Origin of the sequence: Kosakonia sp. BYX6 (assembly GCF_038449125.1) — a bacterium.
Lineage (GTDB): Bacteria > Pseudomonadota > Gammaproteobacteria > Enterobacterales > Enterobacteriaceae > Kosakonia > Kosakonia calanthes.
The window spans coordinates 3,666,035-3,781,377 of sequence record NZ_CP151800.1; the positions used below are offsets into that span (position 1 = coordinate 3,666,035).

Here is a 115,343-nt window from a genome sequence, read left to right on the forward strand (position 1 = left end):
TGTGCACTCAGCACGGCCAGCTTCAGCCAGTGCGGATCGATGGCATAGAGAACATCGCCACGATTAACCCACTGGTTATCGCGGACCGCCACGCGGCTCACTGGCCCGGAAACATCCGGCGCAATCTGCACCACATCGGCACGAACCCGCCCGTCGCGCGTCCAGGGTGTCTGCGCATACTGTTTCCAGAAAATAAACGCCACGAGCGTCGCCACCACTACGGCACTTAACGTCAGCACATAGCGACCCAGCAAAGAGAGTAAAGATTTCATGCGAATAACCCCAGAGTGGTCAGGCCCTGCAAAAGCAGGAAAAAACTAATGATAAAGGTTGAAAAATCAATCAACGGGCGAAAGGGCAAACGGCGGTAAAGCCTGCTGAAAGAGAAAAACGGTACGAGTGACAGCGTACAGATCAGCGCGATGAGCGCAGTCATCAGCAGGCCGGGGATAAAAACACCCCCGATATTGATGTCATTTATCATTGGCGGGTTCCTCGTCCTGCGTCCGTAACGCGCAGTGCAGATCAACCAGTTTGTCGACTAACTGGCGCGATGGTTCATCAGTTGCGGGCAAGCAGAGATCGGTTATCGCAGCGATGCGCTCGCGTAAGGCTTCTGTCTCCGTTGAGCGGGTAAGGTCATAAAGGATGGTGTTGATCTCACAACAGCCTGAGGACGCATCGCAGCGGCGCAGGTGCATCACACCGAGGCCAACGCGCATAAAGTGCATCAGATGAGCAAGTGCCCGAGCGGATGACGGCCCGCTACGCGGCAAGCGCGGCAACAGCAGGGCGGCCCGGTCAATCATCAGATTGGTCCAGTGCGTTTCATTGCCTTTAAACACACCGTTCACGCTACGGCGGATATCACGCTGGCAAAGTTTCAGCAGTCGGTTTATCGCCGCGTCGGCTTGCACGGTTTGCAGCAAGCTCATGCTAATGACCGCAAAACCGGTCGCGAAAAATAGCGCGATGGCGGTGTTAGCGGCATCGGCGAAGTTGCCGCTGTAGTGCGCACCCAGCTCGCACAACACAGGCAGCGTTAACGTTATTCCCATCGCCATAAAAGTGGTGGGTGGCCGCGCCTGGAGTGACCCGGCAAGCAGGTAGACCGGAGCAAGCACGGCAACCAGTACGGGAAAATCGCTGAGCTGGGGAAGCAGGGCAAAACTATAGATAAGACTGATTAATACGCCCCAGATGGAGCCGATAATGTATTTCACAATATGGGGTGCTGGCGTGTCGAAACTGCCAAACAATGTGCAACAGACCCCAAGAATGGAGACCGCCGTGCCGCCATCTGGCCAGGCCGAGTAAATCCATAGCAGACAGCCGCTGAGGATGATGACAAACGCGCCCAGTGCCGTGCGGGCAGCACTCAGGGGATCGCGATGGAAAACATACCCTTTCGCTGTGTTATCTTCCGTTCGTGTAGGTGCGGGTTTGGCGTGGTAGATAGCCTCCGAAAGTTGCTCACACTGGTGAATGAGGCTAATCAACTCCGCTATGTAGCCTAAGAAATTCACCCGAAGCGCGTCCTCAAAGGTCAACGACTGTACCGCACGCTCCTGTGCCAACCGGGCGCTGCGTTTTTGTAGCGCATCCGCCGTATTCTTGCGTTTCCCGCTATCGCCGCAGGTCAGCCAGGCCTGAACATCATCCAGCAGTGTCTGCATGTCGGCGGGCATATCCGCGATCATCTGCAAGCGATCGCATAATTCACCGTTCACGATGACTAATCGCGCCAGCCTGTCATGGAGTGCTTTCCTGGCCTGGCGGGCCGGAACCGAAAGGGCAAAATCATACGGGATGTGGTGGCTGATGCCCTGCAGGAATTGCAATGCCAGCGCGAGGTGCAAGGGGTTTGACACCGCATCAGACTTGCCCGCCAGTGTATCGGCAACACGCTGTCGCGCCGCGTGCAGCGTCTGCGTTAATTTGCTGTTGAACAGGCCTGATATCCGACTGGGCAGAATGTACCGGTGAATCAGTGCGGCGCAGACGATGCCGATCATTATCTCCTGCACCCGGATGATGGCGATGTTAAACACCGAGCCTGGGTCGGAAACGGCGGGAAAGCCAATCAGGCTCGCGGTGTAACCGGCCAGCACAAAGGCATAGGCACGGGGTGTGCGTTCAAGTAGGGATAACCCGAGGCAGAACGTGATCCAGCCTGTCAGTATCACGCTGCACAACACGGGCATATTCACAAATGTGGGCACGATCAGCACCGTTGCCCCAGCGCCAGCCACGGTGCCGGCCAGGCGATAGAGACTCCTGCTCAGTGAGGCCCCGACCGACGTTTGCGAAACGATATAGACGGTGATGATGGCCCAGGAGGGGCGTTCAAGGCCAATCGACAGGGCGATGTAATACGCGAGCATGGCTGCGGCAAAACTCCTGACGGAATAGAGCAGAGCGTGGGCATCGCTCAGTAGCATGGGAGTGATGATGCGGCCTGACCAGCGGCGTATCGCGTGCCAAAAAGGGATGTGATGGGGGATGATTTTATTCATGCCGGGAATTATTCCCGGTTTGCGCACGTCACTAAATACTCTATTCTGTCAAAAAATACCTAAATATTGCCAATAACATGACATCCCGCCTTGCCAATACGTTGTTTGATCCCGACAGCACGCCGAGCCCGGCAGTCGCACGTCATATTGATTTCGTGGATTACGCAGCAGAAGTGCCGGTTCATACGCACCGCAAAGGGCAGTTGATTATTGCCCTGTACGGGGCGGTAATTTGTCGTGCGGAAAATGATATCTGGATAGTGCCACCCGATTGCGCGGTGTGGATCCCAGGCGGAGTTCCTCATAGCGCCAAAGCGACCTGGAATGCGCACCTTAACTACTTGTTTATTGAACCCGGAGCAGTCGCGCTGCCGGAAAAATGCTGCACGCTGGCAATTTCACCGCTGATTAAAGAGTTAATTGATCGCTTAACAAATGAAGAAGTTGATTACGCACCGCAGAGCCATGTTGGCAGGTTGACCAGAGTGACGCTCGATGAACTCGTGACCATGCCGCAGCAGAAATTGAGCCTGCCGGTTTCTGCGAACCCTAAAATTCGCGCTATGGCCGATGCGCTGGTCAGCAATCCGGAAGATCGGAGCACATTCAAAGTCTGGGCAAAGCGACTGGCGCTCAGCGAACGTTCATTAGCGCGCTTAATGCTGCGTGAAACCGGTCTGACCTTCGGTCGCTGGCGTCAGCAACTGCATTTGATTATTGCCCTTCGGGAACTGGCAAGCGGAGTATCGGTACAAAACGTGGCGGCAAACCTGGGGTATGAGTCGGTTAACGCGTTTATTACCATGTTCAGAAAAACGATGGGCAGCACGCCAGCGCACTATTTTGCTGCTCGCAGAATGGCGGATTCATAGTCTGATACAGTGTGAGTCACTTGATTTACGTGTGGGCAAGCCTACTGTTTTGCCGACGTGGTCGCCAGAATCACCGATAACAAGGGTGTTGATCTCATCCTTGATTTTATCGGTGCGCCATATTTTGAACGAAACGTGAACGCACTTAATTTTGGTGGCCGCCTGGTGCAGATTGGCATTATGGGAGGCATTGAAAACGCGAAGATCCCGCTGGACCGGGTGTTGTACCGCCATGTGCAGATTATCGGTACGGTAATGAAATCACGTTCGCAAGAAGTGAAGCATGAGATGTCCCGTCGCTTTGAAGAGTGCTGGTTAACCCGCTTCGGTAAAGATGGGCTGAACCCGGTTATTGACAGCGTATTCCCGCTGGTCAACGCCTGTAAAGCTCGCCAGCGTATGGAAGACGGTCTGAACACAGGAAAAATTGTGTTGACGATGTAGATGACGCAAACGAAAGGGCTATTTTCCCTGCCTTTTTGTCGCAACCCCCTTCGCTATCAGGCATGAACAGCCCGCGCAATATACTCAGGGCTGTTCGATGTCAGAGGATGAATCAAGTACCGCCATAAAAAACATCGCTAGTGGTTAAAAGTGATATCAGAGTATTGCTGTTACATTGTTTGTCAAAGCTAAGTTCAGATGTCCGTGGTGGGGCTAATTTGAAATGTCCGCTCCTGGCACAAAGCCGACCGTGAGCACCCTCTAAATTAATGAACACATCTAATAAGCCCTAGCGAATTACCCCACCTAATCGAATAAATCACTTTGCGTTATGCTTTTCCTGGACAACAGCCAAAGGATAACGCCATGCAAACTATAAAACTAAACAACGGTATTGAAATGCCTCTGCTGGGCTTTGGTGTCTTTCAGATGACGGATGCAACCGAATGCGAAAGAGCCGTTATTGACGCCATCGATACGGGATACCGCCTGATTGATACCGCTGCGTCTTACCAGAATGAAACCCAGGTCGGGAACGCACTGAAACAGACCGGTATCGCACGTAACGAACTGTTCGTAACAACCAAACTTTGGCTGCAGGATACAAATTACGAAGGCGCTAAAGCCCAGTTCGAACGCTCTCTGAACCGCCTGCAGCTGGACTACGTTGACCTGTATCTGATTCACCAACCATACGGTGATGTCCATGGGGCCTGGCGCGCCATGGAAGAACTGCATCAGGCAGGCAAAATTCGCGCCATTGGTGTTAGCAATTTCCATCCTGACCGACTGGCCGACCTTATCGCCTTCAACAAAGTCTCCCCTGCGGTAAACCAAGTTGAAGTTAACCCCTTCAACCAGCAGTTGCATGCCGTTCCATGGATGCAAAGCCGTGGCATTCAGCCGGAAGCCTGGGCACCGTTTGCTGAGGGTAAAAATGGTCTGTTCCAGCATCCCGTGTTAACGGCAATTGGTCAGAAATACGGCAAAAGCGTGGGCCAGGTTGTGCTGCGGTGGATCTTCCAGCGAGGCATCATTTCACTGGCGAAATCGGTGCGGAAAGAACGTATGGAAGAGAACATCAACATTCTCGATTTTGAACTCAGTTCTGAAGATATGCTGCAGCTTACCGCACTCGACACCGCAACCAGCGCCTTCTTCTCTCACCGCGACCCAGCAATGGTGGAATGGCTGACTGGCCGCAAACTTGATGTTTAAGTCGCGTTAAAAGAGGTATTCATTCAATGCAAAAACGTTATTTGGGTAAATCCGGACTCGAAGTCTCCGCGCTTGGACTCGGTTGCATGGGCTTAAGCCACGGCTACGGCCCGGCGACCGATACTCGCCAGGCTATCGAGCTCATTCGCGCAGCGGTTGAACGTGGTGTCATCTTCTTCGATACCGCCGAAGTGTATGGCCCCTTCCTTAATGAAGAGGTTGTCGGTGAAGCTTTAAAACCGTTTCGTGACCGTGTGGTCATCGCCACCAAGTTTGGTTTTACCTTTGGCGATGACAACAAGCAGCAGATTTTAAACAGCCGTCCGGAGCATATCCGTGAAGCTGTGGAAGGATCATTACGCCGTCTGAAGACTGATGTCATTGATCTACTGTATCAACACCGTGTCGACCCGGATGTCCCCATTGAAGATGTTGCGGGTACAGTGAAAGACCTGATGGCTGAAGGCAAAGTCAAACATTTCGGTCTGTCCGAAGCGGGTGCGCAAACCATTCGTCGTGCGCATGCTGTACAACCGGTCACTGCCCTGCAAAGTGAATACTCCCTGTGGTGGCGCGAGCCTGAGCAGGAGATCCTGCCGTTACTGGAGGAACTGGGCATTGGTTTTGTGCCCTTCAGCCCATTAGGCAAAGGCTTCCTGACGGGGTCAATTAAGCCAGGAACCACTTTTGGGAAGGATGATTACCGAAGCCAGGTGCCGCGTTTCGCCGAACAAGCGATTGAAGCGAATGAAAAGCTGGTCTCGTTGTTGGGTGAACTGGCTGCAGAGAAAGGCGTGACGTCTGCGCAAATCGCGCTGGCATGGCTACTGGCACAAAAGCCGTGGATTGTTCCCATCCCTGGTACCACGAAACTCCATCGGCTGGAGGAAAACCTGGGCGCTGCCGACATCCTTCTTTCGCAGGATGACTCACGTCAGATAACACAGGCGCTTGAAACGATTAAAATCGTCGGCGAACGTTACTCTCCTGAGCACCAGGCTCGCGTAGGCCGTTAATACCCGGACGGGTCCGCTGAGATTGGCGGATCCGTTATTCCGAGTAGCGAAGTGCATCGATCATCAGCGAAAAAGCAGGTGGATGCTGCTTACGGCTCGGGTAGTAAAGATAATATCCGGGGAAAGACGGACACCAGTCCTGCAGAATCTGAATAAGCTCTCCTGACTTTATATAATCCTGCACCCTATCCTCAGGTATACAGGCGATGCCAAAACCGGATAAAGCAGCATCAATCCTTTCTGCCTGCAGATTAAACGTTACCTGCCCTTCCACTCTGACCCGTAACGGTTTCCCTTCCTTCTCAAACTCCCAGTGGTAAAGTCCACCGGCAGTCGGCAGGCGCATATTGATGCACCGATGATTTTGTAACTCGTGCGGCGTTTCAGGTGCAGGGTTTGCAGCGAAATAAGACGGTGCTCCCACCACAGCCATTCTCATGTCCGGGCCAATTCTTACCGCAATCATGTCCTTATCCACGCTTTCGCCCAGGCGGATCCCGGCATCAAAACGCCCCTCAACAATATCGACAAAGCCGTTATCCACCACCAGTTCGAGATTGATTTCCGGGTATTCCCGCAGAAAAGGCTTTAGCTTCGGCCATACCAGACTTCGCGCGGCATGCTCCCCGGCAGATAAACGGATATTGCCGGAGGCGGTGCCGTTCAGTTGAACAAGCGATTCCAGCTCCTGCTCAAGATCGGCAATACGAGGTTCAAGGCAGGCAATAATTCTCTCACCGGCTTCTGTAGGGGCAACGCTTCGGGTAGTACGGGTCAGAAGGCGGATATTTAGCCTTTCCTCCAGGGCCTTCATCGCATGGCTGAGTGCAGACTGAGAAACACCCAGCTTACCCGCTGCTTTGGTAAAACTTCGCTCCCTTGCCACCACAAGAAAGATTTGCAATTCGTTGAAGTTTTCTTTGAGCATCGGCGATTTCCTTATGGAGGCATTCCCTTCACCGCACACTCATGAAGGGTGTTCATAAATCTTCATTGGGAGCATCTCCCTGGACCGAACACAGAATGCCCCAACTTATACCCTCAACTGTAACTTGATTCCGGTTGAGTCCGGTTGATAGCAAGAAATAAGATACGGGCTAGAACCGCAGTCCATAATAAATCAGGGTGTTTATGGATGAATACGGACGTTTGGGGAAGTTGAGATGGTGCCGATAATAGGAGTCGAACCTACGACCTTCGCATTACGAATGCGTAAATTGATCTTGTAAAATCAATGCCTATCGAATTTAAATGGATTTTTTGCCACAATATTGCCACAGTTCGTTAGGAATCAGACAGAAATGGCGACTATACGCAAACGTGGTAACTACCAATGGGAAGCTCAAATCCGTAAACGTGGTTTTCCCTCTCAAACCAAAACCTTTAACACCAAAGTGGAAGCAGAAGCTTGGGCCAAAATGATCGAGTCAGAAATGGCGAGAGGAGTTTGGCTTAGCCGCAGCGAAGCGGAATCTACGACATTGTATGAAGCCCTAACGCGATATGAAAAAGAGATTGTTCCCGGCAAAAAAGGGGCAGTGCAAGACCGATCATTGGTGCGGATACTAAAAAGCACTCAGCTGGCGAAAAACTATATGGCCAGCATCAGGAGTGCCGATGTCGCCAAGCTGAGAGATGAATGGTAGAAAATCTATGCTCCTGCAACCGTTTTAAGGCGTTTGGCCTTACTTTCTCATGTATTCAATGTTTCGCGGAAAGAATGGGGCATGGAGAGCCTGCTGAACCCCGTAGAGGCCATTCGCAAACCCCAACCCAAGAACTCCAGGACCAGACGCTTGGAAGCGCTGCCTGTAGTTTCTGAGAAAACCGGTGTTACGTCAGGAAAGGAAATAGCCAACGAGATCGAACATATCATCGCCGCAACACATTCATTAGTATTGCCAGCAATCATTCTTCTGGCGTTAGAGACAGCCATGCGCCGTAGCGAAATCGCAGAACTTCGATGGCGCTTTATTGATCTTGATCGGCGAGTTGCACATCTGCCAGATACTAAGAATGGTAATGCCCGCGATGTCCCTTTATCAACGAAAGCCATTACGATACTGTCCAGTCTCAAGGAACATTCTAAGCCAACTGCTGATAAGGTTTTTGATATGCGTGCAGACGCGATTACCCGAGCTTTTGACCGAGCTGTAAAACGAGCCAGAGAACGATACGAGAAGACAAACTCATTATGTGATGAATCTTTCCTTAAAGATTTAAGATTCCATGACCTTCGACATGAAGCAACTTCTCGACTAGCTGAAATTTTCCCTATGCATGAACTAACCAAAATTACAGGACATAAAGATCCAAGAATGCTAATGCGGTATTATCATCCAAAAGCTGAAGATTTGGCGTTAAAGTTGAAATAAGGACGTTGTATGGATTATAAAAATAAGTTAGTTGATGCATCACCCAAATTAAACAACCCTCAACTATTGGCTATAATATACTTAATACCTTTTGGATACTTGATTGTAGAAAACCCATTATGGCTAGAAAATATATACATTGCCGCTCCAATTTTTCTATCATCTATAGCTTTATTAACCAGTGTATACATAGGATATCGTGATTTATTAAATAAAGTATTTAATAATACAGTGGTTAAATGGGGCGTAACTGGCTTTACATATTCAGTATGCTTATGGATCGCAAAGTTTAAGCTTGACATAGCTTATGGTATAGCCCCAGAAAATCTTAATTACTCGACATTAGCTTATGCTTTCATGCTCTCATTTCCAATAGGAGCAATGATTTGTGCAACTACAGTCTATATATACATATTTTTGCGAGATGTATCCCCAGCAAAAATAGTAATATCCTCTATGATTTCAGTATATATTGGAAACTTGGCTCAACATCATATACAGGTGAACAATTTTCCTGAAAAAATAATATTAATAGGACTCATAATTATGGTCCCCTATAACATGGTCAATCTAGCCAGTTCATTAGTTATTAAAAGGAAATTTAATTTTAATCGTTTAGTATCAGGCTTATCCCTTTTTGCTGTGTCAGTTGCTCTTTTTATTATTAGCATGACAGCAATGAAATATATTGAAAGATTTCAAGAAAAGTTTATTTTTCTTGATGCAAGAACATCTACGACATGTGGTAGCCCAGAAAGCAAATCTCTTTATATTGAAAAAAATGAAAATCAGTGTTATAAAGTATCAGGAAATAAATTCTCGGAGTTAAGACTAACTCTTGTAGATAAAAACATCCCGAATATAAATAATAAGGGCACTTCAACTTATGAACAAAAATAACCCTGCTAATTCATTTTCTATAGAAGCAAGGAAAGAAGCTTTTCGGAGAGCTGAAGCCAGTCTTTTTTTATCAAGTAAAGATCCCAAAGGCTCCTCATTTTTTAATGAAATAAAAAATAAGGTAATCAATGGAGAGCTAACCTATGAAGAGGCAAAGAGAGAAAGTATTAAATTATCACATTGAACAAACTAAAAATCAAATTAAAAAAGGCTAACATCCAGTTAGCCTCTTCTCACTAGTGAGCCATTTTATAGTCCCTTAGCGCAATTTTAAGTAACTCAGTTTGCTCATCAGCATCATCATAATTATAAATTCCGGTAGCAGAATAATACTCTTCGATACATAGAATATTTATCAATGGTTCACAAATCTCTTTAATAAACTCTTTGTTGTTATCGGCAAAAATAATTTTTATTCCTTCCAAAACAAAGCTATTATAATCAGCCATTATCCACCTCCTTACAGGTGTTTAGTGGAAGCGTCAGTTAACGTTACCGCGCTAACTGACGCGTCTAAATCAAGATTTTTTACTGCCAGTTAAACTATCCCCCTCAAACTCATCCTGTTCGTGGTTACTCTGACGATCGGCTGTGTGTTTACGTATTTGATTCGCTATTTCCCCACCAACGGTCTGTTGTGATCGGATAGAATTAGTACTTCCCTTCATCATCTGATACTCCGCAGCTCCATTAGACAGCCCGCTCGCCATGTGAGAAGCCATGCGGCCAGCTCGTGAGAATGATGAAGCAAACCCTTGGCTTCCTCCGCTGGCGCTACCTGTATTGCTCCCTGCAGACGATCCACCGGAATCGCCTGATGGTTGTCCTCCAGAAGTATCTATGGAACCGGTATCTTCCCCGCCGCCAAATCCTCCACCTGAACCGCCTCTATCACCAGAACCAGATTCTTCGGCCATCGCCGCTTGTGCAGATTCAAATGCTGCTTTTAGAGCGGAAGCACCACCACTGACTTGGGCTGTAGCGCTCATTGCCATTGCCCCAGCGCCACTCATTGCAGTAGTAGCAGCGCCAGTAATCATACCTGCTCCAAAACCACCAATCCCTTGTAAGGACGCTCCTCCTACAACGCCTGATAACAACAACGGTAATTTATTAGTCAATACTAAAAGAGTGATTGACGCCAGAAGTAAAACAATAAGACTATTAAGATCAGGAATATCATTTTTAATAATAGAAAAATACTGATCTATAAATGATTGCCCAATCCCAATAATTAATGTCATCGTAAACAACTGAATGCCAATCGATAATACAGTGCGTAAGTAATTTATTGCAATGTCAGAAGTCCATTTCGAGCCACCAAACCCAAGTAATATAACTCCTGCATAACACAACACCCATGCAGAAACTAACATTATTAGCATATTTATCGCGATAAGTGCCATTACGACTAATACTATTATCGCGACGGTTATCATAATGGTCGAAATCATTGGTGACCAAATTGATGCTGCTGAGCTGACCTTTGTTAATATCACAAAGGCTATGTCAACTATGCTTGATGGTGAAATACCAGTACTTGTTCCTAAAGCATTTGCTGCAAGTTGTCTCATTGAGTTAATTATAGATTGTGATATGGCTGGGCCGTTGATTAAAAGATAATAAAAAAAGCCAATTACGGCAAAAAAACGAACTATCTCTGCAAGTGCACTGGTTAAACCTTCCCCTTGCATCGCCAACATACCAAATGTCCAAACCATACTTATCAATACCATCCCCCAGAAGAGCCAATTTGCATAATCACCAATTACTAAAGTCCATGCGCTGGCTACTTGTTGAAACTTATCTAATAACGTATCAAGTAATCCGCTACTATCTAATTGACCAGCGTAAGCGTTTACAGAAAACAAAAAAATTATGCCTAAAAAAGTGAGATTGCTTACTATTCTCATAATTACCATTCTCGCTTAGGGCTAGGATTGTTATTACCACGCAGGGCACATTTATCGTAGTTATGTTCGTTCAATTTATTCTCTGGCGTTGATAAACAACCTTCATCTTTTTTATCGCAAGAGCATATAATTAATGAAATGATTAGAATAAAAATGATCAAAAGTTTATCTTTCATTCAGCTATCCCTCACCAAATTCGCTTCGGGCTTGGTGTGTTCTCGCCAGCTAACGCTTTTTCATCAGCGACTATTTGTTGGGCTTCTTTATCAGCCTCAGCCTGTGCCAGTGTTGCTGCAGCGTTTTGCTGAGCTACCAAAAGCGAGCGGATTTGCAGCAACTGGTTCGTTTGAGCACTGGCAAACTGGTTAGCGGCCTGAATAGCTTCCATTTGCCCTTGTGCGCCGGTTGCCTGAGTTTGCAAATCTGCAAGGTTGTCAGCATCGCTTTGCAGCGTATCCTGCTGTTCGTCGAGAGCCTTAAATATAGCGTCATTGGCCTTTTTACGTGCCTCAGAGCTGTTCTGTTCAGCTTTGCGCAGTACGCTAATTTCATCCGCAGTACATTCAACATTACTGTTAAAGCACGGTGATGAGCGGTAGTAATTCACGTCCTGATAACGTTTCAGATATGAATCAAGACTCCCGGCCTGATTTTTGTAGTAATTAAGGGTGTCCTGCGCCTGCAACAATTTGTTGATGGTCGAATTGGCCTGATCCCAGATATAGGCTGCAGGTGCGACTGTATTTTTGAGCATGTTTTCATACTGCTGCAGCTGCGTCTGGTACTGCTGGATCTGTTTTGCCACAGCCTGAACGTTGTTGACTGCGCTGATTGTGGTCTGCACCACATTAGTACCATCTATGACCGGGATACCGGCTGTCGCCGGTAATGCCATGATTGACACCACTAAAGAAACTACTAAGGCCTTTTTAGCTGATAAAATTCCTCCTTGTGATGAAAATACTCGGAGCATTAACTTCATTTGCTTACCTCAATTTCAACAGATTATTAATATTGAACACATTCTCTATATAGGCGGTAGCCGATCAGCCTCGCAGAGCAGGACTCCCCTTGAGCATCGAAGATGCGAATACGGGGAGAGTAAAGTTGATAACCTGTTTACAGGTTAGCTAACTTTACATGTCCTGCCCTACATTTGCCGTTGTGAATCTGTGTACGTATTGTGTATTCCTGTGTACTCAGTGTGTTTTCCTAAAGCATTTGTGCAGGATTAGTCGTGTAAAAGAGTGCAGCATATGTGTTTATTGAAAGGAAACTTATTTGAACACCCCAAGGAATATTTTTATTCTTGCGGCTTGAGCTTTGGTGGTCTGCCACGTTTCCTTTGAGACTTATTTATCTCTTTCGATATATCATCATTCTCTTTCTTTGACTCAACGGATTTATCTATCCAGTCCTTGACATCTTCTCTACGCCAGAGAAGGCGTTTATTACCTGGAAGACGGCACCTTGGTGGCAGACATTTTGGATTTCGCGTTGCATCACTGCGTATACTTTTTACGGTTTTCTTTAACGCAAAAGCCAACTCTTCAACGGTTATAAGTTCTGGCATAACTGATTTCATCGAAGAACCTATCTCTCAGTAAAAATTAGAGGATTTTAGCTGCTAAAATTTTAGCTGCTAAAATTTGCAAACCAACGTTATGAATTGAGAATAATTAAAACTTACTGGCAAAAATAGTTATGTCAACAGAGTTTTTTATTGAGTGGGTTTTTATTCTGCAGGAAATTTGTTTTTTTGGCATTTTTTGAACGACGCTAAGGCTTTAATAATTCTTTTAATCTTTTTGGTTATATATAGGGTTAAAGATCTGGTTAGAAGGATGTGGAAAAGAGATATATCTAATTGTTTATTATGATAATTTTTGATTAGTACCGTACCTCATATGTCATGAAAGTCTACCTCAAATGTCAATAAACCCTACTTCATATGTCAATAATATAGAAAATAAAGAAACAGGTTATGCACAATATTATTAACAGAATCTGTGGATAAATACACAGCTTATACATGAAAAATATAAATTATTTAGCTAAACTAAATAGCAATAAATAAAATGAAACAAAATGTAAAATTATGGTTTTTGGTAATAGTTATCCACAAAGGTTAGCTAACCTTTGCGGGCTACATTAATCATGAAAGTACCATCATTAACAACGGATATATCGAAATCAGGAAGTAAAACCCTTTAGTGAATGATCCTCGATGGCTGGTTTAGCTAAACAAATTTAAACTTTACTGAGTATTAATGAAGTATAAATATTGATCCCAGATAGAAAGAGATGATAAATGGAGAGGTACGTTTACGGCATGGGAACGCTACTCACAGTAAAGCCGGGAAGATAGGGAAACTAAACCCGACTGGTAAGGCTAGGCTTGAATATGTGAAGCTCTGGACGGAGGGGACATCCTACATTAGGCTAAAAATTCTATCTTCAGATAAATGCAAGTTGGAACATTGTTGTGGTATCTTTGCTGGTGATAAGATTAGTGTATATTCTTTTAAAAAGGCGACTGATGTGAAGACGAAAAGTGCTGCACCAACGACCGTAGGAGAAATGCTGTTATTTGAATTTTTAAAGCCATTAGGAATATCAGCGTACGAATTATCTATTAAAATGGATATTTCCTATAAAAGAATGATTGATATCTTACAGAATGAATCTTCAATAACAGAGAAAGAGTGTTTATCTCTTTCAGTTATTTTTAATACAGATGTTTATTTTTGGTGGAACCTACATAATAACTATAATAATTGGATGCAGCGTAAAAACATTCTTTGATGAGAATGGGAATCATGCGCAAAATATTTAAATCATTATCATTTAGAATAAAAACAAATGGAATCTGCGCATGTCCCCCTATTGTTAATATTTTATCGTTCCGTTCAATAAGCCTTGGCAAATTTTATCTTCACGAATTATTATGTCTCGTGTCGTTTGAAAAAATTTAGGTTCACCTTGATTCCATTGTAACAATAGATTATGAATTTTTCTTAAGTTTCTTTCTCGTGCACAATTATTGAAGTGAAACAGCAATTTTCTTCTAGCGTTATTTAGTCTACTGCAATTTAGATTTAAAACGTCAATTGTTTTAGTAACAATGCTAAGTGTTTCTGCAGTAGGTTTACCATCTATACTGATAGAATTACAGTACAATTCATTAGGTAGTAACTTACCTGTAACTTTGTCGAAATTAAAAAATTTGTGCGCATCTGGAAGCGTGAGAGGTAGCAGGATTTTACCTGTCCAGTCTTTGTCAGTTACTTTATTTTTGTCTTCATAGTATGACTTATATGAATCACAACTTAGATTTGCTGGTAATTCAAAATCATCACCTGTATTTGTACCTCCTAGGCATACAGCTAAAAGATTAGACCACTCTAAATGCCAGTTACTTCCACCAGGAAGCGAACCAGATTTAGATTTGAAATGCTCTACTTTTATTTCATGTTGATTTTCACGATCTAAATCTATTTCGCAATACGCGCAAAGGTACGTTTGATCATTGCAAATGTGTTGTTTGAGTCTCTTATATAAAGCGCCTTGTTCGTAATTCCTAAATTCATCCCAAGTCCCATTTGGATTTTGTGCTTTGAAATTGATAAAGAATTGATCTTCCTCGGTTTTATTGATCCTTTTCAAAATCATCCTCCCAAATTCTTTTTTCAATTTCAAGCTTTAATTCTATTAAAGTTTCATCATCTGGACCGAAATGCTGGGATAAAGTAGTACCTAGCTTTCTAGCATCTTCACTAGCATATTTTTCTGAAAATACTAAATTTTTATATTCTTGTAAGAGCTTTGTATACTTATCCTCTGGCGGCCTTTGAGCAACTTCGAACAAGTTTTCCAGTACCCATGAAGATATTGCCCCTCTTACACCTTTCGGTGCCTTAAACTTTTGGCCATTTTTTAACAACCATATATTTTGACTATCAATTGTATGACAGACCTGTGGACTATGAGTTGTAACTATAAACTGAATATTCTTAAAAGTTTTCTCAAGTCTTGGAATAATATTTTGCTGCCATGATGGATGTAAGTGGAGGTCTATTTCATCGATTAATACAATTCCAGTTCCATCCAAAGGGTTAACACTATTAGGGTTTAACAATGCCAATCTACGAGCAATATCAGCAATTAACGCTAAAATACTTTTTTCACCTTGAGATAATTGAAGAACGCTTAAAGAAACATTATCTTTATCGACTGTCAGATCAAGAGGGGCCCGTTGAAGCTTAAGGTTACTAAAACCTGGAAGGAAAGAATAAATCGCATCTTCAATAGTGTGTAGTGTTTTACTATTGACTGAATAATAATTATTCAACTTCTCTTTTAAAACCTTCAAAGAGTTTTGATGATCTTCTAACAATTTTTTAGTAGTCTCAGAATTCTTATTTTCTGCCAGAAGAGCTTTTAGTAATGGATTGTCTAAGTCTTTTTCTTTAGCACGAATCTCTGCTCTTAATGCTGTTAGATCTGCATTGTCAGAGTTTTCAATTTCTATTAGTTCTTTAAACCATCTAAAGAACAACTTGAAATCAGCCTTTCCAGTCAGACTCTTATTATATGCTTTGAATTTATCCCAGATTTGCGCTTCTTTAATTTCTTCTGAATTCTCAATATCTCTTGTTGAAACGTCATTAGCTCTTTCAACTGTATACATTGCAATTAAAGGAAATGATACATTTGGATTGATTGAATGGGCTGTTTTGAAAATATTCCCTAACTCATTAATCCCACTATAGTTACTTTTTGCTTTATCCTCATAACCAGGTTCAGTCGTAGCTATGATCATAGGAAAACGAATTCCCATATAGTCGTAATTTATTGCGATCGAAGCATAGCTTTGACCTTTTTTTAACTCATGTTTTTCGATACCATCGCCATTATGCGAGCGAGTAGATAATCTTGAGGATAGATGTGTCAGCCCCTTCTGGATTGCATCAAGAATCGTCGACTTGCCACAACCATTGTTCCCTACTAAGACGGTAGAGTTTTTTTTCATGGAAAAATCCATTATTAGGGACTCAAACCCTTTATAGTTTTCCAAATGAATATCAGCAACTCTCAGTTTTCCCCCCTCAATCTGTTTAGCTGATAATTCTTTGAAGTGATTAGATTTTTCCTCATCTGGCTCAACTCCGTACTCTTTTGAACCAAATACTTTATAAAGCTGATACGAAGAAGCAAAATCGCCGCCTTCCGATTTTTTAATTAATTTAGTTACTCGACTCGGTAAGTTCTTTTCCATTTATCCTCCTTCAGAATATTTCTTGATAGACTTAATGGTTGAATCTCCATATTTTTTCTCAAGTCTTTCAATGAAAGTAGGCTCAATATTATTTGCAAAACTGATCAAGCCTCTAAGATGATTAATATCAACATTCGAAAGCTTGCCTTCTTTAAATTTAAACACTAAAGAAGTAATATACCTTTTTCTATCCCTTCCAATTGACAATTTATTATTATTAGTTAAAGTCACTCCCGTTACATGACGATTATGTGCTTTAGAAGAATATACAATCTTGTTATTATTAATAATAAGCCGCGTGCCAAAAAAACGAATTAATGTTGTTTTTACTTTTTGATGAGCCAACCCTAAAATATCTCTTTCATTTGTTGAAAAAGTTAAATCATCAGCATATCTTGAGTAAGATATTTTATTTTTTTTGCAAAAACAACTTATCTCCTCATCGAAGCTGTTCATAACAACATTCGAAATAAAAGGGGAGCTTGGTGCCCCTACACTTAAAACTAATGCACCATTTTTTCTTTTTGATCTATTCCAAAAACAAAATTGTTTTAGTATATTTTTATCTTCATCTGAAATATCCAAATGTTGTCTGGCTAATGCCTTGAATAGAATTTCTGGTGTTATTTTGTTAAAAAAATTGACTAAATCTAATTTTAATAAATAAACTGAGTTCTGATGTATCTTAGCGTTATGTAGTATATTTTTCCCATCAACATAAGCTGTGGCTGCATCGTGAATATGCGCATGTTGTCTCAGTATTTCAATTATATCCCTTTGGATTGCTTTTACTCGTGACGTAGGTTGAGCTATGATACGATAGCCAATAGTCCGCTTTGGAATTTTGTATACTTTGTAGTGTGTCGCTGGTCTTGATTTTAAAAGTACGTCAAAATCAGGGTAAGCTTTTTGAAGTGTCGTTTCAATATCGATGCTCATTACCAGCTTGTTCCGTTTACCAGTCATTAACTAGTACCAAGAGATGAACAAGGAGTTTTTAGTACCCTGTCCATCCCGAGGTCTAGGCTCTTTACTTGAAGCCGCGGAACAAACTTTTTGATCCGCAACCTACTGGATTGCGGCTCAAAAAGTTTGTTCCGCAACTGTAAATGTAATCAATAAATTAGAGTTTGGCGCAACGCCCAACTAGATTTGACCAATCAGGTGGTAAATCCATAATACGCTAAAGAGCATTACCATCTTACGCTTTTCTCCGCAAAACATCAAATGGTTCAGTAAAAAGGTAATGATGAGAATATTTTTTAAAAACAAGAAGTTGAAGTTGTAAATTAAAAAAACACACAATTGAACTCATACAGACTTTCGCTTTCTAGTGCTAAGTTAGACATTTCTTGTTGCCACAATTTTGCCACACGTACAACGCGCAAAAATGCACATTCATGTTAAGAAAAGCAAAACAATGCAGCAGTAACCAGATGATTTTATTAGAAAAGATGGTGCCGATAATAGGAGTCGAACCTACGACCTTCGCATTACGAATGCGCTGCTCTACCAACTGAGCTATATCGGCCCTGCGATGTGTTCACGAGCGTGAATCACGGGGTAGAAGGTTAAAACTAAGCGGGTGATGCGTCAATGCCCTTGGGAATCAAACGGCTACTTTTGCATCACCCGATTTCATTTACGCACGAATCGTATCGTCGCCGAAACCAATCCACTTATAGGTGGTGAGCGCTTCCAGGCCCATCGGGCCGCGCGCGTGCAGCTTCTGGGTGCTGACCGCCACTTCCGCGCCGAGGCCAAACTGCCCGCCATCGGTAAAGCGCGTGGACGCATTCACATACACCGCAGAGGAATCCACTTCGTTGATAAAGCGGTCCGCGTTACGCAGCGTACGCGTCAGGATCGCGTCGGAGTGCTGCGTACCGTGCTGACGAATATGATCGATGGCCTCATCCAGATCGGCGACGATTTTCACGTTCAGATCCAGCGACAAAAACTCATCGTCATACTGCTCTGCTTTCACCGCTTCAACTTTCGCCGGGCCGTTTTGCAGCAGCGCCAACGCTTGCTCATCTGCGTGCAGCGTTACGCCGCTTTCCGCCATTTGCTTGCTCAGCGCGGGCAGGAAAGTCCCCGCAATGCCTTGATGCACCAGCAACGTTTCAACGGTATTACAGGTACTCGGGCGTTGCGTTTTGGCGTTGACGATTATCTTCAGCGCCGGGGCGATTTCCGCGGTGTCATCCACCACAATATGGCAAACACCAATACCGCCGGTGATCACCGGGATCGTCGACTGCTCGCGGCACAGTTTGTGCAAACCCGCGCCGCCGCGTGGAATCAGCATGTCAATGTATTTATCCATGCGCAGCATTTCATTGACCAGGGCGCGATCCGGGCTTTCGATCGCCTGCACCGCACCGGCCGGTAAACCGCACTCTTCCAACGCCTGCTGGATAACCTTCACCGTCGCGGCATTGGTGCGCCACGTTTCTTTACCGCCGCGCAGGATCGCGGCATTGCCGGTTTTCAGGCACAGCGAGGCGACATCAACAGTGACATTCGGGCGCGCTTCATAAATCACGCCGATAACGCCGAGCGGCACACGGCGACGCTCAATGCGCAGGCCGCTGTCCAGCAAACCGCCATCAATAACCTGGCCGACCGGATCCGCCAAGTTGCAAACCTGGCGCACATCATCGGCAATGCTTTTTAAACGCGCCGGGTTCAGCGCCAAACGATCAAGCATCGCTTCACTCAAGCCATTACGGCGAGCTTCCAGCAGATCCTGCTCGTTGGCTAATAAAATGTCTTCCGCTTGTACTTCTAAATAATCGGCGATTTTTTCCAGCACGCGGTTTTTTTCGCGGCTGGAGAGCAATGCCAGCTTGTAAGACGCTGCTTTCGCCGCGATACCCATTTGTTCCAGCATACTTCTGCTCCTTAACGGATGATCATATCGTCACGGTGCACAGCGACAGGGCCGTATTCATAGCCTAGAATGGCGTCAATTTGCTGCGAGTGGTGACCCGCAATACGGCGCAGCGCGTCGCTGTTGTAGCGGCTGACGCCATGAGCGATATCGCGGCCTTGCAGATTACGAATGCGGATCACTTCACCACGAGAAAAATTGCCTGTCACGCTTTTAATGCCCTTCGGCAGCAGGGAACTACCGCGCTCCAGAATAGCAGCGGTTGCCCCTTCATCGACGGAAATTTCCCCAGCTGGCGGCGCGCCAAAAATCCAGCGTTTACGGTTTTCCAGCGGGGATTCTTGCGCGTGAAAACGCGTGCCGACCGGCGTGCCATTCAACACATCGCCAATCACGCCCGGTTTGCTGCCAGCGGCGATAATCGTGTCGATACCTGCGCGACAAGCGACATCGGCGGCCTGTAATTTAGTACCCATCCCGCCCGTACCAAGCCCCGAAACGCTGTCACCGGCAATGGCGCGCAGCGCATCGTCGATACCATAGACATCTTTAATCAATTCAGCGTCAGGATTGTTGCGCGGATCGGCGGTAAACAGACCTTGTTGATCGGTCAGCAGCAGCAGTTTGTCGGCGCCGGCCAGAATCGCCGCCAGCGCGGAAAGGTTATCGTTGTCGCCCACTTTGATTTCGGTGGTGGCGACCGCGTCGTTTTCGTTGATTACCGGCACGATATTGTTATCAAGCAGCGCGCGCAGCGTGTCGCGCGCATTGAGGAAACGCTCGCGGTCTTCCATGTCGGCGCGGGTCAGCAACATCTGGCCGATATGAATGCCGTAAATAGAAAACAGCTGTTCCCACAGTTGAATCAAACGGCTCTGCCCTACCGCCGCCAGCAGTTGCTTCGAAGCAATGGTCGCGGGCAGTTCCGGGTAGCCCAAGTGCTCGCGCCCGGCGGCAATCGCGCCGGAAGTCACAATTACAATACGATGCCCGGCGGCATGTTGCTGCGCGCACTGGCGCACCAGTTCCACAATATGGGCGCGGTTCAGGCGACGGGAACCGCCCGTTAAAACACTGGTACCGAGTTTTACCACCAGCGTCTGGCTGTCACTCATGATTCTCTGCCGTTTTTAGGAAAAAATAAGAAAATACGATAGTAGTCAGACGTTGTAACAGGACTCAAGGCACTTGCCAACCGCCAGCGCGATTCGCTCACTTTTTTGTTGAGCGGGATCAGTCAGCGTAACGGTAGATTTTTACAAAATTGTTGCAAAAACATAAAAACATAACTTTTTAAAATTATTCTTAATTTGTCATAAATCTTTAATTTCAGAGCGTTAAAACCCTTCCTGTTTTTCACGGGGCATTATGCCCAGCGAATATTAGCGCGTTAGTTCAATCAGGAATTCAAAATGAAAAAGAGCACTCTGGCATTAATGGTACTGGGCGTTGTCGCTTCCGCTTCTTCTGTTCACGCAGCCGAAGTTTATAACAAAAATGGCAACAAATTGGACGTGTACGGCAAAGTGAAAGCCATGCACTACTTCAGCGACGATACCAGCAACGACGGTGACAAAACCTACGTGCGTTTCGGCTTCAAAGGTGAAACGCAAATCAACGATCAGATGACCGGTTTCGGTCGTTGGGAATCTGAATTCGCAGGCAACAACGATGAAAGTACCTCGGGTCAGAAAACCCGTCTGGCGTTTGCAGGCCTGAAAATCAAAGATTTTGGTTCTATCGACTACGGCCGTAACCTGGGCGTGCTGTATGACGTCGCCGCTATCACCGATATGTTCCCGGAATTTGGCGGTGACTCGCTGGCGCGTACCGATAACTTCATGACCAAACGTACAACAGGCGTTGCGACTTACCGTAACACCGATTTCTTCGGCATGATTGACGGTCTGGATATGACCCTGCAATACCAGGGTAAAAACGAAAATGGCCGCAGCAGCGTGATCAAACAAAACGGCGACGGCTGGGGCACATCTCTGGCTTACGATTTCGGCGGCAGCCCGATCACGGTGATTGGCGCTTACGCGAACTCTGACCGTACCAACGCGCAGAATGCAATGACGCTCGGCCAGGGCCAGAACGCGGAAGCCTGGGCCACTGGCGTGAAATACGATGCGAACGATTTGTATATCGCAACCTTCTACTCCCTGTCTTACAACATGACGCCGGTCTCTTCTTCTCTGGGCTTCGCCAACAAAGCCGAGAACTTTGAAGCGGTGATTCAGTACCAATTCGACTTCGGTCTGCGTCCGTCTCTGGGCTATGTGCTGACCAAAGGCAAAGACATGGAAAACGGTATCGGCGACGAAGATCTGGTTAACTACATCGACGTTGGCGCGACTTACTACTTCAACAAGAACTTCTCTGCGATGGTTGACTACAAAATCAACCAGATCAAAGACGACAACAAATTGGCTATCGCTGACGACGACATCGTTGCTGTTGGCGTGACTTACCAGTTCTAAGTAGCTTTACCAGGAACAACCCTCGTTATTTGCAATGCCCTCGCAAGAGGGCATTGATTTCCCGGACAGAGAGAATGCAGGCAATGCCTGTCCATGCCCGATACGCGAAACGCGATCGGGCATTTTTTTATGGGGGGAGATTATGCGGGGAGTTTCAACTTCTCTTTAAAATTATCGGCAGGTTCAAGCTTCAGCTCTAAAGAGGCCAAAAGAGCACGCGCACGCTCATGGAAATCGCGCAGCGTTTGCTCAAGACGATCGGTCACTTCCTGATCTTTGATGGCTGTCGGCTTCCACTGCCCTTCTTTATCGAAGAGACCGAAATGGTAGCGATAGGTAAAGCGCTTCTCTTGCGCTTCCATCTCCATCCACCATCCCCAAAATTCACGTTTTTCAGGCGCGGGTTTCACATTCACGCAAACTGCCAGGCAATCAAAGAAAAAACGGTTTTCTTCGCACTGCTCTTCGCGGATATATGGCCCAAGCGCAGTAAACTTTTTAACTAACCTGCTTTTCGGATGTCCACTCGGTAACGTCATTGCGATCTCCTTTTGTGATGCAACTGTTTTACCAAACCAATAGAATTTATCAATCTATTAACGGAAATGATGGCTGATCCATCCGGTGATTTGTTGCAACGCTTTGTCAAAATTGCGATACACCGGCTTGAACGGGATCTCGAGTAATTTCCCATTATTCGAAGACGACGTGATTAATCGCGACTCCTCTTCCGGGCTAAACGGATCATTTTGCCAGAAGCCGGAAAGCATCGGCGTCGGGCAGCGTCTTCCCAATAAACCCTGCGTTTTCAGCGAGTAGCGATTAAGTTCCACCCGCAGTGCTTCATCCGACGCGTCATGCATACCCAGGCGGCTGGCAAGCACGTCGAGATACATCTCAGGTACCCTTCCCTGGCGCGACGGCTCGCTGAGCAGCGCATGCACCACCGGCCCAAGACACGCCACCGCTTTCAGACGCGAGGCTTCAAGGTACGCCAACCGCACCGCCACGTTTGCGCCAAAGCGAAAACCGAACGCCGCAACTTTAGTGTGATCCACCCACGGAATGTTCGGCAGCGCTTGCAGCGCGTGCTGATGCAGCAGGCTGGAATCCTGGGTTAATTTCCATTTCGAGGAGAAGCCGACAGACGGCATATCAAGCGTCAACATCGCAATGCCTTGCGGGGCGAAGTAACGCTCATAAAGGGTGTAGTAATCAATTTGCAGGCCATCCAGCCCGCCGCACATCAGTACCGTAGGAAACGGGCCGTCGCCCGGCGGCATATGCAGAAATCCGCTCACCGGCGCGCCGCCAGGGATGGCGAACTCCAGCTCTTTGATGGTGCCGGGTAACCGCTGGGCGGCTTCTTCGTAAGCGCGATTGGCCAGCGCCTGCGCTTGTTCGGCGAGCACATCGCCTTTGATATGGGGATAAGCGGCAATGCTGTATAAGCTCGACGCATGCAGCCAGTGGCGACCGCTCTTTGTCGCGTCCTCTTCCTGCATCCCTTTTTGTTGCCAGAGCATCGCCTGGGTGGACCATTCGTAGATCCAGTTACCGTTGCGGTAGCCGACAACCGTATCCAGCAAATCTGCGTCGGTGCGCTCGGCCTGGCTCATCACAATCCGTGCCTGTACTTCGAGGATTTCACGCGCATCCACACCGCGCCAAATCCACATCAGCCGGTTGAGCATCCGGTACCATTGCGGCACATTTGTACCATCGAGTGTGGATTGTATTGGCGGCTGCGCGCCTGGGTTAAAGCGACGCACCAGCGTGGAAGTCTCTGGATGTTTAAAGCGGGGTTTGAACAGCGTTTCGCTAAGATTTGACTGTGACATTGCGCGCAGCCTCCTTGTAAATATCACCGGAGGTTATTGTAACCTGTCATGTGCCAAAAAGAACAACGCCCGGCAGAACCGGGCGTGAGCAGAATGCGAGGGGAATTAACGGCTGCTGATAGGCGGAACGAAAACCACGCCCATATCCCACGGCTGTTCAATCCAGGTATCCTGCGGGATATCAATCACATAATCATTAACCAGCGGGCGTCCAGCCGGTTTAGCGAAAATGGTAACGAAATGCGCTTTTGGATACATTTCGCGAATCGCAACCGCCGTACCGCCGGTGTCCACCAGATCGTCAATCACGATAAAGCCTTCACCGTCACCTTCCGCGCGTTTCAGGACTTTCAGCTCGCGCTGGTTGTCGTGGTCATAGCTGGAGATACAAACGGTATCGACATGACGAATACCCAGTTCACGCGCCAGCAATGCGCCCGGTACCAGACCGCCACGGCTTACGGCGATAATGCCTTTCCATTGTTCAGAAGGCATCAGTCGGGCGGCAAGTTTGCGTGCGTGAATCTGCAGCATGTCCCAGGTGACGACGTATTTTTCGCTCATGTGAAGTGTCCCAGCCTGTGTTTTACGGCTTAAAAAGTGTTCGAGGGGGAATGGGTTGCGCGAGATTATAGAGATCTGAAACGCTAAAAACCAGTGTTACCCGGCATCGCAGACGCTTTTTACCGATTCCCGTACTCGCGAAGCCGCAATAAAGTGGTATTCTCAACGCCATCTCGCAAGAATGCCTTGCGATTTTTTTATTTAACCCTGTACCTGCAAGGTAAGTTTCGCAGGCTCTTCGTAAGGAGACTCATCGTGTCTGAACTGTCTCAACTATCTCCGCAGCCGCTGTGGGATATTTTTGCCAAAATCTGCTCCATTCCGCACCCGTCCTACCATGAAGAACAACTCGCCGAACACATCATGGGCTGGGCAAAAGAGAAAGGCCTGCACGCGGAGCGCGACCAGGTTGGCAACATTCTGATCCGCAAACCCGCCACCGTCGGGATGGAAAACCGCAAGCCGGTGGTTCTGCAAGCGCACCTGGATATGGTGCCGCAGAAAAATAACGACACAGAACACGATTTCACCAAAGATCCGATTCGCCCTTACATCGACGGCGAGTGGATTAAAGCGCGCGGCACCACGCTCGGCGCGGATAACGGCATTGGCATGGCTTCCGCGCTGGCAGTGCTGGCAGATTCCACCGTCGAGCACGGCCCGCTGGAAGTGCTGCTGACCATGACCGAAGAAGCCGGCATGGACGGCGCGTTCGGCTTGCAGGCCAACTGGTTGCAGGCGGACATTCTGATTAACACCGACTCTGAAGAAGAAGGTGAAATCTACATGGGTTGCGCGGGCGGTATCGACTTCATCACCACCCTGCCGTTAACGCGCGAAGCGGTTCCTGCCGGTTTCAACACCTTCAAACTGACGCTTAAAGGCCTGAAAGGCGGCCACTCCGGCGCCGACATTCATTTAGGTCTTGGCAACGCCAACAAACTGCTGGCGCGCTTCCTCGCCGGTCACGCTGATGAGCTGGATCTGCGCCTGCTGGATTTCACCGGTGGCACCCTGCGCAACGCCATCCCACGTGAAGCGATTGCGGTTGTTGCCGTTCCGGCCGACAAATCCGCACAGCTGAAAACGCTGGCGGAGTCTTATCAGGCAATCCTGAAAAACGAGCTGGAAGCGAAAGAGAAAAACCTGGTGGTGCTGGTCGACAGCGTAACCAGCGATAAAACCGCGCTGACCACCGCTTCTCGCGATGCGTTTGTTCGCTTGCTCAACGCGACGCCAAACGGCGTGATCCGTAATTCCGACGTCGCCAAAGGCGTGGTGGAAACCTCGTTGAACGTCGGCGTTGTAACCTTGCAGGACGACAACGCAGAGATCATCTGTCTGATCCGCTCGCTGGTCGATAGCGGTAAAGATTACGTGGTAAGCATGCTGGAATCGCTGGGCGCGCTGGCCGGTGCGAAAACCGCGCCGAAAGGCGGCTACCCGGGCTGGCAGCCGGACGCGCATTCACCGGTGATGGCTTTGGTGCGTGAAACTTACCAGCGTCTGTTCAACAAAACGCCGAACATTCAGGTGATCCACGCCGGTCTGGAGTGCGGTCTGTTTAAAAAACCGTACCCGGATATGGATATGGTTTCTATCGGGCCGACCATTACCGGTCCGCACTCTCCGGATGAGCAAGTGCACATCGAAAGCGTGGGCCAGTACTGGACCCTGCTGACTGAATTGCTGAAAGCGATCCCGGCGAAATAAGCCTGCTGTCCGCGCCGCCCGGCGCGGACATTTCCCTCTATAACCCCAGCACCAATTGCCGCTCGAGTTGCGGATCCAGCAAAGTCACATGCAGCCCCACCAGCCGAACCCCGCGCCCGCCGCGCCGCTCGTTCCAGGTTTTACGCGCCGTCGCCACTAAATCCTCTTTATTTAAACGCGGCCAGACATGCTCCTGGGTGGTGAGCTGGAAGTCATTAAATTTCAGTTTCACGCCCTGGCGAGCAATCAGCAGATCCGGTTTGACCTTCGCCAGGCGGCATTCGAGTTCAGGATACAAGTGCTCAATAATCGCCTCGCACTCTTCCCAGTGATGAATATCTTCCGCCAGCGTGCGCTCGACGCCGACGGATTTACGCAGCCGGTCACTACTGATTTCTCGCTCATCGATGCCCTGGCTTCGCTCCCACAACACGCGGCCAAATTTGCCAAAGCGCTTGAGCAGCATCGCCAGATCGCTGTTCTGCACATCTTCACAGGTACGCAGACCCAGCGTTTCCAGCTTCGCCGCCGAGACTTTTCCCACGCCCGGAATTTTGCTCAACGGCAAGGTGCGCAAAAACGCCGGAACGTCCGCAGGCGTAATCACATATTGCCCATCGGGCTTGTTGAGATCGGAGGCGATTTTGGCAAGGAACTTTACCGGCGCAATCCCCGCCGACGCGGTCAATTGCGTCTCTTTGAAAATAGTCTGGCGAATCTCCTGCGCCATCAGCGTTGCCGAACCGTGGCAGTGTGGGCTTTCCGTAACATCCAGATACGCTTCGTCCAGCGAAAGCGGTTCAATAAGCGAGGTGTAGCGGGAAAAGATATCGCGAATTTGGTTAGAAGCTTCTTTATAAGCGTCAAAACGGCCAGGCAATAAGGTGAGGTGCGGGCAGAGTTTGAGGGCCATTGCGGTGGGCATCGCGCTGCGAACGCCGTATTTGCGCGCCGGATAGTTGGCGGTGCTGATTACGCCGCGCTTCACCCGGCTGCCGCCGATTGCAATGGGAATATCGCGCAGGGCTGGGTTGTCGCGCATTTCTACCGCCGCGAAAAAGCAGTCCATATCAACATGTATGATTTTGCGCATGCGTACACCCTCACAGAACACTGGATAAGTATACAGCACGTTTCAGTGAAATGAGAAGCCAGCGCGTAAATCCGGCGAAAAGAACCTAATAAGTGGGGTAATTCCGGCTATTTACTTTCATAATGTCCTCCAGCTATCCGGCTAAGCATTTGAAAGCCAATGTACAAAAATTGTTCGCGTTACGTTGATGGCGCAGCCGATAACGCGCCAGCGCGAAGGATGGAAGGTACCAGGGGCTTGCGAAAAAATGCCGTAATGCTAATGTGGGCGCTCCAAAACAGAATTGTCTGATTTTTGGGCTTCTTTTGCCGTTCTGGCAATGTGGTATTAGCTTTATCAAGGAAACAAGTAGTATGCGCAAAATCGCATTATTTATTGCGATGCTTTTGATTCCGTGCGTCTCTTTTGCTGGCCTGGTCGGCAGCAACAGTTCAATTACGCCGGTCAGCAAAGAATTCAAACAGCAGTTGATGGGGTCGCCGGTTTATATCCAAATCTTCAAGGAAGAGCGCACCCTTGATCTTTTCGTCAAGATGGGCGAGCAGTACCAGTTGCTCGACAGCTACAAAATTTGTAATTACTCCGGCGGTTTGGGTCCCAAACAGCGCCAGGGTGATTTTAAAAGCCCGGAAGGGTTTTATTCCGTGCAGCGCAACCAGCTCAAGCCGGACAGCCGTTTTTATAAGGCCATCAACATTGGTTTTCCCAATACCTATGACCGCGCCCACGGCTATGAAGGCAAGTACTTGATGATCCACGGTGCCTGCGTTTCCATTGGCTGTTACGCCATGACGGATAGCGGTATCGATGAGATTTTCCAGTTTGTGACCGCCGCGCTGGTCTTTGGGCAGCCGAACGTGCAGGTAAGTATTTATCCGTTCCGCATGACCGACGCTAATATGCAGCGTCATAAATACTCGACCTACGCGGATTTCTGGCGTCAGTTAAAACCGGGCTATGACTACTTCGCCACTACCCACCAGCCGCCGGTTGTCTCGGTTGTGGATGGTCGTTATGTGGTTAGCAAACCGCTGAACACCTCTGTTCAGCCGCAGCTGGCGTCAAACTACACGCTCCCCGAGGCAAAATAACGCCCACTCGCCTGGCATAATCTTGTGCCAGGTTTCGTTGCCGGTTAACGGCTGCGTCGCAATCATGGTCACCACATCATTCGGTGTGGTTTCCCGCTGAAAATCGATCTCCACGTCCTGATCCAGCAGCGTTGCCACACCAAACGGCGCGCGTCGCGTGATCCAAAATAGATTCGTGGAACAGAACGCCATCACATAGCGCCCGTCCGATAGCAGCATATTGAAAACGCCTTTCTCACGCAGTTGTACCGCCAGCGCAGCAATATATTTAAACACCGCCGCCATATTGCCCGGCGTACGCGGGTAGCGTTGGGTCAGCTTATACAGCAGCCAGCAAAAAGCTTTCTCGCTATCGGTTTCACCCACCGGGCGAAAATTCCCGGTCTCCAGCGATTTGTACCCCTTAAGCTGCCCGTTGTGGGCATACGTCCAGTGGCGCCCCCACAGCTCGCGAGTGAAAGGATGGGTATTTTCCAGCGCCACTTCGCCACGGTTTGCCTGGCGAATATGGGCAATCACCGAATGGGATTTGATCGGGTAATCTTGCACCAGTTTGGCGATGGGCGAGTTAAAGCTGGGTTGCGGATCTTTGAACGTGCGACAGCCTTTGCCTTCGTAGAAGGTAATTCCCCAGCCATCTTTATGCGGCCCGGTTCCCCCGCCACGCTGGACAAGACCGGTAAAACTAAAGCAAATATCGGTCGGCACGTTAGCGCTCATACCGAGCAGTTCGCACATATACACCCCCACAACCGCCTCGATCTGAGAAGGCGTTATTGTTGCAGCCAGTTTGGACACGGACAGCGCACAGAAACCGGAGCGTACACGTAGTACGTGAGGATTTCGAGCACTGCCCAGATTCAAAATGGCAAATAAAATAGCCTTCTTTAAGCCTTAGCCATCTCTTTTTCGATCAGCTGAATCAGTATATGAATCACTTTGATATGGATTTCCTGAATACGATCAGCATAACCAAAATGCGGCACACGAATTTCAACATCCGCCGTACCAGCCATTTTGCCGCCGTCTTTACCGGTCAGGGTGATCACTTTCATCCCCTTCTCACACGCCGCTTCAACGGCTTTGATAACGTTCGCGGAGTTACCGGAAGTGGAGATCCCCAACAGCACGTCGCCTTCGCGGCCAACGGCTTCCACATAACGGGAAAAGATAAAGTCGTAACCGAAGTCATTACTGACGCAAGAGATGTGGCTGACATCGGAAATGGCAATTGCCGGGTAGCCTGGGCGGTTTTCACGGTAGCGCCCGGTTAACTCTTCAGCAAAATGCATGGCATCACAATGCGAGCCGCCGTTACCACAGGATAAAACTTTGCCGCCGGCTTTAAAGCTGTCGGCCAGCAACACCGCCGCGCGCTGAATAGCGTGAATATTGGCTTCATCTTTCAAGAAATTCGCCAGCGTTTCCGCCGCTTCGTTCAGTTCGTTACGAATCAGATCCTGGTACATGAGGATATCCTTCAGCATGAATGTAAATAACACTGCGCAGTGTACCGGATAGCATTCCAGGCGAGAAGCTAAAGCCCATCCCCCTTCCGGCGTTTTCGATTTTCCTGCGCAAAATGTCCCCAACAATGTGAACCAGGTTGTAATTATTTTGTAAACACATTGCTAAAAGAAATCACATCCACTACAACTCATAACATCACAAGTGGTCAGACCTCCTACAAGAAGGGAGCATTTCTTTATGATGATTTTGAGTCTTGTCGCAACGGTCGTTCTGCTCGGTGTGCTGTTTTATCACCGGGTCAACTTGCTGCTCAGCAGCGTGATTTTGCTGGCGTGGACTGCCGCGCTTGGCCTCTCCGGTTTGTGGTCCATCTGGGTGCTGCTGCCGCTGGCGATTATTCTGGTTCCGTTCAACTTCCCGCCGATGCGCAAAGCGCTAATCTCCGCTCCCGTGTTCCGGGGTTTTCGTAAAGTGATGCCGCCGATGTCGCGCACCGAAAAAGAAGCCATTGACGCCGGCACGACCTGGTGGGAAGGCGATCTGTTTCGCGGCAACCCGGACTGGAAAAAGCTGCACAACTACCCGCAGCCGCGCCTGACCGCCGAAGAACAAGCCTTTATTGACGGCCCGGTGGAAGAAGCCTGCCGCATGGCTAACGACTTCCAGATAACTCACGAAATGGCAGATCTGCCGCCGGAACTGTGGGCGTTCTTAAAAGAGCACCGCTTCTTCGCAATGATCATCAAAAAAGAGTACGGCGGGCTGGAGTTCTCGGCGTATGCGCAGTCCCGCGTGCTGCAAAAACTGGCTGGCGTCTCTGGAATCCTGGCAATTACCGTCGGCGTACCGAACTCGTTAGGCCCAGGCGAATTGCTGCAACACTACGGCACCGAAGATCAGAAAGATCACTACCTGCCGCGCCTGGCGCGTGGCGTGGAAATCCCCTGTTTTGCGCTGACCAGCCCGGAAGCGGGTTCCGATGCGGGTGCCATTCCGGATACCGGCGTGGTGTGTATGGGTGACTGGCAAGGCGAGCAGGTGCTCGGCATGCGCCTCACCTGGAACAAGCGTTATATCACCCTCGCGCCGATTGCCACCGTGCTTGGCCTGGCGTTTAAACTTTCCGACCCGGATAAACTACTAGGCGGCGAAGAAGACCTGGGTATTACCTGCGCGCTGATCCCGACCTCAACGCCTGGCGTAGAAATTGGCCGTCGCCATTTCCCGCTCAACGTTCCCTTCCAGAACGGCCCAACCCGCGGCGACAACATCTTTGTGCCGATTGATTACATCATCGGCGGCCCGAAAATGGCCGGTCAGGGCTGGCGCATGCTGGTGGAATGTCTGTCGGTCGGGCGCGGCATAACTCTGCCGTCCAACTCGACGGGCGGCGTGAAATCGGTCGCGCTGGGGATTGGCGCTTACGCCCATATTCGCCGTCAGTTCAAAGTGCCGATTGGCAAAATGGAAGGCATTGAAGAGCCGTTGGCGCGCATTGGTGGTAACGCGTATGTGATGGATGCCGCCGCCGCGCTGATTACCTACGGCATTATGCTCGGCGAAAAACCGGCGGTATTGTCGGCGATTGTGAAATACCACTGTACCCACCGTGGTCAGCAGTCAATCATCGACGCGATGGATATTGCAGGCGGTAAAGGCATCATGCTCGGCGAAAGCAACTTCCTTGCCCGCACTTACCAGGGCGCGCCGATCGCCATTACCGTGGAAGGGGCAAACATCCTGACGCGCACCATGATGATCTTCGGCCAGGGCGCGATCCGCTGCCATCCGTATGTGCTCGAAGAGATGGCCGCCGCGCAAAATAACGATGTGGACGCCTTCGACAAACTGTTGTTCAAACATATCGGCCACGTGGGCAGTAACAAAGTGCGCAGCTTCTGGCTCGGCCTGACGCGCGGTTTGACCAGCACAACGCCGACCGGCGATGCAACCAAACGTTACTACCAGCATTTGAACCGCCTGAGCGCCAACCTTGCGCTGCTCTCCGATGTTTCCATGGCGGTACTGGGCGGCAGCCTGAAACGCCGCGAGCGCATCTCCGCCCGTTTGGGTGACGTGTTAAGCCAGCTGTTCCTGGCTTCCGCGACGCTGAAACGTTATGACGACGAAGGCCGTCAGGAAGCGGATCTGCCGCTGGTGCATTGGGGCGTGCAGGATGCGCTGTATAAAGCCGAACAGGCGATGGACGATCTGCTGGATAACTTCCCGAACCGTGTGATCGCAGGTGCATTGAGCTTTGTCATCTTCCCAACCGGTCGCCACCACCTTGCGCCATCCGACAAGCTGGATCACAAAGTCGCGAAGATCCTGCAAACGCCGAGCGCAACCCGTTCGCGCATCGGTCGTGGTCAGTATCTGACCGCCAGCCCGCACAACCCGGTCGGCTTGCTGGAAGAAGCGCTGATCGATGTGATGGCCGCCGATCCGATTCATCAACGCATCTGCAAAGCGTTGGGTAAAAACTTGCCGTTTACCCGCCTGGATGACCTGGCGCACCAGGCGCTGGCGGGCGGGTTGATTAACCAGGACGAAGCCGCGCTGCTTATCAAAGCGGAAACCAGCCGCCTGCGCAGCATCAACGTGGACGACTTTGACGCGGAGGCACTGGCGACTCAGCCGGTGGTAAAAACGCCAGAGAAGGTGCGCAAGCCGGAAGCAGCGTAACGCTGTAACTGCTTGAAAAGCATATCCACTTTCTAAAACCCGCATGCTGCGGGTTTTTTTTCATTTCTGCATGCTACATTGTCCTCATGTCGTCTTAGGGGGGTTCTCATTGTGCCTGGTCTGAAAATTACGCTATTACAACAACCGCTAGTCTGGATGGATGGGCCAGCAAATCTGCGCCATTTTGATATTCAACTGGAAGAGATAACCGGCCGCGATGTGATTGTGCTGCCGGAAATGTTCACCACCGGCTTTGCAATGGAAGCGGCAAAACAGTCGATGGCGCAAGAAGACGTGATTGCGTGGATGCAGGATAAAGCGCGCCATACCAACGCGTTAATCGCCGGGAGCGCCGCGCTGCAAACCGAACGCGGGCCGGTGAACCGCTTTTTGTTGGTCGAGCCAGAAGGCAAGGTGCATTTTTACGATAAACGCCATCTGTTTCGCATGGCCGATGAGCACCATCACTACGCAGCGGGTAATGCACGTGTCGTGTTTGAATGGCGCGGCTGGCGGATTCTGCCGCTGGTCTGCTACGACCTGCGTTTCCCGGTCTGGTCGCGCAACCGCGATGATTACGATCTGCTGTTGTATGTCGCAAACTGGCCCGCGCCGCGTTCGCTGCACTGGCAGTCGCTGTTGGTGGCGCGCGCCATTGAAAATCAGGCGTGGGTGGCGGCCTGTAACCGCGTCGGCACCGACGGCAACGGTCACCATTATCGCGGCGACAGCCGGGTGATCAGCCCGCAGGGGGAAATTATCGCCACCGCCAAAGCGCATCTGGCGACGCGTATTGACGCGGAGATGTCGTTAAGCGCCCTGCAAGAATACCGGGCGCAGTTCCCGGCCTGGCAGGACGCGGATCCGTTTACGCTGGAGTAATGAAACGCCCGGTGGCGCTGCGCTTACCGGGCCGACAAATGACAAAACCCACGCGCCGCCATCCGGCGAAATTGCCCTTACCCGGCCTACAAAACCCTGTAGGCCGGGTAAGCGTTTACGCGCCATCCGGCCAGATAAAACGCGCGGATTAGCTCACTAACGCCTGCCCATCTTTGCGGCTCTCCGTCGCCGCCAGATAATGCCCTTCCGGCATCCGGTAAACCACCTGTGCACCGCCAAAGTTATACCCGGCCTGCGGATCTTCAACGGTTATCAGGTGCCCGCGCTCGCGCAGTGCAGCAATCACATTGTGTGAAAACGTCGCTTCAACCACCACTTCGCGCCCCTGCACCACGCGCCAGCGCGGCGCATCAATCGCTGCCTGCGGGTTTTGCCCGTGCTGCATAATGCGCAGCGCCATTTGCATGTGCCCCTGCGCCTGCATCGGCCCGCCCATCACGCCAAACGACATCAGCGGTTTGCCGTCCGCACCCATCGCGAAGCCTGGAATAATGGTGTGGAACGGGCGTTTGCTGCCCGCCAGCGCATTCGGATGTTTGGGGTCTAACACAAAGCCGCAGCCGCGGTTTTGCAGGCTGATACCGGTGTCCGGCACCACAACGCCCGAGCCAAAGCCCATAAAGTTCGACTGAATAAACGACACCATCATGCCGCTGGCATCGGCGGTGGAGAGATACACCGTGCCGCTTTGCGTCGGTGAACCGTAGACAAAATCAGACGCTTTATTCGGGTCGATCAGCGCCGCGCGCGACTTTAGGTAGTCATCGCTGAGCAGCCGTTCTGCGGCAAACTCCATATGATCTTCGTCGGCGACATAGCGGTCGAGATCGGCGAGCGCCAGCTTCATCGCTTCAATGGACAGATGCAGCGACTGCACCGAATCCGGGTCGTAACGGCCAATATCGCACTGCTCCAGAATGCCAAGCGCGATCAACGTGGCGATGCCCTGCCCGTTCGGTGGCAACTCCTGTACCGAACCGCCCGCGAATTCACGTGATAACAACGAAACCCAATCGGCTTTGTGATTCGCCAGATCCGCTTCCGTCAGATGCGCGCCGTGCGCTTTGGCGAAGGCGGCGATTTTTTGCGCCAACTCGCCGCGATAAAATGCTTCGCCGTTGGTTTTCGCGATCAATTCCAGCGTGCGGGCCTGCGCCGGGTTACGGAAGATTTCGCCGATTTTCGGCGCGCGCCCTTCTGGCGCAAAACAGGCGCTGAACCCCGGCTGATCTTTTAGCTTGTTGTAGCCGCGCTGCCACAAATGACCAATCAACGGCGAAACGGGAAAACCGTTGCGGGCGTATTCAATCGCCGGTTGCGCGAGCGTGGTGAGCGGCAGCGTGCCGAAACGCTCGGCGAGCGCCACCCAGCCGGACACCGCGCCAGGCACGGTTACCGCATCCCAACCGATTTCCGGCACCGCATCCAGCCCGGCGAAAATATCCGCGTGCCAGCTTGCCGGGGAACGACCGGACGCGTTCAGCCCGTGCAGTTCTTTGCCATCCCAAACAATGGCGAACGCATCGCTGCCAATCCCGCAGCCGGTCGGTTCCACCACCGTTAACGCCATCGCCGTGGCAATCGCCGCGTCTACCGCATTGCCGCCCTGCTGCAACATGCGCATCCCGGCTTGCGCCGCCAGCGGCTGCGACGTCGCTACCGCGTTGTGCCCCATCATCGGCGCACGGCGCGACGCGTAACCCACGTTAAAATCAATCGCTTTCGTCATCAAAACTCCTTAGTCGTGGCGCGGATCGAGCGCGTCGCGCAGCCCGTCGCCGAGTAAATTAAATCCCTGCACCGTCAAAAAGATAGCTACGCCTGGGAAAATGGACATCCAGGGCGCCTGTTCGAGAAAACCTTTGGCGGTGTTGAGCATCGCGCCCCAGGAGGGGTACGGCGGCTGTTGCCCAAGCCCGAGAAACGACAGGCTGGCTTCGGTGATGATCGCCGAGGCAATCGCCAACGTCGCCTGCACGATAATCGGCGACATCACATTCGGCAGCACATAGCGCAAGATTATCCAGCGGTCAGGCAGGCCAATCGCCCGCGCGCCGTCGATGTACTCTTCATTACGAATCGCGATCACCTGGCCGCGCGTCAGGCGGGCGAAGATCGGCATCGCCGACAGGCCAATGGCGATCATCGCGTTGGTCAGGCTGGGGCCGAGAAACGCGCCGAGGGCAATGGCCATAATCAGAAACGGGCACGCGAGCAGCGCTTCGATAAAGCGAGAAATCACGCCGTCCCAAATGCCCTGAAAATAGCCCGCCAACAGGCCGAGCGGCACGCCGATCACCACCGCAATCACCACCGACACACAGCCCGCCAGCAGCGAGGTGCGCGCGCCCCAAATCATGCGCGAAAGAATATCGCGCCCCAGTTCGTCGGTGCCGAACCAGTAGAGTTCAGACGGCGGTTTACGTACCGCCAGGAAGTTGGCTTTCACCGGATCGAACGGCGCAATCCACGGTGCCAGCAAGGCGATGAGCACGAAAACGCCGACGATCGCCGCGCCAATCACCGCGCTTTTGTTGGCGAGAAATTTCTTCAGCACCCGGTTTTCCGCGCGTGGCAGCGACGCCGCCACGCGTACAGTGGTCAGTTCCGCCATTATTGGCTCCGCATTTTCGGGTTAATCAACACATACAGCACGTCCGCCAGCAGGTTCAGCGCCAGGAAACCTATCGCCACCACCAGCACCACGCCCTGCACCACCGCGTAATCACGGTTGAAGACGGAATCGACAATCATCTTGCCGAAGCCTGGAATGGTAAACACCTGCTCGGTCAGCACCGCGCCGCCTAACAACTCGCCAAACAGCAGCGTCGTCAGTGTTATCACCGGCACCAGCGCGTTACGAAACGCGTGCTTCATGATCACCGCTTTTGGCAGCAAGCCCTTGGCGCGTGCGGTGCGAATATAGTCCGCTTTCAGCACCGCAATCATCGAAGCGCGGGTATGGCGCATCAATGTTGCGGCAAGCCCGGTGCCGAGCACCAGCGCGGGCAGCAGCAGTGTGCGCAGGTTTTGCAGCGGATCTTCGCTAAACGGCACAAAGCCAGAGGCGGGCAGCCACTGCAAATTGACCGAGAAAATAAGGATCAACAAAATCCCCAGCCAGAAGTGCGGCACCGAAATCCCGGAGATGGCAACAAAGTTGGTGCCGTGATCGATCCAACTGTTTTTGTTGACCGCCGCCATGATCCCCATACTGATGCCAAACAGCAGCGCGATAATCATCGCCAGCAGCGACATCTCCAGGGTCACTGGCAGCTTGGTGGCAATCAGGTGGGTGACCGGCTCCTGAGTGCGTAAGGAGACGCCAAGATCCCCCTGCAAAGCGCGGGTCAACCAGTTGAAATACTGCACCGGGATTGGCGCATCCAGGTTTAGCTCCGCGCGTAACTGGGCGATCACCGCCGGGTCGCGTTCCTCGCCAAGCATGGCGGTCAGCGGATCGCCGGGTAGCAGTTTTTGCAGCCCGAACACCATCATACTGACCATCAGCAGCGTCGGAATAGCGAGCATCAGGCGTTTGCAAATCAATTCCAGCATGGTTTCTCCTTACAACGGCCGTTTACTTCGCGAGCGTCAGACCCGCCAGACGCACAATGCCGTCCGGGTAAGGTTTGAAGCCCTGCACTTTTTTATTCAGCCCGAACATGCGCGGCTCGAAGTAGAGATAAGCGAGGGGCATATCCGTTTGCAGTTGCTTCACCACGTTTTCGTACAGCCCCTTGCGCGTCGCCGGATCGTTATGCAAACGCGCCTGCGTCAGCCATTCATCAACTTGCGGGTTGCTGTAGCGACCGTCGTTCAGCGTCCCTTTACTGTTGATAAACCCGAAGATGCTGCCGTCCGGATCCGGGCGACCGGACCAGCCGGAGTAGCTCAACTGAAAATCCCCGCGTTGCTGACGATCGAGCAACGTCGCGAACTCAGTCATTTGCAGGTTGACGTTAAAGCCCGCTTCAGCGGTCATCGCCTGCAATACCTGGCCCACTTGCTGAGAAATCGGGTTGTTCGGCACCAACAGCGAAACGGTGATCGGCGTCGTTACGCCCGCCGCTTTCAGCAGCGCTTTGGCTTTTTCCACATCGCGCGGCGGCACCGGCAATTTCACGTGATAGGGGCTAACCGGGGAAAACGCCTGGTTCGCTGGCGAGTAAAGACCTTCGAACACCACCTGATTCAGCGCGTCGCGGTCAATGGCCTGCGAGAACGCTTCGCGCACGCGGGCATCTTTGAATGGATCGTTGGCCGGGACTTTGCCGTTATTGATGTTAAAGGTAATGCCCTGGTAACCGAGGCCGGTGACCTTCGCCAGTTGCAGCTGGCTGTCGGCCTGCACGGTTTTCACGTCGCTGGCGGCAATGCCTTCCGTCAGATCCAGATCGCCCGCGCGCAGGTTTGCAAGGCGCACGGAGGCATCCGGAATCGGCAGGTAAATCACTTTGTCGAAGTGGTACGCGCCTTTGTTCCAGTAGTTATCAAAGCGCGACAGCACAATGCGATCCTGTGACACGCGGCTGTCGAATTTATACGGCCCGGAACAAACCGGGTGCGCGGCAAAGTCCGGCTTTTTCGCCGCCTCTGGTGCCAGCATCGCGCCGGCGCGGTCGGTCAACTGCATCAGCAACGCCGAATCCGCCGTTTTCAGGTGCAGTACAATCTGCATTGGCCCGGTCACTTCCACAGACTCAATGGAGGAGATTTCGCTTTTGCGCAGCGAACCTGGCAAGGTGAGCGCGCGATCGAGGCTGAATTTCGCCGCCGCAGCGTCAAACTTCTCGCCATCGTGGAACGTCACGCCCTCGCGCAGGTTCATGGTCAGGGTTTTGCCGTCTTCGCTCCACGACCACTCTTTCGCCAGACCCGGCACCACTTTCAGGTTTTCATCCACATCCACCAGCCGGTCGCACAGTGAGGCAAATACAAAACGCCCGTAATAAGTGCGCGCCAGGTGCGGATCAAGCATGTCCGGGTCCGCGCCCAGCCCAATGCGCAGGACATTTTCAGCCTGGGCCGGCAGCGCCGCGCCCAACAACATAACGCTTCCCAGAACGGTCAAAAGAGAATTTCGCACAATCATTATTCTTTCCTTCAAAGTGACGAGTGAGAGGCCGCATGTTCAAACAGTGCGCGGCGGCGCAGGAACGCGGCGGAGGGCGGAGCTATCTGAATAACGCTACGATCACGGTTGATCTCCTGCCAGCGGTGGCAAGACACCTGGCGGCCGCCATCGAGCACCTGGGTAATCGGCTCGCGCTGGCGGCACTCTTCGGTGACATACGGGCAACGGGTGTGAAAACGGCAACCCTGCGGCGGGTTAGACGGGTTCGGCAAATCGCCCTGCAACAGCGGCGTTTCGCGCGCAAGTCCTGGCTGCGTCTGCGGCGCAGAGGCAATCAGCGCCTGGGTGTACGGGTGCAGCGGCGCATCGAAAATCTCATCCACTGTCGCCATCTCGACGATCTGCCCGAGGTACATCACTGCCACGCGATCGCTCATATGGCGGATCACCGCAAGGCCATGCGCGACGATAATCATCGTCAGGCCAAGCTGTTGTTTGAGGTCTTCCAGCAGGTTGACCACCTGCGCCTGCACCGACACATCCAGCGCGGAAACGGGCTCATCGCCGAGCAGCAGTTTCGGCCCGGACGCCAGGGCGCGGGCAATGCCAATACGCTGGCGCTGGCCGCCGGAAAACTCATGCGGGTAACGCCGAGCCCAGGCGGCAGGCAAGCCCACTGTCGACAGCAGTTCGGCGACGCGTGGCTGGCGATCGGCCTTGTTCATCTTCTGGTGCAGCCACAGCGGTTCGCCGACGATTTCCTCCACCGTCATGCGCGGGTTCAGCGAGGCGAACGGATCCTGAAAGATGATTTGCAGTTCGCGGCGCAACTGGTTTAAACGCGCCCCGCTGGCATCGGTGATCTCTTCACCCTGGTAATAAACCCGCCCTTCGGAGGCGGCCAATAAACGCAGCAGCAGGCGACCAAGGGTTGATTTACCGGAACCGGACTCGCCCACAATCGCCAGTGTTTCGCCGGGGTAAACCGTCAGGGAAACACGGTCAACAGCGGTGACGAAGCGCTTCGGGGCGAACAGGCGCGTCGGCCCGACAAAGCGTTTGCTTAGGTCGTGCGCTTCTAAAATGGGTGTACTCATGCGGTTTCTCCCAACGCAATATGCTGTTCAAGGGGAACACGGAAACAGGCGACCTGATGGCCCCGCCCCTGCGGCTGTAGCGCGGGTTTTTCCTCGTGGCAACGCGTCTGCGCAAACGGGCAGCGAGTCGCGAAACGGCAGCCTTTCGGCATCGCTTCCGGCAGCGGTACCGATCCGGGAATGGTGGAAAGCTGGCCTTTGCGCGCGCCGAGTGAAGGGATCGAACCCATCAAACCGATGGTGTACGGATGTTGTGGATCGGCAAAAATCGCCTCGACGCTGCCCTGTTCAACCACTTGCCCGGCGTACATCACCGCCACTTGTTGGGCGACTTCGGCAACGACGCCGAGATCGTGGGTGATCATCAGCACCGCCGTGCCGGTGTCGGCTTTCAGGGTGTTGAGCAGCGCGAGGATCTGCGCCTGAATGGTCACATCCAGCGCGGTGGTCGGTTCATCGGCAATCAGCAGGCGCGGGTTATTGATCAGCGCCATCGCAATCATCACGCGCTGGCGCATACCGCCGGAAAGCTGGTGCGGATAGGCTTTGAGGCGCATTTCTGGCGCGGGGATTTGCACTTTTTCGAGGATCTGTAGCGCGACGTCCAGCGCCGCTTTGCGCGGCACATGCTGGTGGCGCATCACCGCTTCACTGAGCTGATCGCCCAGCGTAAACGCCGGGTTCAGGGAGGTCATCGGCTCCTGGAAAATCATCGCCAGCGCGTTGCCGCGAAGGTCGGCGTATTCGCGCGGGGAAAGCTGGCGCAAATTGTGTTCGCGAAACTGCATTTCACCACTGATGATCTGCGCGCTGGCGGGCAACAACCCCATCAGTGCCAGCGACGTGATGCTTTTGCCGCAGCCGGATTCGCCCACCAGCGCCAGCGTTTCGCCGCTTTTGACGGTCAGCGAAATACCGTCCAGCACGCTGACCGGCGATCCGGCAAATTGCACCTTCAGGTTGTGCAAACGCAGCACCGGCGCGGCGTCTTTAAAAGGGATCGTCGTCATGGCGTCTCGTCCTCAAGATGAATGGCCTGGGTCAGGGCATGTTGCAGATCAAGCAAGTGTTCACGCATCGCCGTTGCCGCCGCTTTCGGCTGGCGATCCCGAATAGCCTGCATGATGCGGTGGTGATGATCGTTGTAGCGATCGACCTTGGCTGGCGTGCGCGCAAGTTCGCGCAGATGCTGCCAGGCGGGTTCGCGACGTACCGCGTCGAGGGTGTCGAAAAGGCCGAGCATCAAGCGGTTGCCCGCCGCTTCGGCGATGGCCCGGTGAAACGCGCTGTCCCACAGCTCATTCAGATCCGGGTCGTCCGGGCTGACGTTATCGATGCGCTCCAGCATGCGCTGCATCAGCGCCACGTTTTCCGGGCTGGCACGCAACGCCGCCAGCCGCGCAAGGCCTGGCTCGATTTGCAAGCGGGCTTCCATCACTTCCAGCATGTTGGTTTGCTGCACCAGCCCTTGCAGCGCAATCGGCGTGACCGGCGCGGTTGGGCCGGTAAACGTGCCTTTGCCCTGCTTGCGCCAAATGCGCCCCTCTTCTTCCAGCACGTCGAGCGCGCGGCGCACTTCACGGCGCCCGACGCCCAGCGTTTCAGCGAGTTCACGTTCAGTGGGCAATGGAGTCCCTGGTGTTGACTCATGTTGGTGGATCAGCCCACGAAGTTGTTCAAGCGCTGTACTGGAATTCGCCAGATAGCGTGACGGTTTTTCCATATTGGTTCATCCGCGTTTCGCGTTTTATTTTTCTTTAATTACAGAAAGTTAAATTTAAATCGTTCTGTATACCCCGCAGTGGATTAAGCAATTAGCGAACCAATCCGCTATTGGTTCGGTCATATTTTTGAAATTTTTGTTAATGCTTTGATTTGATAATGTTTATTTTTTGGCGAGGCATGAGGATAGATTTAGTACACGCAGACGCGGAAAGGTGGACATGCACTGTTTGCGTGCAGGCGACGCACTAAAAGGGGGGATTCACTCTGCCGTGGTGAAGGAAAAAAGTTACATTACCCCCCTTCGCTGGGGGAAATGACACGCTGATGGAGTAGAGGATGTTACTGACTGGCGTTATTTTTTTGTTCACCCTGGTGCTGGATGAATCCGGCTTTTTCGAATGGTCGGCGCTGTTCGCTAACAATGGCGGCACTGGCGCTGCGCCTCTCTTTTTAATTAGCGATGAGATTTCGTTATGAGCACTATCACCATTTATCACAATCCGGCCTGCGGCACGTCGCGCAATACGCTGGAGATGATCCGTAACAGCGGCGTGGAGCCCACCATTATTCTTTACCTTGAGACACCGCCGTCGCGCGACGAACTGGTGAAGCTCATTGCCGATATGGGAATTTCGGTGCGGGCGCTACTGCGCAGTAATGTTGAACCGTATGCGCAACTGGGGCTGGCGGAAGACCGGTTTACCGACGACGAGTTGCTGGATTTTATGCTGCAACAGCCGATTCTGATTAACCGCCCTATCGTGGTGACGCCGCTCGGTACGCGCTTGTGCCGCCCTTCGGAAGGGGTACTCGATATTCTGCCGGGCGGCCTGAAAGGAGCATTCAGCAAAGAAGACGGGGAACAGGTCACCGACGCGTCCGGCAAACGGATTAAATAAAAGAAGTGCCCGGTGGCGCTGCGCTTATCAGGCCTACGGGGAAGTATGTCGGTTTTGTAGGCCGGGTAAGGCGAAGCCGTCACCCGGCTAAAGGGTTTAAATCTGCCCGGCGCGGCGGGCGGCGGTGCGGGAAAGCGCGGCCCAATCCAGGTGCCCTTCATCATGGGCCAGGCTTTCCACATGCGCGGCGCGCAATGTCCCGGCCAGCGCCAGCGGCACATTCACCCGTTCGGCGGCGTCCTGCGCCAGGCGCACATCTTTTAGCCCCAGCGCCAGCTTAAACCCGGCGGGCTCGAAAGTGTCGGTGGCAATCGCCTGCCCGTATCCTTTGTAAACCGGCGCGGCGAACAGCGAAGAGGTGATCAAATCGATAAACTCGCCTTTATCGACCTCATACCCCTGCACCAATGCAACGGCTTCGCTCATCGCGCCAATCGCGCTGGCAATCATAAAGTTCACGGCGAGCTTCGTCGCGCTGGCCTGCTCCGGGCGATCGCCCAAATACCAGGTTTTCTGCCCGAGCACATCCAGCAGCGGCTGCACGTTTGCCAACAATGCACTGTCGCCAGCGGCCAGAATCGTGAGCTGCCCCGCTTCGGCGACATTCACCCGCCCCAGCACCGGGGCCGCGAGATAACCGACATTCCGCGCCTGGTGCAATTGCGCCAGTTCCACCGCCAGTGCAACGGAAATTGACGCCATATTCACATGAATGGCACCCGGTTTCAGGGTCGCCAGCACATTGCCCTCCAACAGCGTGCTGCGCGTGGCGTTATCGTCCGCCAGCATGGAGATCAGCACGTCGGCATCCGTTGCCGCTTCCGCCGCCGTTGCGGCATTCACCGCTCCCCGTTCCGCCAGTTTCGCCGCAGGCCCGGCAGAGCGGTTCCAGCCCTGCACGTTATACCCCGCTTTCAGCAAATTCGCCGCCATCGGCAGCCCCATGGTGCCAAGCCCAAGAAACGCAATTTTCATAACAGATCTCCTGTTGTTAACCGGTAACTCTTTTCAGTGTAATGGCATTAACCTGGAACAGCTCTTGCTTAGCTTTTTTATTCAACTGCAAAAAAGGAAGCGAGACGATGCAAAGTAATATGGCCCCCTGCGGAATGGCGGTAACGCCGCACCATCTCGCCAGTGAGTCGGCGCTCTCGGTGTTGCGCCACGGCGGCGACGCCATTGAAGCGATGGTGGCGGCAGCGGCAACCATTGCGGTGGTTTATCCCCATATGAACGGCATTGGCGGCGATGGCTTTTGGCTGATTGTCCCACCGGAGGGAGAACCGCTGGCTATTGATGCCAGCGGCGCGGCCGGGCAACTGGCGACAACCGCGTTTTACGCCGATCACGCGCAGATTCCCCATCGCGGCCCGCTGGCGGCGTTAACGGTGCCCGGCACGCTCAGCGGCTGGGATGAAGCGCTGAAGGTTTCCGCGTCGCTCGGCGGCGGGCAGTTGCCGCTGTCGCGCCTGCTGGCGGACGCCATTCGTTATGCCGCAGACGGTATTCCCGTCACCCAATCGCAGGCCAGCGCCACGCAGGCGAAATACCCAGAGTTGGTAGATGTTCCTGGTTTTGCGCCAACCTTCCTGCCTGACGGGGAAATTCCCACCGCGGGCAGCCGTTTTTGCCAGCCGAAACTGGCGCGCACGCTGACCCGCCTTGCCACCGATGGGCTGGAGAGCTTTTATCGCGGCTCACTCGCGCAGCTAATGGCGAGCGAAATGCAGACGCTGGGCTTGCCGGTGACGGCGCAGGATCTGGCGAACCACCGCGCGCAGCGTCGCGTTCCCCTCAAACTGGCGCATAGCCAGGGCGAGGTTTTCAATATGACGCCGCCGACACAGGGGCTGGTTTCGCTGGCGATCCTCGGCATTACCGATCATCTGGAGATGGCGCAAGCCAATGAAGTGCAGACCATTCATCGTATTGTCGAGGCCACCAAAAAAGCCTTTGGCCTGCGCGATCGCTATATCACCGATCCGCGCCATGTGACGCTGCCGGTGCAAAGCCTGCTGGAGCAGACGCCGCTGGAAGTGCTGGCCGCCAGCATTGATGAGCAGCGTGCCGCGCCCTGGGGCCAGGGCAAAGGGCCGGGCGATACGGTGTGGATGGGCGTGGTGGATAAAAATGGCCTGGCCGTGTCGTTTATCCAGAGTATTTATCACGAGTTTGGTAGCGGCGTGGTGCTACCGGAAAGCGGCGTGCTGCTGCAAAACCGCGGCGCGGCCTTTAGCCTCGATCCGTCGCATTTGCTGGCGTTGATGCCCGGCAAACAACCGTTCCACACCTTAAACCCGGCGGCCGCGCGGCTGAAAGATGGCCGCACGATGGTTTACGGTACGATGGGCGGCGACGGTCAACCGCAAACGCAGGCGGCGATTTTTACCCGCCATATCATGCAGGGGATGCCATTACAGGAAGCGGTTTGCGCCCCGCGTTGGTTGCTCGGGCGCACCTGGGGCCAGACGTCCGATAGCCTGAAGCTGGAGGGGCGTTTTAGCGAAGAGACATTCCAGGCGCTGCGCGCGCGGGGCCACGATGTTGAGTGGCTGCCGGGTTTAAGCGAAGCGACCGGGCATGCCGGGGCGATTGTGCGTCATGCCAACGGCATGCTGGAAGGGGCATTCGATCCGCGCAGCAACGGCAGCGCGGCGGGGTTTTAGGGTTTGATTGCCGGATGGCGCTGAAACGCTTATCCGGCCTACGGAGCGCGGCACGCATTTGGTAGGCCGGATAAGGCGAAGCCGCCATCCGGCACATTCCGCGATGTCGGCTTCGATCGCCGGATGGCGCTGGCGCTTATCCGGCCTACGAGGCGCGGCACGGGTTTGGTAGGCCGGATAAGGCGAAGCCGCCATCCGGCAAAACGCGCATTAACCTTCGTGCAGCCCGCATTCGCGTTTCAGGCCGAAGAAGCGGGTTTCTTCTTCCGCCATGCCCGGTTCCCATTTGCGGGTGGTGTGGGTATCGCCGACCGACAGGTAACCCTGATCCCACAGCGGGTGATAATTCAGCCCGTGTTTTTGCAGGTACTGATACACCGTGCGGTTGTCCCAGTCGATGATCGGCAGCACTTTGAACACGCCGCGTTGAATTGCCAGCACCGGCAGTGTCGCACGGCTACCGGATTGCTCGCGGCGCAGCCCGGCAAACCAGGTTTGCGCGTTCAGATCGCTCAGCGCACGGTTCATCGGCTCGACTTTGTTGATCTGGTTGTACTTCTCAATCCCCTCGACGCCCTGCTCCCACAATTTGCCGTAGCGCGCTTCTTGCCACGCCGGGCTTTGCTCTGCGCGATAAACCTTGAGGTTCAGCTTGAGCTTGTCCGTCAGTTCATCAATAAACTGGTAGGTTTCCGGGAACAGATAGCCGGTATCCGTCAAGATCACCGGGATACCCGGGCAAACCTGATTCACCAGATGCAGGCTGACCGCCGCCTGAATACCAAAACTGGATGAGAGCACATATTCACCCGGCAGGTTTTCCAGTGCCCAGGCCACGCGCGCTTCGGCGGTGAGTTTCTCAAGCTGCGCGTTGGTTTCGGCAAGCTGAAGAATGCGATCCACTTTCGGCAGGTCGTTGAGGGCGTTCAGATCGAGTTTGGACATAAGTTCCTCACTGTTTTCTTTGCCGGATGGCGGCTTCGCCTTATCCGGCCTACAAAACCATTGACGGCATCCCGTGAGCCGGATGGCGCTTCGCTTATCCGGCCTACAAACCGTTGGCGGCATACCGTAGGCCGGATAAGGCGTTTACGCCGCCATCCGGCATTCAGTTACGTTATTCCCAAAAATCCCGCGCCGGATCGAGCACCGGGCGGATGATTCCGGCGCGAACGGTGAAATCGCCGAAGCCTTCATCCCCTTCACGCTCATGCGCCCAGCGATCGACCAACGTGTCGATCTCGCTGAGAATTTCCGCTTCCGTGATGTTTTCGCGGTACATACGCGGAATACGCGTGCCGATGCGGTTGCCGCCGATATGCAGGTTATAACGCCCCGGCGCTTTACCGACGAGGCCGATTTCCGCCAGCATCGCGCGGCCACAGCCGTTCGGGCAGCCTGTTACGCGCAATACAATGTGATCGTCGCCAACGCCGTGTTTTTCCATTACCGATTCGACTTTATCGACGAACGATGGCAGGAAACGTTCGGCTTCCGCCATCGCCAGCGGGCAGGTCGGGAACGACACACAGGCCATTGAGTTTTCACGCTGCGGTTTCACTGCGTCCATCAGCCCGTGGCTGCGCGCCAGTTTCTCGATCTTCGCTTTCTGGCTTTCCGGCACGCCCGCGACAATCAGGTTCTGGTTGGCCGTTAAACGGAAATCGCCTTTATGGATCTTAGCAATTTCCAGCAGACCGGTTTTCAGCGGGCGGCCTGGATAATCCAGAATGCGGCCATTTTCGATAAACAGCGTCAGGTGCCATTTATTGTCAATGCCTTTCACCCAGCCGATACGATCGCCACGCCCGGTAAATTCATACGGACGGATCGGTTCGAATTTAATACCTGCGCGGCGCTCAACTTCTTCTTTGAAGGTTTCAACGCCGACGCGCTCCAGCGTGTATTTGGTTTTCGCGTTTTTGCGATCGGTACGGTTGCCCCAATCGCGCTGCGTGGTAACGACCGCTTCGGCCACTGCCAGCGTGTGCGCCAGCGGCAGGTAACCAAACTCGCTCGCCGTGCGGGCGTACGTTTTCTTATTACCGTGCTCAATGGAAAGCCCGCCGCCCACCAGCAGGTTAAAGCCCACCAGCTTGCCGTTCTCCGCCACGGCGATAAAGTTCATGTCGTTGGCGTGCAGATCCACATCGTTTTGCGGCGGGATCACTACCGTGGTTTTGAACTTACGCGGCAAGTAAGTTTTGCCCAGAATCGGCTCTTCGTCGGTGGTCGCGACTTTCTCGGCATCGTGCCAAATCTCCGCATAAGCGCGGGTGCGCGGCAGCAGATGCTCAGAGAGTTTTTTCGCCCACTCGTACGCTTCCGCGTGCAGTTGCGATTCGATCGGGTTCGAGGTGCACAGCACGTTACGGTTAACGTCGTTGGCGGTGGCCAGCGCGTCCAGCCCGACTTCGTGCAACATCTGATGCGCCGGTTTGACGTTCTTTTTCAGAATGCCGTGAAACTGGAATGTCTGGCGGTTGGTCAGGCGAATACTGCCGTAGATTGTTTTATCGTCGGCAAATTTATCAATCGACAGCCACTGCTTCGGTGTAATGATGCCGCCCGGCAGACGGCAACGCAGCATCATGGCGTGGCGCGGTTCGAGTTTTTGCTCGGCGCGTTCGGCGCGAATGTCGCGGTCATCCTGCTGGTACATGCCGTGAAAACGGATCAGCAGGAAGTTATCGCCGTTGAAGCCGCCGGTCAGACCGTCGTGCAAATCTTCTGCAATGGTGCCGCGCAGATAGTTGCTTTCAAGCTTCAGGCGCTCGGCGTCGGCCAGTTTGCCTTCGACCACCAGTGGGCCGGGGTGTTTATCGCTCATTAGTAGACATCTCGCTGATAACGGCGCTCAACGCGCAGCTCACTTAAAAATTCATCCGCCGTTTCGGTATCCATGCCACCGAACTCGGCAATCACGTCCAGTAAAGCCTGCTCAACGTCTTTCGCCATGCGATTGGCGTCGCCGCAGACATAAATGTGCGCGCCGTCATTAATCCAGCGCCACAGTTCCGCGCCTTGTTCGCGCAGTTTGTCTTGTACGTAGACTTTTTCTTTTTGATCGCGGGACCACGCCAAATCGATGCGATTCAGCAGGCCCTCTTTCACATAACGCTGCCACTCCACCTGATAGAGGAAATCCTCGGTGAAGTGCGGGTTGCCAAAGAACAGCCAGTTTTTGCCTGGCGCTTCATCGGCGGCGCGCTGCTGAATAAAGGCGCGAAACGGCGCAATGCCGGTGCCTGGGCCAATCATAATCACCGGTGTTTCCGGGTTGGCAGGCAGGCGGAAGTTATCGTTATGCTCAATAAACACCCGTACTTCGCCGTCTTCTTCCACGCGTTCGGCGAGGAAGCTCGACGCACCGCCCGCGCGGGCGCGGCCTTCAATGTCAAAACGCACGACACCGACGGTGACATGCACTTCGCTTTCCACTTCCGCTTGCGAAGAGGCAATCGAATAAAGGCGCGGCGTCAGCGGGCGCAGCAAGTCGATCAGCGCTTGCGCGTCCAGTTGCGCCGGCGAAAAACGCACCATATCAACAATAGGCGTTGTGGCGGCGTAATGCTGCAATTGGGCTTTATCGCCCACCAGCGGCAGCAGCGATTCACTGCGTGTCAGAGTGGCGTAATTTTCGACGATGTTGGCGGTGTTCACCGTCAGCTCGAAGTGCCATTGCAACGCTTCTGAAAGCGCCTGCGTTTTGCCATCGACTGTGACTTGCTCGTCGCCTTTCAACCACAGCAGTTCAACCAGCTCTTTGACCAGCGCCGGATCGTTCTGATACCAGACGCCGAGCGCGTCGCCCGGCTGGTAGCGCAGGCCGGAATCGCCGAGATCGATTTCGATATGGCGAACATCTTTTTCTGAGTTGCGACCGGTGATTTTCTGGTTGATCGAAAGATTCGCGGTGAGCGGCGCTTCTTTGGTGTAAGGGCTGGAGAACACTTCATTGACCGCGCCGGTGGTACTTGCGAGTGCTTGCCCAGGCGTTGCGGCCGGTGCGCGGGCTTTCAATACGTCTACCACGCGGGCGCGCCATTCGGCGGCGGCGGGTTGGTATTCAACATCGGCATCCACGCGATCTAACAGGCGCTCGGCACCGAGTTCCGCCAGTTTGCTGTCGAAATCTTTCCCGGCCTGGCAGAAGAATTCATACGAGGTGTCGCCAAGACCAAAGACCGCAAAGGCGGTGCCGTCGAGTTTCGGCGCTTTTTTCGAGAACAGGAATTTGTGCAGCGCGACGGCTTCTTCCGGCGCTTCCCCTTCCCCCTGGGTGGACGCGACAATCACCAGCAATTTTTCGTTGGCGATCTGTTTGAATTTGTAGTCGCCCGCGTTGACCAAATTGACGTTGAGCTTCGCCGCCAGCAGATCGTCACGCAGCGCTTCGGCGACGCGGCGCGCATTGCCGGTCTGCGACGCGGAAATCAGGGTGATGGACGGTGTTTCTGCAACCGGTGCGGGCGTGGCAACCGCAGTGCCGGGCTGCTGGTTCAGCATGCCCCAGAAATAGCCAGAAACCCAGGCGAGCTGGGTGGGAGTTAAATCAGTGGTGGCTGCCTGAAGGCGCGCCAGTTGCTCCGGGTTTAACGGGAGCAACGCGGAAGATGGGGCCAGGGTCGTCATGCGTCGTTATGTTCCAGTAGCAAAGCTGTTTTTATAGTTTGAAAAACAGAAGAGAATGTAAGGTTAACGGCGGGGATAATAACAATTAAAGAAAGGTTGGAAATAATAAATAACCAAAAGAACTAACCTGTTTTAGCTATAGTTATTAACAGTAAAACCGGTTGAATAACTGACTGAATTGTATTGATAAATTCACCATGCTGCGATGTTGCGCCCGTTGTCATCACTTTTAGTGATTTTAATTAATGCTAAAAAAGGTCATTTCCGCTACCATTCGGCGGTTTTTTGTCAGCCTGAGAGTTCATTATGTCGACCACCTTGTTTAAAGATTTCACCTTCGAAGCCGCTCATCATTTGCCGCACGTCCCGCAGGGGCACAAATGCGGTCGTCTGCATGGCCACTCTTTTATGGTGCGCCTGGAGATAACCGGCGAGGTGGATCCTTATACCGGCTGGATTATGGACTTCGCCGAATTGAAAGCGGCATTTAAACCGCTTTACGACCGACTGGATCACTACTATCTGAACGAGATCCCAGGGCTTGAAAACCCGACCAGCGAAGTACTGGCGAAATGGATTTGGGACCAGATGAAGCCGATTGTGCCGTTGCTGAGCGCGGTGATGATTAAAGAAACCTGCACCGCAGGCTGTGTCTATCGCGGGGAGTAATCCCGCCGCCAGCCATTTCCCCTTTTCAGGAAATGGCTGACAACTATCGCGCATTAACGCACCAGAAAACCGCCGTCCACCGCCAGCACGTGGCCATTGACATAATCGGATGCGCGGCTGGCGAGGAAAATCATCGCACCCATTAAATCCGGCTTATCGCCCCAGCGATTCGCCGGAATATGATCTAATACCCAACGATTGGTTTTCGCTTTACTGCGTGTAACGCGGGTAATATCGGTGGCGTAATAACCCGGCGCAATACCATTAACCTGAATATTGTATTTCGCCAACTCATCACAATAAGCTTTGGTCAACCCCACCAGCGCATGTTTACTTGCAGAATAAGCGGGCGACCATTGACCGCCTCTATAAGATAACACCGAACAAATATTAATTATTTTCCCCGATTGACGGGGGATCATTATTTTTGACGCTTCATAACTTAATTCAAAAGCCGCCGTCAGATTGACATTAATCATCGGATCCCAATCATCGCGATTAAAATCCTGCACTTTATTTAAATTACAAATTCCGGCGTTATTGACCAGAATATCAACGGTGCCAAAACGCTCACAACAGGCAGAAATCACCTGTTCAGGCGCACCTTTCGCGGTGATATCGACATGCATAAACGCCACATCGACGCCCTGTTGCTGAATCACGGTTTTTGTTTCCCCCTCATCGCGGGAAAAACCGGGAATAAAAACATTCGCGCCGGCTTTGGCTAATGCCACAGAGAACGCCTGACCTAACCCCGTATTTCCACCGGTGACAATGGCGTTTTTTCCTTTGAGAGAAAAAAAGTCCATGGAAAATCCATTTAATGAAGCAGTTGTTATCATATTTTCCAAATTCCATTTTAATAAAAGAACGATATATTCCCTGTTAAGACGATTATCTTATTTATGACTTTCGAGAAAAAAGCCGACGATTATCATCACAAATAAAGTGCATGTAGCGTGACAGAAATCACAGCTCAGTTTTTATAGGATATTTCATTCGAGAAAAAACCCGCCGGACGGCGGGTTTGGTTATCAAGCGATATTCAGGTATTTGTGCGTTTGCATCGACAACCGCCAGTTGCGGGCAATGCAGGTTTCAATGCATAACCGCGTGGCGTCCTCTTTCTGGCTAATCGGTTGCAGCGCGATAACCCGCTGCTTATCGTCAGTCAGTTGCGCCAGTAATTCATCCAGCGCTTCAATGTCACGCATCCGCCCGACCGGGTGTTTGATCTCATCGGCGCGTTCCAGCGCCTGTTGTAGGACATCATAACCGCCGCGCATATTCACCTTCGGCGACACGGTGACCCAGGTGGTGTGCGAAGTGCGCACTTCATGGGTGCCACTGGTTTCAATCTGGCAGCTAAAGCCGTTTTTCTCCAGCAGGCTGGTCAGTGGGATCAAATCGTGAATGCAGGGTTCGCCGCCGGTGATCACCACATGGCGGGCAGTCCAGCCCTGACGCTGAATGATGGCGAGCAGATCTTCGCTGCTTGCCGCGCCCCATTTGTCGCTCTCTTTGGTTTTCGCGAGCACGCTAAACAGCGACACCTCCCGATCCGCAAGCTTATCCCAGGTATGTTTGGTATCGCACCAGGCGCAACCAACCGGGCATCCCTGTAAACGAATAAAAATAGCGGGAACGCCGGTAAAGTAACCCTCGCCTTGCAGGGTCTGGAACATCTCGTTAATCGGGTACTGCATCATCGCTCTTACTAAAAAGGAAAAAAGGGATTATTGCAGATAACCCTCGCACATTCATGTGCCATTTGCGCTTCGCCGCTAAGTGGTTGTAAGTATTGACGCCAATTATGGCGAATTGTCATCCCTGAAAATGTGCCGCTATTATGTGAACTGTTTCTCTCCGCCCTGCAAGGATAATGCTTATGGCACGCTTGTTCGCGCTGTTGCTGGTACTGAGCGGCTTTGCTTTCCAGGCGCAGGCGCTTCCTGTTCCCACCATGCACGGGTTCTTTAACGATCCTGAGGATGTGTTGAACGCTCAGGAAGAGGCCACGCTCAGCCGCGAAGTGGCTGCGCAAAATGCGCAGACCGGTACGCAAACCGCCGTGTTAATCGTGCCCTCTTTGCACGGCGATAATCTCGAATTCTTTGCCAACCGCGTGTTCAACACCTGGCAGTTGGGCGACGCCGATCGCAATGATGGCGTGCTGGTTTTGGTTGCCTGGCAGGATCGCAAAGTGCGAATCGAAGTGGGTCGCGGCCTTGAAAGCGTGATCACTAACCCGCTGGCGAAGCGAATTATTGATGAGCAAATGATCCCGCATTTTAAAGTCGGCGATCTCTCAACCGGCATCGGGCAGGGCCTTAAAGGGATCAACGCGCTGCTTAACAAACAACCGCTGCCGCAGGCTTCATCCCCGTCGTGGCTGCGGTCGTTTGTCTTCGATTTCGCTTTCTGGAAGGGGCTGCCTGTTCTGGCTATCGCCCTCTTTTTCTTGTTTCACAAACGCAAAAAAAAGACGCTTTTGACGCTGTTTTTTGGTTCCTCTTGCTTCCTGACGCCCGTACTCGCCATCACCAGCGACTTTTTCCCGTGGGTGGAACCGTTTCTGTGGCTCAGCTTTTCGATTCCTTTCCTGATCATTTTTTTGGCGTTGCTGGTGATGTGGCTTTACCCGCAGCGCCTGCTCGAATCAGCGCAAGGCGCTGGCGACGGCACATCCAACTGGATAGCGAACGACTTCATTCACCACCACAGCAACAGTAACGATAGCGCAAGCCACAGCAGCAGCGACAGCTCTGGCGGCGGTGGTTCCAGCGACGGCGGCGGTTCGTCAGGAAGCTGGTGAATTCAGCGCGTCGATAAAGCGCTGTGTGATCTGCTGCGGGCGCGTGATGGCGCCGCCGACTACCACCGCATGGGCGCCCAACGCCAGGCAGCGCGCCGCGCGCTCTGGCGTGTCGACATTGCCTTCGGCAATCACCGGAATGCTCACCGCCGCCAGCACCGCTTTTAACTGCGCGCAGTCGTTATCCGGCAGGCTATGGCCTTTGGTCTGCGCCGTGTAGCCGTACAGCGTGGTGCCCACACAATCGAAACCGAGTTGCTGCGCGATGACCGCTTCTTCCACGCTGGCGGTATCGGCCATCAATAGCAGGTGCGGATACGTTTGGCGGATTTGCCTGACCAGGTGTTCGAGTGTCTCCCCGCCAGGCCTGGGGCGGTTAGTGGCATCCAGGGCGATCATCTCGGGGGCGGCGCGCATCAGTTCATCAATTTCACGCATCGTCGCGGTGATAAAGACATCGCAGTTCGCGTAGTTACGTTTAATGATGCCAATCACCGGCAGCGCGACTTCTTGTTTGATCGCCTCAATATCCACCACGCTGTTAGCGCGGATCCCGGACGCACCGCCAAGCGCCGCCGCCAGCGCCATTTTCGCCATGATAAACGGGCTGTGCAGCGGTTCGTTTTCCAGCGCCTGGCAGGAGACCACCAGCTTCCCTTTGATTTGTTCTAACATCGTTAACCTCTGCTTAGTAACTCTTCCACTTCATTTTTGATAATGGTGACATGGGGGCCGTAAATGACCTGAACGCCGTTGCCGCGCAAGATCACGCCGCGCGCGCCGGTCGCTTTCAACGCCGCTTCGTTGACTTTGCTGCCATCAACAACCGTGATGCGCAAACGCGTGGCGCAGCAATCCACCTCTTCCAGGTTCGCATCGCCGCCAAGCCCCGCCACGATGGCCTGCGCCCGCTCGCTATCGTTAATGACCACGTTTTCCACCGTCTCTTTTTCACGCCCTGGGGTAGCAAAATCGAAGCGGGTTATCAGGAAACGGAACGTGAAGTAGTAGAGGAAAAACCACGGTACGCCGACCAGCGGCACGTACATCCAGTGGGTTTTCGCTTCGCCCTGCAAAATGCCAAACAGGATGAAATCAATAAATCCGCCCGAGAAAGTCTGCCCGATGGTGATGTGCAGGATGTGCGCCAGCATAAACGCCAGCCCGTCGAAGAAGGCGTGAATGACATACAGCACCGGCGCGACAAACAGGAAGGAGAACTCAATCGGTTCGGTAATGCCGGTCAGGAAAGAGGTTAACGCCGCCGACAGCAGCAGCCCGGCGACACGTTTTTTGTTTTCCGGTTTGGCGGTGTGGTACATCGCCAGGCACGCGCCAATCAGGCCAAACATCATGGTAATAAAACGCCCGGACATAAAACGCGAGGTGCCAACGTAGAACTGCTGCGTCGAGGGATCGGCAAGCTGGGCGAAGAAGATGCGCTGCGTACCTTCTACCAGTTGGCCGTTGACCATCTCGCTGCCGCCGAGCGCTGTGGTCCAGAAAGGCAGATAGAAGATATGGTGCAAACCGAACGGGCCAAGCATGCGCAGAATAAAGCCGTACAGCAGCGTACCGAGATAGCCGGTGGCATCGACCAGCCCGCCGAGACCGAAAATCAGCTTCTGGAAATGCGGCCATACCACCGTCATTACCGCACCGACGAGGATTGCCGCCAACGAACTGATAATCGGCACAAAGCGCGAACCGCCGAAGAAACCGAGAAACTGCGGCAGCGCGATTTTGTTAAACCGTTGGTGCAACGCGCAAGTGACCAGACCAATCACCACGCCGCCGAACACGCCGGTTTCCAGCGTCTGAATGCCGAGGCTCATCCCCTGCCCGACTGCGCCTGGGTTGCTTTGCGCCAGTTGCCCGGTCAGGGTAAGTAGCGCATTGATGGTGGCGTTCATCACCAGGAAGGCCAGCAATGCCGCGAGGCCCGCGGTGCCTTTGTCTGTGCGCGCCAGGCCAACCGCTACGCCAACGGCGAACAGCACCGACAAGTTGGCAAAGACAATCGACCCGGCGCTGCTCATGATGGTGAAAATTGCCTGTAACCAGGCGACATCCAGAAACGGATACGCGGTGATAGTGTTGGGGTTCGACAGCGCGCCGCCGATCCCGAGCAACAAACCCGCCGCCGGAAGAACGGCGATCGGCAGCATAAAAGATTTGCCGAAACGCTGCGCTTTTTCGAACCAACGTCCTGAAGATGTCCCGCTGAAGAATGCCATGTTTGTTTCCCCGCCGTTGTAATGATGAAAATATTTATCACATTAAAGTTAATTAATGAAAATTATCACCAATAATAGCGAAGGCGATCATACTTTTTTAAAATGACTGGCAACACTGTCCGGCTTTCACGCACACTACCCGCCATGCAAAGGCGCTTTAGGATCTTATGATGTCTGAAAATGAAAACTTGCTGCTCAGGCTACGCCAGGAGGTGTCTGGTTACAGCCCCACGCAGCAGAAACTCGGGGATTTTGTGCTAACCGATCCCGCGCGCGTGCTCTATTTGACGATAACGGAGCTGGCCCGCGAGAGTGAAACCAGCGAAGCCAGCGTGACGCGTCTGTGCCGCACACTGGGCTGCAAAGGGTATAACGAATTCAAAATGGCGCTGGCGCTGGATGTGCAGCGCGGTCAAACGCTTCGTGTGCAGAGCGGAGATGCCATCGATGCGCTGGTGGATGATTCCGTTCAGGCGCTGCGCGATACCGCGCAATTACTCGATCGTTCGATGCTGGAGCAGGCGGCTTTGGCGCTGCATCAGGCGTCTTCGGTGCAGATTTATGGCGTGGCCGCCAGCGCGATTATCGGTGAGTATTTGCATTACAAGCTGCTGCGGCTGGGCAAACCGGCGCAACTGTTCAGCGATATGCACCGGGCATCGATGAATGCCACCGCGCTGCGCCAGCAGGATGTGGTGGTAGCGATTTCCAGCTCCGGCTCAACCCGCGATCTGTTGCACGCTGTGAAGCTGGCGCGTAAATCCGGCGCGCAGGTGCTGACGCTGAGCAATACGCCGCGTAGCCCGCTGGCGACCATCAGCGATATGTTGTTGGTGGCCGCAAAGCCAGAAGGACCGCTGAACGCAGGTGCGTTGAATGCAAAAGTGGGCGCGATGTTGCTGGTCGAACTGTTAACCACATCGCTGATAGCGTTGGATGCACACTACAGTGAAACCAGCCAGCAAACCGCCAGCGCGACATTACCGCTGCTGCTGTAGCTGTTGGCTGAACGACAGATGAAAAAAAAACCCGCCGAAGCGGGTTTTTTTCAAAGAGAAAAGTCAGGATTACGCCTGGCCTTTGATCTCTTTCAGACCGTTGAACGGTGCTTGTTCACCCAGCGCTTCTTCGATACGAATCAGCTGGTTGTATTTAGCAACGCGGTCAGAACGGCTCATGGAACCGGTTTTAATCTGGCCAGCCGCAGTACCTACCGCCAGATCGGCGATGGTTGCGTCTTCAGTTTCGCCAGAACGGTGAGAGATAACGGCAGTGTAGCCAGCATCTTTCGCCATCTTGATTGCAGCCAGGGTTTCGGTCAGAGAACCGATCTGGTTGAATTTGATCAGGATGGAGTTAGCGATACCTTTTTCGATACCTTCTTTCAGGATCTTGGTGTTGGTTACGAACAGATCGTCACCAACCAGCTGGATTTTGTCGCCCAGCACTTTGGTCTGGTATGCGAAACCAGCCCAGTCAGATTCGTCCAGACCATCTTCGATGGAAACGATCGGATACTGTTTAGTCAGATCTTCCAGGAAGTGAGTGAACTCTTCAGAGGTGAAGGCTTTGTTGCCTTCGCCAGCCAGAATGTATTTGCCGTCTTTGTAGAATTCAGACGCTGCACAGTCCATAGCCAGAGTGATGTCTTTGCCCAGCTCGTAGCCAGCCGCTTTAACCGCTTCAGCGATAACAGCCAGTGCTTCGGCGTTGGAACCCAGGTTCGGCGCATAGCCACCTTCGTCACCAACAGCTGTATTCATACCTTTGGATTTCAGCACTTTAGCCAGGTGATGGAAAACTTCAGAACCCATACGGATGGCTTCTTTCACGGTTTTCGCGCCAACCGGCTGAATCATGAATTCCTGGATGTCGACGTTGTTGTCTGCGTGCTCACCACCGTTGATGATGTTCATCATCGGAACCGGCATGGAGTATTTGCCCGGGGTGCCGTTCAGTTCAGCGATGTGTGCGTACAGCGGCAGGCCTTTAGAAGCAGCAGCCGCTTTAGCAGCAGCCAGAGAAACCGCCAGGATTGCGTTAGCGCCGAAGTTGGATTTGTTTTCGGTACCATCGAGATCGATCATGATTTTGTCGATGCCAGCCTGATCTTTGGCGTCTTTGCCAAGGATTGCCTGAGCGATCGGGCCGTTAACCGCGCCAACAGCTTTGGTTACGCCTTTACCCAGAAAACGGGATTTGTCGCCATCGCGCAGTTCCAGCGCTTCGCGGGAACCAGTGGAAGCACCTGACGGAGCGGCAGCCAGACCGACGAAACCACCTTCCAGGTGTACTTCGGCTTCAACAGTCGGGTTACCACGGGAGTCGATGATTTCACGACCGATGACTTTAACGATTTTGGACATTAGGTTTTCCTCAGTACAAGTTAAACTAAAACTCCAGACAAACAACGCTCGCTCCTTCATCCTTCGCCCTACAACTGCGTTAGCCCGCTCACTCACCCCGGTCACTTAGTTGACTAAGCTCCCGGGGATTCACTCACGGGCTGCCTTGTTGTAGAACGAATGCTATTGGAGCGCCATTACAGCGCTGTCTTTATATTTTGTTACTTCGCCTGGCGCTTCTGATAATCGCTGGCGGCTTTCACAAAGCCGGCAAACAGCGGATGTCCATCACGCGGCGTAGAAGTAAATTCCGGGTGGAATTGACAGGCGACGAACCACGGATGATTCGGCACCTCGATGATCTCGACCAACTGATCATCACCGGAACGGCCCGCAACACGCAGACCCGCAGCTTCAATTTGTTTCAGCAGCATATTGTTGACTTCGTAACGATGGCGATGGCGTTCAACGATAGTTGGCGTGCCATACAACTGGCGAACCAGGCTGTCGTCACCAAGCTGGCACTGCTGTGCGCCAAGACGCATGGTGCCACCGAGATCGCTCTTCTCCGAACGCTGCTCAACGTTGCCTTCTTCGTCTCGCCATTCGGTAATCAGCGCCACAACCGGGTACTTACAGTCTGGCACAAATTCGGTGGAGTTGGCGTTCTCCATCCCGACGACGTTACGGGCAAACTCAATCAATGCAACCTGCATCCCCAGACAAATGCCGAGGTAAGGAATATTGTTTTCACGCGCATAGCGTGCGGTGGCGATCTTGCCTTCTACACCGCGGTAGCCGAAGCCGCCAGGGATGAGAATCGCATCCAGACCTTTCAGAATTTCAACGCCGCGCGTTTCCACATCTTGCGAGTCGATCAGCTTGATGTTGACGGTTACGCGGTTTTTCAGGCCACCGTGTTTCAGCGCTTCAATCACTGATTTGTAGGCGTCCGGCAATTCAATGTATTTGCCGACCATACCGATAGTGACTTCGCCTGACGGATTCGCTTCTTCGTAAATCACCTGTTCCCATTCGGCCAGGTTCGCTTCCGCACAGTCCAAGCTGAATCGTTTACAAATATAATCGTCCAGCCCCTGGGATTTCAACAGGCCCGGGATTTTATAAATGGAATCGACGTCTTTTAGAGAGATTACAGCTTTTTCTGGAACGTTACAGAACAAAGCAATTTTCGCACGTTCGTTAGCAGGAACCGCGCGATCGGAACGGCAAATCAGGATATCTGGCTGGATACCGATAGAAAGCAACTCTTTCACAGAGTGCTGTGTCGGTTTGGTTTTGACTTCGCCAGACGCTGCCATGTATGGCACCAGCGTCAGGTGCATGTAAAGTGTGCGCTCACGGCCCACTTCTACCGCCATCTGACGGATCGCTTCAAGGAACGGCAAAGATTCGATATCACCAACAGTACCGCCGATTTCAACCAGCGCGACATCGTGGCCTTCGCCACCCGCAATGATGCGTTCTTTGATTGCGTTGGTGATGTGCGGAATAACCTGAACGGTTGCGCCCAGATAGTCGCCACGGCGCTCTTTACGCAGTACGTCTGAGTAAATACGACCGGTGGTGAAGTTGTTACGACGGGTCATTTTGGTGCGAATGAAACGCTCGTAGTGACCCAAATCAAGATCGGTTTCTGCGCCATCTTCGGTAACGAACACTTCACCATGCTGGATTGGGCTCATTGTCCCCGGATCGACGTTGATATACGGATCCAGTTTCATCATGGTGACGTTGAGGCCACGGGCTTCAAGAATGGCTGCCAGGGAGGCTGCGGCAATGCCTTTACCCAGAGAGGATACGACCCCGCCGGTCACAAAAATATAGTTCGTTGTCATGCTGAACCTGAGAAGTTAGGTTTAAAAGACGGTGGAATAACCAGGACGGGAAAGCAGTATACCGGATGATGACTTGCGCCACAAACTTTCATTACCCCTCCTCTTCACCAGGTCCAGACAGACTTAAGGTGTGTGAAAATAGCCGCTTTCGGAGAAATGTTTTTGACGCAAATCAAGCGCTTGCTATTTAGAAAATCACACAAATAGCGCTTATCGTAATAAATGCCTTAAAGATCATGTTCCTGGCGTTTTACCTGCTGCCAGACATTTTCCATTGTTTCCAGATCTACGCCGGTCATTTCCAGACCGCGCTCGCGGACAATGCGTTCGACTTCGCGAAAACGGCGTTCAAATTTCAGGTTGGCTTTTTGCAGCGCGACTTCCGCTTTAACGCCCAAATGGCGCGACAAATTGACGGTCGCGAACAGCAGATCGCCCATCTCTTCTTCCACACGCGCTTGATTGACCACCGCCTGTTTCGCCTCGTCCATCACTTCATCGATCTCTTCGTACACTTTTTCGAGCACCGGGCCAATGGTGTTCCAGTCAAAGCCGACGGTCGAGCAGCGTTTCTGGATTTTATGCGCGCGCATCAGCGCGGGCAGGCTGTGGGGAATATCATCCAGCGCCGAATGCTGTGATTTTTCCGCGCGCTCGGCGGTTTTGATTTGCTCCCAGCGTTCCAGCACTTCCGCGCTGTTTCCGGCCCTTGCATCGCCAAAGATGTGCGGGTGGCGGCGCTCCAGTTTGTCGCTGATAGCCGCGCAAATATCGTTGAAATCAAAGCGCCCCTCTTCCTGCGCCATTTGCGCGTAAAACACCACCTGGAACAGCAGATCGCCCAGTTCGCCGCGCAGATCGTCAAAATCCTCGCGCGAGATCGCGTCCAGCACTTCGTACGTCTCTTCCAGGGTGTAAGGCGCGATAGTGGCGTAAGTTTGTTCTTTGTCCCAGGGGCAGCCGGTTTCCGGGTCGCGCAGGCGTTGCATAATCCCGAGCAGACGTTCGATTTGAGTCATGAAAAATCCTTAAAAAAAAAGCGATCCCCCTCCAGGAAGGAAGAGGATCGCGTGAGATGAAAATCAACCGCCGTGCAGGCGACGCGCGTCGATAACGTCCGGCACCTGATTGAGTTTGCCGAGCACGCGGCCCAGCACTTGCAGGTTGTAGATTTCGATATTCATATCGATGGTCGCCAGTTGCTCTTTGGTGTCGCTGCGGCTGGCAACGCCCAGCACGTTGACCTTTTCGTTGGCGAGAATGGTGGTGATATCACGCAGTAGCCCGCTGCGATCGTTCGCCGTTACGCGCACCACCAGCGAGTAACCCGCCGAGTAACTTTCGCCCCAGACGGCATCGACAATGCGTTCCGGCGCAACGTTGCGCAGCTCTTCGAGCTGATCGCAGTCGGCACGGTGAATGGAAATGCCGCGCCCCTGAGTAATAAAACCGACAATCTCGTCGCCCGGGATCGGCTGGCAGCAGCGCGCAATGTGGTGCATCAAATTGCCAACGCCTTCCACCACCACACGACCATTGTCTTTGCTGCGGCTTTGCGGCGCGTAGGTTTTCTGCTGCAACTGCTTCAGCGCGGCGGCGTCCTGCTCCTCGGCGCTCGGTTTATTGAACTGCGATTGCAGGAAGTTAACCATCTGATTGAGACGGATATCGCCCCCGCCAATCGCCGCCAGCAACTCATCGAGTTCGTTGAAGTTGTAACGCGGCAGCAGGAATTTTTCCGCCTCTTTCAGGCTGATCCCCAGGTGCGCCAGCTCATCGTCGAGGATCTGACGACCCGCGAGAATATTTTTGTCACGATCCTGTTTCCGGAACCAGGCGTGAATTTTCGACCGCCCACGGCTGGTGGTGACATAACCGAGGTTCGGGTTCAGCCAGTCACGGCTTGGGTTCGGCTGTTTCTGGGTGATGATTTCAATCTGATCGCCCATCTGCAACTGGTAGGTAAAGGGCACGATGCGCCCGCCGATTTTCGCGCCGATGCAGCGGTGTCCAACGTCGCTGTGAATGTGATAAGCGAAGTCCAGCGGGGTGGAACCTGCTGGCAAATCGACCACATCGCCTTTTGGCGTAAACACATACACCCGGTCGTCGAACACCTGGCTGCGCACTTCGTCGAGCATTTCGCCAGAATCGGCCATCTCTTCTTGCCAGGCGATCAGTTTACGCAGCCATGCGATGCGATCTTCATGTGCGGAACGAGCGACGCCCGCCGTGGCGGTGCCTTCTTTGTATTTCCAGTGCGCGGCAACGCCCAGTTCGGCGTCTTCATGCATCTGGCGGGTGCGGATCTGGATTTCAACGGTTTTCCCGCCCGGCCCGAGTACCACGGTATGAATAGACTGGTAGCCGTTCGGTTTCGGGTTGGCGACGTAATCGTCGAACTCATCCGGCAAGTGGCGGTAATGGGTGTGCACAATACCGAGCGCGGCGTAGCAGTCCTGCAAGCGCTCGGCGACAATGCGCACCGCGCGCACATCAAACAGCTCGTCAAAGGCGAGGTGTTTTTTCTGCATTTTGCGCCAGATGCTGTAGATGTGTTTCGGGCGGCCATAGACTTCGGCTTTCACACCTTCGGTTTTCATCTCCGAACGCAAATGGCCGACAAACTCGTCAATGTAATGTTCGCGATCGATACGGCGTTCGTGCAGCAGCTTGGCAATGCGTTTGTATTCCGCCGGGTGCAAATAGCGGAAGCAGTAATCTTCCAGTTCCCACTTTAGTTGCCCGATGCCTAAGCGGTTCGCCAGCGGCGCATAGATATTGGTACACTCTTTCGCCGCCAGCACGCGCTCATCTTCCGGCGCGTCTTTCACTTCGCGCAGATGCGCGATACGTTCCGCCAGCTTGATCACCACGCAGCGGAAATCGTCTACCATCGCCAGCAGCATTCGGCGAACGTTATCCACTTGTTCGGAAGAGACGGAATCGGTGTGCGTGGCTTTTAGCTGGCGAATGGCCGCCATATCACGCACGCCGTGAATCAGATTCACTATCGATGTGCCCACGCTTTCGCGCAGCACCTCTTCGCTGACCACTTCAGCGTCGGCCAGCGGGAACAACAGCGCAGCGCGCAGCGTGTCGGTGTCCATACTCAGCATTGAGAGAATTTCCACCATCTCAATACCGCGCGAGAGCAGCACTTCCGCGTGCGGATGCCCCTCTGTTTGTTGCAGACAATAAGCCCAGGTTTCGGTTAAGCGTTCACTCGACGGCTGACTGGTCATGCCCAGACTGGCGATCCATTTGGCCGGATCGAATTCACCCGCTTTGTTCAAATGCGCACTGCGTACCGCAACCATCGTCCTCTCCTTTCAGGGACCGGGCCTGTCGAACTCGACAAGCCTAAATTAATCATTTGTGATTCACAAACAACACCATCGATTCCAGGTGGCCAGTGTGCGGGAACATGTCCAGCATCGCCAGCCGCTGAATCTGGTAACCCGCGCTCAGCAACGCTTCACTGTCGCGGGCTAGCGTGGCGGGATTACAGGAGACGTACACCACCCGGCCTGGCGACAATTTTATAATATGCTGCATGACTCCCGCTGCGCCTGCGCGCGCAGGGTCGAGTAAAACTTTGTCAAACCCGTGGTTCGCCCACGGTTGCTTCGTGACATCGTCCTCCAGATTTTCGTGAAAAAATGTCACATTCTGCAAGCCATTCTGTCGCGCGTTTTCCTGCGCCTTCGCCACCAGATCGGCAACGCCTTCAACGCCAACCACTTCAGCCGCGCGTTTCGCGAGCGGCAACGTGAAGTTGCCCATGCCGCAGAACAGATCCAGCACGCGGTCGCCGGGCTGCACGTCGAGCCACGCCAGCGCACGGGCAACCATCTGCTGGTTCACACCATCATTTACCTGAATAAAATCCCGCGGACTGAATGATAAGCGTAGCCCGTCCGAACTGTACCAGGGAGATTCTCCGCTAACCTGCTCAAGAATCTCACTTTGTGGCGCGAGAAACAGCGCAAGTTTTTGGGAATGCGAAAAGCGTTCCAATTTATCTTTATCTTCCGCACTTAACGCAGCGGTATGGCGCAATACCATTAGCGGGCCATTGCCCGCCTCAACCAGTTCCACATGCCCAAGGTGACGCACGGCTTTTAACCCGGCCAGGCAATCGCGCAGCGCCGGGAGCAATGCGTCAAGGCGGTGCACCAGTACCGGGCAACGCGTCACGTTCACAATGTCGCTGTCGCCCGCTTTACGAAACCCCATCTCCAGACGTTGCGTTTTCGGCTGCCAGCTCAGGCTTAAGCGCGCGCGGCGGCGGTATGCCCAGGGCTCGGCGGCAATGACTTCGTTAACGTCGCGCTTCATCAAACGCGCCAGCGCGGCGCTTTTACTGCGCTGTTGCAGGGCAACGCTGGCATGTTGCTGCTGGCAACCACCGCAGATGCCAAAGTGCGGACACAGCGGCGCTACGCGCTCCGGGCTGTCGCTCAAACGGCGGCTGACCTCGCCACGGGCGAACTGCCGTTTGTCCTCTTTTAACGTGATTTCTGCTGTTTCAGTGGGCAAAAGGCCGGGAATAAACAACGCTTTACCATTATGGCGCGCAACCCCCTGCCCAAAAGGGTCAAGGTCGTTTACTGTTACGGTTATTTTCTGACGAGTCGTCACACGTCGTTTTGCAGAGTAGAATTGCGCCATTGCAGGGAATTATCTCAATTATCGATTAATGGCCACATTCTCCCATAACGGAATTCCATGACCAACTACAGCTTGCGCGCACGCATGATGATTCTGATCCTGGCCCCCACTGTGCTTATCGGTGTTTTGCTCAGTATCTTTTTCGTCGTGCACCGCTATAACGATTTGCAGCGTCAACTGGAAGACGCCGGAGCCAGCATTATTGAACCGCTGGCGGTTTCCAGCGAATACAGCATGACGTTGCAGGACAAAGAGGCCATTGGCCAGTTGATTAGCGTTCTGCATCGCCGTCATTCGGACATCGTGCGGGCCATTTCGATTTACGATGGCAAAAATAATGTGTTCGTTTCGTCGAATTTTCAACTTGATGGCGACAGTCTCAAGCTGGCACCGGGCCAGCCCTATCCACGCAAACTGAGCGTCACCCGGCGCGGCGACGTGATGGTGTTACGCACGCCAATTCTGACCGAAGGGTACGCCCCCGCCAATTCCTCGCTGCCGGCAGACAAAATCACCGGCAATATGCTCGGTTATGTCGCGCTGGAACTGGATCTCAAATCGGTGCGTTTACAGCAGTACAAAGAGATTTTTATCTCCAGTTTGATGATTTTGTTCTGTATCGGTATCGCGCTGATTTTTGGCTGGCGGCTGATGCGCGACGTCACCAGCCCGATCCGCAATATGGTGAATACCGTGGACCGCATTCGTCGCGGACAACTCGACAGCCGCGTCGAAGGTTTTATGCTCGGCGAGCTGGATATGCTGAAAAACGGCATTAATTCGATGGCGATGTCGCTGGCGGCATACCATGAAGAGATGCAGCACAATATTGACCAGTCGACCTCCGATCTGCGCGAAACACTGGAGCAGATGGAGATCCAAAACGTCGAGCTGGATCTGGCGAAAAAACGCGCCCAGGAAGCCGCGCGCATCAAATCCGAGTTCCTCGCCAACATGTCTCACGAGCTGCGTACGCCGCTGAATGGCGTGATCGGCTTTACCCGCCTGACGCTGAAATCGGAGCTGAACCCGACGCAGCGCGATCACCTGCTGACCATTGAGCGTTCGGCCAATAATTTGCTGGCGATCATTAATGACGTGCTGGATTTTTCCAAGCTGGAAGCGGGCAAATTAATTCTGGAAAGCATCCCGTTCCCGCTACGCAATACGCTGGATGAAGTAGTGACCCTGCTGGCGCATTCCGCGCACGATAAAGGGCTGGAGCTGACGTTAAATATCAAAAATGATGTCCCGGATAACGTCATTGGCGACCCACTGCGCCTGCAACAGGTGATCACCAATTTGGTCGGCAACGCCATCAAATTCACCGAAAACGGCAATATCGACATTGTGGTTGAGAAGCGCGCCATCAGTAATAACAAAGTGCAGGTGGAGATGCAGATCCGCGATACCGGCATTGGGATCCCGGAGCGCGATCAGTCGCGGTTGTTCCAGGCGTTTCGCCAGGCGGACGCCAGTATTTCGCGCCGCCACGGCGGCACCGGGCTGGGGTTGGTGATCACGCAAAAACTGGTGAACGAGATGGGCGGCGATATCTCTTTCCACAGCCAGCCAAATCGCGGTTCGACCTTCTGGTTCCATATCAATCTCGATCTCAATCCTAATGCCATCAGCGATGTGCAAGCCACGGACTGTCTGGTCGGCAAACGTCTCGGTTATGTTGAACCAAACGCCACGGCGGCGCAGTGCACGCTGGATATACTCAACGAAACGCCGCTGGAAGTGATTTACAGCCCGTCGTTCTCCGCCCTGCCGCAGGCGCATTACGACATTCTGTTGATGGCGATTCCGGTGACCGTTCGCGAGCCGCTGAGTATGCAGCATGACCGCCTCGCGCGCGCCGCGTCGATGACCGATTATCTGCTGCTGGCGCTGCCGTGCCATGCGCAAGTGAACGCTGAAGAGTTGAAACAGGATGGTGCCGCCGCATGTTTGCTCAAGCCGCTCACCACCACGCGTTTGCTGCCTGCGTTGACCGAATATTGCCGTTCTACGCGCCTGGCGCAGTTGCCGTCGCCAGCGGATACCAAATTGCCAATGTCGGTGATGGCGGTGGACGACAACCCGGCCAACCTGAAGTTGATCGGCGCGTTGCTGGAGGATCAGGTTCAGCATGTCGAGTTGTGCGACAGCGGCCTGCACGCCATCGAACGCGCGAAGCAACGGCAGTTTGATCTGATTTTGATGGATATCCAGATGCCGGATATGGACGGTATTCGCGCCTGCGAGCTGATCCGCCAGTTGCCGCATCAGCAACAAACGCCGGTGATTGCCGTCACCGCCCATGCGATGGCCGGGCAAAAAGAGAAGCTGCTCAGCGCCGGGATGAATGATTATCTGGCGAAACCGATTGAAGAGGACAAGCTGCATAACCTGCTGTTGCGCTATAAACCCGGCCCCGCTGTTGGCGCGTGGTTGACGCCATCGGAGCCGGAGCCAGCGCCTGTTGAGATCGTGGTGGATGCAGAGACGACACTCGACTGGCAACTGGCGCTGCGCCAGGCGGCGGGCAAAACCGATTTGGCGCGGGATATGTTACATATGCTGGTGGAGTTCCTGCCGGAGATCCGCAACATGGTCGAAGAGCAGTTGGTCGGAGAAGCGCCAGCCGGGTTAGCGGAAGGGATCCATAAATTGCACGGCAGTTGCGGTTACAGCGGCGTTCCACGGCTGAAAAAGCTTTGCCAGCTTATTGAGCACCAGTTGCGCAGCGGCGTTGCCGCCGAGGCGTTGGAACCGGAGTTTCTTGAGTTGTTAGATGAGATGGACAACGTGACGCGCGAAGCGCACCGGTTGATTGGGTAGCCATATTGGTTTTGTCATGCCGGATGGCGCTGACGCTTATCCGGCCTACGGAATTGGCATACACATTTGAACTGCGTAGGCCGGATAAGGCGGAAGCCGCCATCCGGCAAATCAAGCGCTACAATCTCTGCCCGGCTTTCAACACCGCCGCCACATTGCGCGCGGTCAGGCGAACGTTCTCCCCGGCGTTCGCCAACGCGTCCTCCAGCGAGCAGATCGTATAAATCACACTGAATACCGCGTCGATCCCATGATCGTGCACCACGCCGACATCGGCGGTCAGGCTGCCGGCAATGCCGATCACCGGGATGTTGTGCCGTTTGGCGACCTTCGCCACGCCCACTGGCACTTTGCCGTGCACGGTCTGGCTGTCGATACGCCCTTCTCCGGTGATCACCAAATCCGCGCCGGTCACGTGTTCATCCAACGCCAGCGCGTCGGTCACAATCTCAATCCCCTGGCGCAGTTCCGCGCCGCAGAAGGCATACAACGCCGCGCCCATGCCACCGGCAGCACCGCCGCCAGCCAACTTCAAGACATCCAGATCCAGATCGCGGGCAATGATTTTCGCGTAGTGCGCCAGCGCCTTATCCAGCCGGGCGATCATCTCGGGCGTCGCCCCTTTTTGCGGGCCAAAAATGGCCGACGCGCCCTCTTTGCCGATCAACGGATTGGTCACATCGCAGGCCACTTCAATCCGGCACTGCGCCAGGCGTTTATCCAGCTCGCGGATATCAATGCGTTTCAGCGTTTCCAGCGCCGCGCCGCCGAGGTCAATCTGCCGATCATTGTCGTCCAGCAGTTTCGCGCCGAGCGCTTGCACCATGCCCGCGCCGCCATCGTTGGTCGCGCTGCCGCCGATGCCGATGATGATATGTTTCACGCCCGCGTCCAGCGCGTGGCGGATCAACTCACCAGTGCCCCACGAGGTAGTGATCAGCGGATCGCGCTTGGCGGTGGGCACCATTTCCAGCCCGCTGGCCGCCGCCATTTCGATAAAGGCGGATTGCTCATCGCCGGAAAGCCCATAAAACGCCTCAGCCTGCTCGCCAAGTGGGCCTTTAACGTTAACCTTTACGACACGTCCTTTGGTCGCGGCAACCATGGCTTCAACCGTCCCTTCGCCACCGTCCGCCACCGGAATTTTTACGTACTCCGCGGTGGGAAAAATTTCGCGGAACCCGCTTTCAATAGCGTTCGCAACATCCAATGCACTCAAACTTTCTTTATACGAGTCAGGTGCGATCACAATTTTCATAAGCCATCCTTACGCATATTCACCGCTATAAGCATACACCCAGGAACAACAGGGAAATGCCAGCCCCCGCAAGGACTGGCAATTTCATTAACGCACCATGCACGGACGTTTGTTATCGAACGTCCAGTCCGGGATCAGATACTGCATCCCCATCGCATCATCACGCGCGCCAAGGCCGTGTTGCTGATACAGCGCGTTGGCTTTCATCACCTGATCCATATCCAGCTCCACGCCGAGACCCGGTGTGGTCGGTACCTGTACCATGCCGCCCTTGATTTCGAACGGCTGTTTCGTCAGGCGCTGGTTGCCTTCCTGCCAGATCCAGTGGGTGTCGATGGCGGTAACGTTACCCGGCGCGGCGGCAGCCACGTGGGTGAACATCGCCAGTGAAATGTCGAAGTGGTTGTTGGAGTGCGAACCCCAGGTCAGGCCGAATTCGTGGCACATCTGCGCCACGCGCACGGAACCCTGCATGGTCCAGAAGTGCGGGTCAGCCAGCGGAATATCCACCGACTGCAGCGACAGCGTGTGGCCCATCTGACGCCAGTCGGTGGCGATCATGTTGGTCGCCGTCGGCAGGCCGGTGGCGCGGCGGAATTCCGCCATCACTTCGCGCCCGGAGAAGCCCTGCTCGGCGCCGCACGGATCTTCCGCATACGCCAGCACGCCTTTCAGGTGTTTGCCGATTTTGATTGCTTCATCCAGCGACCAGGCACCGTTCGGATCCAGCGTCACGCGCGCCTGCGGGAAGCGTTTTGCCAGCGCGGAAATCGCTTCGGCTTCTTCCATTCCGGCCAGCACGCCGCCTTTCAGTTTGAAATCGTTGAAACCGTATTTTTCATAGGCCGCTTCCGCCAGACGCACCACGCGATCCGGGGTCATCGCCTCTTCATGACGTACGCGATACCAGTCGCATTTATCATCCGGCTGGCTCTGGTACGGCAGCGGCGTTTTTTTGGCGTCGCCCACGAAGAACAGGTAGCCGAGCATTTCCACTTCGCTGCGCTGCTGGCCTTCGCCGAGCAGGGACGCCACGTTCACGCCGAGGTGCTGACCCAACAAATCAAGCATCGCCGCTTCAATCCCGGTCACCACATGAATGGTGGTGCGCAGGTCGAAGGTTTGCAGGCCGCGGCCACCGGCATCGCGATCCGCGAAAGTGTTACGCACGGTGTTAAGCACGTTTTTGTACTCGCCGAGCGTTTTGCCCACCACCAGCGGGATGGCGTCTTCCAGGGTTTTACGGATTTTCTCGCCGCCGGGGATTTCACCGACGCCGGTGTGACCGGCGTTATCTTTGATCACCACGATGTTACGGGTGAAGAACGGCGCGTGTGCGCCGCTCAGGTTCATCAACATGCTGTCGTGACCGGCCACCGGGATGATCTGCATGGCGGAAACAACGGGCGTAGAGGTATATGTGCTCATTTCGTTATCCTTTTGGTCTATCAATGACGTCCAAAAACGGGGCGTTTTTTGTCAAACGTCCAGCCTGGGATGAGGTATTGCATCGGGCCTGCGTCATTGCGCGCGCCGCCAGGCAGTTTTTTATATGCTGCGTGCGCTTTCTCAATTTGGTTCCAGTCGATCTCAACGCCCAGGCCTGGCGCGTCCGGTACGGCGATTTTGCCCTGCTTGATCTCCAGCGGCTGTTTGGTCAGGCGCGCGTCGCCTTCCTGCCAGATCCAGTGGGTGTCGATGGCGGTCGGCGTGCCCGGCGCGGCCGCGCCAACGTGGGTGAACATCGCCAGTGAAATGTCGAAGTGGTTATTGGAGTGGCAACCCCAGGTTAAGCCCCAGTCGTCGCACAATTGCGCGACGCGCACCGCGCCGGAAAGCGTCCAGAAGTGCGGGTCCGCCAGCGGAATATCGACCGCGTTGAGCATCACCGCGTGGCCCATTTCGCGCCAGTTGGTGGCAATCATATTGGTGGCGACCGGCAAACCGGTGGCGCGGCGGAACTCCGCCATCACTTCACGCCCGGAGAAGCCCTGCTCCGCCCCGCACGGATCTTCTGCGTAGGTCAGCACATCATTCAGCCCTTTACACAGGCTGATGGCTTCGTCGAGCAACCAGGCGCCGTTCGGATCGACGGTGATACGCGCATCCGGGAAGCGTTTTTTCAGGGCGCGAACGGTGTCAATCTCTTGCTCGCCCGGCAAAACGCCGCCTTTCAGTTTGAAATCTTTAAAGCCGTAGCGATCCTGCGAAGCTTCCGCTAAGCGCACCACCGCTTCGCTGTTCATCGCTTCCTGATGACGCAACTGATACCACTCATGGCTGCCCGGCGTGGCATCGAGATACGGCAAGTCGGTTTTAGTGCGATCACCGACATAGAACAGATACCCGAGCACGGTGACCGCGTCGCGCTGTTTGCCGGGGCCAAGCAGTTCACACACCGGCACATTCAACGCCTTGCCTAACAAATCGAGCAGCGCGGCTTCCAACGCCGCCACGGCGTTCACGCGCAGTTCGAAAGTCCAGGCGCCTTTCCCGAAGGTGTCGAAATCCGCCACCTGGTTGCCTTTGTGCACGCGCTGCACCACTTTATTAAGCCGCGCCACTTCCTGGCCCACCACCATCGGCGTGGCATCGACCAGGGTTTTATAGATGACCTCGCCGCCCGGCGCTTCGCCAACGCCGGTGTTCCCGGCGTTGTCTGTGAGCACCACAATGTTGCGAGTAAAGTAAGCGTTATGCGCGCCGCCGATGTTCATCAACATGCTGTCATGTCCGGCAACCGGAATGACTTTCATATCCGTGATAATCGGGCTTGCTTGTGTGTTCATCATTAACGTCCTGTCACAGGTTTCAATACGATACGGGTGATATTCCCCACCAGCACCAGGTAGCTGAGAACCGCCACCAGCGCATGGATACCGACATAAATCAGCGCGCCGTTAAACGAACCTGTAGTACCAACGATGTAACCGATCGCAATCGGCGTGACGATGCCGGAGATGTTGCCGAACATGTTGAACAGGCCGCCGCTCAGGCCGCTGATCTCTTTCGGCGCGGTATCCGCCATAACGGCCCAACCCAGCGCGCCAATGCCTTTACCGAAGAAGGCCAGCGCCATGAAAGCGATGATCAGCGTTTCTGAATCGGTGTAGTTACAGAACACCATGCTCATGGAGAGCAGCATGCCCAGCACAATCGGCGTTTTACGTGCGACGTTCAGGGAACCGTAGCGGCGCATTAACCAGTCGGAAATGATCCCGCCGAGCACACCGCCAACAAATCCGCAGATCGCCGGAATGGACGCGACAAAGCCCGCTTTCAGAATCGACATGCCGCGCGCCTGCACCAGATAAACCGGGAACCAGGTGATGAAGAAGTAGGTCAGCGCGTTAATGCAGTATTGGCCCAGGTATACGCCAATCATCATGCGCGAACCGAGCAACTGTTTGATTTGGCCCCATTTCTCGGAGAACGGCACATTCTGTTTGCTGCTCTTCTGATCCATATTGATCAGCGCGCCGCCTTCAGCGATGTACTCCAGCTCTTTTTTGTTCACGCCCGGATGTTGGTTCGGCTCGTGGATCATTTTCTGCCACAGGAAGCTGATAAAAATCCCCAGACCGCCCATGAAGAAGAAGACGTGCGACCAGCCCACTTCGTGGGTCAGCCAGCCCATGATCGGGGCGAAAATGACGGTGGCGAAGTATTGCGCGGAGTTGAAAATCGCCACCGCCGTGCCCCTTTCTTGCGCCGGGAACCAGGCCGCGACGATACGGCTGTTACCAGGGAAGGAAGGTGATTCGGCCAGACCGACCATAAAGCGCAACGTGAAGAGCGCGACGATGATGCCAAAACCACTGAAGATATCGACGAAGCCCTGCAACAGGGTAAACAGCGACCAGGTGAAGATGGACCAGAAGTAGACGCGTTTGGATCCGAAGCGGTCAAGCAACCAGCCGCCCGGAATCTGGCCGATGACATACGCCCAGGAAAACGCGGAGAAGACATAACCCATACCAACTGGGTCGAGGCCGATGGCTTTGGACATTTCTGAACCGGCAATCGACAGGGTGGCGCGGTCGCCGTAGTTGAAGGATGTGACGATAAACAGCATCACCACTATCCAGTAGCGGGCGTTCGTGCGCTTTTCAGCGCCGCTCGCCGCCTGGCTTAATGAACTCATGATTGTACTCCCGAAGCAAAATGTTCTTTTCGACATGCATCCTGTACGGCGCAACCTGTAGGGGAAGACAGGATGATGCGGTTGTGTTTTTTTGCGGCTCCTGCGCGGTTTTTCGCCCGGCGGGCCACATTTTTTTAACTGGCGAGAAAAAGTATATGAAGCGCCCCTTTATCTCTCACCGTGCAGCAACACAACATTCATCGGACCCCGACCGCTGGTTTATTGCATTAGCCCAGGGCGATGGGGAGTACTTCACGAAAATGGAAACACAGCGGGGGTGTGCAGGGCTTAAAGAGAAGTGGCGTTAAATAATGTGAAATGCGTCGCTTGACGGCATCAAAAGGCGGGGTTTCCCCTCCCGGCGCGCGGGAGGGGAAACGCTTATTTCAGCAGGGTTGCCCAGTGTTCAACCCACGGATTGGCAACGCTTTCTGGCTCGGGGTCTTCGCTTGCGTCAATCAGCAGAACATCGCCGATGCGCTGTGCGCCTTGTTCTTGTAGCAGCGCGTCGAATTGTTTGCCGCCGCCGCAGAAATGGGTGTATGTGCTATCGCCCAGGGCGATCACGCCATAGCGTAAATCTGGCTGGTAACCGACGGTGTCACGCAGGTAGTGAAACAGCGGCACAATGCTGTCGGGCAAATCGCCCTGCCCGGTGGTGGAGGTGACCACCAGCGCGTAATTGCCTTTGTTGTTGTCCCAGTCTGCGGCTTCGGGATCTTCAAACACCGTGGCTTTGTGGCCTTGCGCGGTTAAAATTTCCTGCGCTTCTTCCGCCACCAGCAGCGAGTTGCCGTACAGGGTGCCTACAAAAATGCCGACGTTCGCCATGCTCATCACTCCTTGCGTGAATCCAGATTGCCCTCATCCTGAGGGGTGAGGCTCACAAACTCAACCCTTTCATTCTCAGGGAGAAGCCCCCGCCAACTGAACTGCGAAAGCGCTCGCATCCAGACCGCATCCAGCCCGGCGCGTAAGGTTAACGCTTCACCGGTAAACGGGTGCGAGAGCGTTAACTGGCTGGCGTGCAGCATTAACCTGTTGCAGCCAAAATGCTCCGCCGCGCTGCGATTTTGCCGCAAATCGCCGTGCTTACTGTCGCCAATAATCGGGTGACGAAGATGAGAAAGATGGCGGCGCAACTGATGTTTGCGCCCGGTTTTCGGCTCCAGCTCGACCAGACCATAACGGGTAGTGGGAAATTTGCCGGTGGCGACGGGCATTTCGGTGGTCGCCAAACCGCGATAATGCGTGACGGCAGGCTGCGGGCCTTTATCCGTGCGGGCGAATTTGTCGGCCACTTTGTCCAGCTCTTCCACCAGCGGATAGTCGAGCAGTGCTTCGTCCATTAACCAGCCACGCACCACGGCATGATAACGTTTCTGGATTTGATGTTGTTCGAACTGCTGGGATAAACGGCGGCCGGCTTCGCTGGATAACCCCATCAGCAAAACGCCGGAAGTTGGCCTGTCGAGGCGATGGGCGGTAAAAACGTGCTGGCCGATTTGGTCGCGCACGGTTTGCATTACCACCACTTTTTCATCGCGATCCAGCCAGCTGCGGTGCACCAGCCAGCCGGACGGTTTGTTGACGGCCACCAGCCATTCGTCCTGATAGATTATCTCCAGCATCAGTTGCTTTCGCCGATAAACAGCGCGTCCAACTGCTGTAAATAGACCAGCATCGCGTCGCGGGAAGGGTGTGTCGCATCGAGGGCGATTTCATAATAGGGGGCGACGGCAAACGCCTGCGGCAACGCCTGTTTGCTGTCCAGCAAGGCATGCATACGCGGGATCAATACCCATTGCAGCCACTCGAACGGCTCAAGGGTATCCATACAAAAAGGTTGCGTGCTTTCAAACGCACTCGGCGCTGGCGAGGTGGTTTGCCAGAGATTGTGCTCGCGCAGTTGCGCTTCGAGGAGATGAAGTTGCTGGCGCACGCGTTGGTGTTGAGTCATAAAAACCCCCGTTTAAAACAGACTGGCGCGCAGCATAGCAAAGAGCGGAACAAATAAAAAAAGGGAGCACTGTAAAAACAGTGCTCCCGGTTCGTTTCGTAGCCATCCAGCTACTCATTGTGCTCCCTGCTCATCCGTGAAAACTTTTCCTACGGTCTCCTGACCTGTTCATCCTTAAACAGCGCGTCATGCTCACACCACCCCGATGTGACTTGGCCTCGTCCTTAAAGCGTGTCCTGGATCATCCTAATCTACCGAACGTCCCGACCGGCTCTCATTCTCCGTCCTGGAGGTGTCCTTTATCGCATTCCTGCGATGTTCCTTATACTTCGTCCTGAAGTCTGTCCGTGAAGCACCATCCCGGTGTGTCCAGAAACAACATCTTCCTAATGTACGTTTCTTCGTCAGACTCCGTGTCGACAAGAGATAGGATTACGTATTCCGCCTCGTCTTACAAGGAGACTTAACGCAAATAAGCCGCATAAAGGCGCTATAAAATGAAGGGATTAATCAATTAACGTTATGATTTATAACCAATTAAATTGAGATGGCACAGTAATCGCATGGGAAACGTACGGGCGATCTCCTACAGGCTTTGTAAGAGATCTCTCACAGGGGAGTAGTATAGTGGATTACACAACGGGTTCGAGCTGACGGAGAAAGTCCGCGAGATTTGGTGCTAAAACGGTGCGCTGGCGCGTTCCCAGCGTCTCTTTGATCACTTCACCACTGAGGTTGCACAGCGAAATCACATCCAGTTCGCTATCCAAAGTGGCAATAAAAAGTGTAGGCGATAACTTCAGTCTTTTCTGCGTGACCAGGTGACCAATCAGATTTTCCTGTACGCGCAGGAAATCCTCTTCACTCCAGGTTTGCAGCAGCGTCAGGGTCAATGTCCCCAACCGCGCGGGCATATCACCGGCAAACTGTGTGGTATAAAACGCATGAAGCGGCGTTTGTACCACAATTTCCATCGCCTGTTCAATCGGGTTTACATTCTGTACAGCAGTGAACGGTTTTGGCTGCCAGATAACGTATTCATCCGTGGAAGAAATAATGCACGGCGAGGGAATACCGTAAAGCGCCTCACTTTGCGGCCAACTGCCGCGCGCGGTATGCCAGGCATCGCAATAACGTTCAGTAAAGGCTTTCAGCGCCAGGGCCGTCTCATTTTCCACCGATTTCTCTCTTCACATAAGCCAGGATAAACTTGCCGGACAGTTTACCTGCAAAATGGCGATGAAACATGTCTTCTTATGATAACCACCAGGCGCTCTCCGGCCTGACACTTGGCAAAACCACCGATTACCGCGACACCTACGACGCCAGCCTGTTGCAGGGGGTTCCACGCTCTCTGAACCGCGATCCGCTTGGCTTGCACGCAGATAACCTGCCTTTTGTCGGTTCGGATATCTGGACGCTGTATGAACTTTCCTGGCTGAATGCCAAAGGCTTGCCCCAAGTGGCGGTTGGCCAGGTCGAACTGGATCACGCCAGCCTGAACCTGGTGGAATCGAAAAGCTTTAAGCTCTATCTCAACAGTTTTAACCAGACGCGTTTCGCCAGTTGGGATGATGTGCGTGAAACCTTGCAGCGCGATCTCAGCGCCTGCGCGCAAGGCCCAGTGAGCGTCGTGCTGTTTCGCATTAATGAACTGGAAGGCCAGCCGATTGCCCATTTCCACGGCATCTGCATTGATGATCAGGATATCGACATCGATAACTATGAATTCGACGCCGCGCTGCTCACCGATGCCGCCCACGGAAAGGTGGTTGAAGAGACGCTGGTCAGCCATTTGTTGAAATCAAACTGTCTAATCACCCACCAGCCGGATTGGGGCTCCGTACAGATTCACTATCGCGGCCCGCAAATCGACCGCGAAAAACTGCTGCGTTATCTGGTGTCGTTCCGCCATCACAATGAGTTTCACGAGCAGTGTGTCGAGCGCATCTTTACGGATATCCAGCGTTTTTGCCAACCGGAAACGCTGAGCGTTTACGCGCGCTATACGCGTCGCGGCGGGCTGGATATTAACCCGTGGCGAACCAATACAGATTTCGTTCCGGCCACCGGGCGGCTGGTGCGCCAGTAAAACATTCTTGCGGCAGGTTGTTAAACGTCATAAGCCAGGGCTATTGTAATCAGCAGGGAAGATAAAATTTTCGTCCCGTAAGGAGTTCACTTGATTACACATATTAGCCCGCTTGGCTCAATGGATATGTTGTCGCAGCTGGAAGTCGATATGCTAAAACGCACGGCCAGCAGCGATTTGTATCAACTGTTTCGTAACTGCTCGCTCGCTGTATTGAACTCAGGGAGCCAGACCGACAGCAGCAAAGAGCTGCTCTCCCGTAACGAAAGTTTTGACATTAACGTGTTGCGCCGTGAACGCGGCGTAAAACTGGAATTGATCAACCCACCGGAAGAAGCCTTTGTCGACGGGCGCATTATCCGCTCGTTGCAGGCCAACTTGTTTGCCGTCCTGCGCGATATTCTCTTCGTGAATGGGCAGATTCATAACGCCGGGCGTTTCCAGCACCTCGATCTGGAAAGCTCCATCCACATTACCAACCTGGTCTTTTCTATTCTGCGTAACGCCCGCGCGCTGCACGTTGGTGAAGCGCCGAGCATGGTCGTCTGTTGGGGTGGTCACTCCATTAACGAGACAGAATACCTGTACGCGCGCCGTGTCGGCACCCAGCTTGGTTTACGCGAACTGAACATCTGCACCGGCTGCGGGCCAGGCGCGATGGAAGCGCCGATGAAAGGTGCGGCGGTAGGCCATGCACAACAGCGCTATAAAGAAGGACGCTTTATCGGTATGACCGAACCGTCGATCATCGCGGCCGAACCGCCAAACCCACTGGTCAACGAATTGATCATCATGCCGGATATCGAAAAACGCCTCGAAGCGTTCGTGCGTATCGCGCACGGTATCATTATCTTCCCAGGCGGCGTAGGCACGGCGGAAGAGTTGCTTTATTTGCTGGGGATCCTGATGAACCCGGCGAACAAAAATCAGGTGCTACCGCTGATTTTGACCGGGCCAAAAGAGAGTGCGGACTATTTCCGTGTGCTGGATGAGTTTATCGTCAACACGCTGGGCGAAGCCGCGCGCCGCCATTACACCATCATTATTAATGATGCCGCCGAAGTGGCCCGCCAGATGAAAAAGGCGATGCCGCAGGTGAAAGAGAATCGCCGGGAAACCGGGGATGCCTACAGCTTCAACTGGTCGATTCGCATTGCGCCGGATCTGCAAGTGCCGTTCGAACCGACCCATGAAAATATGGCGAATCTGAAACTTTACCCGGATCAGCCGGTGGAAGTGCTGGCGGCGGATCTGCGTCGGGCATTCTCGGGCATTGTGGCGGGTAATGTGAAAGAGCACGGCATTCGTGCGATTGAAACGTTTGGCCCGTATAAAATTCATGGCGATAGCAACATGATGCGCCGGATGGACGATCTGCTACAGGGCTTTGTCGCCCAGCACCGCATGAAACTCCCAGGCTCGGCTTATATTCCCTGCTACGAAATCTGCGCCTGACACCAAAAGGGCAGCTAATAAGCTGCCCTTATATTTCCTTCTTTTCCCACCGTTTCCCGCTCTCCGCTCGCAAGGCATTCATCCATTTCAATTGGTTTAAAATTCGATAAATCACTGCCAATCAGATGATTTACAGTGGTTTTATCGTCTTTCATGGGCACTGATTTGATCGCTAATCTGGCGAGTGATAGCCTTCGCGCCCATAAATCTCACCTGATGATCGTTAAGTAGATAGATGGTCTAAATATATCCATATAAAAAGTGGATTATTGCAATTGAGATCCCGATCACTGATGAAGTCATAACATAAATGTATCTTTCCGCCGCAAATAATTACGGGAAGAAATCATAAAAAAGCCGTAATTGACCAGATTTAATATTACCGCTGGCGTCACAGGCAATGTATTCGCCCAAAATGGCAGCATTTTGCTTTTCCCAGGAGATTTATCAATGGAAACGACTCAAACCAGTACTCTGGCTTCAACCGAAACGCAGAGTTCATGGCGTAAAACCGACACCATGTGGATGTTGGGCCTTTACGGTACTGCAATCGGCGCTGGCGTACTGTTCCTGCCAATTAACGCTGGCGTTGGCGGCTTGATCCCGCTGATTATCATGGCGATTATCGCCTTCCCGATGACCTACTTCGCGCACCGCGGCCTGACCCGCTTTGTTCTCTCCGGTAAAAATCCGGGCGAAGACATCACCGAAGTCGTTGAAGAACACTTTGGTATCGGTGCCGGTAAACTGATTACCCTGCTCTACTTCTTCGCGATCTACCCGATCCTGCTGGTCTACAGCGTAGCGATCACCAATACCGTCGACAGCTTTATGACCCACCAGCTGGGCATGACGCCGCCGCCGCGCGCGATTCTGTCGCTGATTCTGATCGTCGGCATGATGACCATTGTGCGCTTTGGCGAGCAGATGATTGTGAAAGCGATGAGCATCCTGGTGTTCCCGTTTGTTATCGCGTTGATGCTGCTGGCGGTTTACCTGATCCCGCAGTGGAACGGTGCCGTGCTGGAAACGCTGTCTCTGGATAGCGCCTCCGCAACCGGCAATGGCCTGTGGATGACCCTGTGGCTGGCGATTCCCGTGATGGTTTTCTCCTTTAACCACTCGCCGATCATCTCCTCTTTTGCCGTGGCGAAACGCGAAGAGTACGGCGATAAAGCGGAACGTAAATGCTCACGCATTCTGGCTTTCGCGCACATCATGATGGTGCTGACCGTAATGTTCTTCGTCTTCAGCTGCGTGCTGAGCCTCGCGCCTGCCGATCTGGCTTCTGCGAAAGAGCAGAACATTTCGATTCTCTCTTACCTGGCGAACCACTTTAATGCCCCGGTTATCGCCTGGATGGCACCGATCATTGCCATGATTGCCATCACCAAATCCTTCCTCGGCCACTATTTAGGTGCGCGTGAAGGTTTTAACGGCATGGTGATTAAGTCTCTGCGCGGCAAAGGCAAAACCATCGAAATCAACAAGCTGAACCGCATTACTGCGCTGTTTATGCTGCTGACCACCTGGGCCGTTGCCACACTGAACCCGAGCATCCTTGGGATGATTGAAACGCTGGGTGGCCCGATTATCGCCATGATCCTGTTCCTGATGCCGATGTACGCCATCGCCAAAGTACCGGCAATGCGCAAATACAGCGGCCATATCAGCAACATCTTCGTTGTTATCATGGGCCTTATCGCCATCTCTGCGATCTTCTTCTCCCTGTTCAGCTAATCTCTGCGCGCCGCCCGCTCCGGGCGGCGCGACCCTCTTTGCAATGGATAATGCGTCATGATCAGCGTATTCGATATTTTTAAAATCGGCATCGGCCCGTCCAGCTCGCATACCGTTGGCCCGATGAAAGCCGGCAAACAATTCACAGACGATCTGATTGCCCGCAACATATTGCTCGACGTCACCCGTGTCGTGGTGGACGTTTACGGTTCCCTCTCCCTGACGGGCAAAGGGCACCACACGGATATCGCCATTATTATGGGCCTGGCCGGCAATCTACCGGACAGTGTCGATATTGATGCCATTCCGGGATTTATTCAGGACGTTAATACGCATGGCCGCCTGCTGCTGGCAAACGGCGAACATGAAGTCGAGTTTCCGGTGGATAAGTGCATGAATTTCCATGCCGATAACCTCTCGTTGCATGAAAACGGCATGCGTATTACGGCGCTGGCGGGCGAAAAGGTGCTCTACAGCCAAACGTATTACTCCATCGGCGGCGGGTTTATTGTCGATGAAGCACACTTCGGCCAGATTAGCAGCACGCCGGTGGACGTGCCTTACCCGTACAAAAACGCCGCCGATTTGCAACGCCACTGCCAGCAAACAGGCCTGTCACTCTCGGGCCTGATGATGCAAAACGAACTGGCGCTGCACAGCAAAAAGGAACTGGAACAGCACCTCGCGCGCGTTTGGGAAGTGATGCAAGGCGGAATTGAGCGCGGCATCACCACAGAAGGCGTATTACCGGGCAGACTGCGCGTTCCGCGCCGTGCCGCCGCGCTGCGTCGTATGTTGGTGAGCAGTGACAAAACCACCACCGACCCGATGGCGGTCGTTGACTGGATCAATATGTTCGCGCTGGCGGTGAACGAAGAAAACGCCGCCGGTGGTCGCGTAGTCACCGCACCAACCAACGGTGCCTGCGGGATCGTCCCGGCAGTGCTGGCTTACTACGATAAGTTTATCCGCGAAGTGAACGCTAATTCGCTGGCGCGCTATTTGCTGGTCGCCAGCACGATCGGTTCGCTGTACAAAATGAACGCCTCGATTTCCGGTGCGGAAGTGGGCTGCCAGGGCGAAGTGGGCGTGGCCTGTTCGATGGCGGCGGCAGGGCTGGCGGAACTGCTCGGCGGTAGCCCGGCGCAGGTCTGCATCGCGGCGGAAATTGGTATGGAGCACAATCTTGGTTTGACTTGCGATCCGGTGGCAGGCCAGGTGCAGGTGCCCTGTATTGAACGTAACGCGATTGCGTCGGTAAAAGCGGTGAACGCCGCTCGCATGGCGCTGCGCCGCACCAGCGAACCGCGCGTTTGTCTCGATAAAGTTATTGAAACCATGTACGAAACGGGCAAAGACATGAATGCCAAATACCGCGAAACCTCGCGCGGTGGCCTGGCAATGAAAATTGTCACCTGCGATTAATTTCGGCCAAATGCCTCGTTTTGCGAGGCATCTTCCTGATTATTTACCGTTTCATAGCCTGACAAAGCTGGCGATGTTACCCTTAGCGCACGATTTCAAGGAGGGTATCTGTGGCTCATCTGCTTATTGTCGACGCACTCAATCTGATCCGCCGCATCCATGCGGTGCAGGGTTCACCCTGTGCGGATACCTGCCTGCACGCGCTAGAACAGTTGCTTGTGCACAGCCAGCCGACGCACGCCGTAGCGGTGTTCGACGATGAAGCCCGTAATCAGGGCTGGCGCCATCAATTATTGCCGGACTACAAAGCCGGTCGCCCGCCGATGCCGGAAACGCTGCATGATGAAATGCCCCGGCTTCGCGCGGCATTTGAGCAACGCGGCATCCGCTGCTGGGCGATGCCAGGCAACGAAGCGGACGATCTCGCCGCAACATTGGCAGTAAAAATGGCGCAGGCTGGGCAGCAAGCGACCATTGTTTCCACCGACAAAGGCTACTGCCAGCTACTTTCCCCCACCATTCGCATTCGTGACTATTTCCAGAAACGCTGGCTGGACGCGCCTTTTATCGCACAGGAGTATGGCGTCACACCGCAACAGCTACCAGATTATTGGGGCCTTGCGGGGATCAGCAGTTCGAAGGTGCCGGGCGTCGTCGGGATCGGCCCGAAAAGCGCGACACAATTGCTGAGCACCTTTCCGACGCTGGAAGTGTTGTATGAAAACCTGCAACAGGTGCCGGAGAAGTGGCGAAACAAGCTCGAAACCCATCGCGCAATGGCGTTTACCTGCCGGGATGTGGCGCGTCTGCAAACGGAGTTGCAACTGGACGGCAATTTGCAGCAGCTACGGCTGACTCGCTGAAAAGGTCGTGAAACAGGCCTAAACCCAGAATAATTGCGGGTACCCTCCAGGCCTTTTCACGCCAAATAGCGGAATCAGCCATAAAAATACTCCCTCTGTCGATAACCCAACGGCAGCCATTTACTCGCCATACCCTGCGGCGTATTACATATCGCATTCCACCATTTCTGCGGGGTTGTGATGTGAAAATACTGATTGTTGAAAGTGAATTTCTGCACCAGGACACCTGGGTCGGGGCGGCTGTTGCCCGTCTGGCAGACGCGTTACGCCGCGAGAATGTTGATGTCATACAGTCCACCTCACTTGATGATGGTTACGCGATCATCTCCGCCAATGAAGCCATTGACTGCCTGATGTTCAGCTATCAGATGGACGAAAATGATGAGCATCAGCGCGTGCGCCAACTGCTCGTTAAGCTTCATGAACGCCAGCAAGACGTGCCGATATTCCTGCTCGGCGAGCGTGAAAAAGCCACCGCCCTGATTGACCAGCAACTGCTAGCGTTTGTCGATGAGTTCGCATGGATTCTGGAAGATTCCGCGGATTTCATTGCCGGACGCGCAGTCGCGGCGATGGCGCGCTACCGTCAGCAAATGCTGCCGCCGCTGTTCTCCGCCCTGGTGAAATACAACCACATTCATGAATATTCGTGGGCCGCGCCTGGCCATCAGGGCGGCGTGGGTTTTACCAAAACACCCGCGGGACGGTTTTACCACGATTATTACGGAGAAAATTTGTTCCGTACCGATATGGGGATCGAGCGAACTTCACTTGGCTCCCTGCTTGACCATACCGGCGCCTTCGGCGAGAGCGAAAAGAACGCGGCGCGGGTATTTGGCGCAGATCGTTCATGGTCTGTCGTCGTCGGCACGTCCGGCTCCAACCGCACCATTATGCAAGCCTGTATGACCGACGCGGATGTGGTGGTGATTGACCGTAATTGTCATAAATCGATTGAACAGGGTCTGATTCTCACCGGGGCGAAGCCGGTCTATATGGTGCCAAGCCGTAACCGCTACGGCATCATCGGGCCTATCTACCCGCAGGAGATGCAGCCGGAAACGGTGCAGGAAAAAATCCGCGCCAGCCCGCTTACCAATCCAAACGCGGGGCGTAAACCGTCCTATTGCGTCGTCACGAACTGTACCTACGATGGCGTGTGCTATAACGCCAAAAACGTACAGGCTCTGCTGGAACAAACCAGCGATCGCATTCACTTCGATGAGGCCTGGTACGGCTACGCGCGCTTCAATCCGGTGTATCACGACCACTATGCCATGCGCGGCGCCCCTGGGGATCACCATGGCCCCACCCTCTTCGCTACCCACTCCACCCATAAATTGCTGAATGCGCTTTCGCAGGCGTCTTACATTCATGTCCGCGAAGGTCGCGGCGCGGTGAACTTCTCCCGCTTCAACCAGGCCTACATGATGCACGCGACCACATCACCGCTATACGCCATCTGTGCGTCAAACGATATCGCGGTTTCGATGATGGACGGTAACAGCGGCCTGTCGTTAACGCAGGAGGTCATCGACGAAGCCGTTGATTTTCGCCAGGCGATGACGCGTCTGTACCGCGAGTACACCGCTAACAATGACTGGTTCTTCAAGCCGTGGAACAAAGAGAAGGTGCTCGATCCACAAACCGGCAAAGAGATTGCTTTTGAGGACGCATCGACAGATCTTCTGGGTCACGATCAGAACTGCTGGATCATGCGCGCGGGAGAAACCTGGCACGGCTTTAAAGATTTGCCGGATAACTGGAGCATGCTTGATCCGATAAAAGTCAGCATCCTGGCGCCCGGAATGGGTGACGATGGCAACTTGCTGGACAGCGGCGTACCTGCTGCACTGGTCACCGCGTGGCTTGGTCGCCACGGTATCGTGCCGACCCGCACGACCGATTTCCAAATAATGTTTCTCTTTTCTATGGGGATCACCCGCGGGAAATGGGGCACGCTCATCAACACGCTGTGCTCCTTTAAGCGCCATTACGACAGTAATGCGCCGCTATCGCGAGTGCTGCCGGAGCTGGCCCGTCAATATCCGGATATCTATGCCGACATGGGCGTTCGCGATTTAGGCGATGAAATGTTCGGCTGGTTGAAAATCAATAACCCGGATGAAAACCTGAACGCCGCCTACGCCTCTTTGCCGAAAGTAATGATGACACCGCGCGACGCGTATCAAGCCATTGTTTCCGATAACGTCGAGAAAGTCGCGATTGCAGGGTTGCAAAACCGCACCGCGGCCAATGCCGTCATCCCCTATCCACCGGGAATTCCTATGTTGCTCTCCGGAGAGAATTTTGGCGACAGTACCAGCCCGCAGATTGCCTACCTGCGAGCATTGCAGTCCTGGGATCATGAGTTTCCTGGTTTTGAGCATGAAACCGAAGGCACCGAGATCATTGATGGTATTTATCACGTCATGTGCATAAAAGCGTGAATTAGCGAAGGTGCATTTATTGAACCAGGCTGAACAGGAGCGCGTTTATGATCCTCATGGTGACGAAAGATCGATTCCTTTTTGAGGGGGTGTCACACCTTGTTAAACAGGAACAGATAATAAAAATTGAGAAACTCGCTGAGATTAACGACTATTTCACTGATGCATCGAGCAAGCTGATTATTGATGCATACCACAATAATGTTCTCGATGATCATGCAATTAGCATTTTACAATCGCTGGAAGTCGGCAGTATTTTCTTATTAGCGCCTTTTCACATCAGCAAGATAAAAACACGTTTACCTATTTCTTTTGTCAACAGAAAAATGGAGATAACCGATTGGTTATCATTATTCATCGACAACCCAACCCTTTATCGCAAACCTAAGATTGGCTTCTCACACAATCAATATAAAATTGTCACCCACTTTTTAAACCAACAAAATCCAGACGATATCGCCGCAAACCTGAACATTTCCAGGCAAACCTTACGCAGCCAAAAATTCAACATCATGCTTAAGTTAAAACTAAGAAGAATGAGCGATATTGTGACACTTAATATATTTCCTTATTTCTAAACAATCTCATTCCGTCTGATATTCGACATACCTCCTCGCCATAAAAAATTATTAACACACAACAAACACATTTGTAGCCATAAATTTATTTAGTAATAATTTCTGATGCTTTATTCTGAAGGTAATATTAATGAGTTGTTTTTATTTAACTTTTTAATTCATGCTTAATTGTTGGGGGATTACCCATTCATGTACAAGTTAACGGTGGGTGATATAGTTATTAGGTCTTATCAAATGAATAGTTAAGGACAGTAAAATGAAGAAAATATCATGCATTATTATCGGTAGCCTGTTATTAACCCCTGCACTGAGCCAGGCCGCAGATAATAAAAAGCCTGTTAATGATTGGACTTGTGAAGATTTTCTTGCTCTCGATGCTTCATTCCAGCCTACGGCAATTGGCTTCGCTGAGGCATTGAACAATAAGGACAAACCTGAAGAGGCTGTTTTGGATGTGCAGGGAATAACAACCGTCACACCGGCAATTGTTCAGGCCTGTACTGAAAACAAGAAAGCCAGCTTCAAAGGCGAAGTGAAAAACGAATGGGAGAAAGTTAAAAAAGATCTTTAGCATCAGTAAGCGGCTTCTTCGCAAAAGCCTCTGCCGCTTAACGAAGCCACCCACAGGAGCGATTGCCGTTCACGAAAGAGATCGCTCCTGTGGTTATATTGAAGTAAAAACAGACACTTCCTTATTTAGCATCCTGTGTCTGCAATTATTTGCTCTCTGACTTTCCATCCTTGTCATTTTTCGTTTACAGAAAAGCCTCATCAACTTTATCGAAATAATTATCTGACAGAATATTTGATGCCTGCTACGCTTTTATTTCAGCGGAGGTATTTACTTATTCATATTCATGGAGTGAGAGAATGAGATTTTATAGCTGTGCACCCTGCGTGGTGGTTTTAACAGAAACGGATGTTGAGGTTAAAATCAACGACACCCTGCCATTGTTATTACCGGCAAACCATCTGACGTTCCTTGCCTGTGATAACAACATTATTGATTTATCGCACCTAAACAATGAATTAGTTGCCCCTATCAGCCGGCCCGTCCTGAATGATTATCTTCAGTTTTTAAAGAGAGATTTAATACATATTCCCCCCTGGCCCCGACTGGCGACACCCGTAATATCCTGCTTTTGTCGAACACCGGAAGTATTTCGTCAAGCGGCGCTGCACAGCACCCTTGAAACATCAGAAAGTTGTGAAATTGAAAGAACCCGCGCTTTGCTGTTTACCGAGCTCTCACTCTTTCTTGATCATCCCGGTTTCATTGCGTTACTGATCCATATTCTTCGTAGCACTGTTAAAGAGCGCGTTTATCACATCATCCAAAATGATATTCATAAAGAATGGAGCTTAAGCCAGGTGGCCAGCGCCCTGTTTCTGAGCCCAAGCCTGTTAAAAAAGAAACTGAAAAATGAAAATACGAGTTATAGCCAAATCATTACTGATTGCCGAATGCGCTACGCCGCACGGCAGCTATTAATGGCGGACAAAAACATCTATCAAATTTCGCGATTATGCGGCTATCGAAGTACTTCCTATTTTATTTCGGTCTTTAAGACTTTTTATGGCACCACGCCACTGCATTATGTCACGCAATACCGCCAATAATATTGGCTTGCAGGTGTCGTTTCGATATTAGCGATAATAGTATCGGCAATAGCCATACTCCGCCGGGAACACTAAAATTACGCGCCTCGCGCAGTATTATTCCTGCTGAACCCCATCAGGAGGATGATTATGACGACCGATGCTGATGCGCACAAAGTGGGCCTGATTCCCGTCACGCTGATGGTTTCCGGGAATATTATGGGCTCAGGCGTTTTTTTATTACCAGCAAATCTCGCCGCGACCGGCGGGATTGCAATCTATGGATGGCTCGTCACCATTATCGGCGCGTTAGCGCTGTCGGTGGTTTATGCCAAGATGTCATTCTTAGACCCCAGCCCTGGCGGTTCATACGCCTACGCTCGCCGCTGTTTCGGGCCTTTTTTAGGCTACCAGACTAACGTTCTCTACTGGCTTGCCTGCTGGGTGGGGAACATCGCGATGGTGGTGATTGGAGTAGGCTATTTGAGCTACTTTTTCCCGATCCTCAAAGACCCGATAGTATTAACCCTCACCTGTGTCGCGATGCTGTGGATCTTTGTTTTGTTGAACATTGTCGGGCCGAAAATGATCACCCGCGTACAGGCGGTTGCGACCATCCTGGCGCTGATTCCGATTGTCGGGATTGCGGTCTTTGGCTGGTTTTGGTTTCGCGGTGAAACCTATATGGCCGCCTGGAATGTCAGCGGGCTCAACACGTTTGGCGCAATCCAGAGCACATTGAGCGTCACACTGTGGTCTTTTATTGGTGTTGAGAGCGCATCGGTTGCCGCTGGCGTGGTAAAAAACCCGAAACGCAATGTCCCTATCGCCACGATCGGCGGAGTGTTGATTGCCGCCGTCTGCTATGTGTTATCGACGACCGCAATCATGGGTATGATCCCCAACGCTGACCTGCGCGTCTCCGCGTCTCCCTTTGGCGATGCCGCGCGCATGGCGTTGGGGAACACCGCTGGGGCAATTGTCTCGTTCTGTGCGGCGGCCGGCTGCCTTGGTTCGCTCGGTGGCTGGACGTTACTTGCGGGTCAGACTGCGAAAGCGGCAGCTGACGACGATCTGTTTCCGCCTATTTTCGCCCGCGTAAACAAAGCCGGTACGCCCGTCGCCGGGTTGGTTATTGTTGGCGTACTGATGACTATCTTTCAGTTCAGCAGCATCTCGCCAAACGCGGCAAAAGAATTTGGCCTGGTATCGTCCGTTTCCGTGATCTTTACCCTGGTACCTTATCTTTATACTTGTGCAGCGTTGCTGTTACTTGGCCATGGTCACTTCGGTAACGCGCGACCGATGTATCTGCTGTTGACCTTTGTCGCCTTCATCTACTGCATTTGGGCCGTTGTGGGTTCTGGCGCGAAAGAGGTCATGGGGGCGTTCGTGACGCTGATGATCGTTACCGCACTTTACGCCATTAACTACAACCGCATTCATAAAAACCCCTACCCGCTGGATGCCCCAGTCAGCAAGGCGTGAATGAAATCGTTGAATGGGATGTGATTTGCAAACTGCAAATGCAAAAACGACGAAGGCCTGAATCATTGCTGATTCAGGCCTTCTGAATTGTGGCGGAACGGACGGGACTCGAACCCGCGACCCCCTGCGTGACAGGCAGGTATTCTAACCGACTGAACTACCGCTCCGCGTTGTGTTCCTGTTAGGGAACGAGGCGCATATTACGGATTGCGCCTGGTGGCGTCAACGCTTTTTCCGCTGTTTTGAATCGTTTGCTGCAAAAATCGCCCATGGGATGATTTTCTAACGATAACAAGACGATTTAGCCGCGCCAAAGGCAGCTTCCGCCTTTCTTCTGTACTAAATCGAGACGTGATTCATGCGCCATCAGCTCCTCATCACTGGCTAAAACAACGCGCAGCTTACTTGCCTGGCGCACAACGCGCTGGATCCCCGCCTCACCTGCCTGTGATTGCCCTTCGCCCTCCATCGAAAATTTCATCGATGTCTGGCCGCCTGTCATCATCAGATAAACATCGGCAAGGATTTGGGAGTCAAGTAATGCGCCGTGCAGCGTTCGCTTGCTGTTGTCGATTTCATAGCGCGAGCAGAGCGCGTCGAGGCTGTTGCGCTTGCCGGGGAACATCTTACGCGCCAGCGCGAGGCTATCGGTGACTTTACAAAAGGTGTCCGTTTTCGGGATACCGCGATTCAGCTTGCTGAATTCATAATCCATAAAGCCGATATCAAACGACGCGTTATGGATGACCAACTCCGCGCCGCGGATATAGTCGATGAATTCATCGGCGATGTCGGCGAAGGTTGGTTTATCCAGCAGGAACTCGTCGGCGATACCGTGAACGCCAAACGCTTCAGGATCGATCAACCGATCAGGCTTCAGGTAAATGTGATAGTTATTGCCGGTCAGACGGCGGTTTATCACCTCGACGGCACCGATTTCAATAATCTTGTGCCCTTCATAGTGAGCGCCGATTTGGTTCATACCGGTGGTTTCAGTATCGAGGACGATCTGTCGTGTAATTGCAGTGCTCATAGCGGCCATTTATGTCAGACTTGTCGTTTTCAACTCAGGAAGTCTACCAGAGATGCTTAAACAGGTAGAAATTTTCACCGACGGATCCTGTCTTGGCAATCCGGGTCCGGGTGGATATGGCGCGATTTTACGCTATCGCCAGCACGAAAGAACCTTTAGCGAAGGTTATCGCCTCACCACCAATAACCGCATGGAGTTGATGGCCGCCATTGTCGCGCTCGAAGGGTTAAAAGAGCATTGCGAAGTGGTGCTCAGCACCGACAGCCAGTACGTTCGCCAGGGGATCACGCAGTGGATCCATAACTGGAAAAAACGCGGCTGGAAAACGGCAGATAAAAAACCGGTTAAAAATGTCGACCTCTGGAAGCGGCTGGATGCGGCGCTCAGCCAGCACCAAATTCGCTGGGAGTGGGTAAAAGGCCACGCCGGTCACCCAGAAAACGAGCGCTGCGATGAACTGGCGCGCACGGCAGCAATGAACCCAACCCAGGAAGACATTGGCTACCAGCCGGAAACGCTGGCTTAAGATTGGCGCGTCGCGCCAACGGTTTGACGAACCGGGCTTTTGCTGCGGCTTTGCTTCATGGGGTTAAGCGTCAGCGGAATAGTGCGTTTGCGCGCGACAACCAACTGCATGCACCCCAGCGCTGGTAAGTGCGTGCTCAGCAGTTTACCGCCCTGCTTTGTCCAGGGCAGCACGCGAAAGCGGCTATAATGCAATACCTCGAAATTGAGCAGCGAAAGCCAGTCAAACTGGCGCATCAGGGTGAACATGCGGCTTTTAACAGCAGGGGATCGGCGGGCGAAAGGCACCGCTTTGCTGATCCCCAGCAGGCTGATGGGGTTGAAACCGCTCAATACCAGCCAGCCGTCATCAATCAATACGCGATCCACTTCCTGGAGCAGACGATGGGGATCGGGACACCAGGGAAGCGTGTGCGCCAGCAGGCAGGCGTCGACGGATTTCCCCGCAAACGGCAAATGCAGCGGATCGGCTCTGACTTGTGCCGGATCGCCTGCAAGGGAGACATTCACCTGGTGGGAGATTGCGCAGCTTTCAACATTGATTTCTGCGCTGAGATTGCCAATCTTGAGCAAGTGAAATCCATACATTTTCGCCAACCATGGCTTGAGCTCCTTTTCCAGCGCCTCGCGGTAATGCACGCCTTTGGGTAAATCATCCCAGCTTGCCGGTGCTACAAATGTTCGGGGAGTCCTTGCCGGTTTCATCACAACCTTCCGCCACGCTTTGAGAGGTAATTTATGAATCTTAACAGTATTCCCGCGTTTCAGGATAACTACATCTGGGTACTGAGCAACGATGACGGGCGCTGCCTGATTGTTGATCCGGGCGAAGCCGCGCCGATCCTGAAAGCTATCGATGAAAACCACTGGCAACCTGACGCTATCTTTCTTACCCATCATCACAATGATCACGTTGGCGGCGTGAAAGAACTGCGCGAACGCTTTCCTGATGTAGTGGTATATGGGCCAGCAGAGACACAAAATAAGGGCACTACGCAGGTCGTTGCTGAGGGCGATACGGTCGCTGTTTTGGGACACGAATTTTCTATTTTCGCGACGCCAGGTCACACTTTAGGACATATCTGTTTCTTCAGTTTTCCTTATCTGTTTTGCGGAGATACGCTGTTTTCCGGCGGCTGTGGAAGATTGTTTGAAGGGACGGCAAGCCAGATGTATCAATCCTTTTGCAAAATTAATGCGCTTCCCGACGACACCATCATTTGTTGCGCACATGAATACACTTTAGGGAATATGAAGTTTGCAGTTAGCGTTTTGCCAGAGGATCGCGCACTTAACGAATACTATAGAAAAGTGAGTGAGTTACGTGCGAAAAACCAAAAAACACTCCCCGTAACTCTGAAAAATGAGCGGGAAATTAATTTATTTCTACGTACGGAAGATGTTGATTTAATTAATGTAATTAATAAAGAAACAAATTTGCAACACCCTGAAGAGCGTTTTGCATGGTTAAGGGCTAAGAAAGATAACTTCTGACATTGCGGGTTGCCTTTTGCAAACATCGCCGTTATTATCGCTCGTCTTTTAAGCAACTACTATTGACACACACATGAAGGCAAAAGCGATATTATTCGCCTCTGTCCTGCTCGTGGGGTGCCAGGCGTCTAACCACGATGGCACGGTCCAACAGCACGCACAGAGCCTTTCTGCAGCTGGTCAAGGGGAAGCAGGGAAGTTTACAAGTCAGGCGCGGTGGATGGACGATGGAACACTCACCGCCCAGAGTAACAGTGACTTGTGGGCCTCCATTAGCGACGAGCTAAAGATGGGAATTCCGGAAAATACCCGGATTCGCGAACAGAAACTGAAGTATTTGAACAATAAGAGCTATCTCCACGATGTAACTTTACGGGCAGAGCCGTATATGTACTGGATAGCAGGGCAAGTTAAAAAACGTAATATGCCCATGGAACTGGTACTACTACCCATAGTGGAGAGCGCTTTTAACCCGCACGCAACGTCTGGTGCCAATGCCGCAGGCATTTGGCAAATCATACCGAGCACTGGGCGAAATTATGGTTTAAAACAGACACGCAGCTATGATGCGCGTCGTGATATTGTGGCCTCTACCACGGCCGCTCTCGACATGATGCAGCGTCTTAACCGTATGTTTGACGGCGACTGGTTACTGACGGTCGCTGCCTATAACAGCGGTGAAGGTCGCGTATTGAAGGCGATGAAAGCGAACAAAGCACGGGGTAAACCCACCGACTTCTGGTCTCTTTCATTACCTTACGAAACAAAGGTTTACGTGCCAAAAATGCTGGCGTTGAGCGATATTCTCAAAAACAGCAAGCGGTATGGCGTAAATCTGCCGACGCCGGATGAAAGCCGTGCGCTGGCGCGTGTCAGGCTGAGTAGCCCGGTAGAGGTGAATCAGTTGGCTGAAATGGCGGGAATTTCCGTGAACAAGCTGAAGGCGTTTAACGCAGGCGTTAAAGGCTCGACGCTAGGTTCAGCAGGTCCACAGTACGTGATGGTGCCGAAGAAACATGCAGATCAGCTGCGTGAATCGCTGGCATCCGGCGAAATCGCCGCCGTACAGCCGACGCTGATGGCGCAGAATACCTCACTGCCCAGCCGGAATTATAAGGTTCGCTCAGGCGATACACTTTCTGCCATCGCGTCACGCCTTGGCGTTACCACGAAGGATCTCCAGCAATGGAATAACCTTCGCGGTGCGAATCTGAAAGTGGGCCAGAACCTGACGGTTGGCGCAGGTAGCAGTGCGCAACGTCTTGCCAGCAATAGCGATAGCATTACCTATCGCGTGCGAAAAGGCGATTCGTTGTCCAGTATCGCGAAACGTCACGGCGTGAACATCAAAGATGTGATGCGCTGGAACACCGATACCGCCAACCTGCAGCCTGGCGATCAGATCACGCTTTTCGTGAAGAACAGCGCAACACCGGATTCCTGATTTAATCCGACAAAAAAAGCACCGTATTCCCCACGGTGCTTTTTTTTATCCTTTTTATGGTCTGCCGGGTGAAAACTCAACCAGCAGCGGATTGTGATCCGATGCGCGGGTCACCAGCACAGACGCTTCCTGCACGTTTAACCCCCGGTAGAACACAAAGTCCAGCGGCCGCCCAAACGCACGCCGACGGTTATCATCGGTAAAACGCACCTGCCGTAAAGACATGTCTCGCGCGAAGCGATAAAGCGCATTCATTCGCGGGCGGCTCCAGGCGTTGAAATCCCCGGCCATAATGACTGGCCCGGAATGGCGCTCGATCTGGTCGCCAATCGGCAGCAACTGCTTGCTGTAAACGTCCACGCCGAGACTGAAATTCACCGCATGCACATTGACCACCATCAGATTACGCAGATCAGGCAGCGGGTAAACCGTCACCAGGGCTGATTTCGCCAGCCGCAAAATGGGTTCGCGCTCGCGCAGCGGGCAGCAATAAACCGGATGTGCAGATGAAAGCGTCATTACGCCAGACGGGTGCTGCGGCAGAACAAACGCGGGAACCTGATCGGCGGCAAGATAGTTTGTGGTCGCGAACCGGACCAGCTCTGGCGTGGTCTGCGCTTCCTGGAGCAAAACCAGGTGCGCATCTTTGCCAAAGTTTTGCAGTACGGATAGCCATTCAGCACGCTGCTGCTTAAAGATATTCCACACCAGCACGCGGATTTTCTCATCACGGCTGAGGGGAACCCCCGCAGGCAACGCCTTACCAATACTCGCGAAAGACCCCGGCGGTAAAATGCGTTCCGCAGGCTGTCCGGCAACATATCGCATAGCATAAGTATTTTTTGGCACTTCAGCTTCAAACCTCTTTGATTTCCGCGCCCGGATCCAGGGGCGTCATTCAGTTATAGGGATTGTAGCCCAGAGTTTCAACGACCAATCGAGAGAAAAGCCGTTGGTTGTGGTGAGTGACACAGACAAAACGTGCCGGGCGTGGCGTCATAGCGGGTGGCATGGTTAAATACAGTCGCTTGAATAATATCGATGAAATGTTGCTACAGAGGCAATAATGAAAACCACCTCGGAAGAACTCGCGATTTTTGTCGCTGTCGTAGAAAGCGGCAGCTTTAGCCGGGCAGCGGAACGTTTAGGCCAGGCAAATTCGGCCATTAGCCGTGCAGTAAAGAAACTGGAAAATAAACTGGGTGTGAACCTGCTGAACCGAACAACTCGCCAACTTAGCCTCACCGAAGAAGGTGAGCGCTATTTTCGCCGCGTGCAAACGGTGCTACAGGAGATGGCAGCGGCAGAAACAGAAGTGATGGAGAATAAATCCGTACCGCGTGGCACATTGCGTATTGATGCCGCAACACCGGTTGTGTTGCATTTTTTGATGCCGCTGATTAAACCGTTTCGTGAACGCTACCCGGAAATCAATTTGTCGCTGGTCTCCAGCGAGACGTTTATCAACCTCATTGAGCGCAAAGTCGATGTGGCGATCCGCGTCGGCAAACTGACCGACTCCAGCCTACGCGCCCGCCCGCTGTTCAAAAGCTATCGCAAAATTATCGCCTCGCCTGATTACATTGCCCGTTACGGCAAACCGGAAACCGCCGAAGCTTTGCGTGACCATGTTTGTCTTGGCTTTACCGAACCGGTTTCACTGAACACGTGGCCGGTGGCCTCTGGCGATGGGCAACTGCTCGAAGTGACGCCGGAGATATCGTCCAACAGCGGTGAAACATTGAAACACCTGTGTTTGAGCGGAAACGGTATCGCCAGTTTATCGGACTATATGATCGACAAAGAGTTGGCGAGCGGTGAGTTGGTTGAGTTGCTGGCGGACAAACGTCTGCCAGTGGAGATGCCCTTTAGTGCCGTCTATTACAGCGATCGGGCGGTGAGTACGCGCATACGCGCTTTTATCGATTTCGTCAGCGAGCATGCCCCGCAGACGGGAGAATAACGAAAACGGGAGCCTTAGCTCCCGTTACGTTGCAGCTTAATCCCACTCTGGTGCAAGGCCTTCCGGGCTGACCAGACGGTCGTTGCAATCCAATTTGGCGATGTCCGCTTTATCTTGCGCATCCAGTTTCAGCGATTGCGCCAGCAGGTTACTCGCCAGGTTCTCACGCTTGGTAGAAGACGGAATCACCGCATAGCCTTCACCCATCGCCCAGGCCAGGATCACTTGCGCAGGTGTCGCGTTGTGTTTCTGCGCAATACGACCAATCACTTCATCTTTCAGCGCCTTGCCATACGCCAGCGTCATGTAAGAGGTGATATGGATACCGTGCAGTTTCGCCCAATCTGCCACTTTACGGTTTTGCAGATACGGTGACAGTTCAATCTGGTTAGTCGCGATATTTTCCGCACCGACAGCGGCAATAGCTTGCTCCATCAGCGGGATGGTGAAGTTAGAAATACCAATCTGGCGCGTCAGCCCCTGCTCTTTCGCTTTCATCAGTTGTTGCATGGAAACAGCAACCGGCACAGCTGCGCCCGGAGAAGGCCAGTGGATCAGCGTTAAATCAACGTAATCAGTGCCGAGTTTTTTCAGGCTCTCTTGCAGGCTTGGGATCAGCAGATCTTCTCCCAAGTTTTCAGTCCAGATTTTGGTGGTGATAAACAGTTCTTCACGCGCAACGCCGCTCTGTGCGAGCGCTTCGCCAATGGCGGCTTCGTTACCATAAATCTGTGCGGTATCAATAACGCGGTAGCCCAGTTCAAGGGCATTTTTCACCGATGCGATGACTGCTTCGTCAGTTAAACGGAAGGTACCAAGACCAAATGCAGGGATAGACATCAGAATTCCTCTTTTCGTCGTTTTCAAAACTCATGCCGCGATTATCCCTGGCTCACTAAGGCGGAAAAAGAGGCAAAAAAGCAGAGGATTTTTGCTGCAAGAGCAACAATGTGCCACGGCAACGGTGAATCGAGTAACTTGCATTTTGAAAGTCACTATGTCACTTTGTGCGCAGACGATAAACAACCTCCAGGCTCGATCATGAAAAATGAACCGCTTTGCCACGCTCCCTGCCCTATCGCCCGCAGTCTTGGGCGTATCGGTGATAGCTGGAGCATGATTATCTTGCGCGACGCGTTTGCCGGTTTTACGCGCTTCGATGAGTTTCAGAAAAGCGCCAACGTTGCGCCAAATATCCTCTCCCGCCGCCTGAAAGAGCTGGTTGATGACGGGCTGCTGGAAAAAGTGAGCTACAGTACAACGCCACCGCGCTATGAATACCATCTCACTGCGCGCGGTCATGATTTCCGCCCGGTGATCCTCGCCTTAGCGGAATGGGGCAATCGTTATTTTTCACCAGAAGGCGCGCAAATCCAGCTGGTTGAGCGTCAGACGCAGCGTCCTGTCGAAGCGATCATGGTCGACAAAGCCACCGGCGAGCCGATTACGCCAGAGAAATACGTTATGGTTCCCGGCCCAGCCGCTTCACCGGTTATCCATTACCGTCATGATTACCTGCAACGTAAATCCGACGGGGATAACGCGCAGAAATTCACACCGCAGCAGTATGTGAGTGTCGATCATGATGACAACCAATAAGAAAAAAGTGCTCACGCTTACGATACTCAGCGCGGCGCTGCTGGCCGTGGCCGCTTATGGGGTTTATTGGTGGCAAACCGGGCGCTTTATACAGTCAACCGATGATGCTTATGTCGGCGGCGATATCAGTGCGATTTCCAGCAAAGTTTCCGGGTATATTCAACAAATTGCCATTCAGGACAATATGCTCGTCAAGAAAGGCGATCTTTTAGTGCGCCTTGACGATCGCGATTACCAGGCGGCACTCGCCAAAGCGATGGGTGAAGTCGCGGCACAGCAAGCGGCACTGGCCGATATTGCCGCCACTCGCCAATTGCAACTGGCGACGATTGAAGGGTCAACGGCATCGTTGGCCGCTGCCAGGGCAACCAGCGAGAAATCCGCTAACGACAATCGACGCTATAGCGCGCTGGTGATGTCCAGCGCCGTTTCCGCGCAGATACGGGAAAACGCGGCGGCGGATTATCGCCGGGCGCGCGCCGAAGAGAATAAAGCGCACGCGGACAGCGCCGTTGCTGAACGTCAGCTTCTGGTGCTCGATGCCCGCCAACAGCAGGCACAGGCCGCCTTGATGCAGGCACAAGCCAATCTGGAAATGGCCCGGCTTAATCTCAGCTACACCGAAATTCGCGCGCCGTTTGATGGCGTGGTGGGTAATCGCCGTGCCTGGTCAGGTTCCTTTGTCAGCAGCGGAACGCAGCTCCTTTCGCTGGTGCCAGCGCAAGGTTTATGGGTGGAAGCCAATTTCAAGGAAAGCCAGCTTGCGCATATGCGTCCAGGCCAACCAGCAACTGTTGTTGCTGATGTGCTGCCCGGACGTACTTTTCATGGACATGTGTTGAGTGTCTCACCTGCGACGGGTTCGCGTTTTAGTATTCTCCCGGCGGAAAATGCGACCGGCAATTTCACTAAAATTGTTCAGCGAGTGCCGGTGCGCATCGCCCTGGAAGGTGAAGCCGCCAAACTTGACGTGCTGCGCCCGGGGTTTTCGGTCATCGTCACCGTCGATGAAAAGAGCACGCGATGAGTACCTCCGGCGCAGTACCGCTGTCGTCCGTTGTTTCCATGGCACTCAACCAAAAAGTATTCGCTTTCTCTACCATGTGCGTGGGCATGTTTATCGCACTGATTGATATTCAGATTGTTTCAGCCTCTTTGCGAAACATTGGCGGCGGCCTTTCTGCCGGAGACGATGAAACGGTTTGGGTGCAAACCAGCTATTTAATTGCCGAGATCATTATTATTCCCCTTTCCGGCTGGCTGGCCAGGGTGATGTCTACGCGCTGGCTGTTTGCCGCCTCGGCTGCGGGTTTCACCGTGATGAGCCTGCTGTGCGGATGGGCGTGGAATATCCAAAGTATGATCTTATTTCGCGCATTGCAGGGGCTGGCTGGCGGATCAATGATCCCGCTGGTGTTTACGACGGCATTCGCTTTTTTCGAAGGTAAACAACGGGTGATCGCTGCCGCAACCATTGGTGGGCTGGCATCGCTGGCCCCGACCCTCGGCCCAACGGTGGGTGGCTGGATCACCGATAACTTCAGTTGGCACTGGCTATTCTTTATCAATATTGTGCCGGGAATGTATATCGCCATTGCCGTACCGCTATTGGTAAAAATCGATACCCCAAATCTTTCGCTGCTGCGCGGCGCGGATTACCTCAGTATTTTGTTACTCGCCGTGTCGCTGGGTTGCCTGGAATATACGCTAGAAGAAGGGCCGCGCTGGGGCTGGTTTGATGACGACACGCTGGTGCTTACGGGCTGGATCGCACTGCTTTGCGGTGTTGCTTTTATCGTTCGCACATTACGCCATGCGCAGCCAGTTATGGACTTGCGCGCACTACAGGATCGCACTTTCACGCTGGGTTGCTACTTCTCGTTTATGGCAGGGGTAGGCATCTTTGCTACGATCTATCTAACGCCGCTGTTTCTTGGAATGGTTCGCGGTTTTAGCGCGCTGGAAATTGGTCTGGCCGTCTTTTCCACCGGTCTCTTTCAGGTGCTCTCCATACCGCTCTACGCCTGGGTTGCCAATCGCGTCGATTTACGCTGGTTGTTGATGGCAGGTCTGGTGGCGTTCGCCTTCTCCATGTACAGCTTTATTCCGCTGACTCACGAGTGGGGGGCGCGAGAACTGCTGTTACCGCAGGCGTTTCGCGGGCTGGCACAGCAATTTGCAATTGCGCCAGCCGTCACGCTCACTCTCGGTAGTTTGCCGCCTGCACGGCTGAAACTGGCATCCGGCCTGTTTAATTTGATGCGTAATCTCGGCGGCGCAATTGGTATTGCGCTTTGTGGTACGGTCATTAATAACCGTACCAATCTGCATTACAGCCGCCTTGCTGACCATCTCAACAATGCCAATCTTTCGGTAACGGAATTCGTTCAGGGAAGTACCCGTCAATTACTGAGTCAGGGTCTTGCGCCGGAGATTGCCGATAATGCCGCACTGAAGAATCTTTCCGCTCTGGCGTTACGGGAGGCGCGCACGCAGGCATTTTCAGATGCCTTTTATCTGATCATGATCGGCTTTTTGATTGCTGCGCTGCTTGTTCCCTTAATGAAAAAGCCGCAGACACCATGATATTCAGGAGAATTTATTATGAGCGTTTCACCAAAACGCATCGTCGTAACAGGAATGGGGATCGTCAGCCCGCTGGGCTGCGGCGTATCGCATGTTTGGCAGTCGCTGTTGCAAGGCAAGTCAGGGATTTCCCGGCTTGATGACGCGATCGTCGAGAATATTCCATGCAAAGTCGCCGGACAGATTCCTTCGATTGAACAGGATCCCGAACACGGTTTTGATCCTTTGGTTGCGATTGCGGCGAAAGAACGCAAAAAAATGGACCGCTTTATCGAGCTCGCGCTGGTTGCCGCACAGGAAGCACTGACACAGGCCGACTGGTTCCCACAGGATCAAGCGGAAAAGGATCGTACCGCGACGGTGATTGCTACTGGTATCGGTGGATTTAACGAAATCGCCAATGCGGTACACACAACAGATTTACGTGGGCCCCGCCGGCTTTCTCCTTTCACCATCCCTTCGTTTCTTGCCAATCTGGCTGCCGGACATGTTTCAATAGCACATGGTTTTCGTGGCCCCATCGGCGCGCCAGTTACGGCGTGTGCCGCTGGAGCGCAGGCAATTGGCGATGCGGCGCGAATGATCCGCAGTGGTGAAGCCGATATTGCACTCTGTGGAGGGAGCGAAGCCGCGATCCACCGGGTTAGCCTTGCGGGGTTTGCTGCTGCAAGAGCGTTATCGAGCGGTTTTAATGATGATCCATCGGCAGCATCACGCCCTTTTGACCGCGATCGTGACGGGTTTGTGATGGGCGAAGGCGCTGGGTTGCTGGTTATCGAATCCCTGGAGCATGCTATTGCGCGTGGTGCCACACCGCTAGCGGAACTGGTGGGATACGGAACCAGCGCAGATGCTTATCATCTCACCGCTGGGCCAGAAGATGGCAACGGCGCTAAGAGGGCGATGGAAGTGGCCATTCGTCAGGCAGGCATTACCGCTGCGGATATTCAGCATATTAATGCGCATGCCACTTCAACGCAGGTGGGTGATAAAGGCGAATTGGCCGCAATAAAAGGATTGTTTGGAACAACAAGCCAAGTAGCCATTACGTCGACGAAATCCGCTACAGGTCATTTATTGGGTGCTGCGGGCGGGATTGAAGCTATTTTCACTATTCAAGCTTTGCGTGAGCAGAGGGTTCCACCGACGTTGAATTTGCATCATCCTGACGCGGATGCTGAAGGACTGAATCTGGTCGCGTTAACGGCTAAAGCGGTCGAGATGCGCTATGCGTTATCGAACGGGTTTGGTTTTGGCGGCGTTAATGCCAGCTTGCTGCTGAAACGCTGGGAATAACGCTGAATAAAGGGCTTAACGGTCTGTTTTGATACAAACAGCAGACGAAAAAAAACCGTATCTCGTGAGAGATACGGTTCTTAAATAAGTGGCGGAACGGACGGGACTCGAACCCGCGACCCCCTGCGTGACAGGCAGGTATTCTAACCGACTGAACTACCGCTCCACCGAATTTTTTCACAACCACCGGTTTGTTGCCCCGGTTTTCACTGCAATTTGATGCCTGGCAGTTCCCTACTCTCGCATGGGGAGACCCCACACTACCATCGGCGCTACGGCGTTTCACTTCTGAGTTCGGCATGGGGTCAGGTGGGACCACCGCGCTAGTGCCGCCAGGCAAATTCTGTTTACCGCATGCAGACTTCTCCTCCGCACCCGGCTTTATCTGTATCAGGCTGAAAATCTTCTCTCTCTCACACCAAAACATCTTCGGCGTTGTAAGGTTAAGCCTCACGGTTCATTAGTACCGGTTAGCTCAACGCATCGCTGCGCTTACACACCCGGCCTATCAACGTCGTCGTCTTCAACGTTCCTTCAGGAGACTTTAAGTCTCAGGGAGAACTCATCTCGGGGCAAGTTTCGTGCTTAGATGCTTTCAGCACTTATCTCTTCCGCATTTAGCTACCGGGCAGTGCCATTGGCATGACAACCCGAACACCAGTGATGCGTCCACTCCGGTCCTCTCGTACTAGGAGCAGCCCCCCTCAGTTCTCCAGCGCCCACGGCAGATAGGGACCGAACTGTCTCACGACGTTCTAAACCCAGCTCGCGTACCACTTTAAATGGCGAACAGCCATACCCTTGGGACCTACTTCAGCCCCAGGATGTGATGAGCCGACATCGAGGTGCCAAACACCGCCGTCGATATGAACTCTTGGGCGGTATCAGCCTGTTATCCCCGGAGTACCTTTTATCCGTTGAGCGATGGCCCTTCCATTCAGAACCACCGGATCACTATGACCTGCTTTCGCACCTGCTCGCGCCGTCACGCTCGCAGTCAAGCCAGCTTATGCCATTGCACTAACCTCCTGATGTCCGACCAGGATTAGCTGACCTTCGTGCTCCTCCGTTACGCTTTAGGAGGAGACCGCCCCAGTCAAACTACCCACCAGACACTGTCCGCAACCCGGTTCACGGGTCCACGTTAGAACATCAAACATTAAAGGGTGGTATTTCAAGGTCGGCTCCACGCAGACTGGCGTCCACGCTTCAAAGCCTCCCACCTATCCTACACATCAAGGCTCAGTGTTCAGTGTCAAGCTATAGTAAAGGTTCACGGGGTCTTTCCGTCTTGCCGCGGGTACACTGCATCTTCACAGCGAGTTCAATTTCACTGAGTCTCGGGTGGAGACAGCCTGGCCATCATTACGCCATTCGTGCAGGTCGGAACTTACCCGACAAGGAATTTCGCTACCTTAGGACCGTTATAGTTACGGCCGCCGTTTACCGGGGCTTCGATCAGGAGCTTCGCTTGCGCTGACCCCATCAATTAACCTTCCGGCACCGGGCAGGCGTCACACCGTATACGTCCACTTTCGTGTTTGCACAGTGCTGTGTTTTTAATAAACAGTTGCAGCCAGCTGGTATCTTCGACTGGTTTCAGCTCCGTGAGCAAGTCACTTCACCTACGCACCAGCGTGCCTTCTCCCGAAGTTACGGCACCATTTTGCCTAGTTCCTTCACCCGAGTTCTCTCAAGCGCCTTGGTATTCTCTACCTGACCACCTGTGTCGGTTTGGGGTACGATTTCGTGTTACCTGATGCTTAGAGGCTTTTCCTGGAAGCAGGGCATTTGTCACTTCAGCACCGTGGTGCCTCGTCATCACGCCTCAGTGTTAAAAACAACCGGATTTACCTGGTCGTTCCACCTGCACGCTTAAACCGGGACAACCGTCGCCCGGCCGACATAGCCTTCTCCGTCCCCCCTTCGCAGTAACACCAAGTACAGGAATATTAACCTGTTTCCCATCGACTACGCCTTTCGGCCTCGCCTTAGGGGTCGACTCACCCTGCCCCGATTAACGTTGGACAGGAACCCTTGGTCTTCCGGCGAGCGGGCTTTTCACCCGCTTTATCGTTACTTATGTCAGCATTCGCACTTCTGATACCTCCAGCATGCCTCACGACACACCTTCAACGGCTTACAGAACGCTCCCCTACCCAACAACGCATAAGCGTCGCTGCCGCAGCTTCGGTGCATGGTTTAGCCCCGTTACATCTTCCGCGCAGGCCGACTCGACCAGTGAGCTATTACGCTTTCTTTAAATGATGGCTGCTTCTAAGCCAACATCCTGGCTGTCTGGGCCTTCCCACATCGTTTCCCACTTAACCATGACTTTGGGACCTTAGCTGGCGGTCTGGGTTGTTTCCCTCTTCACGACGGACGTTAGCACCCGCCGTGTGTCTCCCGTGATAACATTCTCCGGTATTCGTAGTTTGCATCGGGTTGGTAAGCCGGGATGGCCCCCTAGCCGAAACAGTGCTCTACCCCCGGAGATGAATTCACGAGGCGCTACCTAAATAGCTTTCGGGGAGAACCAGCTATCTCCCGGTTTGATTGGCCTTTCACCCCCAGCCACAGGTCATCCGCTAATTTTTCAACATTAGTCGGTTCGGTCCTCCAGTTAGTGTTACCCAACCTTCAACCTGCCCATGGCTAGATCACCGGGTTTCGGGTCTATACCCTGCAACTTAACGCCCAGTTAAGACTCGGTTTCCCTTCGGCTCCCCTATACGGTTAACCTTGCTACAGAATATAAGTCGCTGACCCATTATACAAAAGGTACGCAGTCACCCCATTAATGAGGCTCCCACTGCTTGTACGTACACGGTTTCAGGTTCTCTTTCACTCCCCTCGCCGGGGTTCTTTTCGCCTTTCCCTCACGGTACTGGTTCACTATCGGTCAGTCAGGAGTATTTAGCCTTGGAGGATGGTCCCCCCATATTCAGACAGGATACCACGTGTCCCGCCCTACTCTTCGAGCTCACAGCATGTGCATCTTCGTGTACGGGGCTTTCACCCTGTATCGCGCGACTTTCCAGACGCTTCCACTGACACACAAACTGATTCAGGCTCTGGGCTGTTCCCCGTTCGCTCGCCGCTACTGGGGGAATCTCGGTTGATTTCTTTTCCTCGGGGTACTTAGATGTTTCAGTTCCCCCGGTTCGCTTCACAGCACTATGGATTCATGCTGTGATGATGCACCTGAGTGCACCGGGTTTCCCCATTCGGACATCGCCGGCTATAACGGTTCATATCACCTTACCGGCGCTTTTCGCAGATTAGCACGTCCTTCATCGCCTCTGACTGCCAGGGCATCCACCGTGTACGCTTAGTCGCTTAACCTCACAACCCGAAGATGTTTCTTACGCATCATCACGTTGCGAAAATTTGAGAGACTCACGGAACAGTTCGCACTGCTCCGCGTTTCAATTTTCAGCTTGATCCAGATTTTTAAAGAGCAAAACTTCGCAGCACACACAGAATGTGTACTCTGAAGTTTTCTTGTACCGAACAGTAAAGGATGGTGGAGCTATGCGGGATCGAACCGCAGACCTCCTGCGTGCAAAGCAGGCGCTCTCCCAGCTGAGCTATAGCCCCATCGTAGTCAAACCTCATGAACCGGAATTTCTGGTGAGGCAGGGCGAGGTGGCACGAAGCATACTGAAGTATGCGAGTGTCGCCGCAACGCAGCATCAGCAGAAATTTGGTAGGCCTGAGTGGACTTGAACCACCGACCTCACCCTTATCAGGGGTGCGCTCTAACCACCTGAGCTACAAGCCTGCAGAGATTTTTTACTGCTCGTTTTTCATCAGACAATCTGTGTGGGCACTGCAGGGGCAGGTTCTTTCAGGTAAGGAGGTGATCCAACCGCAGGTTCCCCTACGGTTACCTTGTTACGACTTCACCCCAGTCATGAATCACAAAGTGGTAAGCGCCCTCCCGGAGGTTAAGCTACCTACTTCTTTTGCAACCCACTCCCATGGTGTGACGGGCGGTGTGTACAAGGCCCGGGAACGTATTCACCGTGACATTCTGATTCACGATTACTAGCGATTCCGACTTCATGGAGTCGAGTTGCAGACTCCAATCCGGACTACGACGCACTTTATGAGGTCCGCTTGCTCTCGCGAGGTCGCTTCTCTTTGTATGCGCCATTGTAGCACGTGTGTAGCCCTGGTCGTAAGGGCCATGATGACTTGACGTCATCCCCACCTTCCTCCAGTTTATCACTGGCAGTCTCCTTTGAGTTCCCGGCCGGACCGCTGGCAACAAAGGATAAGGGTTGCGCTCGTTGCGGGACTTAACCCAACATTTCACAACACGAGCTGACGACAGCCATGCAGCACCTGTCTCACAGTTCCCGAAGGCACCCCGGCATCTCTGCCAGGTTCTGTGGATGTCAAGACCAGGTAAGGTTCTTCGCGTTGCATCGAATTAAACCACATGCTCCACCGCTTGTGCGGGCCCCCGTCAATTCATTTGAGTTTTAACCTTGCGGCCGTACTCCCCAGGCGGTCGACTTAACGCGTTAGCTCCGGAAGCCACGCCTCAAGGGCACAACCTCCAAGTCGACATCGTTTACGGCGTGGACTACCAGGGTATCTAATCCTGTTTGCTCCCCACGCTTTCGCACCTGAGCGTCAGTCTTCGTCCAGGAGGCCGCCTTCGCCACCGGTATTCCTCCAGATCTCTACGCATTTCACCGCTACACCTGGAATTCTACCTCCCTCTACGAGACTCAAGCCTGCCAGTTTCGAATGCAGTTCCCAGGTTGAGCCCGGGGATTTCACATCCGACTTGACAGACCGCCTGCGTGCGCTTTACGCCCAGTAATTCCGATTAACGCTTGCACCCTCCGTATTACCGCGGCTGCTGGCACGGAGTTAGCCGGTGCTTCTTCTGCGGGTAACGTCAATGAAAATGGTTATTAACCATTCCCCCTTCCTCCCCGCTGAAAGTACTTTACAACCCGAAGGCCTTCTTCATACACGCGGCATGGCTGCATCAGGCTTGCGCCCATTGTGCAATATTCCCCACTGCTGCCTCCCGTAGGAGTCTGGACCGTGTCTCAGTTCCAGTGTGGCTGGTCATCCTCTCAGACCAGCTAGGGATCGTCGCCTAGGTGAGCCTTTACCCCACCTACTAGCTAATCCCATCTGGGCACATCTGATGGCAAGAGGCCCGAAGGTCCCCCTCTTTGGTCTTGCGACGTTATGCGGTATTAGCTACCGTTTCCAGTAGTTATCCCCCTCCATCAGGCAGTTTCCCAGACTTTACTCACCCGTCCGCCACTCGTCAGCGAAGCAGCAAGCTGCTTCCTGTTACCGTCCGACTTGCATGTGTTAGGCCTGCCGCCAGCGTTCAATCTGAGCCATGATCAAACTCTTCAATTTAAGTTTGATGCTCACTGAATTAAACTTCGTAATGAATTACGTGTTCACCCGTGAGACTTGGTATTCATTTAGCGTCTTGCGACGTTCAAGAATCCATATCCCCTGAGTGCCCACACAGATTGTCTGATAAATTGTTAAAGAGCAGTTGCGACGCGCCCTGGCGCTCTGTCGCGAGGTGGCGTATGTTACGCTTTCCTCTTTCAGAGTCAACCCTGATTTTCAGGATTTTTTCTCTTTCGACTTAACGCCACTGCGTGATGTTCTTCGCTAGCGCCGTGTCGATGGAGGCGCATTATAGGGAGCCGGAGAGGAATGACAAGCGGAAAAATGCATTTTTATTTCAACCGCTCATCTTTTCGTCATAACGGTTATTTTTGGTGCTTTTTGATGGTTTCAGGCAGCTCTGCGAGACTATTTATCACCCAATCGGCACTATTTTCGGCTTCCAGGGTTACAGGCTTACCGCTACGCACCAGCACTTTTGTACCGACTTGCGCAGCCGCCGCCGCCTGCATATCTTCAACTTTATCGCCAACCATATAAGAAGCAGCCATATCAATGTGCAGAAAATCGCGTGCAGAGATCAGCATCCCCGGATGCGGCTTACGACAATCACAGACCTGGCGAAACTCTTCTACCGTTCCTTGCGGATGATGCGGGCAATAATAGATACCATCTAAATCCACCCCACGGTCAGCCAAAGACCAGTCCATCCATTCAGTCAATGTTTCAAATTGCGCTTCGGTGAATTTGCCACGCGCAATACCGGACTGGTTAGTCACCAGCACCAACGCATAACCCATTTCTTTTAGTTCGCGCATGGCATCAATGACGCCATCAATAAATTCGAAGTTATCGATCTCATGGACGTAGCCGTGATCGACATTAATTGTGCCATCACGATCGAGAAAAATAGCGGGTACTAAGGTTGCCACGGGTTTGCTCCTGAAAAAGGCATATTCTATTAGTATCTCATGTTTCGCTACGCAGGAAAGTGCTCATCGTTCAGCGCGACATTGATTTAGACGTCTGGATGCCTTACCATCCGCTGTGTTTACGGCTTATATCCCGTAGCGGCAGAACAAAATGCCACGGCTAACTCTTATACGATAAAAATAATCTGATGATTAAACTTTCGAATATCACCAAAGTGTTCCAGCAGGGAAACCGCACTATTCAGGCGCTGAATAACGTCAGCCTGCATGTTCCCGCTGGTCAAATTTATGGCGTCATTGGCGCGTCCGGTGCCGGGAAAAGTACGCTCATTCGCTGCGTAAACCTGCTCGAGCGTCCGTCGCAAGGCAGTGTTCTGGTTGACGGCCAGGAACTGACCCAACTCTCAGAAGCTGAATTGACCAAAGCGCGTCGTCAAATCGGCATGATCTTCCAACACTTCAATTTGCTCGCCTCGCGTACTGTGTTCGGCAACGTCGCATTACCGCTTGAGCTGGATAACACCCCGCGCGACGAGATCAATCGCCGGGTAAAAGAACTTCTCGACTTGGTTGGTCTGAGCGATAAGCACGACAGCTACCCGGCCAACCTTTCCGGCGGGCAAAAACAGCGTGTGGCAATTGCCCGTGCGCTGGCCAGCAACCCGAAAGTGCTGTTATGTGACGAAGCCACCAGCGCGCTCGATCCGGCAACCACCCGTTCCATTCTCGAATTATTGAAAGACATTAACCGCCGTCTGGGTCTGACCATCCTATTGATCACCCATGAGATGGACGTTGTTAAACGGATTTGTGATTGCGTGGCAGTGATCAGTAATGGTGAGTTAATTGAGCAAGACACGGTGAGTGAAGTCTTCTCCCACCCGAAAACACCGCTGGCGCAGCAGTTTATTCAATCCACGCTGCATCTGGATATCCCAGAAGATTATCTGCAACGTTTGCAGGCTGAACCGCAAGCTGACAGCGTGCCGATGCTGCGTATGGAATTTACCGGTCAGTCAGTCGATGCTCCGCTGCTGTCAGAAACCGCGCGTCGTTTCAATGTAAACAACAACATTATTAGCGCGCAGATGGATTACGCAGGCGGCGTGAAGTTCGGCATTATGCTGACGGAAATGCACGGCGCAGCGCAGGATACGCAAGCCGCCATCGCCTGGCTGCAAGAACACCATGTAAAAGTAGAGGTACTCGGTTATGTCTGAGGCAATGATATGGCTGTTTGCTCGCAGCATCTGGGAAACGTTGTTTATGACCTTTGCCTCTGGCCTGCTGGGTTTCGCCGTCGGTTTGCCATTCGGCGTATTGCTCTACGTCACGCGTCCGGGTCAAATCATGCAGAACCCGAGCCTGTACCGCGTGATCTCAGCATTGGTGAATATCTTCCGCTCCATTCCGTTTATCATTTTGCTGGTATGGATGATTCCATTCACCCGCATTATTGTTGGCACCTCAATTGGCCTGTACGCCGTTATCGTTCCGCTGACCGTGGGTGCGGCTCCGTTTATCGCCCGTATGGTGGAAAACACGCTACTTGAGCTACCAGCCGGTCTGATTGAAGCGTCCCGCGCCATGGGCGCAACACCGATGCAGATTATTCGCAAGGTACTGCTGCCGGAAGCGCTGCCGGGCTTGATTAATGCTGCGACCATCACACTTATCACGCTGGTCGGTTACTCCGCGATGGGCGGCGCAGTAGGTGCTGGCGGCCTGGGACAGTTGGGTATCCAGTACGGCTATGTGACCTATAACCCATTAGTAATGAATACCGTGTTGGTATTACTCGTAGTTTTGGTTTACTTAATTCAGTTCGCTGGCGATCGTATCGTCCGGGCTGTGACGCACAAATAACGTTACACACAACATAACGACTCTGATAGTAAGGAAAAACTGATGGCTTTTAAATTCAAGACCTTTGCAGCGGTTGGCGCTCTGCTGGGTTCCCTGGCACTGGTTGGTTGCGGCCAGGATGAAAAAGATCCGAATCACATCAAAGTCGGTGTGATTGTGGGTGCTGAACAGCAGGTTGCTGAAGTTGCCCAGAAAGTGGCGAAAGAGAAATATGGCCTTGATGTTGAACTGGTAACGTTCAACGATTACGTGCTGCCGAACGAAGCGCTGAGCAAAGGCGATATTGATGCCAACGCTTTCCAGCATAAACCGTACCTCGATCAGCAGATCAAAGATCGTGGCTTCAAACTGGTACCGGTCGGTAACACCTTCGTTTACCCGATCGCCGGTTATTCAAAAAAAATCAAAGCGCTGTCTGAACTGCAAGACGGTTCTCAGGTAGCGGTACCGAATGATCCGACTAACCTCGGCCGTTCTCTGCTGCTGTTGCAGAAACAAGGTTTGATCAAACTGAAAGACGGCGTTGGTCTGCTGCCGAGCGTGCTGGACGTGACAGAAAACCCGAAAAACCTGAAGATTGTTGAGCTGGAAGCACCACAGCTGCCGCGCTCTCTGGATGACGCGCAGATCGCGCTGGCGGTAATCAACACCACTTACGCCAGCCAGATCGGCCTGACACCGGAAAAAGACGGCATCTTCGTTGAAGACAAAGATTCTCCGTACGTGAACCTGATCGTGGCTCGCGAAGATAACAAAGACGCGGAAAACGTGAAGAAATTCGTGCAGGCTTTCCAGTCTGACGAAGTGAGCGACGCGGCCAATAAGGTGTTCAACGGCGGCGCAGTGAAAGGCTGGTAATCTCCTCAGTCTGTAATATCATTCAAGGCGGGCGAAAGCCCGCCTTGTCATTTGTGCACGCGCCTGATTCAATAAGCGGCGTTTAGATAATTACTTTGAGGATAAATTATGCGTGCTTTACCGATCTGTTTATTAGCACTCATGCTAAGCGGCTGTTCTTTGCTAAGCAGATCTCCTGTCGAACCAGTGAAAAGTACCGCATCTGCGCCAAGAGCAGAGCCGGAAAAACCAAAAGTGACGCGCCCTGCCCCGGTTCGCATCATCACCGACGCAGAAGAGTTAGTTGGTAAACCTTTCCGCGACTTGGGTGAAGTGACTGGCGAATCCTGCCAGGCCAGCAATCAAGATTCCCCGCCGAACATCCCAACCGCTCGCAAACGTATGCAAATCAACGCATCGAAAAAAGCCAAAGCGAATGCCGTGCTGCTGCATAGCTGCGAAGTCACCAGCGGTACGCCGGGCTGTTACCGCCAGGCGATCTGCGTGGGTTCTGCCCTGAATATTTCGGCCAAATGAGTACATTTGCTTTCGAGCAAATAGGTGTCATTCGATCACCTTATAAAGAGAAGTTTGCCGTTCCGCGCCAACCTGGTCTGGTGAAACACGGTGGCGGTGAACTTCACTTGCTTCCTCCTTACAATCAGCCCGACGCGGTTCGCGGCCTGGAAGCGTTCAGCCATTTGTGGGTGCTTTTTGTTTTTCATCAGACGATGGAAGGCGGCTGGCGACCCACGGTACGCCCACCGCGCCTGGGGGGCAATGCCAGAATGGGTGTGTTTGCGACGCGCTCGACGTTTCGGCCCAATCCCATCGGCATGTCACTGGTCGAGCTACACGGCATTCGCTGCCATAAAGATCAGGTGATACTGCAATTGGGCAGCCTCGATTTGGTCGATGGCACGCCGGTTGTGGATATAAAACCGTATCTGCCGTTTGCTGAAGCCTTGCCTGACGCGCAAGCCAGTTATGCTCAGCATGCCCCGGTCGCGGACATACCCGTCGCCTTTACGTCGGATGTCGAGGCGCAGCTTTCCCGCCTGGAAACGCGCTATCCCCATTTCAGGGCGTTTTTGCGAGACGTGCTGGCGCAAGATCCGCGTCCTGCGTATCGCAAAGAAGAGGAGCACGGAAAAACATACGCCGTCTGGCTGCATGATTTTAATGTGCGCTGGCGCGTTACCGAGAGCGGGTTCGAGGTGTTTGCCCTCGAAGCACGCTAATTTTATCCCCCTCTCTTTTGGCATCTCTGCCAGGCTGATAAACTAAACCACTTTTTTGTGTCAGGCCTGCCTTAGGCCTGCTCCAATTGTCCAAATGGAATCGTAACAACATGCGTACTAGCCAATACTTGCTCTCCACTCTGAAGGAGACGCCTGCCGACGCCGAAGTCATCAGCCACCAGCTGATGCTGCGCGCCGGGATGATCCGCAAACTGGCCTCCGGGTTGTACACCTGGTTGCCGACCGGTCTGCGCGTTCTGAAAAAAGTCGAAAACATCGTGCGTGAAGAGATGAACAACGCCGGTGCGATTGAGGTGTCCATGCCAGTAGTGCAGCCCGCCGATCTGTGGCAGGAAAGCGGCCGTTGGGAGCAGTATGGCCCGGAGTTGCTGCGTTTTGTTGATCGCGGCGATCGTCCGTTTGTTCTCGGCCCAACGCACGAAGAGGTCATCACGGATCTGATCCGTAATGAGCTGAACTCGTACAAACAGCTGCCGCTGAACTTCTTCCAGATCCAGACCAAGTTTCGCGATGAAGTGCGTCCGCGTTTCGGCGTGATGCGCTCGCGCGAATTCCTGATGAAAGATGCTTACTCTTTCCATACTTCTCAGGAATCGCTGCAAGAAACGTATGACGCGATGTACGCCGCCTACAGCAAAATCTTCAGCCGCATGGGCCTGGATTTCCGTGCGGTACAGGCAGATACCGGCTCGATTGGCGGTAGCGCATCCCATGAATTCCAGGTTCTGGCACAGAGCGGCGAAGATGATGTGATCTTCTCTGACTCGTCCGATTTCGCAGCCAACATTGAGTTTGCTGAAGCGCTGGCGCCGAAAACTCCACGCGCGGCGGCAACCCAGGAAATGACGCTGGTTGATACGCCGAACGCGAAAACCATTGCCGAGCTGGTTGAGCAGTTCGACCTGCCGATTGAAAAAACCGTGAAAACCCTGCTGGTGAAAGCCGTAGAGGATAGCGCATACCCGCTGGTTGCGCTGCTGGTTCGTGGCGATCACGAGCTAAACGAAGTGAAAGCGGAAAAACTGCCGCAGGTCGCCAGCCCGTTGACCTTTGCGACCGAAGCGGAAATCCGTGCCGTTGTGAATGCAGGTCCGGGTTCGCTGGGTCCGGTGAATATGCCGATTCCGGTGGTGATTGACCGTACCGTCGCGGCGATGAGCGATTTCTCCGCTGGCGCCAACATTGATGGCAAACATTACTTTGGCATCAACTGGGATCGCGATGTCGCGACACCGGAAGTGGCGGATATCCGTAATGTTGTTGCAGGCGATCCGAGCCCAGATGGCAATGGTACGCTGCTTATCAAACGCGGTATCGAAGTCGGTCATATCTTCCAGCTGGGAACCAAATATTCCCAGGCGCTGAATGCTGCCGTTCAGGGTGAAGATGGCCGTAATCAGATTCTGACCATGGGCTGTTACGGTATCGGTGTGACGCGCGTTGTCGCGGCGGCGATCGAGCAGAACAACGACGAGCGCGGCATCATTTGGCCAGACGCCATTGCACCGTTCCAGGTTGCTCTGCTGCCGATGAACATGCACAAGTCTTACCGTGTGCAGGAACTGGCAGAAAAACTCTACGCTGAACTGCGCGCACAGGGCATCGAAGTGCTGATGGACGATCGTAAAGAGCGTCCGGGCGTAATGTTTGCGGATATGGAACTGATTGGTATCCCGCATACCGTGGTGATTGGCGATCGCAACCTCGACAACGACGATATCGAATACAAATACCGTCGTAACGGCGAGAAGCAGCTGATCAAAACCGGGGATATTCTCGATTACCTGGTGAAAGCCATTAAAGGCTAAATACGAAGCAAACAAAAAAGCCCCGATTTTTCGGGGCTTTTTTATGGCGCTAACGCTTAATCATCACAATCTTTGTTCGCGCTGAACTTACCTTTGTTATTCGTCACCAGCACTTTTTGTGCCGCGCCGGTATCCGGGTTCGGTTCTAACGCAAAATGCCCTTCCACCACCAGCAGGATCGGTTTCGTTTCGGTGCCGCGCGCCGCAGCGTAATCGCGCTCAAGCTGCGCATTACTGGCAACCGCCACCTGTTTGCCCGTGGCGCAATCGGTGAATACCGCCGCATCCGCCATGTACATATACTTCCCGCGCATCGCCATCGGCGTCGCCGGCAGCGCAGCTTTCACCGGTTGTAAGGTGTAATTAAGTTGCGAGCGGATAGGGTTGCCTTGCTGATCCAGCATCTCAAGCGCTTCGCCCTTGGCGCGAAAATAGGTTTTATCGCCATGGGTATCGGTAAGGATTAACTTGTCCGCTGTACGCGCCCAGTTGCCATAGGAACCAAACACCGACGGCGCTTTCCCGCCCAGATAGCGTTGGTTCATCACCCAGCTACCGTCTTTTTCCAGAAACAGCGAAGTTTCAATCCCTTCACAGTCGGCGCAGGGCAACACGCCGCGCCAGCTTTGCTGCATAGGTTTTAGCTCTTCCACCTGCGTTGGCTGCACCGTTTCGAACTCACCACGGTGGTTACAGCCGAAAAGGGTAAAGAGCGTACATCCTGCCATGACGGCCAAAATCGCTTTTTTCACACTCCGTTCCTTATGCACTGTTCTGTTATTGCCCATCAACCCTCATGGCGACGAACTTTCCCGCGTAGCGCTTTTACCGACGACTTTTGCGACTTGGTCGCTAACCGGCGCTCTTTCGATGCGCGGGTCGGGCGCGTTGCCCGGCGGCTTTTCTGCACTACGGTTAATTCTTTGATGAGCGCGACCAGGCGAGCAACCGCCGCTTCGCGGTTCATCTCCTGGCTGCGGTATTCCTGCGCTTTGATAATGACGTAGCCTTCGCTGCTGATTAAATGGTGCGAGGCTTCAAGCAGGTGCGCCTTGTAATACTCTGGCAGGCTTGAGGCGCGAATGTCAAAACGCAGATGAATGGCGGTTGAGCTTTTATTGACGTGCTGCCCACCCGCGCCCTGCGCCCGCACAGCGGTGATTTCCAGTTCTTCGTCGGCAATGGAAACCGAACGGGAAATTTCAATCATGAATGCTGCTGCCAGGTTTCAAAGTGGAACTCCAGGTTTTGGCTCTCATCAGATAGCCAGATGGCATCATCCTGCAAGGTGGCCTGTATCGTCATGGTGCGATCGTTAGCAAACGCACTGAGCGCCGCCAGTTGCGCATCATCCAGATACCAAATACTCAGATTGCTGAACGAAGCACAACGTGACTGGTTCTGCTGCCACCAGATTTGCGCCGCCCGGGAATTATAGGTGAACAACGCCACTTCTTTCGCCTGGTTGCACGCTTTCTTAAGCCGCTTTTCGTCAGGCAAACCCAGCTCGATCCACAGATCAATACCGAGATAATCATTGCGCAGCCAGGCTTCCGGCTCATCGTCGGCGCTCAGCCCACGGGTGAATTGCAAACGCTCGTCGGCGTATTTGATCCACGCCAGCAAACGCAGCATCATGCGTTCTTGCGTTTCGGAAGGATGGCGGGCCAGCGTCAATGTGGCATCTAAAAACTGGTTACGATCCAGATCGGCAACATTCACCGTCGCTTTATAAATTGTCGCTTTTAATGCCATTACACCACTCCTTCATAAAATGGCCGCTATTGTAGCGAATATAAGCATAAAGCGCTGTTATCTCTTGCCGCAGGGGATATTCATCACGCTGATAATGCCAAACAAGCTGTGGTATAGTCACCTTGCTAAACAGAGTTTAACTTCGTAGGCTTAGTGTTATCTCACAGTAAAGTCAGGTTACTGGCAGGAGGTGATGTGAATAATTATTGTGAGTTAGTACGCAGACGGTATGCGGAAATCGCCAGCGGAGATTTAGGGTATATCCCGGATGCGCTGGGTTGCGTGTTGAAAGTGCTGAATGAAATGGCGTCGGATGACACCCTTTCAGAGTCGGTCAGGGAAAAGGCGGCTTATGCTGCCGCGAACTTACTGGTGAGCGATTATGTCAATGAATGATGCCTATCAACCCATCAACTGTGATGACTATGACAATCTTGAACTCGCCTGCCAGCATCAACTGTTATTGACGCTGGAGCTAAAAGACGGCGAGGTGCTGAGCGCCAAAGCCAACGATTTAGTCTCACGTAAAAATGTGGAGTATCTGGTGATAGACGTCGCAGGCGTAACGCGCGAGCTGCGTCTCGATAAAATTACCAGCTTCAGCCATCCCGAAATCGGCACCGTTGTGGTGAGCGAGTCCTGAACACATTGCGGGCAGTATCGCTGCCCGTTATCTTTGCCACACCAGCCGCACGCCCGTTTGTCCTTCGCGTTTAATGCCTTCTTTTGTGACAAACACATCCGCCGCCGCAATCAGCGTTTCACCGTAAAACAGCAGCGGCGTCGAATCGCGACGCCAAGGCGCAACGCCGAGTTCCTGCCAAATCTTCTTCAATTTACGCCCACCGCTGCGCCCGACAATATGCAGCAGGCCGGGAGCCTGAAAACGCACAGAAACGACTTCATCTACCGTAGGCGCACGCAATTCGCCGCCGTCCAGCAGCGACAAGTCACCTAACCCGTCCGGCAAGTTCAGCGTGTGAAAAGGCGCAGGCCAGTGAAGCTGCGCATCACGCGGGTGCGCCGTCGTTTTTACCCACCACAAACTGTCACGGTAGCGTCGCACTTCATAGGCGCCGAGACGCAAACACGGCGTGGCATCTTCTCGCGCCAGTGCCACCTCTTGCCATAACCGATCGAGCATAGCCCGCGACGGCATTGCCGCCCCGAATTTCGCAAGCCAGCGGCGCAAAAGCGCCCGACGGCGCACATCACTCATGCCCTGCAAGGCGGCAATAGTTAGCGCGCCATCAGGCGTGGTCGCCGCCGAAAGCTCGTCCGCCAGCAGTTCATCCAACAACTGTTCTTGTTCGCCACACAGCGCGGCGCTGCGAGTAACCGCCTCGGCAAAATGCGGCCAGCGGGCATTCAGCAACGGTAGAACGTCTGCGCGTAGAAAATTGCGGTCAAAGCGGGTGTCGGCGTTGCTTTCATCGTCGATCCAATGAAGATGATGGTCGGTCGCCCATTGATACAGGGCATCCCGCGTTTGATTGAGCAAGGGGCGAATAAGCTGCGTGCCATAAAAAGGCAGGCTCTCTGGCATGGCGGCAAGCCCGGCCGGGCCGCTGCCGCGTTTTAATGCCAGCAAAAAAGTTTCACATTGGTCATCCTGATGCTGGGCGGTGAGCAGCACTTCGTCGGGTAACAACGCTTCACGAAACGCCTGATAGCGTGCTTTGCGGGCCTGCGCTTC

At 53.0% G+C, this 115,343-nt stretch carries 101 protein-coding genes, 6 tRNA genes, 3 rRNA genes and 2 pseudogenes (2 of these 112 running past the window's edge); 46 read left to right on the forward strand and 66 right to left on the reverse strand.

Annotated elements, in window-relative coordinates; translation table 11 throughout:
• The 3 genes in view from AAEY27_RS17260 to AAEY27_RS17270 are tightly spaced (each overlapping or abutting the next) and all read right to left on the reverse strand, a layout consistent with a single transcriptional unit that may run on beyond the window.
• A protein-coding gene (locus AAEY27_RS17260; RefSeq protein WP_342322009.1) for an HlyD family secretion protein crosses the window boundary here: on the reverse strand, positions 1-272 show its start. 592 nt of this gene lie to the left of the window's left edge; only the first 272 of its 864 coding nucleotides appear in the window; the start codon lies at positions 270-272; the stop codon falls past the left edge of the window.
• A complete protein-coding gene (locus AAEY27_RS17265) occupies positions 269-484 on the reverse strand; it encodes a DUF1656 domain-containing protein (protein ID WP_200040253.1) in 216 nt (71 codons plus the stop codon). Before AAEY27_RS17265 ends, AAEY27_RS17260 begins: the two co-directional genes overlap by 4 nt.
• Positions 474-2,441 carry an FUSC family protein gene (locus AAEY27_RS17270; RefSeq protein WP_425294684.1) on the reverse strand — a complete coding sequence of 656 codons (1,968 nt, stop codon included), beginning with the start codon at positions 2,439-2,441 and terminating at the stop codon, positions 474-476. The genes AAEY27_RS17265 and AAEY27_RS17270 overlap by 11 nt, the downstream gene beginning before the upstream one ends.
• Positions 2,442-2,593: 152 nt before the next feature.
• Between AAEY27_RS17270 and AAEY27_RS17275 the strand changes: the two genes are divergently transcribed.
• From AAEY27_RS17275 to AAEY27_RS17290, 4 genes are all read left to right on the forward strand, one after another.
• Positions 2,594-3,388, forward strand: a complete 795-nt coding sequence (locus AAEY27_RS17275) for an AraC family transcriptional regulator (RefSeq protein ID WP_342322012.1) — start codon at positions 2,594-2,596, stop codon at positions 3,386-3,388.
• A gap of 57 nt (positions 3,389-3,445) precedes the next feature.
• Positions 3,446-3,832: a zinc-binding dehydrogenase gene (locus AAEY27_RS17280; protein WP_342322013.1), complete on the forward strand. Its 387-nt coding sequence runs from the start codon at positions 3,446-3,448 to the stop codon at positions 3,830-3,832.
• Positions 3,833-4,198: 366 nt separating this feature from the next.
• Positions 4,199-5,050 carry an aldo/keto reductase gene (locus tag AAEY27_RS17285; protein WP_342322015.1) on the forward strand — a complete coding sequence of 284 codons (852 nt, stop codon included), beginning with the start codon at positions 4,199-4,201 and terminating at the stop codon, positions 5,048-5,050.
• 26 nt (positions 5,051-5,076) lie between these two features.
• Positions 5,077-6,066: an aldo/keto reductase gene (locus tag AAEY27_RS17290; protein ID WP_342322016.1), complete on the forward strand. Its 990-nt coding sequence runs from the start codon at positions 5,077-5,079 to the stop codon at positions 6,064-6,066.
• A 34-nt stretch (positions 6,067-6,100) separates the two neighbouring features.
• Here AAEY27_RS17290 and AAEY27_RS17295 read toward each other — a convergent pair whose 3' ends face one another.
• Both AAEY27_RS17295 and AAEY27_RS17300 read right to left on the reverse strand, forming a co-directional pair.
• A complete protein-coding gene (locus AAEY27_RS17295; protein ID WP_342322017.1) occupies positions 6,101-6,994 on the reverse strand; it encodes a LysR family transcriptional regulator in 894 nt (297 codons plus the stop codon).
• A 236-nt stretch (positions 6,995-7,230) separates the two neighbouring features.
• Positions 7,231-7,342: transfer RNA gene (locus AAEY27_RS17300), tRNA-Ser, on the reverse strand.
• A 25-nt stretch (positions 7,343-7,367) separates the two neighbouring features.
• Between AAEY27_RS17300 and AAEY27_RS17305 the strand changes: the two are divergent.
• The 3 genes and pseudogenes from AAEY27_RS17305 to AAEY27_RS17315 all read left to right on the forward strand — a co-directional run bounded on the left by AAEY27_RS17305 (position 7,368) and on the right by AAEY27_RS17315 (position 9,556).
• Positions 7,368-8,441 (forward strand): annotated as a pseudogene (locus AAEY27_RS17305) (tyrosine-type recombinase/integrase).
• A gap of 9 nt (positions 8,442-8,450) precedes the next feature.
• Entirely contained in the window at positions 8,451-9,341 is an 891-nt protein-coding gene (locus tag AAEY27_RS17310) for a hypothetical protein (protein ID WP_342322018.1), read from the forward strand.
• A pseudogene (locus AAEY27_RS17315) lies at positions 9,328-9,556 on the forward strand (antitoxin VbhA family protein). Before AAEY27_RS17310 ends, AAEY27_RS17315 begins: the two are co-directional and overlap by 14 nt.
• A gap of 21 nt (positions 9,557-9,577) precedes the next feature.
• Here the strand turns inward: AAEY27_RS17315 and AAEY27_RS17320 are convergent.
• The 5 genes from AAEY27_RS17320 to AAEY27_RS17340 form a co-directional block, all read right to left on the reverse strand.
• Positions 9,578-9,790 (reverse strand): hypothetical protein, encoded by a 213-nt coding sequence (locus AAEY27_RS17320; RefSeq protein ID WP_342322019.1) that lies wholly within the window; start codon positions 9,788-9,790, stop codon positions 9,578-9,580.
• Positions 9,791-9,859: 69 nt separating this feature from the next.
• Positions 9,860-11,254: a P-type conjugative transfer protein TrbL gene (trbL, locus tag AAEY27_RS17325; RefSeq protein WP_342322021.1), complete on the reverse strand. Its 1,395-nt coding sequence runs from the start codon at positions 11,252-11,254 to the stop codon at positions 9,860-9,862.
• 2 nt (positions 11,255-11,256) lie between these two features.
• Complete coding sequence (locus AAEY27_RS17330; RefSeq protein WP_342322023.1) at positions 11,257-11,430, reverse strand: hypothetical protein; 174 nt, start codon at positions 11,428-11,430, stop codon at positions 11,257-11,259.
• 11 nt (positions 11,431-11,441) lie between these two features.
• On the reverse strand, positions 11,442-12,236 hold the full coding sequence (gene trbJ / locus AAEY27_RS17335) for a P-type conjugative transfer protein TrbJ (RefSeq protein WP_342322024.1): 795 nt from the start codon (positions 12,234-12,236) through the stop codon (positions 11,442-11,444).
• 321 nt (positions 12,237-12,557) lie between these two features.
• Complete coding sequence (locus tag AAEY27_RS17340) at positions 12,558-12,839, reverse strand: hypothetical protein (protein WP_077258730.1); 282 nt, start codon at positions 12,837-12,839, stop codon at positions 12,558-12,560.
• 956 nt (positions 12,840-13,795) lie between these two features.
• Here AAEY27_RS17340 and AAEY27_RS17345 point away from each other — a divergent pair.
• Positions 13,796-14,059, forward strand: a complete 264-nt coding sequence (locus tag AAEY27_RS17345) for a HigA family addiction module antitoxin (protein WP_074188826.1) — start codon at positions 13,796-13,798, stop codon at positions 14,057-14,059.
• Between the two features lie 84 nt (positions 14,060-14,143).
• On the opposite strand, the gene AAEY27_RS17350 is transcribed toward AAEY27_RS17345, so the two are convergent.
• The 6 genes from AAEY27_RS17350 to proB all read right to left on the reverse strand — a co-directional run bounded on the left by AAEY27_RS17350 (position 14,144) and on the right by proB (position 20,543).
• Entirely contained in the window at positions 14,144-14,926 is a 783-nt protein-coding gene (locus AAEY27_RS17350; protein ID WP_342325622.1) for a retron system putative HNH endonuclease, read from the reverse strand.
• Positions 14,904-16,532 (reverse strand): retron Ec78 anti-phage system effector ATPase PtuA, encoded by a 1,629-nt coding sequence (gene ptuA / locus AAEY27_RS17355; RefSeq protein ID WP_342322025.1) that lies wholly within the window; start codon positions 16,530-16,532, stop codon positions 14,904-14,906. The genes AAEY27_RS17350 and ptuA overlap by 23 nt, the downstream gene beginning before the upstream one ends.
• On the reverse strand, positions 16,533-17,471 hold the full coding sequence (locus tag AAEY27_RS17360; RefSeq protein ID WP_342322026.1) for a retron St85 family RNA-directed DNA polymerase: 939 nt from the start codon (positions 17,469-17,471) through the stop codon (positions 16,533-16,535).
• A gap of 516 nt (positions 17,472-17,987) precedes the next feature.
• Positions 17,988-18,063, reverse strand: a tRNA-Thr gene (locus AAEY27_RS17365).
• A gap of 111 nt (positions 18,064-18,174) precedes the next feature.
• A complete protein-coding gene (gene proA / locus AAEY27_RS17370) occupies positions 18,175-19,428 on the reverse strand; it encodes a glutamate-5-semialdehyde dehydrogenase (RefSeq protein ID WP_342322027.1) in 1,254 nt (417 codons plus the stop codon).
• Positions 19,429-19,439: 11 nt separating this feature from the next.
• Positions 19,440-20,543 carry a glutamate 5-kinase gene (proB, locus tag AAEY27_RS17375; RefSeq protein WP_342322029.1) on the reverse strand — a complete coding sequence of 368 codons (1,104 nt, stop codon included), beginning with the start codon at positions 20,541-20,543 and terminating at the stop codon, positions 19,440-19,442.
• A 297-nt stretch (positions 20,544-20,840) separates the two neighbouring features.
• On the opposite strand from proB, the gene phoE reads away from it, so the two are divergent.
• Complete coding sequence (gene phoE, locus AAEY27_RS17380) at positions 20,841-21,911, forward strand: phosphoporin PhoE (protein ID WP_342322030.1); 1,071 nt, start codon at positions 20,841-20,843, stop codon at positions 21,909-21,911.
• A gap of 140 nt (positions 21,912-22,051) precedes the next feature.
• Here the strand turns inward: phoE and crl are convergent, their stop codons facing one another.
• The 3 genes from crl to gpt all read right to left on the reverse strand — a co-directional run bounded on the left by crl (position 22,052) and on the right by gpt (position 24,316).
• A complete protein-coding gene (gene crl, locus AAEY27_RS17385; RefSeq protein ID WP_342322032.1) occupies positions 22,052-22,450 on the reverse strand; it encodes a sigma factor-binding protein Crl in 399 nt (132 codons plus the stop codon).
• Positions 22,451-22,507: 57 nt separating this feature from the next.
• On the reverse strand, positions 22,508-23,752 hold the full coding sequence (frsA, locus tag AAEY27_RS17390; protein WP_342322033.1) for an esterase FrsA: 1,245 nt from the start codon (positions 23,750-23,752) through the stop codon (positions 22,508-22,510).
• Positions 23,753-23,857: 105 nt separating this feature from the next.
• Positions 23,858-24,316, reverse strand: a complete 459-nt coding sequence (gene gpt, locus AAEY27_RS17395) for a xanthine phosphoribosyltransferase (RefSeq protein ID WP_342322034.1) — start codon at positions 24,314-24,316, stop codon at positions 23,858-23,860.
• A gap of 255 nt (positions 24,317-24,571) precedes the next feature.
• Between gpt and pepD the strand changes: the two genes are divergently transcribed.
• Positions 24,572-26,029, forward strand: a complete 1,458-nt coding sequence (gene pepD / locus AAEY27_RS17400) for a cytosol nonspecific dipeptidase (protein WP_342322036.1) — start codon at positions 24,572-24,574, stop codon at positions 26,027-26,029.
• A 37-nt stretch (positions 26,030-26,066) separates the two neighbouring features.
• Here pepD and dinB read toward each other — a convergent pair whose 3' ends face one another.
• A complete protein-coding gene (dinB, locus tag AAEY27_RS17405; protein ID WP_342322037.1) occupies positions 26,067-27,122 on the reverse strand; it encodes a DNA polymerase IV in 1,056 nt (351 codons plus the stop codon).
• A 353-nt stretch (positions 27,123-27,475) separates the two neighbouring features.
• Here dinB and dpaA point away from each other — a divergent pair, with 353 nt between their 5' ends.
• Positions 27,476-28,213 carry a peptidoglycan meso-diaminopimelic acid protein amidase gene (gene dpaA / locus AAEY27_RS17410; protein ID WP_342322039.1) on the forward strand — a complete coding sequence of 246 codons (738 nt, stop codon included), beginning with the start codon at positions 27,476-27,478 and terminating at the stop codon, positions 28,211-28,213.
• Here the strand turns inward: dpaA and AAEY27_RS17415 are convergent.
• Together AAEY27_RS17415 and lpcA are read right to left on the reverse strand one after the other, a co-directional pair.
• Positions 28,184-28,951 (reverse strand): class II glutamine amidotransferase, encoded by a 768-nt coding sequence (locus AAEY27_RS17415; protein ID WP_342322040.1) that lies wholly within the window; start codon positions 28,949-28,951, stop codon positions 28,184-28,186. The two genes, dpaA and AAEY27_RS17415, sit on opposite strands and share 30 nt — an antisense overlap.
• 149 nt (positions 28,952-29,100) lie before the next feature.
• Complete coding sequence (gene lpcA, locus AAEY27_RS17420; protein WP_342322041.1) at positions 29,101-29,682, reverse strand: D-sedoheptulose 7-phosphate isomerase; 582 nt, start codon at positions 29,680-29,682, stop codon at positions 29,101-29,103.
• 238 nt (positions 29,683-29,920) lie between these two features.
• Between lpcA and fadE the strand changes: the two genes are divergently transcribed.
• Together fadE and AAEY27_RS17430 are read left to right on the forward strand one after the other, a co-directional pair.
• Positions 29,921-32,368: an acyl-CoA dehydrogenase FadE gene (fadE, locus tag AAEY27_RS17425; protein ID WP_342322043.1), complete on the forward strand. Its 2,448-nt coding sequence runs from the start codon at positions 29,921-29,923 to the stop codon at positions 32,366-32,368.
• Between the two features lie 111 nt (positions 32,369-32,479).
• Positions 32,480-33,250, forward strand: coding sequence for an amidohydrolase (locus AAEY27_RS17430; protein WP_342322045.1), 771 nt, complete (start codon positions 32,480-32,482; stop codon positions 33,248-33,250).
• A 148-nt stretch (positions 33,251-33,398) separates the two neighbouring features.
• Here AAEY27_RS17430 and AAEY27_RS17435 read toward each other — a convergent pair whose 3' ends face one another.
• From AAEY27_RS17435 to AAEY27_RS17465, 7 genes are read right to left on the reverse strand one after another with little or no spacing between them, the layout of a single operon-like run.
• Complete coding sequence (locus AAEY27_RS17435) at positions 33,399-35,000, reverse strand: gamma-glutamyltransferase family protein (protein ID WP_342322046.1); 1,602 nt, start codon at positions 34,998-35,000, stop codon at positions 33,399-33,401.
• Positions 35,001-35,009: 9 nt separating this feature from the next.
• Positions 35,010-35,885, reverse strand: coding sequence for an ABC transporter permease (locus AAEY27_RS17440; protein ID WP_342322047.1), 876 nt, complete (start codon positions 35,883-35,885; stop codon positions 35,010-35,012).
• On the reverse strand, positions 35,885-36,829 hold the full coding sequence (locus AAEY27_RS17445) for an ABC transporter permease (RefSeq protein WP_342322049.1): 945 nt from the start codon (positions 36,827-36,829) through the stop codon (positions 35,885-35,887). Before AAEY27_RS17445 ends, AAEY27_RS17440 begins: the two co-directional genes overlap by 1 nt.
• Positions 36,830-36,851: 22 nt before the next feature.
• Complete coding sequence (locus AAEY27_RS17450) at positions 36,852-38,366, reverse strand: ABC transporter substrate-binding protein (protein WP_342322051.1); 1,515 nt, start codon at positions 38,364-38,366, stop codon at positions 36,852-36,854.
• 11 nt (positions 38,367-38,377) lie between these two features.
• On the reverse strand, positions 38,378-39,445 hold the full coding sequence (locus tag AAEY27_RS17455) for an ABC transporter ATP-binding protein (protein ID WP_342322052.1): 1,068 nt from the start codon (positions 39,443-39,445) through the stop codon (positions 38,378-38,380).
• Entirely contained in the window at positions 39,442-40,455 is a 1,014-nt protein-coding gene (locus AAEY27_RS17460; RefSeq protein WP_342322053.1) for an ABC transporter ATP-binding protein, read from the reverse strand. Before AAEY27_RS17460 ends, AAEY27_RS17455 begins: the two co-directional genes overlap by 4 nt.
• Positions 40,452-41,168, reverse strand: coding sequence for a FadR/GntR family transcriptional regulator (locus tag AAEY27_RS17465; RefSeq protein ID WP_342322054.1), 717 nt, complete (start codon positions 41,166-41,168; stop codon positions 40,452-40,454). The genes AAEY27_RS17460 and AAEY27_RS17465 overlap by 4 nt, the downstream gene beginning before the upstream one ends.
• A gap of 338 nt (positions 41,169-41,506) precedes the next feature.
• Here AAEY27_RS17465 and AAEY27_RS17470 point away from each other — a divergent pair, with 338 nt between their 5' ends.
• Both AAEY27_RS17470 and arsC read left to right on the forward strand, forming a co-directional pair.
• The gene (locus AAEY27_RS17470) at positions 41,507-41,647 is read left to right on the forward strand and encodes a hypothetical protein (RefSeq protein ID WP_342322056.1); all 141 of its coding nucleotides are present in this window, start codon (positions 41,507-41,509) and stop codon (positions 41,645-41,647) included.
• Positions 41,644-42,069: a glutaredoxin-dependent arsenate reductase gene (gene arsC, locus AAEY27_RS17475; protein ID WP_342322057.1), complete on the forward strand. Its 426-nt coding sequence runs from the start codon at positions 41,644-41,646 to the stop codon at positions 42,067-42,069. The genes AAEY27_RS17470 and arsC overlap by 4 nt, the downstream gene beginning before the upstream one ends.
• A 96-nt stretch (positions 42,070-42,165) precedes the next feature.
• On the opposite strand, the gene AAEY27_RS17480 is transcribed toward arsC, so the two are convergent.
• A complete protein-coding gene (locus AAEY27_RS17480; protein WP_342322058.1) occupies positions 42,166-43,044 on the reverse strand; it encodes an NAD(P)-dependent oxidoreductase in 879 nt (292 codons plus the stop codon).
• Between the two features lie 107 nt (positions 43,045-43,151).
• Between AAEY27_RS17480 and AAEY27_RS17485 the strand changes: the two genes are divergently transcribed.
• On the forward strand, positions 43,152-44,735 hold the full coding sequence (locus tag AAEY27_RS17485) for a gamma-glutamyltransferase family protein (RefSeq protein WP_342322059.1): 1,584 nt from the start codon (positions 43,152-43,154) through the stop codon (positions 44,733-44,735).
• Between the two features lie 210 nt (positions 44,736-44,945).
• Here the strand turns inward: AAEY27_RS17485 and cysH are convergent, their stop codons facing one another.
• The 3 genes from cysH to cysJ all read right to left on the reverse strand — a co-directional run bounded on the left by cysH (position 44,946) and on the right by cysJ (position 49,370).
• Entirely contained in the window at positions 44,946-45,680 is a 735-nt protein-coding gene (gene cysH, locus AAEY27_RS17490) for a phosphoadenosine phosphosulfate reductase (protein ID WP_342322060.1), read from the reverse strand.
• 172 nt (positions 45,681-45,852) lie between these two features.
• Complete coding sequence (gene cysI, locus AAEY27_RS17495) at positions 45,853-47,565, reverse strand: assimilatory sulfite reductase (NADPH) hemoprotein subunit (RefSeq protein ID WP_342322061.1); 1,713 nt, start codon at positions 47,563-47,565, stop codon at positions 45,853-45,855.
• Positions 47,565-49,370 carry an NADPH-dependent assimilatory sulfite reductase flavoprotein subunit gene (cysJ, locus tag AAEY27_RS17500; protein WP_342322063.1) on the reverse strand — a complete coding sequence of 602 codons (1,806 nt, stop codon included), beginning with the start codon at positions 49,368-49,370 and terminating at the stop codon, positions 47,565-47,567. Before cysJ ends, cysI begins: the two co-directional genes overlap by 1 nt.
• Before the next feature lie 303 nt (positions 49,371-49,673).
• Here cysJ and queD point away from each other — a divergent pair, with 303 nt between their 5' ends.
• Positions 49,674-50,039 carry a 6-carboxytetrahydropterin synthase QueD gene (gene queD, locus AAEY27_RS17505; RefSeq protein WP_342325623.1) on the forward strand — a complete coding sequence of 122 codons (366 nt, stop codon included), beginning with the start codon at positions 49,674-49,676 and terminating at the stop codon, positions 50,037-50,039.
• 53 nt (positions 50,040-50,092) lie between these two features.
• Here queD and AAEY27_RS17510 read toward each other — a convergent pair whose 3' ends face one another.
• The gene (locus AAEY27_RS17510; protein ID WP_342325624.1) at positions 50,093-50,878 is read right to left on the reverse strand and encodes an SDR family NAD(P)-dependent oxidoreductase; all 786 of its coding nucleotides are present in this window, start codon (positions 50,876-50,878) and stop codon (positions 50,093-50,095) included.
• A 195-nt stretch (positions 50,879-51,073) separates the two neighbouring features.
• Positions 51,074-51,745 carry a 7-carboxy-7-deazaguanine synthase QueE gene (gene queE, locus AAEY27_RS17515; protein ID WP_342325626.1) on the reverse strand — a complete coding sequence of 224 codons (672 nt, stop codon included), beginning with the start codon at positions 51,743-51,745 and terminating at the stop codon, positions 51,074-51,076.
• A gap of 182 nt (positions 51,746-51,927) precedes the next feature.
• On the opposite strand from queE, the gene AAEY27_RS17520 reads away from it, so the two are divergent.
• Positions 51,928-52,854, forward strand: coding sequence for a TPM domain-containing protein (locus AAEY27_RS17520; RefSeq protein WP_342322065.1), 927 nt, complete (start codon positions 51,928-51,930; stop codon positions 52,852-52,854).
• Here AAEY27_RS17520 and AAEY27_RS17525 read toward each other — a convergent pair.
• A complete protein-coding gene (locus AAEY27_RS17525) occupies positions 52,840-53,529 on the reverse strand; it encodes an N-acetylmannosamine-6-phosphate 2-epimerase (protein ID WP_342322066.1) in 690 nt (229 codons plus the stop codon). The genes AAEY27_RS17520 and AAEY27_RS17525 overlap by 15 nt on opposite strands.
• A gap of 2 nt (positions 53,530-53,531) precedes the next feature.
• Positions 53,532-55,091: a maltose/glucose-specific PTS transporter subunit IIC gene (locus AAEY27_RS17530; protein WP_342322068.1), complete on the reverse strand. Its 1,560-nt coding sequence runs from the start codon at positions 55,089-55,091 to the stop codon at positions 53,532-53,534.
• A gap of 170 nt (positions 55,092-55,261) precedes the next feature.
• Here AAEY27_RS17530 and AAEY27_RS17535 point away from each other — a divergent pair, with 170 nt between their 5' ends.
• On the forward strand, positions 55,262-56,089 hold the full coding sequence (locus AAEY27_RS17535; protein WP_342325627.1) for a MurR/RpiR family transcriptional regulator: 828 nt from the start codon (positions 55,262-55,264) through the stop codon (positions 56,087-56,089).
• Between the two features lie 69 nt (positions 56,090-56,158).
• Here the strand turns inward: AAEY27_RS17535 and eno are convergent, their stop codons facing one another.
• From eno to rlmD, 5 genes are all read right to left on the reverse strand, one after another.
• Positions 56,159-57,457 carry a phosphopyruvate hydratase gene (gene eno / locus AAEY27_RS17540; RefSeq protein ID WP_342322070.1) on the reverse strand — a complete coding sequence of 433 codons (1,299 nt, stop codon included), beginning with the start codon at positions 57,455-57,457 and terminating at the stop codon, positions 56,159-56,161.
• A gap of 200 nt (positions 57,458-57,657) precedes the next feature.
• A complete protein-coding gene (gene pyrG / locus AAEY27_RS17545; protein WP_342322071.1) occupies positions 57,658-59,295 on the reverse strand; it encodes a glutamine hydrolyzing CTP synthase in 1,638 nt (545 codons plus the stop codon).
• Between the two features lie 227 nt (positions 59,296-59,522).
• The gene (mazG, locus tag AAEY27_RS17550) at positions 59,523-60,314 is read right to left on the reverse strand and encodes a nucleoside triphosphate pyrophosphohydrolase (protein WP_342322072.1); all 792 of its coding nucleotides are present in this window, start codon (positions 60,312-60,314) and stop codon (positions 59,523-59,525) included.
• A 63-nt stretch (positions 60,315-60,377) separates the two neighbouring features.
• Positions 60,378-62,615 carry a GTP diphosphokinase gene (relA, locus tag AAEY27_RS17555; protein WP_342322074.1) on the reverse strand — a complete coding sequence of 746 codons (2,238 nt, stop codon included), beginning with the start codon at positions 62,613-62,615 and terminating at the stop codon, positions 60,378-60,380.
• Between the two features lie 52 nt (positions 62,616-62,667).
• Positions 62,668-63,969, reverse strand: a complete 1,302-nt coding sequence (rlmD, locus tag AAEY27_RS17560) for a 23S rRNA (uracil(1939)-C(5))-methyltransferase RlmD (protein WP_342322076.1) — start codon at positions 63,967-63,969, stop codon at positions 62,668-62,670.
• 57 nt (positions 63,970-64,026) lie between these two features.
• On the opposite strand from rlmD, the gene barA reads away from it, so the two are divergent.
• On the forward strand, positions 64,027-66,795 hold the full coding sequence (gene barA / locus AAEY27_RS17565) for a two-component sensor histidine kinase BarA (RefSeq protein WP_342322077.1): 2,769 nt from the start codon (positions 64,027-64,029) through the stop codon (positions 66,793-66,795).
• 118 nt (positions 66,796-66,913) lie between these two features.
• Here barA and AAEY27_RS17570 read toward each other — a convergent pair whose 3' ends face one another.
• The 8 genes from AAEY27_RS17570 to syd all read right to left on the reverse strand — a co-directional run bounded on the left by AAEY27_RS17570 (position 66,914) and on the right by syd (position 75,335).
• Entirely contained in the window at positions 66,914-68,053 is a 1,140-nt protein-coding gene (locus AAEY27_RS17570; protein WP_342322079.1) for a glycerate kinase, read from the reverse strand.
• An 87-nt stretch (positions 68,054-68,140) separates the two neighbouring features.
• Positions 68,141-69,481 carry a glucarate dehydratase gene (gene gudD, locus AAEY27_RS17575; protein ID WP_342322080.1) on the reverse strand — a complete coding sequence of 447 codons (1,341 nt, stop codon included), beginning with the start codon at positions 69,479-69,481 and terminating at the stop codon, positions 68,141-68,143.
• A gap of 20 nt (positions 69,482-69,501) precedes the next feature.
• The gene (locus AAEY27_RS17580) at positions 69,502-70,842 is read right to left on the reverse strand and encodes an enolase C-terminal domain-like protein (protein ID WP_342325628.1); all 1,341 of its coding nucleotides are present in this window, start codon (positions 70,840-70,842) and stop codon (positions 69,502-69,504) included.
• A gap of 2 nt (positions 70,843-70,844) precedes the next feature.
• Complete coding sequence (locus tag AAEY27_RS17585) at positions 70,845-72,197, reverse strand: MFS transporter (protein WP_342322081.1); 1,353 nt, start codon at positions 72,195-72,197, stop codon at positions 70,845-70,847.
• Positions 72,198-72,578: 381 nt separating this feature from the next.
• On the reverse strand, positions 72,579-73,028 hold the full coding sequence (locus AAEY27_RS17590; protein WP_342322082.1) for a flavodoxin: 450 nt from the start codon (positions 73,026-73,028) through the stop codon (positions 72,579-72,581).
• Positions 73,029-73,033: 5 nt separating this feature from the next.
• Entirely contained in the window at positions 73,034-73,828 is a 795-nt protein-coding gene (gene truC / locus AAEY27_RS17595; protein WP_342322083.1) for a tRNA pseudouridine(65) synthase TruC, read from the reverse strand.
• Complete coding sequence (locus tag AAEY27_RS17600) at positions 73,828-74,157, reverse strand: YqcC family protein (RefSeq protein WP_342322085.1); 330 nt, start codon at positions 74,155-74,157, stop codon at positions 73,828-73,830. Before AAEY27_RS17600 ends, truC begins: the two co-directional genes overlap by 1 nt.
• Before the next feature lie 632 nt (positions 74,158-74,789).
• Positions 74,790-75,335, reverse strand: a complete 546-nt coding sequence (syd, locus tag AAEY27_RS17605; RefSeq protein WP_342322086.1) for a SecY-interacting protein — start codon at positions 75,333-75,335, stop codon at positions 74,790-74,792.
• A gap of 68 nt (positions 75,336-75,403) precedes the next feature.
• Here syd and queF point away from each other — a divergent pair, with 68 nt between their 5' ends.
• The 10 genes from queF to adiC all read left to right on the forward strand — a co-directional run bounded on the left by queF (position 75,404) and on the right by adiC (position 87,847).
• Positions 75,404-76,249 (forward strand): NADPH-dependent 7-cyano-7-deazaguanine reductase QueF, encoded by an 846-nt coding sequence (gene queF / locus AAEY27_RS17610; RefSeq protein WP_342322088.1) that lies wholly within the window; start codon positions 75,404-75,406, stop codon positions 76,247-76,249.
• A gap of 90 nt (positions 76,250-76,339) precedes the next feature.
• Positions 76,340-77,704, forward strand: a complete 1,365-nt coding sequence (ppnN, locus tag AAEY27_RS17615) for a nucleotide 5'-monophosphate nucleosidase PpnN (protein ID WP_342322089.1) — start codon at positions 76,340-76,342, stop codon at positions 77,702-77,704.
• 450 nt (positions 77,705-78,154) lie between these two features.
• The gene (locus AAEY27_RS17620) at positions 78,155-79,444 is read left to right on the forward strand and encodes an HAAAP family serine/threonine permease (protein ID WP_342322091.1); all 1,290 of its coding nucleotides are present in this window, start codon (positions 78,155-78,157) and stop codon (positions 79,442-79,444) included.
• A 57-nt stretch (positions 79,445-79,501) separates the two neighbouring features.
• A complete protein-coding gene (locus AAEY27_RS17625) occupies positions 79,502-80,869 on the forward strand; it encodes an L-serine ammonia-lyase (protein ID WP_342322093.1) in 1,368 nt (455 codons plus the stop codon).
• A 110-nt stretch (positions 80,870-80,979) separates the two neighbouring features.
• Positions 80,980-81,732 carry a flap endonuclease Xni gene (gene xni / locus AAEY27_RS17630; protein WP_342322094.1) on the forward strand — a complete coding sequence of 251 codons (753 nt, stop codon included), beginning with the start codon at positions 80,980-80,982 and terminating at the stop codon, positions 81,730-81,732.
• A gap of 182 nt (positions 81,733-81,914) precedes the next feature.
• Positions 81,915-84,182, forward strand: coding sequence for an arginine decarboxylase (gene adiA / locus AAEY27_RS17635; RefSeq protein WP_342322096.1), 2,268 nt, complete (start codon positions 81,915-81,917; stop codon positions 84,180-84,182).
• 47 nt (positions 84,183-84,229) lie between these two features.
• Positions 84,230-84,760 (forward strand): helix-turn-helix transcriptional regulator, encoded by a 531-nt coding sequence (locus AAEY27_RS17640; protein ID WP_342322097.1) that lies wholly within the window; start codon positions 84,230-84,232, stop codon positions 84,758-84,760.
• Between the two features lie 256 nt (positions 84,761-85,016).
• A complete protein-coding gene (hdeA, locus tag AAEY27_RS17645) occupies positions 85,017-85,331 on the forward strand; it encodes an acid-activated periplasmic chaperone HdeA (RefSeq protein ID WP_342322098.1) in 315 nt (104 codons plus the stop codon).
• A gap of 299 nt (positions 85,332-85,630) precedes the next feature.
• Positions 85,631-86,380, forward strand: coding sequence for an AraC family transcriptional regulator (locus AAEY27_RS17650; protein WP_342322099.1), 750 nt, complete (start codon positions 85,631-85,633; stop codon positions 86,378-86,380).
• 129 nt (positions 86,381-86,509) lie between these two features.
• Complete coding sequence (adiC, locus tag AAEY27_RS17655) at positions 86,510-87,847, forward strand: arginine/agmatine antiporter (protein ID WP_342322100.1); 1,338 nt, start codon at positions 86,510-86,512, stop codon at positions 87,845-87,847.
• Positions 87,848-87,937: 90 nt separating this feature from the next.
• On the opposite strand, the gene AAEY27_RS17660 is transcribed toward adiC, so the two are convergent.
• Both AAEY27_RS17660 and dnaQ read right to left on the reverse strand, forming a co-directional pair.
• Positions 87,938-88,014: transfer RNA gene (locus AAEY27_RS17660), tRNA-Asp, on the reverse strand.
• Positions 88,015-88,148: 134 nt separating this feature from the next.
• Positions 88,149-88,880 (reverse strand): DNA polymerase III subunit epsilon, encoded by a 732-nt coding sequence (dnaQ, locus tag AAEY27_RS17665; RefSeq protein WP_342322102.1) that lies wholly within the window; start codon positions 88,878-88,880, stop codon positions 88,149-88,151.
• Here dnaQ and rnhA point away from each other — a divergent pair.
• Positions 88,834-89,406: a ribonuclease HI gene (gene rnhA, locus AAEY27_RS17670; protein WP_342322104.1), complete on the forward strand. Its 573-nt coding sequence runs from the start codon at positions 88,834-88,836 to the stop codon at positions 89,404-89,406. The two genes, dnaQ and rnhA, sit on opposite strands and share 47 nt — an antisense overlap.
• Here rnhA and AAEY27_RS17675 read toward each other — a convergent pair.
• Positions 89,403-90,110 carry a class I SAM-dependent methyltransferase gene (locus tag AAEY27_RS17675; protein WP_342322106.1) on the reverse strand — a complete coding sequence of 236 codons (708 nt, stop codon included), beginning with the start codon at positions 90,108-90,110 and terminating at the stop codon, positions 89,403-89,405. The genes rnhA and AAEY27_RS17675 overlap by 4 nt on opposite strands.
• A gap of 33 nt (positions 90,111-90,143) precedes the next feature.
• On the opposite strand from AAEY27_RS17675, the gene gloB reads away from it, so the two are divergent.
• On the forward strand, positions 90,144-90,899 hold the full coding sequence (gene gloB, locus AAEY27_RS17680) for a hydroxyacylglutathione hydrolase (RefSeq protein WP_342322108.1): 756 nt from the start codon (positions 90,144-90,146) through the stop codon (positions 90,897-90,899).
• Between the two features lie 73 nt (positions 90,900-90,972).
• Positions 90,973-92,343 (forward strand): murein transglycosylase D, encoded by a 1,371-nt coding sequence (gene mltD, locus AAEY27_RS17685; RefSeq protein ID WP_342322110.1) that lies wholly within the window; start codon positions 90,973-90,975, stop codon positions 92,341-92,343.
• Positions 92,344-92,397: 54 nt separating this feature from the next.
• Here mltD and AAEY27_RS17690 read toward each other — a convergent pair whose 3' ends face one another.
• On the reverse strand, positions 92,398-93,192 hold the full coding sequence (locus tag AAEY27_RS17690) for an endonuclease/exonuclease/phosphatase family protein (RefSeq protein WP_342322112.1): 795 nt from the start codon (positions 93,190-93,192) through the stop codon (positions 92,398-92,400).
• Positions 93,193-93,409: 217 nt separating this feature from the next.
• On the opposite strand from AAEY27_RS17690, the gene yafC reads away from it, so the two are divergent.
• The gene (yafC, locus tag AAEY27_RS17695) at positions 93,410-94,306 is read left to right on the forward strand and encodes a DNA-binding transcriptional regulator YafC (protein WP_342322113.1); all 897 of its coding nucleotides are present in this window, start codon (positions 93,410-93,412) and stop codon (positions 94,304-94,306) included.
• Positions 94,307-94,342: 36 nt separating this feature from the next.
• Here yafC and dkgB read toward each other — a convergent pair whose 3' ends face one another.
• Positions 94,343-95,146 (reverse strand): 2,5-didehydrogluconate reductase DkgB, encoded by an 804-nt coding sequence (gene dkgB / locus AAEY27_RS17700; protein WP_342322114.1) that lies wholly within the window; start codon positions 95,144-95,146, stop codon positions 94,343-94,345.
• Between the two features lie 201 nt (positions 95,147-95,347).
• Between dkgB and AAEY27_RS17705 the strand changes: the two genes are divergently transcribed.
• The 4 genes from AAEY27_RS17705 to fabF are packed head-to-tail and all read left to right on the forward strand — an operon-like array spanning position 95,348 to position 99,787.
• Positions 95,348-95,905, forward strand: a complete 558-nt coding sequence (locus tag AAEY27_RS17705; RefSeq protein ID WP_342322115.1) for a winged helix-turn-helix transcriptional regulator — start codon at positions 95,348-95,350, stop codon at positions 95,903-95,905.
• A complete protein-coding gene (locus AAEY27_RS17710) occupies positions 95,889-96,932 on the forward strand; it encodes an HlyD family secretion protein (RefSeq protein WP_342322116.1) in 1,044 nt (347 codons plus the stop codon). The genes AAEY27_RS17705 and AAEY27_RS17710 overlap by 17 nt, the downstream gene beginning before the upstream one ends.
• On the forward strand, positions 96,929-98,491 hold the full coding sequence (locus AAEY27_RS17715) for a DHA2 family efflux MFS transporter permease subunit (protein WP_342322117.1): 1,563 nt from the start codon (positions 96,929-96,931) through the stop codon (positions 98,489-98,491). The genes AAEY27_RS17710 and AAEY27_RS17715 overlap by 4 nt, the downstream gene beginning before the upstream one ends.
• A gap of 18 nt (positions 98,492-98,509) precedes the next feature.
• Positions 98,510-99,787 carry a beta-ketoacyl-ACP synthase II gene (fabF, locus tag AAEY27_RS17720; RefSeq protein ID WP_342322118.1) on the forward strand — a complete coding sequence of 426 codons (1,278 nt, stop codon included), beginning with the start codon at positions 98,510-98,512 and terminating at the stop codon, positions 99,785-99,787.
• 89 nt (positions 99,788-99,876) lie between these two features.
• On the opposite strand, the gene AAEY27_RS17725 is transcribed toward fabF, so the two are convergent.
• From AAEY27_RS17725 to gmhB, 7 genes are all read right to left on the reverse strand, one after another.
• Positions 99,877-99,953: transfer RNA gene (locus tag AAEY27_RS17725), tRNA-Asp, on the reverse strand.
• Positions 99,954-100,008: 55 nt separating this feature from the next.
• Positions 100,009-100,124, reverse strand: a 5S ribosomal RNA gene (rrf, locus tag AAEY27_RS17730).
• 102 nt (positions 100,125-100,226) lie between these two features.
• A 23S ribosomal RNA gene (locus tag AAEY27_RS17735) occupies positions 100,227-103,132 on the reverse strand.
• A 179-nt stretch (positions 103,133-103,311) separates the two neighbouring features.
• Positions 103,312-103,387 (reverse strand) — tRNA-Ala (locus AAEY27_RS17740).
• A gap of 107 nt (positions 103,388-103,494) precedes the next feature.
• Positions 103,495-103,571 (reverse strand) — tRNA-Ile (locus tag AAEY27_RS17745).
• A gap of 71 nt (positions 103,572-103,642) precedes the next feature.
• Positions 103,643-105,184 (reverse strand): 16S ribosomal RNA (locus AAEY27_RS17750).
• The 16S, 23S and 5S rRNA genes sit together here with 3 tRNA genes alongside, the layout of an rRNA operon.
• A gap of 368 nt (positions 105,185-105,552) precedes the next feature.
• Positions 105,553-106,119 carry a D-glycero-beta-D-manno-heptose 1,7-bisphosphate 7-phosphatase gene (gene gmhB, locus AAEY27_RS17755; RefSeq protein ID WP_342322120.1) on the reverse strand — a complete coding sequence of 189 codons (567 nt, stop codon included), beginning with the start codon at positions 106,117-106,119 and terminating at the stop codon, positions 105,553-105,555.
• 188 nt (positions 106,120-106,307) lie between these two features.
• Between gmhB and metN the strand changes: the two genes are divergently transcribed.
• The 6 genes from metN (at position 106,308) to proS (ending at position 111,892) form a co-directional block, all read left to right on the forward strand.
• Positions 106,308-107,339 carry a methionine ABC transporter ATP-binding protein MetN gene (gene metN, locus AAEY27_RS17760; RefSeq protein WP_342322121.1) on the forward strand — a complete coding sequence of 344 codons (1,032 nt, stop codon included), beginning with the start codon at positions 106,308-106,310 and terminating at the stop codon, positions 107,337-107,339.
• On the forward strand, positions 107,332-107,985 hold the full coding sequence (locus AAEY27_RS17765; RefSeq protein WP_342322122.1) for a methionine ABC transporter permease MetI: 654 nt from the start codon (positions 107,332-107,334) through the stop codon (positions 107,983-107,985). The genes metN and AAEY27_RS17765 overlap by 8 nt, the downstream gene beginning before the upstream one ends.
• A gap of 42 nt (positions 107,986-108,027) precedes the next feature.
• Complete coding sequence (gene metQ / locus AAEY27_RS17770; protein ID WP_342322124.1) at positions 108,028-108,843, forward strand: methionine ABC transporter substrate-binding lipoprotein MetQ; 816 nt, start codon at positions 108,028-108,030, stop codon at positions 108,841-108,843.
• A 108-nt stretch (positions 108,844-108,951) separates the two neighbouring features.
• Positions 108,952-109,359 carry an Rcs stress response system protein RcsF gene (rcsF, locus tag AAEY27_RS17775; RefSeq protein WP_342322125.1) on the forward strand — a complete coding sequence of 136 codons (408 nt, stop codon included), beginning with the start codon at positions 108,952-108,954 and terminating at the stop codon, positions 109,357-109,359.
• On the forward strand, positions 109,356-110,063 hold the full coding sequence (tsaA, locus tag AAEY27_RS17780; RefSeq protein WP_342322127.1) for a tRNA (N6-threonylcarbamoyladenosine(37)-N6)-methyltransferase TrmO: 708 nt from the start codon (positions 109,356-109,358) through the stop codon (positions 110,061-110,063). The genes rcsF and tsaA overlap by 4 nt, the downstream gene beginning before the upstream one ends.
• 110 nt (positions 110,064-110,173) lie before the next feature.
• Positions 110,174-111,892: a proline--tRNA ligase gene (gene proS / locus AAEY27_RS17785; protein ID WP_342322128.1), complete on the forward strand. Its 1,719-nt coding sequence runs from the start codon at positions 110,174-110,176 to the stop codon at positions 111,890-111,892.
• 56 nt (positions 111,893-111,948) lie between these two features.
• Here the strand turns inward: proS and nlpE are convergent, their stop codons facing one another.
• From nlpE to AAEY27_RS17800, 3 genes are read right to left on the reverse strand one after another with little or no spacing between them, the layout of a single operon-like run.
• Positions 111,949-112,644 carry an envelope stress response activation lipoprotein NlpE gene (gene nlpE, locus AAEY27_RS17790; protein ID WP_342322129.1) on the reverse strand — a complete coding sequence of 232 codons (696 nt, stop codon included), beginning with the start codon at positions 112,642-112,644 and terminating at the stop codon, positions 111,949-111,951.
• Positions 112,645-112,679: 35 nt separating this feature from the next.
• Positions 112,680-113,102 (reverse strand): alternative ribosome rescue aminoacyl-tRNA hydrolase ArfB, encoded by a 423-nt coding sequence (arfB, locus tag AAEY27_RS17795; protein WP_342322130.1) that lies wholly within the window; start codon positions 113,100-113,102, stop codon positions 112,680-112,682.
• Positions 113,099-113,647 carry a YaeQ family protein gene (locus AAEY27_RS17800; protein ID WP_342322131.1) on the reverse strand — a complete coding sequence of 183 codons (549 nt, stop codon included), beginning with the start codon at positions 113,645-113,647 and terminating at the stop codon, positions 113,099-113,101. The genes arfB and AAEY27_RS17800 overlap by 4 nt, the downstream gene beginning before the upstream one ends.
• A gap of 195 nt (positions 113,648-113,842) precedes the next feature.
• Between AAEY27_RS17800 and AAEY27_RS17805 the strand changes: the two genes are divergently transcribed.
• Together AAEY27_RS17805 and rof are read left to right on the forward strand one after the other, a co-directional pair.
• Positions 113,843-114,043: a YaeP family protein gene (locus AAEY27_RS17805; RefSeq protein ID WP_017458016.1), complete on the forward strand. Its 201-nt coding sequence runs from the start codon at positions 113,843-113,845 to the stop codon at positions 114,041-114,043.
• Positions 114,030-114,290 (forward strand): Rho-binding antiterminator, encoded by a 261-nt coding sequence (gene rof, locus AAEY27_RS17810; RefSeq protein WP_342322134.1) that lies wholly within the window; start codon positions 114,030-114,032, stop codon positions 114,288-114,290. The genes AAEY27_RS17805 and rof overlap by 14 nt, the downstream gene beginning before the upstream one ends.
• A 27-nt stretch (positions 114,291-114,317) precedes the next feature.
• Here the strand turns inward: rof and tilS are convergent, their stop codons facing one another.
• Positions 114,318-115,343, reverse strand: partial view of a tRNA lysidine(34) synthetase TilS gene (tilS, locus tag AAEY27_RS17815; RefSeq protein WP_342325629.1) — the 3' portion only. Its footprint extends 270 nt past the window's final position; only the last 1,026 of its 1,296 coding nucleotides appear in the window; the start codon falls outside the window, past its right edge; its stop codon occupies positions 114,318-114,320.

Coding starts and splice junctions, on each gene's coding strand:
- AAEY27_RS17480 (WP_342322058.1), bottom strand. CDS start 43,044: ATGAAAATTGCGTTTCTTGGGCTTGGCACCATGGGGCTGCCGATGGCG.
- AAEY27_RS17535 (WP_342325627.1), top strand. CDS start 55,262: ATGTCTGAAAATGAAAACTTGCTGCTCAGGCTACGCCAGGAGGTGTCT.
- AAEY27_RS17625 (WP_342322093.1), top strand. CDS start 79,502: ATGATCAGCGTATTCGATATTTTTAAAATCGGCATCGGCCCGTCCAGC.
- yafC (WP_342322113.1), top strand. CDS start 93,410: ATGAAAACCACCTCGGAAGAACTCGCGATTTTTGTCGCTGTCGTAGAA.
- AAEY27_RS17455 (WP_342322052.1), bottom strand. CDS start 39,445: ATGAGTACACCCATTTTAGAAGCGCACGACCTAAGCAAACGCTTTGTC.
- AAEY27_RS17520 (WP_342322065.1), top strand. CDS start 51,928: ATGGCACGCTTGTTCGCGCTGTTGCTGGTACTGAGCGGCTTTGCTTTC.
- trbJ (WP_342322024.1), bottom strand. CDS start 12,236: ATGAAGTTAATGCTCCGAGTATTTTCATCACAAGGAGGAATTTTATCA.
- adiC (WP_342322100.1), top strand. CDS start 86,510: ATGACGACCGATGCTGATGCGCACAAAGTGGGCCTGATTCCCGTCACG.
- dpaA (WP_342322039.1), top strand. CDS start 27,476: ATGCGCAAAATCGCATTATTTATTGCGATGCTTTTGATTCCGTGCGTC.
- AAEY27_RS17265 (WP_200040253.1), bottom strand. CDS start 484: ATGATAAATGACATCAATATCGGGGGTGTTTTTATCCCCGGCCTGCTG.
- ptuA (WP_342322025.1), bottom strand. CDS start 16,532: ATGGAAAAGAACTTACCGAGTCGAGTAACTAAATTAATTAAAAAATCG.
- AAEY27_RS17800 (WP_342322131.1), bottom strand. CDS start 113,647: ATGGCATTAAAAGCGACAATTTATAAAGCGACGGTGAATGTTGCCGAT.
- AAEY27_RS17640 (WP_342322097.1), top strand. CDS start 84,230: ATGATCCTCATGGTGACGAAAGATCGATTCCTTTTTGAGGGGGTGTCA.
- crl (WP_342322032.1), bottom strand. CDS start 22,450: ATGACGTTACCGAGTGGACATCCGAAAAGCAGGTTAGTTAAAAAGTTT.
- AAEY27_RS17350 (WP_342325622.1), bottom strand. CDS start 14,926: ATGATTTTGAAAAGGATCAATAAAACCGAGGAAGATCAATTCTTTATC.
- dinB (WP_342322037.1), bottom strand. CDS start 27,122: ATGCGCAAAATCATACATGTTGATATGGACTGCTTTTTCGCGGCGGTA.
- AAEY27_RS17715 (WP_342322117.1), top strand. CDS start 96,929: ATGAGTACCTCCGGCGCAGTACCGCTGTCGTCCGTTGTTTCCATGGCA.
- AAEY27_RS17580 (WP_342325628.1), bottom strand. CDS start 70,842: ATGAACACACAAGCAAGCCCGATTATCACGGATATGAAAGTCATTCCG.
- AAEY27_RS17600 (WP_342322085.1), bottom strand. CDS start 74,157: ATGACTCAACACCAACGCGTGCGCCAGCAACTTCATCTCCTCGAAGCG.
- cysJ (WP_342322063.1), bottom strand. CDS start 49,370: ATGACGACCCTGGCCCCATCTTCCGCGTTGCTCCCGTTAAACCCGGAG.
- queF (WP_342322088.1), top strand. CDS start 75,404: ATGTCTTCTTATGATAACCACCAGGCGCTCTCCGGCCTGACACTTGGC.
- AAEY27_RS17330 (WP_342322023.1), bottom strand. CDS start 11,430: ATGAAAGATAAACTTTTGATCATTTTTATTCTAATCATTTCATTAATT.
- AAEY27_RS17360 (WP_342322026.1), bottom strand. CDS start 17,471: ATGAGCATCGATATTGAAACGACACTTCAAAAAGCTTACCCTGATTTT.
- cysI (WP_342322061.1), bottom strand. CDS start 47,565: ATGAGCGATAAACACCCCGGCCCACTGGTGGTCGAAGGCAAACTGGCC.
- arsC (WP_342322057.1), top strand. CDS start 41,644: ATGAGCACTATCACCATTTATCACAATCCGGCCTGCGGCACGTCGCGC.
- AAEY27_RS17675 (WP_342322106.1), bottom strand. CDS start 90,110: ATGAAACCGGCAAGGACTCCCCGAACATTTGTAGCACCGGCAAGCTGG.
- AAEY27_RS17765 (WP_342322122.1), top strand. CDS start 107,332: ATGTCTGAGGCAATGATATGGCTGTTTGCTCGCAGCATCTGGGAAACG.
- AAEY27_RS17460 (WP_342322053.1), bottom strand. CDS start 40,455: ATGACGACGATCCCTTTTAAAGACGCCGCGCCGGTGCTGCGTTTGCAC.
- truC (WP_342322083.1), bottom strand. CDS start 73,828: ATGCTGGAGATAATCTATCAGGACGAATGGCTGGTGGCCGTCAACAAA.
- rof (WP_342322134.1), top strand. CDS start 114,030: ATGTCAATGAATGATGCCTATCAACCCATCAACTGTGATGACTATGAC.
- frsA (WP_342322033.1), bottom strand. CDS start 23,752: ATGTCACAGTCAAATCTTAGCGAAACGCTGTTCAAACCCCGCTTTAAA.
- fabF (WP_342322118.1), top strand. CDS start 98,510: ATGAGCGTTTCACCAAAACGCATCGTCGTAACAGGAATGGGGATCGTC.
- AAEY27_RS17310 (WP_342322018.1), top strand. CDS start 8,451: ATGGATTATAAAAATAAGTTAGTTGATGCATCACCCAAATTAAACAAC.
- AAEY27_RS17275 (WP_342322012.1), top strand. CDS start 2,594: ATGACATCCCGCCTTGCCAATACGTTGTTTGATCCCGACAGCACGCCG.
- cysH (WP_342322060.1), bottom strand. CDS start 45,680: ATGTCCAAACTCGATCTGAACGCCCTCAACGACCTGCCGAAAGTGGAT.
- AAEY27_RS17415 (WP_342322040.1), bottom strand. CDS start 28,951: ATGTGCGAACTGCTCGGTATGAGCGCTAACGTGCCGACCGATATTTGC.
- AAEY27_RS17320 (WP_342322019.1), bottom strand. CDS start 9,790: ATGGCTGATTATAATAGCTTTGTTTTGGAAGGAATAAAAATTATTTTT.
- rcsF (WP_342322125.1), top strand. CDS start 108,952: ATGCGTGCTTTACCGATCTGTTTATTAGCACTCATGCTAAGCGGCTGT.
- AAEY27_RS17465 (WP_342322054.1), bottom strand. CDS start 41,168: ATGGAAAAACCGTCACGCTATCTGGCGAATTCCAGTACAGCGCTTGAA.
- AAEY27_RS17705 (WP_342322115.1), top strand. CDS start 95,348: ATGAAAAATGAACCGCTTTGCCACGCTCCCTGCCCTATCGCCCGCAGT.
- tsaA (WP_342322127.1), top strand. CDS start 109,356: ATGAGTACATTTGCTTTCGAGCAAATAGGTGTCATTCGATCACCTTAT.
- proB (WP_342322029.1), bottom strand. CDS start 20,543: ATGAGTGACAGCCAGACGCTGGTGGTAAAACTCGGTACCAGTGTTTTA.
- phoE (WP_342322030.1), top strand. CDS start 20,841: ATGAAAAAGAGCACTCTGGCATTAATGGTACTGGGCGTTGTCGCTTCC.
- AAEY27_RS17470 (WP_342322056.1), top strand. CDS start 41,507: ATGTTACTGACTGGCGTTATTTTTTTGTTCACCCTGGTGCTGGATGAA.
- gloB (WP_342322108.1), top strand. CDS start 90,144: ATGAATCTTAACAGTATTCCCGCGTTTCAGGATAACTACATCTGGGTA.
- AAEY27_RS17585 (WP_342322081.1), bottom strand. CDS start 72,197: ATGAGTTCATTAAGCCAGGCGGCGAGCGGCGCTGAAAAGCGCACGAAC.
- arfB (WP_342322130.1), bottom strand. CDS start 113,102: ATGATTGAAATTTCCCGTTCGGTTTCCATTGCCGACGAAGAACTGGAA.
- AAEY27_RS17440 (WP_342322047.1), bottom strand. CDS start 35,885: ATGGCGGAACTGACCACTGTACGCGTGGCGGCGTCGCTGCCACGCGCG.
- relA (WP_342322074.1), bottom strand. CDS start 62,615: ATGGTTGCGGTACGCAGTGCGCATTTGAACAAAGCGGGTGAATTCGAT.
- AAEY27_RS17290 (WP_342322016.1), top strand. CDS start 5,077: ATGCAAAAACGTTATTTGGGTAAATCCGGACTCGAAGTCTCCGCGCTT.
- AAEY27_RS17445 (WP_342322049.1), bottom strand. CDS start 36,829: ATGCTGGAATTGATTTGCAAACGCCTGATGCTCGCTATTCCGACGCTG.
- AAEY27_RS17340 (WP_077258730.1), bottom strand. CDS start 12,839: ATGAAATCAGTTATGCCAGAACTTATAACCGTTGAAGAGTTGGCTTTT.
- rlmD (WP_342322076.1), bottom strand. CDS start 63,969: ATGGCGCAATTCTACTCTGCAAAACGACGTGTGACGACTCGTCAGAAA.
- fadE (WP_342322043.1), top strand. CDS start 29,921: ATGATGATTTTGAGTCTTGTCGCAACGGTCGTTCTGCTCGGTGTGCTG.
- lpcA (WP_342322041.1), bottom strand. CDS start 29,682: ATGTACCAGGATCTGATTCGTAACGAACTGAACGAAGCGGCGGAAACG.
- AAEY27_RS17650 (WP_342322099.1), top strand. CDS start 85,631: ATGAGATTTTATAGCTGTGCACCCTGCGTGGTGGTTTTAACAGAAACG.
- AAEY27_RS17285 (WP_342322015.1), top strand. CDS start 4,199: ATGCAAACTATAAAACTAAACAACGGTATTGAAATGCCTCTGCTGGGC.
- AAEY27_RS17485 (WP_342322059.1), top strand. CDS start 43,152: ATGCAAAGTAATATGGCCCCCTGCGGAATGGCGGTAACGCCGCACCAT.
- metN (WP_342322121.1), top strand. CDS start 106,308: ATGATTAAACTTTCGAATATCACCAAAGTGTTCCAGCAGGGAAACCGC.
- dkgB (WP_342322114.1), bottom strand. CDS start 95,146: ATGTCTATCCCTGCATTTGGTCTTGGTACCTTCCGTTTAACTGACGAA.
- AAEY27_RS17450 (WP_342322051.1), bottom strand. CDS start 38,366: ATGATTGTGCGAAATTCTCTTTTGACCGTTCTGGGAAGCGTTATGTTG.
- hdeA (WP_342322098.1), top strand. CDS start 85,017: ATGAAGAAAATATCATGCATTATTATCGGTAGCCTGTTATTAACCCCT.
- trbL (WP_342322021.1), bottom strand. CDS start 11,254: ATGAGAATAGTAAGCAATCTCACTTTTTTAGGCATAATTTTTTTGTTT.
- AAEY27_RS17620 (WP_342322091.1), top strand. CDS start 78,155: ATGGAAACGACTCAAACCAGTACTCTGGCTTCAACCGAAACGCAGAGT.
- AAEY27_RS17270 (WP_425294684.1), bottom strand. CDS start 2,441: ATGCTACTGAGCGATGCCCACGCTCTGCTCTATTCCGTCAGGAGTTTT.
- AAEY27_RS17570 (WP_342322079.1), bottom strand. CDS start 68,053: ATGAAAATTGTGATCGCACCTGACTCGTATAAAGAAAGTTTGAGTGCA.
- AAEY27_RS17530 (WP_342322068.1), bottom strand. CDS start 55,091: ATGGCATTCTTCAGCGGGACATCTTCAGGACGTTGGTTCGAAAAAGCG.
- barA (WP_342322077.1), top strand. CDS start 64,027: ATGACCAACTACAGCTTGCGCGCACGCATGATGATTCTGATCCTGGCC.
- AAEY27_RS17295 (WP_342322017.1), bottom strand. CDS start 6,994: ATGCTCAAAGAAAACTTCAACGAATTGCAAATCTTTCTTGTGGTGGCA.
- AAEY27_RS17525 (WP_342322066.1), bottom strand. CDS start 53,529: ATGTTAGAACAAATCAAAGGGAAGCTGGTGGTCTCCTGCCAGGCGCTG.
- mazG (WP_342322072.1), bottom strand. CDS start 60,314: ATGACTCAAATCGAACGTCTGCTCGGGATTATGCAACGCCTGCGCGAC.
- gudD (WP_342322080.1), bottom strand. CDS start 69,481: ATGAGCACATATACCTCTACGCCCGTTGTTTCCGCCATGCAGATCATC.
- dnaQ (WP_342322102.1), bottom strand. CDS start 88,880: ATGAGCACTGCAATTACACGACAGATCGTCCTCGATACTGAAACCACC.
- eno (WP_342322070.1), bottom strand. CDS start 57,457: ATGTCCAAAATCGTTAAAGTCATCGGTCGTGAAATCATCGACTCCCGT.
- pyrG (WP_342322071.1), bottom strand. CDS start 59,295: ATGACAACGAACTATATTTTTGTGACCGGCGGGGTCGTATCCTCTCTG.
- gpt (WP_342322034.1), bottom strand. CDS start 24,316: ATGAGCGAAAAATACGTCGTCACCTGGGACATGCTGCAGATTCACGCA.
- proA (WP_342322027.1), bottom strand. CDS start 19,428: ATGCTGGAACAAATGGGTATCGCGGCGAAAGCAGCGTCTTACAAGCTG.
- mltD (WP_342322110.1), top strand. CDS start 90,973: ATGAAGGCAAAAGCGATATTATTCGCCTCTGTCCTGCTCGTGGGGTGC.
- AAEY27_RS17590 (WP_342322082.1), bottom strand. CDS start 73,028: ATGGCGAACGTCGGCATTTTTGTAGGCACCCTGTACGGCAACTCGCTG.
- queE (WP_342325626.1), bottom strand. CDS start 51,745: ATGCAGTACCCGATTAACGAGATGTTCCAGACCCTGCAAGGCGAGGGT.
- AAEY27_RS17435 (WP_342322046.1), bottom strand. CDS start 35,000: ATGACGAAAGCGATTGATTTTAACGTGGGTTACGCGTCGCGCCGTGCG.
- proS (WP_342322128.1), top strand. CDS start 110,174: ATGCGTACTAGCCAATACTTGCTCTCCACTCTGAAGGAGACGCCTGCC.
- metQ (WP_342322124.1), top strand. CDS start 108,028: ATGGCTTTTAAATTCAAGACCTTTGCAGCGGTTGGCGCTCTGCTGGGT.
- AAEY27_RS17710 (WP_342322116.1), top strand. CDS start 95,889: ATGATGACAACCAATAAGAAAAAAGTGCTCACGCTTACGATACTCAGC.